Below are 96123 nucleotides of genomic sequence, written 5' to 3' on the forward strand. Positions count from 1 at the left end.
ATGGTTCGGGGTGAAGCAATGGGTCGGATTCCGAAGAGGGGACGACCATATTTGTTGGATTGGTGCCAGTGCCGGTCGGAGTGGTGCGAATGCCCACATCGCTTGAAGTATTGCTTATGTCTGTTTTCATTGTTCGTGCATCTCCACCGTCGCACGCACTTAGTATCAAACCGGTGAAGATCGTTATGTAAAGCTGCCTCATCAGATCTGGCATGGATTTCCCGAAAAAACAAAATGTCCGAAAGAGCAGTATTTTCCTCGTCGGTAGAGGCTTATATTATTTTGTAGCAGCAAGAATCTACGGATTTTCTGAACTGCCTCAGCTATTCGGATGATCATCGCGTCGTAGTCAGGATAATGAGATCTCGAACAGATAGATATCAGGAGATTCCGACTCTGATGTAGGAATGTTCCTCTACTTGCAGCTCTGCCCATTCCCGACCTGATCAACCGCGCGGTCAAGTGGTATTCCAGTTCCTCGATAGCTCGCGACAACGGCGCTGCTCGATGTGCAGGCGCCCAGCGGCATGGGTGAAGCGTAACTCTTCAGCGGCGGCGACAAAGCAGCGCAGGCGGCGAAATCCCATACGCTTTCCTTCGATTGCGTTAGCGCGTACTGCACTATCTAATTGCTACCACTTCGGATTCCTGGGGTTGCCAACCTCCGCCGAGCGCCTTGAACGCCGCGACTGCAGCGCGAGCGGATTCGGTTTGCGCTTGCGCTCGCATATCGGAGGCACGTAGCAAATTCTCGTCGGCTTGCAGGACTTCGATAAGGCTGACGACCCCTTTCTGATATGCCGCAAACGAGGCCCCCCTCGCTCGATTGAGTGAATCCACACCCTGATCGAGTATGCCTGCCTGATCCTCGCGTTTTACCAAGGCCGAGAACGCATTTTCCACGTCTTCGGTAGCACGCAGCACGGCGAGTCGATAACCGGCCAGCGCCTCGGCTTCCTGGCCTTTGGCTAGGTCAATCTGCGCGTTGATGCGGCCGAAGTCGAACAGACGCCAGCGAAGGCCCAGCACGCCGGCGGCTTGACTTGCGCCGCCGGTGAACAGGTTGCCGCTAGATAAAGATGTCGCGCTGCCGATCAGTCCGCTAAAGGAGAGCTTGGGGTAATACTCGGCGATTGCCATGCCGATGCGAGCGTTCGACGCAGCCAGACGGCGTTCAGCCACGATCAGATCGGGCCGACGCCTGAGCAAATCACCTGGCGATCCGGTTGACGCGATCTGTGGGGCGACCGGAATAACGCTAGCATTTGCCAGCTCCTTCCGGTGTGTACCGGGCGATGTGCCCAGCATCACGTCCAGCGCATTCATGGCTGTATCCAGCCCTGCTTCGAGGACCGGTACCGATGCCCGCACTTGGGCGAGCGCCCCCTCGACCTGCCGCACTTGAAGTTCGGCGGCCAATCCCTTGCCATAAAGCAGATTGATCGTTGAGAGCAGTTCCTGTTGCGTCTGTACCTGCCTGCGAGCAACGTCTAGGCGAGTTTGCAGTCCACGTATACTGATGTAGATGTCAGCTGTCTGCGCCGCCACCGCCAATCGTGTCGCCGCCGCGCCAGCCTCCGAAGCCTGATACTCGGCCAGTGCTGCCTCCCGTCCGCGACGCACGCCACCGAATACGTCCAGCTCCCAGCTTGCGCCGAGGTTGGCCTCATAGGCGTTGCCGTAACGATCAAAATTGGGCCTTGAATTCAAGACTTGCCCCAATGGCGTTTCAACCGATTGATAGGCTCGCGCCCCCTGGGCATTGATGTTGCCGGAAGGTAGCAGCGCGGCATTCGCGGCCCCGAGTCCTGCGCGCGCCTGAGCGACGCGCGCGGATGCTTGCGCAAGATCCAAATTCTGCTCCAGCGCAAGCGTTACGAAGTGGCTCAATTGTGGATCGCCAAAGCTTCCCCACCACACGGTGAAATCGGCGGTGACGTTGGCATGCCGTTGCTCAACTGCCGTTTGACCAAGGTAGCGATCCGGCATGGGCGTGTCAGGCCGAATGTAATCTGGCCCGACAGCGCAACCCGCTGAAAGACTGGCGATGACTAACATGAAGAGAGTGGGTTTAAGTAGCATAGGTATCTTCCGCGACGTAAAAGGGAAAAATTGTGCAGTGACTATATCACGAAATCGTCACTCGTTGTGCAAATCGAACAGAAGAGGTAAGCTGTTGAATATGAGCAAAGCAACCACTTATCCGGGCGCAGCCCGAGGCCCAGTCGATCACGAAGTGCGAGATCAAATTGTTGTCGCGGCTACCGAGCACTTCCGCCTGTACGGCTACGAAAAGACCACCGTCTCTGATCTTGCCAAGGCTATTGGCTTTTCCAAAGCCTATATTTATAAGTTCTTCGAGTCCAAGCAGGCCATTGGCGAACTGATTTGCGCAAATTGCCTGCACGAGATCGAAACGGATGTCAGAACAGCCGTCGACGGAGTCGACCGCCCACCAGAGAAACTTCGACGCATGTTCAAGACGGGCGTCGAGTCAAGCGTTCGCCTGTTTTTTGAAGATCGCAAGCTCTATGACATTGCAGCCTCAGCCGCCACCGAACATTGGGAGGCGGTACGTACCTATGAGGAACGCGTCAAGGCAATGTTGCAGGACATTCTGCGCCAGGGGCGCGAGACAGAGGAGTTTGAGCGCAAAACGCCGCTCGATGAAACGGCGACGGCGATTTACTTGGTCATTCGCCCCTATCTCAATCCGCTGCTTTTGCAGCATAGCTTTGATTCGGCGGATGATGCTCCGGCGCAACTATCTAATCTGGTGTTGCGTAGTTTATCCCCATAAATGCCAAATATTTCCGTGACCATTGACATAATTGGTCACTAGTCTCAAAATAGAAATCCTGTTTAGCTCTTTATGGGATTTCTATGCTCCGCCGCCTCGTTTTCTCTGCCGCCCTATCTACATTGCCGTTTGCACTGGTCGCTTGTGGCGAAAAACCGCAAGCCGATCCACGTACCGAAGCGCCGTTGGTACGTGCGGCTACCATTCAGGGCGCGGTCGCCGCATCACGTACGTTCACCGGAACCGTAGCCGCTCGGGTACAAAGCGATCTTGGTTTCCGGGTCTCTGGCAAGGTATTGGAGCGGCTTGTGGACGCGGGACAAACCGTTAAGCGTGGGCAACCGCTCATGCGCATCGACCCTGTCGATCTGAAGCTTGCCGCGCATGCTCAGCAGGAAGCGGTCGCCGCGGCGCGAGCACGGGCGCAGCAAACGGCGGACGATGAAGCCCGCTACCGCGACCTGCGCGGAACAGGCGCGATATCGGCTTCAGCCTACGACCAAGTCAAGGCTGCGGCAGATACTGCCAAAGCTCAACTCAATGCAACCGAAGCCCAAGCCGAAGTTGCTCGCAACGCGAGCCGATACACGGAGCTGGCGGCAGATTCCGATGGCATCATCATGGAAACGCTGGTCGAACCCGGCCAAGTCGTCAACGCGGGCCAAATCGTGGTGCGTGTGGCCCATGCCGGACGCCGCGAGGCCGTCATCCAATTGCCGGAAACCTTGCGCCCTGCCATCGGTTCAGTCGGCCAAGCCACGCTCTTTGGCAAAGAGGGCGTTACCGTTCCAACCAAACTCAGGCAGCTCTCGGATGCCGCAGACCGACTAACCCGCACCTTCGAGGCGCGGTATGTGCTGGATGGGGAGATGTCCAGCGCCCCATTAGGCGCAACGGTCACCGTTCAGATTCCGGACGCACGTCCTGCTGAGCAAGGCGGCTTGCGGGTACCGATTGGCTCGCTGTTCGACGCGGGCAAGGGGGCGGGAGTCTGGGTCATCGAAGGCAAGCCAACAAAGGTTTCCTGGCGGGCGGTCGCGGTCCAGCGACTGGACGACGACGGCGCGCACATTGCAGGTCAACTCAAGCCAGGTGACCGGATAGTCGCACTCGGCACTCATCTGCTGCACGAAGGCGAGCAGGTCCGGGTGGCTGACCAGGCTACCGCTGCAACCGTGGGAGTGCGGCCATGAGCGAAGGTCGCTTCAACCTGTCGGCGCTCGCCGTGCGCGAGCGCTCCGTCACCTTGTTTCTGATCTGCCTGATCTCGTTGGCCGGGCTCATCTCCTTCTTCAAACTTGGACGGGCGGAAGACCCCGCATTCACGGTCAAAGTGATGACCATCGTTACTGCTTGGCCAGGCGCCACTGCACAGGAAATGCAGGACCAAGTCGCCGAGAAGATCGAAAAGCGCATGCAGGAGCTGCGCTGGTATGAACGTACCGAGACCTACACAAGACCTGGCTTGGCCTTCACCACCTTGACCTTGCTCGACAGTACGCCGCCTTCGGAGGTCCAGGGAGAGTTTTACCAAGCCCGAAAGAAAATCAGCGATGAGGCAAACAACCTTCCGCCTGGCGTGATCGGGCCGATGGTCAACGACGAATACGCGGACGTCACTTTTGCCCTATTCGCACTCAAGGCCAAGGGCGAACCACAGCGCCTACTTGTACGCGACGCGGAGACGCTGCGTCAACGGCTGCTGCACGTACCAGGCGTAAAGAAGGTCAACATCGTCGGCGAGCAGTCCGAGCGCATTTATGTCGAGTTTTCGCATGAGCGCCTGGCAACGCTGGGCGTCAGCCCACAGGAAGTATTCGCCGCACTCAATAGCCAGAACGCGCTCACACCGGCCGGCTCCGTGGAAACCAAGGGACCGCAGGTGTTTATTCGCCTGGACGGCGCTTTCGACGAATTGCAAAAGATCCGCGATACGCCGGTCGTGGCGCAAGGTCGCACATTGAAATTGTCGGACATCGCTACGATCAAGCGTGGTTATGAGGACCCGGCGACTTTCATGATCCGCAACGGCGGCGAACCTGCGCTGCTGTTGGGCATCGTCATGCGCGATGGCTGGAACGGATTAGACTTGGGCAAGGCGCTGGATAAAGAGGTCGGTGCGATCAACGCCGACATGCCGCAGGGCATGGGCCTGTCCAAGGTCACAGACCAAGCCGTCAATATCAGCTCGGCGGTCGATGAGTTCATGATCAAGTTCTTCGCCGCGCTGCTGGTGGTCATGCTGGTGTGTTTCGTGAGCATGGGCTGGCGTGTGGGTATCGTAGTTGCTGCGGCGGTGCCGTTGACGCTGGCGGCAGTCTTCATTGTGATGGCCGCAACCGGAAAGAACTTCGACCGCATCACGCTGGGTTCGCTGATCCTGGGGCTGGGCCTGCTTGTGGACGACGCCATCATCGCCATCGAAATGATGGTGGTAAAGATGGAAGAAGGCTACGACCGTATCGCCGCGTCTGCCTATGCATGGAGCCATACTGCCGCGCCAATGCTCTCCGGCACGCTGGTCACGGCCGTCGGTTTCATGCCCAATGGCTTCGCCCGTTCCACTGCGGGCGAATACACCAGCAATATGTTCTGGATTGTCGGCATCGCACTGATCGCGTCTTGGGTGGTTGCCGTGGTCTTTACACCTTACCTTGGTGTCAAGCTACTACCCAATCTCAAAAAAGTCGAAGGCGGCCACGACGCACTCTACGATACGCCGCGTTATAACCGCTTCCGCCAAGTATTGGCGCGCGTTATCGCACGCAAGTGGCTGGTCGCCGGCACTGTAGTGGGCCTTTTCGTTGTGGCCGTGCTGGGAATGGCTGTGGTCAAGAAGCAATTCTTCCCGATCTCCGACCGCCCCGAAGTGCTGGTCGAGGTGCAGATGCCCTACGGCACCTCGATCGGCCAGACCAGCGCCGCCACGGAGAAGGTGGAAGCATGGCTGGCTAAACAGCCGGAAGCGAAGATCGTCACGGCCTATGTTGGTCAAGGCGCGCCGCGCTTCTACTTGGCAATGGGACCAGAACTGCCTGATCCGTCGTTTGCCAAGATCGTGATCCGCACAGACAACCAGGATGAGCGCGAGGTATTGAAAAACCGGTTACGCAAGGCAATCGCCGACGGCCTCGCTTCTGAGGCGCGCGTGCGTGTCACCCAGCTCGTATTCGGCCCTTACTCGCCGTTCCCGGTCGCCTACCGGGTCACAGGACCGGACCAGGACAAGCTACGCAGTATCGCGGCTGAAGTGCAACGGGCCATGGATGCCAGTCCGATGATGCGTACGGTCAACGCTGACTGGGGCACGCGCACGCCTATGCTGCACTTCACCTTACAGCAGGATCGTTTGCAGGCTGTTGGGCTGACCCCCAGCGCCGTGGCGCAGCAACTGCAATTCTTGCTGAACGGTGTGCCCGTCACCGCGGTCCGCGAGGACATTCGCACGGTGCAAGTCACGGCCCGTTCGGCTGGCGACAGCCGGCTCGACCCTGCCAAGATCGCGGACTTCACGCTGGCCGGCGCCAATGGGCAACGCATCCCGCTGTCGCAGGTGGGTAAGGTCGACGTGCGCATGGAGGAACCAATCATGCGCCGTCGCGACCGAATGCCGACGATCACCGTACGGGGCGACATTGCCGATGGCTTGCAGCCGCCGGATGTGTCGGCAGCCATCACCCAGCGGCTCCAGCCCATCATGGACAAACTGCCTGGCGGCTACCACATCGAGCAGGCCGGCTCCATCGAAGAGTCAGGAAAAGCGACGAAAGCAATGCTGCCGCTATTCCCCATCATGCTGGCAGTAACCCTACTCATCATCATATTCCAGGTGCGCTCGATCTCCGCAATGGTCATGGTCTTCTTGACCAGTCCACTTGGCCTGATCGGTGTGGTGCCAACCTTGATTCTGTTCCAGCAGCCATTCGGCATCAATGCGCTGGTCGGCCTGATTGCACTGTCGGGTATCCTGATGCGCAATACACTGATTCTGATCGGGCAAATCCGCCACAACGAACAGGCGGGATTGAGTCCATTCCATGCAGTTGTCGAGGCAACCGTGCAGCGTTCCCGACCAGTGGTCTTGACCGCATTGGCGGCGATCTTGGCCTTCATCCCGCTTACCCATTCGGTGTTCTGGGGCACGCTCGCTTACACGTTGATCGGCGGCACATTGGCAGGGACGATCCTGACCCTCGTGTTCTTGCCGGCGATGTATTCCATCTGGTTCAAGATCAGGCCAGTCCCATCGCAAAGCTGATTTGCCATTCATCCCAATTCACCCATACAAAAGGGAACTGCTATGTCGAATTCTGAAGTTGTCGTTATTACCGGCGTGTCGTCAGGCATCGGGCGTGCCGCCGCGGTGAAATTTGCCAAGCGTGGTTGCCGAGTATTCGGCACCGTACGCAATACTGCAAAAGCACAGTCAATACCCGGTGTTGTTCTGGTCGAAATGGATATCCGTGACGAAGCGTCAGTGCAACATGGAATCCGAACCATCATCGCTCAGGCCGGACGCATAGATGTGCTCGTCAATAGTGCAGGCGTGACCCTGCTCGGAGCGACTGAAGAAACGTCGATTCCCGAAGCCCAGTCGCTGTTCGATACCAACGTCTTTGGCATTTTGCGCACAACACAAGCGGTACTGCCGCACATGCGCGAGCAACGTTCGGGAAGAATCGTCAACATCAGCTCAGTGCTGGGCTTCCTGCCGGCTCCGTACATGGGGCTCTATTCAGCATCCAAGCATGCTGTTGAGGGAATGTCTGAGACCTTGGATCATGAGGTGCGCAAATTCGGAATCCGCGTGGCGCTTGTCGAGCCTTCCTTCACCAAGACCAGTCTGGATCTCAATGCACCTCATGCAGTTTCCCAACTTTCAGCCTATGACGATGAGCGCGACGACGTATTTCGTGCAATTGAAAAAAATGTCAAAGGCGCACCTGAGCCAGATGGTGTCGCGACCGCGATTGTCGATGCCGCTTTGGGTGCTTGGAGAATGCGGCACACTCCGAAAGGCCAGGCCTCACTTCTGAGAAAATTGCGCCGTTTCATGCCTGCCGGCCCCGTCGATGCAAGCCTGAGGAAAACATTTGGACTCGCCTGAAATCGGTTCCCTGCTTTCTCATCAAGGCCCGAACTCAACCGGATTTACTCCGCCGAACCTGGCATACCTCATTATCGGAATTATTTTATGACAGTAACACCGACCATTGATTGGAGCACCCAGCAAGAAGCTTCGCGGCAACATTCGCCTTGATCAGAGTCTGAAAATTTAGTTAAATCATTCACCAACAATCCTCATGCAAAATCAACATGCTAATCGCCCTCTACGCCGTCACAATCATCAATCAAACAAAGCTTGACGGCGGGCTTTTTTCGGATCGCACCGTCTCTAAAAGGCCTCCCGAATGGGAGGTCATTTCATTTGGGCTATCGAATCCGGTTGCGTCATTCAGCCGAGCGGTTTTACGACTCCAGGCTTGCATCGGCAGACCCGCCTGGTGATCTTGCTATCCGCATGTGTCAGCAGTGCCGGCTTCAGTCGCAACGGTTCAATCCAGTCATTGCATTTTAGGCGGCCAGTTGTGTGACTCTCCTTGGCAATTCTTGCACCAGGCATAGAGAGCGTCATACATCACCATGCCGTGCTTGAGCATCTCCTGGTCATCGCGGAAATTTTGCGACAATCCCAGCGACAAGGCGTATAGGCCGGCAGATTGCGGCGTCAGATCGAGTCGCGAGGTGTCGGCGCCGCGCACGATAAGTGCGAGCTGGTTTAAGGCGGGGTCGTCAAGACAGTATTTTTTGAGGAAGGCATCGAAGCTGCACAACTCGCCGTCATGGGTCAGTTCAACGCCTGGTATGTCGTAAGGAATCGCGCTGGTTTCGCCGGCAATGCGCAACACATCGCCTGGCGCAACATAAAGAAATTCCGCTTGCTGATCGATATATCGAGCCACCAGCCACGGACAAGCGATGCGGTCGATCTTTGGGCGTTCGCGGGTAATCCATTTCATGATGCTTCTCCTCTATTTCAAATGTCGCGCCTACGCTTTTTACACTGCGGCAATCCGGCTCGCCACCATGTCCCACTGGATGTTTTTGAAGAAGGCGTCGATATACTTGGCCGCTGCTGCGCCGTAGTCCATCTGGTAAGAATGTTCGTACATGTCCATCACCAGGAGCGGCAAGGTTGCCGCCGGGCCGTGGGCATGATCGGCAAGCCAGTAATTTTCCAGCTGGCGAGTGTGTGTATTGAAGCCGAGCACGACCCAGCCAGAACCTCCGCCCAGGCCGGCGCCGATACGGCGAAATTCGGTTTCCCAAGTGTCGAAGCTGCCGAATGCGTCGGCGATCACCTCGCGCTCCGGCGCGCCGGCTTGGCCGCTGCCGCCTAGGTTGTCGAAGTAGTATTCGTGGAACACCACCGAACCTGTACGCAGCAAATGTTCACGCTTCAGCGCGTTGTAGATATAGGGCGGCGTGTCCTTGTTAGCCAATGCTTCGGTCAGGTGCTTCTTGATCACTGCCAATGCTTTGACAGAGCCGCCGTAATTGTTTTCCCAATGCGAACGGATCAGGCGTTCCGATAGGCCGCTGAGTTTGGCGGGATCAAACGCAAGCGGTTTCAGCGTTGTCTGGCTCTCAAAGGCAGGTAGCATCGGCATGGTGGTTTTCTCCAAGATAGGTGAGGCGTTGGCAGCTTTTGCCGTACCCAGCACTGCCACGCTCGCAGCGGCTGCGCACAGCATGGATCGGCGTTGAAGATCGGGGTGTTCACTCATGGGGGTAGCTCCTGGTGGTGTCGGGTCAGTGATGCAGCAAGGGGTACACCACGATCCCGACCAGCGCCGCGCCAATCACGATGACTGGTTCAGGCAGTTTCTTGAATTTCCATAACAGCGCAGCAGTTGCCAGCGCCAGCAGCGCGGTCGGCATGTCGACGATCGACCTCTGCGCGATCACCACCACCGAACCGGCGATGGCGCCGATGGCTGCCGCCGTGATGCCATCGACGAAGGCGATCAGCGCCGGCAGCTTGCCGTATTTCTTGAAATACGGTGCGGCGATGACGGTCGCCAGGTAGCAGGGAACAAAAGTGCCTACTGCTGCCAGGACGGCTCCCGGCAGGCCGCTGATCAGGTAGCCAATGAATCCGGTCGTGATCACCACCGGTCCTGGCGTAATCATCGCGACGGCCACGGCATCGACAAACTGCTTTTCGCTCAGCCAGTGGTGTTCCGTCACAACTTCGCTATAGAGAAAGGGCACGATGGCCAGGCCGGAGCCGAACACGAAGGCGCCGGCCTTGGTGAAAAAAAGCACGATCTGGATCAGGGTGTTGGTATCTGTCGCGGATGCAAGAGCGATATTCGGCAACTGCGTCGGCAGCAGCACGGCCATGCTCGATGTGCCAAACCTGGGCTTGCAGCGGATAACCCAAACCAGCACGCCGGCGCCGATGAACAGCAACGCGATTTCGGACTGCGTGATGATGGTCACGGCCGCCAGCAATATGAAAATGCCCCACAGCAGCTTGTCGCGTCCCAGGTTCTTGCTGGCGAGCTTATGCGCACTGATTGCCATGATGCCGATCACGGAAGCGCCCACGCCGTAGAAAACGGACTGCATCCAGGTCAGTCCGCCAAACGCCACATAGGCCCATCCCAGGGCGACCACCATCAGGAACGATGGCAACACGAAAGCAAGTCCCGCCACTGTCGCGCCGAGCAGCCGGAAGTGGACGAATCCCAGATAGATTCCCAGCTGCGCGGCCAACGGACCGGGCGCGATCTGCGCCAGCGCCAGCCCCTCCTTGTAGTCTGATTCGCTGATCCAGCCGCGGCGCTCGACCAGGTCGCGGTGCATATAGCCAACCAATGCAACCGGCCCGCCAAAGCCAAACGTACCCAGGCGCAAAAAATACAGGATCAGTTGCCACAAGGTGTAAGTCGGTTTATTTGCCTGGTCCATGATCACGATCCCTGTTGCGGCGTGGCTTCTTGCTGAAACGCGGTCAGCAGCCCATCGAACACGTTGCTGGCTGTCGCCAGAAGCTGGTCGTCATCGGCGATGGCTTCGCGCAGGCCGGCCAGGACGCTTTCAATTCCCACTGACTCCGGCGGCTGCACGCCGCCGACATCGAGGTAGTGCACTAGCGCACCAAGACGCTTGAGCGCTGCTTGCTCAAGGCCGAAACTCGCCAGCAGCACCTCGAAGCTGACGCGGCTTCCTACATGGCTAAAGGTCGCGCCGTCGAAGTCAAAGCCCAAGGCATCGGCGGGGCAATCGCCAGGAGAGGCCAGCCACAGCAGCCGGGCTTGTGGATCAATGAAGCGACGGATCAGCCAGGCGCAGGCCAGCCGATCCACCCAGGGGCGCCGCCGTGTTGCCCAGGTGCGTCCCTGGTATTGCTGCAATGGCAGGGCAGTGATGGTTCCATGCACTGGATGGGGTTCGTCCGGCGCCAGTACGCGGGCAGCGGCCAGCTCCAGCTCTTGCAGGGTCGTGTCGGTTTGCCGTTGGGCTTCGCCGGGGAAGAAGTCGATATCGGCAAGACTGGCAAAGGATTTGCGCAGCTTGCGAATCTGCTTGAGTGTTTCCAGCACGGTGTCGGTGGTGAGCGTTTCCCGTACCTTGGCCGCGTCCGTCAGCAACGCCGCGTAATCCTCGCTACGGTCGAATAGCCCAGCAAAATTAGCGCTATCGGGTTCTTCAACGCGCAAGACAAAGGCGGTGCCGCCGCCAGACAGCACATCGGCGGCGACTGCCTCAAACGTGCTGCGGCAGGCCTCGCGCTCCGGCATCAAATAAACGCCGTCGCGCAAGACGGCCGCACCGCTCGCCTTCAGTGCGCGCCAGGCGCGCATCCGGGCCGTTGCGTTCTCTGTTGGAAGGCTGGTAATGAGAGAGAGGTATGTATTCATGTAGATAATTCTACGTAATGGTATTGATATCTACAAGTTTACTTTTATGGGTATTGCGATGATTTGCGTTTACACCTAGGGGGGGTATGGTATAGGATGGACGTATGAATACAACACATCCACACAAACACGAATCCCATCCCAACGTCATCAAGCGGCTCCGCATGGTGGCTGGTCAGGTCAACTCCATTATCAGCATGATCGAGGAGGGGCGATCTTGCACTGACGTCGCGATGCAACTTCAGGCCGCGGAGAAAGCCCTGGTCCAAGCCAAAAAGACGCTTATTTACGACCATCTTGAGCATTGTCTCGAAGACGGGATTGAAACGTCGCCAAAGGCGACGCTGGATGAATTCAAAGAAATCTCAAAGTACCTTTAAGGAATCCCGCATGACTGAATTTTCTGAACTGCTCCGACAAGGAGCTGGCAACGCTTGGCTGTTTGTGCCAAGCGCCATCCTGCTGGGTGCTTTACATGGGCTTGAGCCTGGACATTCAAAAACAATGATGGCGGCTTTTATCGTCGCCATTCGCGGCACTGTGTCCCAGGCTGTCTTATTGGGGCTGTCGGCGACGATTTCACATACCGCCGTTGTGTGGCTGGTTGCTCTCGTTGGCATGAAGCTGGGAGGAAACCTGAATGCCGAAGCGACGGAACCTTATTTCCAATTGGGCTCCGCCGTCCTGATTATCGGAATAGCGGTCTGGATGCTTCTTCGCACTTACCGCGACCTGAAGCGAGAAAAAGACGAAACGAACCACAGTCATCATGCGCACGATCATGGCCATGGCCTCGAAATCCGGCGCATTGATACGGATCACAGCCAGGCAGTGGATCTCGAAATATTCGAAACAGGTTGCCCGCCGCGCTTCCGCTTGCATTTTTTTGACAAGGGCGCCGCTATTGCGCCGGCTGATGCAGGTCAGATCGAAGTACAAACCATTCGCCCGGATGGCGCGGTCCAGGCATTCACATTTGCCAAGAAGGGGGACTACCTGGAATCGATAGACGAGATTCCCGAGCCGCATGAATTCGTGGCGCGGCTGTCGATGACGCACCATGCCCATACGCACGACTACGATGTGAGTTTTGAGGAAGGTGCACATCATGGCCACGGCGGCCTGGATGTTGGCGCTGTCGGATATCAGGATGCGCACGAGCTGGCGCATGCAAACGACATTAAACGCAAATTTGCGGATAAAAACATTACTACCGGTCAAATCGTCATGTTTGGCTTGACTGGGGGATTGATTCCTTGCCCCGCGTCAATCACCGTCTTACTGTTGTGCTTGCAGCTGAAACAATACAGCCTAGGTGTCGTGCTGGTGCTTTGCTTCAGTATCGGTCTCGCACTGACAATGGTGGCGTCAGGGACTATCGCGGCGCTGAGCGTGCGGCAAGTCTCAAAACGCTGGAACGGTTTCGGAGCATTTGCAAGAAAAGCACCGTATTTTTCCAGCGCGTTGATCATATTGGTTGGCTTATATACGGGCTATCTGGGATGGAGCGGCTTGAACGCCCATGCCATATAGGTTCCACGAGCTAAGCATTTACGTGATGCAAATGGCCGCATAGCGGACAAATCCTGCCCCGCAATCAAATGTAAAAAAGCCCGGATCGTTGAACGACCGGGCTTTTTGTTGCCAGTGCAACTACACGATAAGTTGCATGCAATGCACTATTTCATGTCGCTAAAAATCACTTCTTGCTCGAATGAGCGGCGCCCTTGGTAGCGGCTTGCGACAGTTGATCGACAGCGCTGTTGACGTTGGTTTCCAGCGCTTCAACGGCTTGCTTGGTGTTCTTGGCCAACTGTTCGTAACCGGCGTTGGCGCTGCCGATCGCCGATTTGACGAAAGCAACTGCGCTTTCTGCACCTGGCGGCGCGTTTTTCGTTGCCAGGTCGACGAACTCGACGACTTTACGCTTGGTTTCGGCAACCTGGGCTTCGGCAACCTTGGTCAGTTCGGCTTGTGTGCTGGACGCGATGCTGGCGAAATGCCGGCCGTAAGCGACGGCTTTTTCCGTGTTCGGTTGGGCCAGCGCTGCGCTCAGCGAGAAAAATTCTTGCGGGTCTTTGGCGGCAAAGAGCTTCTGGGTAGTAGCGGTCGACTCTTGCAGTGAAGCTTTACCAGCGCTCAGGTTGAGCTCGATCAGTTTTTCCACGCCGGCAAATGCTTTGGTCGTGAGATCAGTGTACAGCGCCAAGTTGGCTTCAAAATTAGCTTTGGCGGCAGCTGAGAATTGTTCTGCAATGGTAGACATGGTTTCTCCAAGGGTTTGGTGTCGCAAAAAGAGACGACATCAGTAGGACGACGAAAGGCGGCTAAAGACTAGCCGTCGGTTGCAGAGCGCCATTGATTGACATGGCATATTGTGCGGCGCACAAATTAGATTGTAGATTTTTGTCGCCAGATGTCTAGCTGGTAGTTTTGACAGTGCCAACGATATTCTTGATGGAGTGACAAGGCATTTAGAGGCTGTAGTTTCACGCGATCCTCGTAATCCCGCGCTCATGGGCGAAGTTCGATGCGTTGTGAATGCGGCGACTGATCCAATCAGGGAGGAGGTTGTATTTTTACCAGTATGCAGTGGTCGTTGCACATGGTAGTGTTGCCTTACGGATACCATCTGTGGGGGACATATGCCGCAATTCGAGATAGAGCACAAAGGGCACACGATCAGGGTCGCGAGCACGATCGTCAGGGGCGGCAAGTATCGTTGGGCCGTTTTGATTGACGGAGTGTTGCAGTCGCCGCCGGAGATCGCCCCGTCCAATACCTGGGACGCTGCCCGCGACCAGGGCATGGCGTTCGCAAAAGATCTTATCGACGTCGTCAAGTAATTCCAAACTGCGTGCTGATTCCAGTGGCTGGGAAGCAGGGCAGCACAAAAGATGATGTGCGCCTTACCAGTCCGAGGTCCGGCCCACTTTGCTTTATAACAGCAGCAAATACCCGAAAGCCCGCGTAACTGCGGGCTTTTTTTTTATTTGTTTGCCGGCAAGGATAGGTAGCGTAAGGGCATTAAAGATGATGAGGGGACGTGGGATAGCAGGACAGCTTTCCTGGCCCCTGGCGTACGTGACGCAGCATAGGAAATAAAACATTGTTTTCATGTGAAAGTGTACTAGGTTGACAACTTGGGGGAAGGGCGCACGTTAGATAATTGTTTGCAATCTGTTCGAATCACTCTTTCGGCGCCATGGTCGCTTGATCTGCAAAAAGGGGGAATGAGATGAAAGAATTTCGTCAGCTGATCCGCAGGCGCTTCTTGTACGACGAGGTTGGAAGAGAAAGCAAAATCCTGCGGCTGATTGCAATCATTTGGCTCGGCGTGCTGCTGATAAGCCTGTGGTCCGGAACAGATCTGTGGCGCGGCACGTGGAGACGGTCATCGGAATTTCAGATATTTGTTCTTGGCACGCTCACTTGCATCGTTATCTATTGGCTATGCTTTGCGAAGGATGAACTTGTGCTGGTGGGCGACGTGCAGGTCACCGCCAGCATCAGCGAGAAGCATCACAAAAAACTAAGGAGATTGGCAAGGCAGCAGGACACAACTATTGGCGACATCATTGAACAACTGATGGATGCCATTGTGAATGCCAGATCTCAGACGCTTAGGTCGTCAAGTGACGCACAGCGCATCTCGAGTCAGCAACGCGCGATCAGTGAGGTTGAAACCGAGTAAGATCCGGGCCGGCTGATAATGATCTTTGCCGGCCCAGGCTTGATCTGGCATGCATTGCACGAATCCCTGTCCGGAAAAGCCCCAGGGTAGAAGTAGCCAACTCGGGAAAGCAGGCACTCAACGGGTGAAATTCAGCATTCGATAGTGATCACGTGCGCCTGGATCTTGCCGTCCACAGGACCAGGCCCGAACCGTCGGGCGATGGCTCCCGCGGCGATGTCGGTTGCTTCGTCGAGCCGCGACTTGCCGCGTGCCTCGATTTCGCTGCGTAGCGGTGTCCCTTGGCAGTATGCGATTGCAGGGATCCGCGGCGACGTTGCCTGGCTGCGCGCCGCGACAGTGCTCATATGGGGCGATGAACTGAAGCCACCGGCTTTCAGGTCTTGTGCAATGGTTGCGAGGTCATGGTAGCCATGGGGCGTGCGAGCCATGAAGCGCGGAGGATCCTTGGGGAAGAGAGACTCGAGCGCTGCCGAAACGACGTGAGCGAACTCGTTCTCCTCGATGCGATCCCAAACGTTGAAAATGAGGACGCCTCCTGGCCGGAGAACCCGGCGCATTTCGGAAAACGCCTTCGGCTTGTCGGGAAAGAACATGACTCCGAACTGGCACACTACGGCGTCAAACACTGAATCTTCGAAGGGCAGTTGCATGGCGTTTGCCTGGCGCCAGGCCACTGGACGCTTGGTCCCGACTTCGGCAGCGCGGTCCAGCATCGGCTGATTAAGGTCCGTGGCAACAATGGAGACGCTTTCCGGCAGCACGGATGCCAAATGGCGAGTCACGACGCCTGTGCCGGCGGCAATCTCCAGCACCCGAGAAAGAGGCCGCGAAGCTATACGATTCGCCAAGTCCACTGCATACGGCTCAAAGATCAGCGGAACAAGATACTCTTCATAGAGCCTCGGTATTGCGTCGGTGAAGTTTTTGTCGATGTCGGGACTGTTCAAGGTGTTCTCCTTTGCGCCACCGTGACTACTCAAAGAACACAGCCTGCAGTCGATCTTCCTCCTGTCAGGTCTTGAGGATTCCTTGCAGGCGGATAGTTTCAAGCATCGCCGTCCATGCCTGTTTTATGACGATGGCGAACTCTATCAATGCCATCGCTCCTATCGGTATATGAGTACCGGTATTTTGCTATGAGTCAGCACCTTCTGTGCTTCGCTGCCGAGAAGGAGGCCTCTCATTCCTTTGCGGCCGTGCGACGCCATGGTGATCAAGTCGCAGCCGTTGGCATTGGCTGCTTTGATGATTTCTTCATAGGGATGGTCGCCGATGGCATAGGTAGTGTCGCAAGATACGCCTGCTATATTGGCGGCGTCTTCAATGTCGGCAAGCAATTTTTCCGCTTGAGATCGGCTATGTTTAGCGAAATCGTCTTCTGACTCTGCCATCATTTCCATCTGAAAAGATAGTGCATGATATGGCGGGCTCACATAAAAGCCAGTTACCTTGGCGTTGATGCTTTTGGCAAACTGCATGGTATTTCGAATCGCGAGTTCAGATAATGGCGAACCATCGGTTGGTAGTAGAAGATGCTTGTACATAGCTTCTCCCCGGTTGGATAGGTACTTTCAGTTTATGACGCGATTGCCCCTTTCGCAACATGCGAACAGGCAATAGGATCTGCTGGAAGTGCGGGGCGAGCTGTGTATAATGATAATCAAATTATCATTCATGCCTATCCATTCCATGGAATCGAAAACTGCGCGTCTCACAATCCTGATTGATCCGGTCAAGAAGAAGGCGTTCGACGAACTATGCCTTGCGCAAGACTTGACGCCATCCCAGGTGATCCGCCAGATGATCCGCGAGTACCTGGAGCGGCACGACGTCGATTACGCGACAAAAGCCGTTGTCAGGTCCCCGAAGCCAGGCAAAAAATAAGCTCCCGCCATCAGCCGGCGAAGTTTTTTTGCCAGGTCAGTCTTTACCGCCCCAAAAATAGTCTTTGCTGGTCTTGATCAGGTTTTCCGCATAGCTGCTCATTTTGGGTGATTTCCTGGCGTGCGGAGCGTGAGCATCGTGTTCCGTCAACTCCTGGCTATGGCTTAACGCCGATGCAAAATCCTCGCGATAATCGTCGGCGCCGATCAGTTCCAGCAGCCCGGCCCGCGCCAGCTTTGTTTTCACCTTGAGGTTGGCCTCGCACAATATCATCCGGACACCGCGCTTGCGCATGTTCAGCACCACCTCTTCCAAGGTCAGCAGCCCCGTCATGTCGACGAATGGGACCCAGCGCAGGCGCAGTATCAGTATCCGGGGCTCGGTATGGGTATGGACCAGCGCTCTTTCAAAGTTCTCGACGGCGCCGAAGAAAACCGGTCCTTCGATCGCATAGACCAGCACGCCGGGCGGCAGTGTTGTCCAGCCATGCTGGGCCAGTTCGGCTTTCAGTTCAAGCTCGGTAAAATGCTGCACCTCGACCGCCGCCGCCATCCTGCGCATGAATTGCATGATCGCCAGGATGACGCCGATGTTGACTGCCACCACCAGGTCCGTCAGCACTGTCAATAAAAAGGTCACCACCAAAATGACGACATCGGCGCGCGGCGCCCGGCGCAGCATTTTGGCGAAATGCTTCCATTCGCTCATGTTGTAGGCGACCACGAACAGGATTGCCGCAAACGCCGCCAAGGGGACATTTGTCGCCAGCGGCGCCAGGAGCACGATCACCAGGACCAGCATGCCGGCGTGGATGATGCCGGCCAGCGGGCTGCTGCCGCCGTTGCGGATGCTGGTTGCCGTGCGCGCTATGGCCCCGGTTGCGGCAAAGCCGCCGAACAGCGGCGTCACCATGTTGGCCAGCCCCTGGCCGATCAATTCCTGGTTCGAATCGTGTTTGCTGCCGACCATGCCGTCGGCCACTACCGCTGACAGCAGCGATTCGATCGCGCCCAGCATGGCGATCGTAAACGCCGGGCCTATCAGCTCGACTACCTGCGACATGGTAACGGCCGGGATCGAAAATGACGGCAAATGCTGCGGGATCTCGCCGAAGGCGCTGCCGATGGTGGCGACGCCGTTGAATTGGAAAATCGACTGCAGCACGGTGGCTCCCACCAGCGCCAGCAGCGGCCCAGGTATGCGCTTGAAGCGGCCAAGCCTGGACGGGCAGGTCGCCAGGCCCAGGCTGACCAGTGCAATGGCAGTCGTTGCAGGGTGCAGTTGCGGCAGGGCTTCAAGCAGATGCCAGAGTTTTTCATGGAAGTGCCCGCCGGGAATGGCCGGCAAGCCGAAAAAATCCTTCCATTGTCCGACCCAGATGATGACGGCGATGCCGGTGGTAAAGCCGACGATGACCGGCGCCGGAATAAATTTGATCACGCTGCCCATTTTGGCGATACCCATGAACAGCAGCATTGCGCCGGCCATCAAGGTGGCTATCTGCAAGCCGGAAATACCGTATTTGGCCGTAATGCCGGCCAGGATGACGATAAACGCGCCGGTGGGTCCGGCGATCTGGGCACGGCTCCCGCCAAACATCGACACCAGGAAGCCGGCGACGATTGCCGTGTACAGGCCCTGTTCGGGCCTGGCTCCCGAAGCAATGGCGAAAGCCATCGACAGCGGCAGCGCCACCACGCCGACGATCGCGCCGGCAATCACGTTGGGCAGCAGCTTGTCTCGTGCAAAGAGCCCCGCCTTGCGGGCTTCCAGGATATTAATCACACATCACCGTGGGTTATGCCGGAAAACGTATCGTTATTCGGAATGAGGCCGTGCAGTCCGCCGCCGCATGGACTACCAGGTCCTAATTTACACCATATGCGTATGCTATGATCATGTGTAATCATAGTATGATAATTGTATTATCATGTTTTGCAACACATGAAATCTTGCAGGTGCGAGTAATTAATGGACAAACTGGACAAACAAAGCCGGACAATCAAATTTTTCAGGGAACGCATCCCCGCATTTGCCTGCATTCCTGGATGCCACGATTGCTGCGGCCCGGTGCTGGCGTCCAGTGTTGAAATGGCGCGGCTGCCGCGCAAGAGTGAACAGGAACAGGATGCCGCGCTTGCCGCATTGAGCTGCCCGCATCTGGGAGCCGGCGGCTGCCAAGTATATGAGGAACGTCCGCTGGTTTGCAGGTTGTTCGGGACGACGCCCAGGCTGGCCTGTCCGAACGGCAAGCGGCCTGCGGTAATGGTCGCCCCCGCGCTCGAACAGCGGGTCTACCGCTATTTCGAGCAGGTACGCCACGTATTGGTGTGATTCCCGGTTTTATCCGATGACGTTGAAGACACAACCATGCTTTTAGATAATGTCCGCGAACTTTCAGCGTTTTCCAGCGACGGCAAACCATTCATTTATAAAAACGCGCATTCCGTCTCGCTGCAATTCGACAATACCGCAGTGCAAAGCGAAATGTACGTGGCCGCGCCTGATGCGCTCTTGCTTGGCTACACCGTGACAATGATGGGCTTCCTGCTGTTCAAGCATAGCCCCGGCACGATCGCCATGATCGGGCTGGGCGGCGGCTCGCTGGCCAAATACTGTTATCGCAACCTGCCGCACGCGGCTATCGTGGTTGCCGAAAATAACCCTGAAGTAATCGCATTAAAGGATCATTTCCACATTCCTGAGGATGACCGCCGGCTGCAGATCCGTTGCCAGGATGGACGCGACCTGGTGCGAGATGCCGACAGCGATTACGAGATCCTGCTGGTAGACGGATTCGACCACACGGGACAGCCGCCCCAGCTGTGCAGCCAGGCCTTCTACGACGACTGTTATCAGGCCCTGGCGCCGGAAGGCATCATGGCCGTCAATTTGCTGGGCAGCAGGGCAAACATGACGCACTACCTCGACCGCATTCAACGCAGCTTTGACGGTGCAGCGATCGCTGTCGAGGCCCTGGAATCGAGCAACATGATTGTGTTTGCATGCAAAGGAAAATCGCTGGAGATGCCGGACCAGGCGATCATGAACGGATTGAAAGACCTGGAGCTCCAGCATGCCCTGTTGCTTCGCATGACCGCACAAAACATATTGCGGCAGCGCCGGACCGATAAATTGATTGCGGCGCTGCATCTCTCCGCTGCACAACTGCGGGCAGGGTAAGAATCGGGATAACCAGAGATGCCGCGCCATTATTTGCGCCAACTATTACACTGTCCTTTGAAATACAAATCCGCTTGATCGATATCCGGTCAGCGGCACGCTGCGTACCCACATCACATGACGAACCTTAATCGCTTCGAACTGCTGCTCCACGAAAGTGGAGGAAAGCCCTTTGTCTTCGACCACGACGACATGCGCACGCTGCATTTCGATCATCAGTACATACAGAGCGCGATGTCGATTTCCGCACCTGACAAGCTGCTGCTGAGCTACACGCGGGCCATGATGGGTTTCCTGCTGTTCCAGGCAGCGCCAAAACACATCTTGATGGTTGGCCTGGGCGGCGGATCGCTGGTCAAGTATTGCTACCGGAATTTTCCTGCGGCCCGCATCACCGTGCTGGAGCTGCACGCTGAAGTCATTGCGTTGCGCGATCAATTCATGATCCCGGCGGATGACCAGCGCCTTCAGGTCATTCACGCAGACGCCGCAGCCTATATGCAAGCCCAGCAGGAAAACAGCGCCGATATTGTCATGCTGGACGGTTTTTCTGCCGATGGCCCCGCATCCGAACTAAGTACCAGCGACTTCTATAAAGCCTGCCTGCACTGCCTTGCTCCACAAGGTGTCCTGGTATCGAATTTGTGGGATCGCCCGACTCCCGCGGTTCCAGCTATTGCCCAGGCGTTGCTGGGAACCGATTGGCGCATATGGTGGTGCAGGACCGAGGACAGCCACAACTACATCGCCTTTTTCGTCAAAGGGAACGACGCCGGTGTGTTTCGGCCTGTGGTGCTCAATCGCGCGCAGAAATTGGATCAACGCTTTGATCTGCGGCTATCTGAACTGGTGCCTTCTTTCCAGCTCGTCAAGCATTTCTCGGAAGAAGCGTGATCAGACGGTTGCGGCCCCGGCATAAGAACACGACCAGGCATCCATAAGGCGCTCAGCGTTCCTTTGAATGCGCCTCAAGCAGCTGCTGATGGCGTGCTTCGGTCACCTCGTCGGCAGGGAACATGCATTCCAGGCGCAGCTCCTGCGCGGCGACATTTTGCGGTGTTCCGACACTCGTTACCATCGAAAAATAGCGAAGCACCACGCCTTCGCTGATGAAACCAAGCGGAATCACCGGCATCGCCGGCGCCGCGGACGGCGCATGATACGTGTTCCAGTCGCGCGGCACGCCGGGATACGCAAGCAGTTCATCGAGCAGGCCTCTGGTGCCGCCGTCAAGCACATGGCCGACCGATTCGCGATACACCCGTTGCAGCAGGCTGCGCGAGACATTGTCCCAATCGGCCACAAACGGACGCATGCCATGCGGATCGAAGATCAGGTGCAGCATGTTGCGCCGACCTTCTCGTGAATCCATATCGATGAAGCAGTTGAAAAAACGCGGTGCTGCATCGTTGGTCATCAGCACGTTCCAGTTACGGTCCATCACGATCGCGGGAAACGGTTCATGCTGGCGCATGACCCGCTCGAGCGCGCAGACCACGCTGTGCATCTCCTGTGCATTCCATGGCGCTTCAGAATACACAGGCGCGTAGCCGGCGGCGAGCAGCAGCGCATTGCGGTCGCGCAGCGGCACGTCGAGCGTTTGGGCGAGGGTCAGGACTGTGTGCCGGCCCGGTACGCTGCGCCCGCTTTCAATGAAGCTGATCTGGCGCTGCGAGACGCCGGCATCGAGCGACAGGTCGAGCTGGCTCACGCCACGCACGTCTCGCCAATAACGCAACAAATCGCCAAATTCGTTCGGCGGTGCTTTCGGATCGGCACTGGTGACGTTCATCGGGTTTCCTGATCAAGGCGGACAAATGCAACCGGCTCCGGATGTGGGCGCCTGCCACGCAAATTCCTCAAACGGTGTTTCGAGCGCCGGCCGGGTAACGCTGCCAGTGTAGTTCGTGATAGTAGATGCGGCAACCACCGCAATGACTTCGAGTATCTGTTCCGAGCTGAATCCGGCCTCGAGGAAGCGCCCCTGGTCCGATTCGGCAAGGCGGCCGCGTTTTTCGATCAGCGTACGCGCCAGCGTTGACAGTGCGGCCAACCTGGCGTCGCCAGGCAGGCCGCCATGCCGGATCGCATCGACATCCGCGGGATGCACGCCTTCCTTCAACGCGAGTGCGGTATGAAACGCGACCGGCCATTCACTGGCGTTCGTGACTGCGTTGGTCAGCAGCAGTACCTGGATCTGCGGCTCCGTCAGGCTGCTCGCATGCACGCGCTCGAACAGGCCGATGAAGCCGTTGATCAGCGCCGGTGAAGCGGCCATCGCGGCCGCGATGTTCGGGATCAGGCCGAACGCCTGTTGCAATTGCTGGAGCACCGGCTTCGATTGCGCGGGCGCGGATTCGATCGTGTGTACTGGGTAGCTGGACATGGTATCTCCTTGATGGTGAGCGCCGCCGGAACGGTGGCGCGATAGCCAAAGAGTAGGGGCAGCTGTGAGGTGCGGCAATTACATCGGATGTAATCGCCGCGCAGTCCGAGGCCCTGTCGGAAAAGTGTGGATTCGATCGGCTTAGCCGGCCTTCAGCGAAGCATCCCCGTTCAATGCCAACGGCAACGCCCTGGCCCATCGGTTAGCCGACAGCGAAAAGGTCAGCGCGCGAACCTGGTGGTACCACCCCGCAGGCACATACAGAAGTTCACCAGGCTGCATGAGGCATTCGATCATTGCCGCCTGGCGGGCAAGCGGAAATTTCTCGAAATCCGGCGCTTCGGGGTTGAACGGCGAACCGAACAAGATGGCGTTCGCCTCGCGCGGGTAAAGGAATTCGTCGTGGTGAGGCGGTGACAGCAAAATGCGCTTGCTGCCCCAGACCTGCGCAAAAATATTATCGTCGTAGTCGCAATGCAGCGGCGTCACCGTTCCCGACGGGCCAAGCCAGAAGCGCGGCGGGCCCATTTTATTAAAATAGGCGGGCCAGTGGCACAAGGCATTCAATTCACGTAATTCAAGATTGCCCAGGTACGGCGGCAGGTCCTGGGTGTCATTTGCGACGAGCTCAAGGTAGGCCAGCAGGGACATATCCTGCATCGCCCGGTCGGGCGCGAAGGCGGTATTGACATAGTCGCCAACCCTCGCGCGCACGTGCAGCTCGCCAAAGCGGTCGCGCAGCGTTTGCGGCGTAAGAGCGGACAGCGGCCATTTGCCGACAAGCCCGGTGATGACGAATGGCAGGCCTTTTGCTGCATGCATGCGGAATACGGCAGCGTCGAGCATGCCCATGCGCGGTACTGCGGAAATGGCAGGCAGATTGCGGCTCGCACGTTTGATCGCTTCACGCATTTCCTGTATTGAAGCGACGCCGCGAACCAGCGCATCCTTCCGCTCTCGCGCCTGTTTTTTGACAATGGCGTCTTCAGGCGACATGGCCGTCGATGACGGCCGGGGCGGCAGCAATCGTGGCGATCGGCGTGTCTCCCGCCGTTCTTGATTGCCGGTTACCGGTTTTTTCATATTTCAGTTTTCTATCGCTGTGCAGATTATCTTTTAATGGTGATTAACGGCGATGCGTATAAGTGCCGGAACGTCCATATGCAGGCATGTTGTTGGCCGTTACAATGTTTTCTTCTGGTTGTTTCGATGCAGTCGCTACAGGTTGATTTCGCCCGTTGCAGTCTTATCCGGCTGCGATCATCGCCTGGTTCGATTCAATTTATAGGTGACGTGTGCTGGTTCAGGTTTCGCCAGGCAGAAGACGTACGATCCGCCCCAGGTTATATCAAGCTCCGCAGGGTCGAATATCAGGGGGGATCCTTCTTGAAAGCGACGGTGCCAGCCGGCAGCCGAACCCAAGGATGCCTGCGGCAATCGTAGATCGAAAGCTGGGGCGCCGGAAAGCCAGGGTCGGCAAAAGCGCCCACGGCGACGCCTACGCTCCCGGCTACCCCTTCTTCGGTATGGAAAAGGTTGGTCCCGCATACCGGGCAGAACCGGAAAATGAATTTTGCTCCCTGATCGCCGGTACGGACATACTCGGTAGCTGAGCCGATGACCTTGTAGGGAGCGGCAAAACTGGCCAGGGCGGCGAAGACGCTGCCGGTTCTCTGCTGGCAAGCAAGGCAGTGGCAGATACCGATGCCGGTCGGCGCGCCTTGGACTTCAATGCGTAGCTGACCACAAGTGCAAGAGCCTATTCGGATGGGCATGGCCGTCTCGATGGATGGTTTTGATTAAACAGTTGGATGTCTGGACAAGCGAATTATCTACCCCGGATAAAATTTGCGCTATAGAATCCACTTTCACTGCTCCTTGAACGCCAACCGTGCCCTGCATTCCCCGGTGTGCCTGTGAGTTGCCGCATCCGGATGCAAATTGCCTGGCAAGGGCAGTTCCTCCGCGTCCGCCGCTCCATACAAGGCGGTAAGGAGTAGGGCGTAATAGCGAAGCGTATTACGCCGTATGGTTATATTCAGATAACGTAACATTGCTTATTGTTGTTGGCTCCAATTTCTTTGGCGTCGTTTCCCTCATTCACACATTCCACATGCGGCGTAATATGCTTCGCTATTACGCCCTACAGGATGCCCTTTACCGCGTTGAAATGTGGAGCGTCAATCTTGTGTTTGCAAAGAAGCGCCTTGAATTTCTTGGCGCAGGTGATCAGTCGCCCTCCCAAATTCTTTCAAATTTCCTATCCCGTTCATTCCAGTAAAAAACCGAGCTTGCGCTTTCAGACTTGAAATAAGAAATTGCCGGCAACCGGAAATCGAACGGTTTTTTCCCATCAGGACCACATTGTTTTTCAGATTCGGTGCACATCATTTCGTAAGTTCCAGGTGAATACAATTGCCGCAAGGTCAATATTCGAATACCGATCCGGCCAGCACCGCCCGGAGACGGGCATCGACGCGAGACAAACGAATTATTCCATAACAAGTAAGATATGAGCCGTTACTCATTTTCACCAGATGGCATCGTGACGATAAAAAAACGCCAATCATTAAAGCCGCGAAAGATTCCGCAACAATCACGCGCAGAACAAACCGTCGCCGCGATTCTGGAGGCGGCGGCACGCATTCTGGAAACCAAGGGACTGGAAGGGCTCAATACCAATCTTGTCGCGCAGCGCGCGGGTTTCAGCATCGGCTCCCTGTATCAATACTTTCCCGGCAAAGACGCGCTGATTGTCGCGCTGTGCCAGCGTGAGCGCGCCGTGTTCTTTGCAGAGGCTGAGGGCGCGCTCAGCGAAGCAACGGGTGAGGCGGCATTGCGGCGCCTGATTACCGCCTCCGTCCACCAGCAACTGCGGCGGCCGACGCTCGCGCGGCTGCTCGACTTCGAAGAAGGCCGTCCCGCCATTGCCAAGGAACTGGCGCCATTCATTACCGCCATGAGTGGATTGATCCGGCAGATCCTGGCGCATGAGGATATTCCGCCGCAGCCGGACGACGAGATAGCGGCCGACGACATCATCGCCATCGTGCGCGCCCTGGTAGATGCCGCGGGATACCGCGGCGAAGCCGATCGTGCGGACCTGGAATGCCGCGTACGCCGCGCCGTATTCGGATACCTGGGGATCGCCGATCGCCAGCCCGTAAAGCCACGCACCAGGAGATAGGCGGCTCCGGAATAGCGGGATGCCCGCGGAAATGTGAGTAATCGTCAAGCCGTTGCAGCGTTTCAAGCCGAAACCCTCCGCCAGGCGCTACAGGCAAGGGCCGGGCCCAATGTGAGTTTCAAAATCGAGTATTTGCTCGCAGAATGAACCCCGTGGAGAGCCACTCGATCAGCGCCGCCGCACAGGGCCTGATCGGCGACGTCTCCTTCCACGGTGCATTTCAACATTTCTACGAGACCGATCATGAACATTCATAAAGAAGCAAAACTGAATCACCTGAGTTTCCCTACCACCAACGTGGCCGAGACGGCTGCATTTTTCGAGAAATACCTCGGCTGCGAGATCGTCGCCGCCGGGGAGAGCTGCCTGCTCAAACGGAATGGTTTTGACATTGTCCTGGACCACGCCACGGAAGAAATGCCGGTCTGGCCCAAAAACTTCCACTTCGGCCTGGAGCTCGACAGCCTGGATGACGTCCATTCCCTCTACAAGGAATTCCTGGCAGGCGGCGTTCAGATGGAGACGGAGGTTTTCAACAACTCACGGGGATCACGCTTCTTTTGCCGCTCGCCTGGCGGCGTCCTGATCGAGGTCAATACGCGTGCCGACATGCAGAAACAGGAGCAATGGCAAAAATTGTTTTGATAGTGGCCTGATTGTCAATATTTGATATCGTTTTTTGCTAGGCAATTGTGTAGTTTTAATCAAGGGAGATATTGTTTAATATAGCCATCCCCGCGACAGGCTGAGGAGTGCTAATGTATGAGGCATTCTCCACGGGTTAAACCAGCAGTCATGGCAACTAACCAAGTTAAGTAGAAAGCGTCATGCTCAGATCTGCCGAGAATCCGATTCGCGTCGCCTTGCTGGACGATCACCCGATCGTTCGCCATGGTCTTGGCAAAAAATTTTCCAGGCAACCGGACTTTCATGTGGTGGGCATCTACGCCACCGGCCGCGAGATGATCGCCGGTTTGCGCTCGGCGCCGGCGGAAGTGCTGGTGGTTGATTTCTCGCTGGGGCCGACCGAAATCGACGGCATCAACCTGCTCCAGCTGCTGAAGATCAAATATCCATCGAGTAAGATACTGGTCGCTTCTTCGCACGACGATCTGGCCACGGTGGCACTCGTGATGCGGACCGGGGCCAAAGGATTTGTCGCCAAGGCGGAACCGCTCTCCGCGCTGGTGGCGGCAATCCGTATTGTGGCGGCGGGCGGCACGTATACCGGAGAGGCCGGGACAGCTTCAGCCGTGCAGCCCGAGTCGCCGGCATCTGCGGACAGCACCGCCGGCCCGGCGTCCGAATCGCACCAGAAAGAGCAGCCGCTGTCGCCGCGCGAACGCGAAGTCATACGCTGCTGCCTGGATGGCATGTCAGTCACTGAGATCGCCGAGAAATTCTCAAGGAGCCACAAGACCATCAGCAGCCAGAAGCAGTCTGCAATGAAAAAGCTGGGTTTGCGCGCCGACAGCGAGTTATTCGCGTTGCGTGACCAGGGCAAGGATTTGAACTGGTTCCTTGGTCCGCGCTAGCGGACAGCCTGGCGGCGCTGCAGCATTGAATGTATTGAGAGATCTTGAAGATGAACCGGACAGGACCGACGCCGCTGCGTATTGCATTGCTGGACGATCATACGGTCGTGCGGCATGCCTTGCTCGAACTATTGGGCGAAGCGCCGGATTTCCGTGTCGTCGGAGCGTTTGCCAGCAGCCGCGAGCTGATGGCGGCGTTGCGGACCGCGCCGGCGGAACTGCTGCTGGTCGATTTTGTGCTGGCGCCGGGCGATATCGACGGCCTGAACCTGATACGTGTTCTGTCCACGCGCTTCCCGGACAGCAAAATCCTGGTGGTGTCGGGGCATTACAATCCGGCCACGATAGCGCTGGCCTTGCGTGCCGGCGCGCGCGGCTTCGTCGGCAAGAACCAGCCGCTGTCCGACATTGTCGGCGCCATACGCACCGTCGCGCGCGGACATACTTATCTGAATCCGGCGCTGAAGGTCGAATTTTCCTATCTGCTGTCGGATGCCGCCGTGCAGGACGACACTGCGGCGGTTGCCGTTTCCGATGTCGAGCAAGACGCGTTTATCGGATTGTCCCCGCGTGAGCGGGAAGTACTGCAATGCTGCCTGAACGGATTGTCGGTTACCCAGATTGCTGAAAAATACGGCCGCAGCGTCAAGACCATCAGCACCCAGAAACATGCGGCGTTTCGCAAATTGGGAATCCGCAACGATAATGAGCTGTTCAAAATGCATCGTCAGGTAGGTTTGTCATGAATCGACGGATTCTGCAGTTTCTGTTATCGCTCGCATTGCTGCTCGTGGCGGCGGCCCGTGTTGCCTCCGCGGCGCCGAACCTGGACCTGTTCACTCCGGCCGAGCGCGCCTGGATCGCGGCGCATCCGGTGGTGCACATCGCCGTCGACCCCGACTGGCGCCCGCTCGAATACGTGGAGAACGGCGTACACAAAGGGCTGACAGCCGAATATGTAGCGGCGATCTCGGACCTGACCGGCATCCGGTTCTCGCTGGTGCCTGGCCAAAGCTGGGCCGACGCCCGGCAAGCCTTGATTGACGGGCGGGTCGATTTGCTGCCAGCGATTTCAAGGCAGTTTGCCCCGCCCAGCCTGAAAGACATCGTGCTGTTCAGCGAACCTTATTTCGTCGGATCTACCATCATCCTGGCGACGCAAGCCGAGCCGATCATCTTCGATGCGCGCAAATTGAATGGCAAGGTAGTGGCGATCAAAGGCGGCGGCGCCTACGAACGTCTGTTGCGCGGCCGTTTCCCGGAGATCCGCCTGCTGCCGCTGGAGAGCCCGGAAGCCGCCTTGCAGGCAGTGGCGGACGGCCGTGCGGCGGCCGCTGTCGGGGTGGATACGGCGATGTTGCCGTTGCTGCGCCGCAAGTATCTCGACACCTTGCATATCTCCGGCGCCATAGGCGATTTGCCGGCGACGGTATCGATGGGGGTGCGCAAGGAATTGCCCGAGCTGGCATCGATTGTCGAAAAGTCGCTGGAGTCCCTGACCGCCAGACAGACCGACAACATGGTGGAAAAATGGCTGAAGGGGACCGATTACGGCGCTCCTTCCTGGAGAACGCTGCTGAAATACTATGGCACCGAATTGATTTTTCTGGCAGTGGCGATTATCTTGATTTTGCTGTTTGCGCAGCGGGCCAGGAACGCACGCCGCGCAGCGGTCCAAAGCGAACAGACAAAAACAAGATTCCTGGCCGTGATGAGCCACGAGATACGTACGCCGATGAACGCCATCCTGTCGTCGGTAGAATTGTTGCGACGCTCGCCGCTGGACCGGCGCCAGCACGAACTGGCAGACATGGCGGGATCTGCCTCGGAAACGCTGCTGAACCTGCTGGACGATGTGCTGGACCTGTCGAAACTTGAAGCCCACCGGCTGCTGCTGGAGGAAGTGCCGACCGATATCTCCGCGCTGGCCCGGCAGGCCGCCGGCATGATGCGGGTCAAGGCGGAGGAAAAGAAGCTGGCGCTGCAGCTGGAGTTGCCGGAGCCAGGCGACCGGGATGTCGTCATCGATCCGGCGCGGGTCCGGCAGGTGCTGATCAATTTGCTGTCTAACGCCATCAAGTTTACCGACCGCGGCGGCGTTACGCTCTCCATCCGCCTGCTAGATGACGCGCCGGCGCCGCAACCGCAGGCAACGCTGCAGGTGGCCGTCGCCGATACCGGTATCGGCCTGTCCGCCGAGCAGCAGGCGCGCCTGTTCCAGCCGTTCGTCCAGGCCGACAGCTCGACCACGCGGCGTTATGGCGGGACCGGGCTGGGCCTGGTGATTTGCCGCGAACTGATCGAAGCGATGAAGGGAACGCTGGATTTTCATAGCGAAGCCGGAGTTGGCACCGTCGTCACGTTCTCGATCCCTGTCGCGATGCAGCCGCGCCTGTCCGTCCAACCTGCATCCGCAGGTGTCGTCGCACCGGCTGTTGCCGTCGCCGCGGCGGCCGCCGGCCCGACGATTCTTGTGGTCGACGACCATCCCAATAACCGCCAGGTAATCCAGCGTCAGCTGGAGGAATTGAACTGCAATGCGGTACTCGTTGCAGACGGTCCTTCGGCGCTGGCGTTATTGGAAACCAGGCAATTCCCGCTGGTATTGCTGGACTGCTACCTGCCCGGAATGGATGGTTACCAGGTAGCGCGCACGATTCGTGCGCGGGAACAGGGCAGCGGGCGCCACCAGCCGATCATCGCCATCTCGGCCGCGGTTGACACCGGCCATGTGCAGCGTTGCATGGAAAGCGGGATGGACGGCGTCTTGAAAAAGCCTTTGCGCCTGAATGAACTGCAATCGATCGTCGAGGCTTGGTGCGATGTCGAGCTGGCATTGCGCGAACATCCGCCAAGTTCACCTGTATCCGATCCCGTTGAACTGTTTCGCGATGCCGCGCAGCTGGATATGGCTGACATCGAGTGCGCGCTGGAAAGCGGCGATTTCGACATGCTGGCGCGCTACATCCACAGGATGAAAGGCGCCGCGCTGATCGCCGGCGAGTCGATGATCGCAGAGGCGAGCGGGCGGATGGAAGAGATATTGCGCAGCGCTTCGGCCGGCGATCGCGCTATGCTGGACAGCGTCTGTTCGGAGTTGCGCACGCAGGTTGCGCAGCTTTAGCGGCCTGGCTGGTTTATGTCGCCGGCACCGGGAGGTCAAGTCCCAGTGGCGCCAGTACACCCCGGAAAAATCACTTAACGGTGTTTTTTTGCAACCGGCGGCAAGCAATAAATGCGCGGCAACCCGGCAAAACCCGAAGCTATTGCATCGCCGCCTATTTTCATTATCTGGAAATATTCCACATACCCTGGATTGAAACCCATGTAAGCGTACTTGCCGGCCAGCTCGTCCGGGGTATTGTCCCCCATGAAGGCGGTTGCCTTGCTGGTGGTGATCCTGAGGAAAGAGCCGATCGTGCTGTACTCGAATTCGGTGGCACGGTGCAGGGTGGTTTTGATGTCGGGTTTTCCTGCAGATTCTTGCAGCAGCGCTCCTGTGAAACGCATGACGCCGGTGCCATCGGCATGATAATGGCTCGATACCCGTGCAAATGCGCGAATCATGTTCCCTGGGAAAATCCTGTTGATTTCATATGACGATTGACAGGACCAGTCGACGCGGTTGAGGGAATTCTGCAAAGAAAAGACAATCCACGGCACAACCATGACGAACAGGGCGACGGGAAATAGCCATTGCTTTTTCATATGTCGGCCTCGTCAATGATCACATAGGATACGCAATCGGCATCACTGTTTTCAATGGCGTTGCGGCATAGGAAATAGCTGAATACGTTATTGGCGTGCGCGCCATTGATGTATACATTCCAGTCAGGTTTTGAGGGCAGCAAGCGGGGTGGATTTTTTTCCAGCATGCTGATCTTCTGGGCGATAAATTCGGTTCGATCGGAAAAGCCTTCTTCTATGAAATGCCGGATTTTCTCCCCGGTCTTGACTGGGACATAGCTGGCATGGGGTGCTTTCTGGAACAGGTTGCGCTGCAAATCCGGTGCGAACATGAATGCCGCAATCGTGCTTGATATGGCCAGCGCAACAAGCGCTGCATAGGTTCTGCCTGCCTGCCGGCGTGACACCGCCGGCTGAGCTATGTCAGGCGCCATGGATGGTGGAAATTTGTCTGCCTCATTTGGCGGGGCGTCAACCGGCCATGTGGGATCGGCCGGTAAAACCGGGGCGGGGGGCTGATCGTCTTTTGCGCCGCGCATAAAGAAGGTGTCGGAAGTTTTGTAGCCGATACGCGGAATCGTGACGACGCTATCGGCCTTGATGCCGAATGCGGCGAAACATTTCCGGATATGTGCAATAGCCTGGTTGACGTTGTTGGTGGAGACGACGTTCCCATATTGTCCCCAGCCGCCCTCCAGCAAATCCTTTTTAGTGACGACTTGTCCTTTTGCTTCCAGCAGGATAAGCAGGCAGCGGCTCGCGGCGGCGCCGAGTTGAATGACGTGCTCCGGCTCATTGGCCGACGTAAGTTCGAAATATTCGTCGTCGAAATAGGCAAGACCGCAAATCAGATATTTTGCCATTCGTTCTTTCAAACGTTATGTGTTGAGTGTACCTGGCTGCACTGCGCTCCCGATACTCGCTTCACCGCGTGCGCCGATCGGATCATCGCTGAGTTGCTTTTCGTTTGACCGCATTATAGACAGAGTTCCAAGTAGAAAAAAACAGAAGAGATTCGGAGACTCCGGGCCGGATACGGCATTCTCCAAGTCCTTGGTCAATTTCCCTGACACTAATCTGCTGCCAAAAACTATCGATGGCGGCCGGCACTTTTGTTCCAGCCATGGGGAGCTGGCGCGTGACTCCAAGGGGTTAAGCTGCGCTCAAATTCAAGGCGAGCAGCCATTAGGCAGGTTCAACCGGCTGGCGCCTCCTTGGCATTGCTGGAGATTGCATTCCATGTCTCCTTGTCCTGCATGAGTATCCATATGCCCGTAACCAAAAATCCTAAAAACAGTCCCAATATCGCTGCAGTGCCGATTTTTGGGAAAGCAGGATGCGTAGGCACGTAGATGGCGGTCACCGCTCTTGTGTTGAAGGTTCTGTGCGGATCGAGTTTTTCATTCAGGGCATTGATTTTTTCGCGGAAAATTTGCAGTTCTACCGTGTTGGAACGCAGCATGGAGGCGAGGATGATATCTTCAGAAATGTTTTTTTCAGCGGCTCCCGAAGCATCCATTCTTTGCCGCAGTTCAAGAAGGATCGCCCGCTCGTCTTCCTTTTTTTCCAGCGCATCCTTTGCGGCGGCAATATCCTCTTTCAATTTCGCCAGGGATGGCCTCAACAACTCTTCGTGTTCCGTTTGCAGTACCTCGAATGCCCTGCTCAGATTTTCTTTCGCTTCGCTTGGTGTTTGGCCATTGACTGTCATTTTTACCAGGTCCCCGTCTCTGGTCATGTCGGCAGACAATGTCTTTTTTACGATATTTCTACGCTCATTGGGAAATTCGGCAATCCGAAGCCTTTGCGATTGCACTACCTTGACCGGGAAATTTGGAAAATTGATGCGCTGGACAACATCGTTGGGCTTTGCCAGCAAATTGGCCGCGGACTCAACTTGTCCTATCTTGAAAAGCAAGGTAGCCGGCCATTGCTTCGGTAGCATCAGCGCGATGCCGGCAGCAATCAGTGCCCCCAGCAGAGCGGAAACGGCGAGCGAGCTGAAATGCTGTTTTAAAGAGAAAAGTATTGTCGGTGATAAGGTTTCTGTTTTTTTTGTAAGACTCACTCGCATTTCCCTATTTGCAAAAAATAATTTGCCTGTTTATTACAAACTGTAAGGTTGGGTGCATGGATCAAGATAAAGATTGAGAGATTTCCGGAAAGGTAAAGCACGTCAAGAAAATTTCCGTCTTCATTTACTGACTAATCCGACCCAATGTGATGTCGACAGCAAAGTATCTTGAGAAATATTATGTTCGACTCGTCTGTAAAAGGTCGCTTTGGCCCCGGCGTAAATAGCCCGCTTTTCCCTTTTTAAAATGACGCGCTTTCTTTCGTGATCGGCATATTCTGCAATTCTTTCGAGCATTGCCATAAGGGTGTCGTCGCCGTCAACGTTATCTACCAATTGCCGCCAGAAATTGGATTCATTCCAGCGCCTGAAGCGCATATAAATATTTGAACGGGCTCCAAACTCTGGCGGCAGATCTACCCAGACGTTGTATTTATTGGAAATAAACCACAAAATGGCATCGATGAACTTGCGATTGTTTCTAGCGCGAGCCACTCCCATCCCCATTCCCCGCAAAAAAGGCTCTAACTGCCGCCACTGGTCATCTCCGAGTTTCATGATTGGATTTTGCATAAAATTTATCGACCTCGCTCTAAGTTAAAAACTGATGTTGATCAGGTTCCTATTGCATTTGGATGTGGACTTGCGGTGCGGCCAAAACGTTCAAGCGGCGTTTGGCTACAAAAATTCTAACTAAAACAACCGCAGGGAAAATCTTGCTGAAATTAAAGTCATTGATTTTCATGACAATTCACAAGGTTTCATAGAAGCCCTCCGCTGTGGCCTAAAAAGCGCGTCTCGGGAAATGTGGCCTGGACGGGGGCCTGGATAGGGAATTCATGCGCAGGCTGGGTGCGGCGATTTTCGGATATTGATTGAAAGAGGCTTTGAAATCATTTTATTGAATCATGCGGTTTCACAGCTTTGACGGTTGCCGCAAGTTTTCAGAAAATCGAGGGCTATTAAAAAACAAGCCAGGCGGTTGCAAACTGGTTCATGAAACGACGACTCGGTATTTATGTTTTGCGCATCCTCGGTCAAATCGAATTCCGATAATCTCGCCGGCCCCCATGGATTATTTAAAATCCCATTTCATCTGGTTGGCGATAGAGATATTCCGGGTGCTGGTCGCGCACAAGCCGATATATTCCGTCAATGGCGGCGCGCTGGCCACGCCTTCAGCCAGCAGGTTGCGGTTGCTGAAGACGTAATTGAGCCTGGCGAATTCCCCATATAGTTTCAAAGCCTTGGCCAGCAGCCGCGGATTGCAGTCGGGAATGCGGACCTTGATGCGCGGTATCAGCTGGTCTATCTGTCCGACTTCGATCCGCTCATAGTCGCGGCCATACACCCCCTTGCGCCCGCCGGCCGCCAGCGCCAGGTCGAGTTGGCGGAAGGAGCGGCTGGACTGGATCCCGGCCGACAGGTGGAACACCGGCTGCGCCAGGGTTTCCTTGAGTGCCAGGTGCAGGATGGCGCGGGCGCACCAGTCGACCGGCACGACGTCGATCTTGTCATCCAGCGAGGTGGTCAGCACGCCGAGTTTCTGCCACACCATGAACACCCAGAAAATGCTTTGCGACGGCGTACAGCCGAGCCGGGTATGGCCGACCACGATGGAGGGGCGCAGCACCACCAGCGGCAGGTCGGGAAAATGTTCCCGCAGGCGTCGTTCGCCGATGGCTTTGGAACGGGTGTACGGCACCAGGTGGTGTTCCTGCGCCAGCGGCAGGCTCAGCATTTCGGGAATGCTGTTGTCAGCCGCGGAATGGCTGCCGCAAGCCATGGCGGTGCCTATATAGAGGAAACGCCGCAGCCGCGGCCGGCCTTCCATCAGCGCCGCCAGCGCCAGCGTGCCGTCAATATTGGTTTTTCCCAGCGCCGGATGGTCGGCGAACGTCGCCAGCGCCGCGCAGTGGATTACGGTCGACACCTGTTCCAGGCGCGGATCGAGGGCGACGCCGGCCAGCTCCGGCAACTCGGCGCACAGCACCTGCTGCGAACTCAGCTGCGCCAGGTCGGCGTCGCTGGCGCCGATCTGCTTGAGCTGGATCCACAGGCGTTCCAGGGCCTGCCTCGGATTCGGCGCCCGCACCATCAGCAGCAGGCGATGCGCCAGCCCGGCCTGGATTGCTTCCACCGCGGTGGCGCTGCCCAGGAAACCGGTGGCGCCGGTGATCAGGATCAGGTCGTCGCTGGCCATGTTCAGCAACTGGCGACGTACGCGGCGGCCAAGGTGTGCAGCGTCCAGTTCTTGTCGGACTGGCGGTTCCAGCCAAGGCTGGCGCTCACTTCGTATAGCCCGCTATTGGGCTCGAAAGCGGCGTAGCCGGAATTGAGAGGTTTTTTCATTGTCGGCTTTCTAATCGTATTGTGCACGCTGTGCTGCTAGGGAATGGCCATGCCGGATCGGTCAAGCAAGTAGTATCCGCGAGCGATATGAAGGAAACATGAGCCATTCGTTAACGTTTGCTGAAGACGCTATGAGCCGTTTAAAAGCAGACCCTTCAGCTTTTCTTCACGTTAGAGTGTTTAAATACGGGCTTATGAAAATACTGTTGATCGAAGACGACCTGGACCTCGGCAACGGCGTGCGCATCGCCTTGTCCGACCACGGCATGGACGTGGTGTGGGTGCGCCAGCTGGAGGATGCGCTGCGCCACCTGGAATCCGACGCCTGCGACCTGGTGCTGCTCGACCTCGGCTTGCCCGACGGCGACGGCCTGAGCCTGCTGACCCGCTTGCGCCGCGACAAGAAGGGCCTGCCGGTGATCATCCTGAGCGCCCGCGATGCGGTCAGCGACCGCCTGCTCGGCCTCGACAGCGGCGCCGACGATTACCTGGTCAAACCCTTCGTGCTGGCTGAACTGCTGTCGCGCGTGCGCGCCCTGGCGCGGCGCAGCTACGGCTTCGATGGCGAAACCATGGAGCTGCGCGGCCTGTCGCTGCATGCGCCGACCCGCCGCGTCACCGTGCAAGAGCGGCCGGTGGAGCTCACCGCCAGCGAATACGCCTTGCTCAGCACCTTGCTGATCCGCGCCGACCGCGTGGTGACGCGCCGCATCTTGGAAGACCTGGCGCTGCCCGGCGGCCAGGGCAACGCCAGCAACACCCTGGATGTGCACATGGCGAACCTGCGGCGCAAGATCGGCGACGGCTATATCCGCACCGTGCGCGGCGTCGGTTTCGTGATAGACCTGCAGGCGCCGGCCCGCAGCGCCCGCAAATGATGCGCCGCTGGTGGAGCGGGCTGGTGCGGCCGACCCTGGTGCGGCGCCTGCTGCTGGCGCAGATGCTGTTGCTGACGCTGCTGTGGAGCCTGTTTATCGGCTACGCCATGTTCGAGACCAGCCGGGCGCCGGGCCCGATCAGCCTTGACCGCACGTATGAGGCAATATTCGGCGTTGTCGAGAACCTGGCCGACAATCCCGAGCGCCAGCACAATGTGCTGCGCCTGATCGACCAGGCGGTGCGCGAAGGCTACGGCGTCGGCGGCAATACGCCGAAGCTGTCGCCCAGCATCCAGGTGCGGCAAGCCGGGAAACTGATTTACCAGTCCGAGGATACGCCAGGCGGCATCCGCAACCGGCGCCTCGGCCAGCCCGAAACCCTGTATGTCGACGGCGTGCGCTGGCGCGCCCGCACCGTGCAATCGCGGCAGTCCGATACCAGCGTCACCATGATCGTGCCGGCGGACGGCATGGAAATGCTGATCGACATGAATTCGCGCGGCTATTATTCCTTGCCCTTGTTGATCAGCCTGCCGTTCCTGCTGCTGCCGGCCTGGCTGTCGATCCGCATGGCCTTGCGTCCCTGGAGCCGGGTGGCGCGCGAAGTGGCCGCGCGCGGTCCGCAGAACCTGGCGCCCCTGGAATACAAGCCCAAGCACCTGGAACTGAGTTCCATGGTGGACCGGATCAATGCCTTGCTGCAGCGCATGAGCGACAGCGTAGAGCGGGAACGCAATTTCATCGCCGACGCCGCGCATGAACTGCGTACCCCGCTGGCCGCCATGCGGGTCAATGTGGAAGCCTTGCAAAGCCAGGCCGGCAACCAGCGCCAGCAGGAACTGCTGGCGGGGATATTGAGCAGCAACAGCCGCGCCACCAGGCTGGTCGGCCAGCTGCTGATGCTGATGCGCAGCGATCCCACCGCCAGCATCGCGCTGGAGCGGCTCGACCTCGGCGTGCTGCTGCAGGACCGGCTGGCCGTCTTGTCGAACCTGGCCCAGCTGCGGCAGATCGAGCTGGAGCTGACGTCCGAAGGCCGGTGCTACATCCTCGGCCATCGCGACAGCCTGGTGTCGCTGATCGACAACCTGGTCGACAATGCGATCAAATACAGCCCGCCGGGCGCTACCGTGTTCGTCAGCCTGCACAGCAACCTGACCCAGGTCGTGCTGAACGTGGCGGACCAGGGACCGGGCATTGCGCCGGCGCTGCGCGAACGCGTGTTCGACCGGTTTTTCCGCAATCCGGACCAGACCCAGAGCGGCAGCGGGCTGGGCCTGACGATCGTCAAGTCGGTGGCGCACCAGCACAGCGCGTTTGTTCGGCTCAACGCCGCCGACGACGACCAGGGTTTGCTGGTCGAAGTCAGGTTTCCATGGGCGTCGGCGTGACCGCGGCGCCAGGACGGCAGCGGCAAAAAGACAACAGGAGCGTGTTGTTCAAACGATAAAATTGCCATATAGACATAGAGATGCTGTATCCTCGCGAAGTCATATTTCATCTTTTCCTAGCCCGAGGATTGTCATGCAAGCAGCGACACAACGAAAGAAAACCAACAGCAGCGCCGTGCGCTTTCCGGGGCTGTTTTTTTTCGGCCGCAAACTCTGCGGCGCGCGCAATACGCTGGCGCTGCTGGCGGCGCTGATGGCCGGCCAGGCGGCGCAAACCGTCCATGCGGCCGGCATCAACAGCTTTTCACCGCAGGGCGAGGTCGTCCAGGTGCGCCAGGTGCGGGTGAATTTCTCGGAAGCCGCCATCAAGTTCGGCGACCCGAAATCGCCCACGCCGTTCGACATCAGCTGTTCCGAGGCCGGCAGCGGGCGCTGGGCCGACGAGCGTAACTGGATCTACGATTTCGTGCGCGACGTGCCGCCGGGAACGCGCTGCGGCTTTACCGTGAAGACCGGGTTCAAGCTGCTGTCCGGCGCCGCGGTCAGCGGCAAGACCGTATTCCAGTTCAATACCGGCGGTCCGGCCGTGGTCGACATCATGCCGCGCGGCGACAGGATCGAAGAAGAGCAAGCCTTCATCCTGATACAGAACGGCGCCGCCACCAGCGACAGCATCCTGAAGCACGTGTACTGCCAGGCCGAGGGCGTGCATGAACGGATCCCGGTCAAATTCATCGCCGGCGCCGAACGCAAGCAGCTGCTCGAGCATTTCGCCGACAAGATCAATCCGGACCGGGTCAGCACCTTGCAATGCCAGCAGCGCCTGCCTAACGACGGCGCGGTCAGCCTGACCTGGGACAAGGGCGTGAGCACCGCTTCAGGCATCGCCAGCAGCCAGCCGCAAGTCTTCAAATTCAAGGTGCGGCCGACCTTTACCGCCAGCGTCAGCTGCGAGCGCGAGAACGCCAATGCTGCCTGCGCGCCTATCCTGCCGCTGCGCATCCTGTTTACCGCGCCGGTGCCGCGCAAGCTGGCGGAAGGCGTGACGCTGAACGCTTCCAACGGCAAGCTGAAGCCATTTTTTGAAAAGAACGATACCGACGACACGGTGTCGCAGCTGACCTTCAAGCCGCCGTTTGCCGAGAAGGCGGAACTCAGTGTTGATTTGCCGTCCGGTTTCCAGGACGAGAACGGCCGGCCGCTGTCGAACGCCGCTGCGTTTCCGCTGAAGGTGCGGATGGCGGATTATCCGCCGCTGGCGAAATTTCCCTCGGCGCCGTTCGGCATCATCGAGCTCAACGCCGACGCCACCTTGCCGGTCACCCTGCGCAGCGTCGAAACCGGCATGCTGGCCCGCAGCGCCGACGGCAAGGTCAATCCCGGCACGGTCAGCAACCTGAAAGTCAGCGACGACCAGAACATCATCGCCTGGCTGACCAAGCTCAGGAAATATCACGAAACCACGATCGCCATCAACAAGAAGCAGGTGGAAACCCGCAGCATCGGTCTGCTGGCGAAGCAGGCCGGGGCCAAGACCCTGGACCTGCCGCCGTCGCCGGACAGCAAGGATGGCGTGCGGCCGTTTGAAGTCATCGGCATTCCGCTCAAGGATCCGGGTTTCTACGTGGTCGAGCTGGAATCGCAAAAACTGGGTGCCTCCTTGCTAGGCAAAGCCGCGCCCATGTATGTGCGCACCAGCGCGCTGGTGACCAACCTGTCGGTGCACGTCAAGATCGGCCGCCAGAACGGCGCGGTGTGGGTCACCACGCTGGACAGCGCCAAGCCGGTGGCCGACGCCGACGTGCGGATTTCCGATTGCCGCGGCACCGAGCTGTGGCGCGGCAGGACCGACAAGACCGGGATTGCCATGGTGCCGGAGTTCCCGCTGGACGGTTGCCGCAACGGCGACGGCAACCAGCCGGGACATATCGACGGATTTTTCGTCAGCGCCCGCAAGACCGACGACAAGGGCCGCGCCGATATGGCTTTTGCGCTGACGTCGTGGAACGACGGCATCGAATCCTGGCGCTTCAACTTGCCGATGGATTACGACAAGTCCGCTACCGTGCGCGCCCATACGATATTTGACCGGACCTTGTTCCGTGCCGGCGAAACGGTATCGATGAAACACGTGATCCGCACCGAGACCATGCAGGGTTTCGGCCTGCTGCCGACCGACAAGCTGCCGACCCGGGTGCGCATCACCCACCAGGGCAGCGGCCAGGAATACCAGTTTGCGCTGAACTGGCGCGGCCAGAAGAATGCCGAAACCGTGTTCCAGGTGCCGAAGGAAGCCAAGCTGGGCAGCTACGAAGTGGTGCTGGACGGCGGCAAGGTGAAGAGCGGCGTCATTGGCGGCGACGCCGATGCGGACGCTGATTCCGACGCCGACTCCGAGAGCGGAGGCTATGATGAAAACCGCCGCAGCTACAGCAGCGGCAGTTTCCGCGTCGAAGAATTCCGCCTGCCGTTGCTGCAGGGACGCATTACGCCGCCCAAGACCCTGGTAGCGCCGAAAGAAGTACCGCTTGCCGTGCAGCTCAATTACCTGAACGGCGGCGGCGCTTCCGGCCAGGCGGTGCATATCACCAGCCTGTTGCGCGGCAAGGCTGTGAGTTTTTCCGGTTACGACGGTTATTCCTTTGCGGCGGGGCGCAACGATGAAGACAGCAGCGCCGACAGCCAGAAAATCGTCGCCGACAAGCTGCCGGTGACCCTGGACAAGGCCGGCGCCGGCAAGACCGTGGTGAAGGACATGCCGGCGGTCACGGTGCCGAAGGAATTGCTGACGGAAATGACGTATGCCGATCCTAATGGAGAAATCCAGACCGTATCAAGCGTGACGCCGGTCTGGCCTGCGGCAGTGGTGGTCGGCCTGAAAGCGGGGGAGTGGGTTTCGGTCAAGAAGAAACTGACGCTGACGGCGGTTGCCCTCAATCCGGCCGGGCAGCCGCAAGCCGGCGTGCCGATCGAGATCAGCGGAACCAGCAAGCAGACCAATTCGCATCGCAAGCGCATGGTGGGCGGATTCTACGCATACGAAAACACCACCAGCGGCAGCGACCTGGGAGCGCTGTGTTCAGGCAAGACCGATGCCCGCGGCTTGATGATCTGCACCGTGGAATTGCAGGAACCCGGCAATATCGAGCTGACAGCCAAAGGCAAGGACGGCGACGGCCACGCTGCGCTCGCCACCAGTTCGGTCTGGGTGACCAAGCAGGGCGAGCTGTGGTTCGATGGCGAAAACCAGGACCGCATCGATATCCTGCCTGAGAAAAAGATTTACCAGCCCGGCGAAAGCGCCAAATTCCAGGTACGCATGCCGTTCCGCTACGCTACCGCCCTGGTTGCGGTGGAACGCGAAGGCGTGATCGAAACCCAGGTGGTGCAGTTGAACGGCCAGGACCCGACCTTCAGCCTGCCGGTCAAGGCCGGCTACGGCCCCAACGTCTTCGTCTCGGTGCTGGCGGTGCGCGGCCGCATGCGCGAGGTGCCGTGGTATTCCTTCTTTACCTGGGGCTGGAAAGAGCCGCTGAACTGGTGGAGCGAATTCAAGGAATACCAGGCGCCCAGCGCTACCGTCGACCTGGCCAAGCCGGCCTATAAATACGGCATCGCCGAAATCACGGTAGGCACCGCCGCCAACCAGCTGGCGGTGACGGTCAAGGCGGACCAGCCCAGTTATGCGATCCGCACCACCGCCAAGGTGAACATCCTGGTCAACCTGCCCAACGGCAAACCGGCGGCCGGCGCTGAAATCGCCCTGGCGGCAGTCGATGAAGCGCTGCTGGAACTGGAGCCGAACCGCAGCTGGAACCTGCTGGAAGCGATGCTGCAGCGGCGCAGCTACGGCGTGGAAACCTCGACCGCGCAAATGCAGGTGGTCGGCAAGCGCCATTACGGCCGCAAGGCGATTCCTGCCGGCGGCGGCGGCGGCAAATCGCCGACGCGCGAGCTGTTCGACACCTTGCTGCTGTGGAAACCGGCAATCGTACTGGACGCCAACGGCAGGGCGCAGGTCGACGTGCCGCTGAACGATGCGTTGACCAGCTTCAAGATAGTGGCGGTAGCGCAAAGCGGCGACAGCCTGTTCGGCACCGGCGCCGTCAGCATCCGTTCGACCCAGGACTTGCAGCTGATATCCGGCTTGCCGCCGCTGGTGCGGGAGGGCGACAATTTCAGCGCGCTGGTCACGGTGCGCAATACCACCACCCGTGCCATGCAAGTCCATGCCACGGCGCAGGCCGCCGGCCTGCCGGCAGCAACGCCGCTGGCGGCCAAGGACGAGAGCATTCCTGCCGGCGAAACGCGCGAGCTGGTGTGGGCGGTGCCGGTGCCGGCCGATGTCAGCCAGCTGGCATGGGAAATCAATGCCCAGGAACAGGACGGACCGAAAGTGAAGGACAGCATCAAGTTCACCCAGCGCGTGGTGCCTGCGGTGCCGGTGACGGTGCAGCAGGCCACCCTGTTCCAGCTCGACAAGCCGTTCAGCATGGCGGTAGCGCCGCCTGCCGACGGCCTGCCGGGGCGCGGCGGCCTGGCGATCTCGCTGGCGCCGTCGCTGGCTTCCGGCAGCGACGGCCTGCGCCGCTATTTCGTCAACTACCCGTTCTCCTGCCTGGAGCAAAAGACATCACGTGCAATTGGTTTGCGCGACGACGCCATGTGGCAGAAGGTATTGAACGACTTGCCGACCTACCTGGATAGCGACGGCCTGGCTTATTACTATCCGCCGAACGAAGGCAACGCCCGCCGCGGCAGCGATACCCTGACGGCATACCTGCTGGCAGTGACCCAGGAATCGGGTTTTGCGATTCCGCAGCAAAGCCGCGACAAGATGCTCGACGGATTGGCAGCGTTCGTGGAAGGCAAGATCACGCGCGACTTCTGGTCACCGCAGAAAGACCTGGATGTGCGCAAGCTGGCGGCGCTGGAAGCCTTGTCGCGTTATGACCGGGTACGGCCGGCGATGCTCGATTCGATCCAGATCTCGCCCAACCTGTGGCCAACCTCGGCCGTGCTCGACTGGATCAATATCCTGCAACGGGTATCGGGCATTCCAGACCGCGCCAAGCGCCAGGCGGAAGCCGACCAGGTGATCCGGGCGCGCCTGAACTACCAAAGCACGCGCATGGGCTTCTCGACTGAAAGCAGCGATTACTGGTGGTGGCTGATGGCCAGCGCCGATGTCAACGCCAACCGGCTGGTGCTGACCATGCTGGAGAACCCGGCCTGGAAAGAAGACATGCCGAAACTGATCAACGGCGCCATCCAGCGCCAGTCGCGCGGCCACTGGTCGACCACCACGGCGAACCTGTGGGGTTCGCTGGCGCTGCAGAAATTCGCGCGCAAGTTCGAATCGGAAAAAGTCGCCGGCACCACCAAGGCCAGCCTGGAGCAGGGCGCCAATGTGAGCGGTAGCCAGAGCTACAGCTGGCCTGCCGCAGCCGCTGCTACCGAGACCGGCAAGCTGCAGCTGCCTTGGCCATCGTCGGCGGCGCCGGCCGAGCTGAAGCTGAGCCACGCCGGCAGCGGCGCGCCGTGGGTGACGGTGCAAAGCCTGGCGGCGGTGGTGCTGAAAAAACCGTTCTCCAGCGGCTACCGGATCAGCAAGAACATCGTCCCGGTGGAGCAGAAGGAAAAGGGTAAATACACCCGCGGCGATATCGTGCGGGTCGACCTCGAAGTCGACGCCCAGACTGACATGACCTGGGTGGTGGTGACCGATCCGATTCCGGCCGGCGCTACCTTGCTGGGTTCCGGCCTGGGCCGCGATTCGGCCATCGCCACCACCGGCGAACGGCCTAGCGGCAGCGCCTGGGCGGCGTATGAAGAACGCAGTTTCGAAGCGTTCCGCAGTTATTACGAGTATGTGCCGAAAGGGAAATTCACCATGACGTATACCTTCCGCATCAACAATCCGGGTGAGTTCAGCTTGCCGCCGACCCGGGTCGAAGCGATGTATGCGCCGGAAATGTTCGGTGAAAGCCCCAACCAGAAATGGACGGTGAAGTGAAGTCGACTGGCCTCAAGCGCTGGACCTTGGGCGCTGCGCTGTTGCTGGCCTTGGCGGCCGGCCCGGCGCAAGCCTTGCAAAGTTTCGCCGATGTGCAGCAGGAGTTCCGTTCGTCCGAAGCCAGCCTGTACGACCGCAAGGGCCAGTTGCTGCAGCAGGTCCGCATGAATCCGAACGAGCGCCGCCTGTCGTGGGTGGCGCTGGAAGATGTGTCGCCGGCGTTGCGCAATGCGCTGGTGGCGTCGGAGGACCGGCGTTTCTACCAGCATAGCGGAGTCGACTGGAACGCCGTGGCGGCGGCTGCCTGGGGCAACCTGTGGAACACCAAGACCCGCGGCGCCTCGACCATCACCATGCAGCTGGCCGGTTTGCTGGACGACGACCTGCGGCGCCGCACCTCGCCGCGCTCGATCGGGCAGAAAATGTCGCAGGTAGTGGTGGCGCAGCAGCTGGAGCGCAACTGGCGCAAGGACCAGATCCTGGAAGCCTACCTCAACCTGGTCAGCTTCCGCGGCGAACTGGTCGGCATACACGCCTTGTCGCGAGTCTTGTTCGGCAAGCATCCCAGCGGCCTGAGCCAGCGCGAAGCGGCGATTGCCGTGGCCTTGATCCGCGGCCCGAATGCGACCCCGGCCCGGGTCGCGGAACGGGCCTGCCGCATCTTGCAGGAACAGCGTGCGGCGCAAGAGTGCAAGGGCCTGGAAGATTTCACCCTGCTGGCGCTGGTGCGCACCGGCTCGAATTCCGAAGTGATCGTCACCACCAGCGCCCCGCAGCTGGCGCCGCACCTGGCGCGCAAGCTGCTGCGTACGCCGGGGCAGGCGGTGCGGTCAACCCTGGACGCCGGCGTGCAGCGCTTCGCCAACGATGCCTTGCGGCGCCAGCTGGCGGCCTTGGTGGAGCGCAATATCGAAGACGGCGCTATCCTCGTGCTCGACAATGCCAGCGGCGACGTGCTGGCCTGGGTCGGTTCCAGCGGTTCGTTTTCCAATGCGGCTAATGTCGATGGCGTGGTGGCCCTGCGCCAGGCCGGTTCAACCTTGAAGCCATTCCTGTACGAACTGGCGATCGAAAAAAAATGGATGACGGCGGCCTCGATCCTGAACGATTCGGCGATCAACCTGCCGACCGCCAGCGGCTTGTACATCCCGCAAAACTACGACAAGCAGTTCAAAGGGCTGGTCAGCGTGCGCACCGCGCTGGCGTCATCGCTGAACATCCCGGCGGTGCGCACGCTGGTGACGGTCACGCCCACGACTTTCTTCGAGCGCCTGCAAGGACTCGGTTTCCAGCTGCGTGAATCCGGCGATTATTACGGCTACAGCCTGGCGCTGGGCAGCGCCGACGTCAGCCTGCTGGCGCTGAGCAATGCCTACCGCGCGCTGGCCAACCAGGGGCGTTATAGCGGAGTGCGCACTACGCTGGCTGATCCGGCGGTAAAGATGACGAAGGTGATGGACTCCGGCGCCGCTTTCATCATCGGCGACATCCTGTCCGACCGCAGCGCCCGCAGCCGTACTTTCGGCCTTGAGAATGCGCTGTCGACACGGGTCTGGAGCGCGGTCAAGACCGGCACTTCCAAGGATATGCGCGACAACTGGGCGATCGGTTATTCGGACCGCTACACGGTCGGCGTCTGGGTCGGCAATGCCTCGGGTTTGCCGATGTGGGACGTCTCCGGCGTCACCGGCGCCGCGCCGGTCTGGCAAGAAGTGATGCAATACCTGCACACGCGCGACCAGCTGCGGCAGCAGGTTCCGCAAAAGCCGGCCGGCGTGGTGGAACGGGACATCCGCTACGCCGACAAGATCGAAGCGCCGCGCCAGGAATATTTCCTGGCCGGGACCGAACAAAGCCTGATCACCACCGCCAGCTCGGACGACATCAGCATCGCCATACGTTATCCGACGCCAGGCATGCTGGTCGCACTCGATCCCGACATCCCGCCGCAGCGGCAGCGCATACGCTTCGCCGCCGACGGCTTGCCTAGCGGCGCGTGGCGGCTCGACGGCAAGTTGCTGACGCCGCCGGCAGCAAAGGCAGGCAAGAAAACCAGCCGCCAATCGGCAGCCTCGGATCCGCAGCTGGCCTTCGACTGGATGCCATGGCCGGGCCGGCATGTGCTGGAGCTGCTGGACCATAAAATGGCCGTGGTCGACCAGGTGCGTTTCGAGGTGCGCGGCGCGGTCGAGAACCATGCGCAGCAGAAGACCGGCCGCGCCAGGAAAAATAACTGACGTTTTAGCGGCAGGGCGTATTGCGCATGAATGCAGCTATCGTTTGTGCGGCCTGGCTTGGAAACGCTTGCAGCAGGAAGTGCGGACCCGCTATCTTCACCAGCCGGGTAGCCGGCTGCGCCAGCATCACCTGCCTGGTGGCGCTGGGCGGTACGACACGATCGTGTTCCGCCTGCAGATACAAGATCGGGACTTCGATGGATTTGAATTCGGTGGTGACATCGGCCGATAGGACGGCCTTTAGCCGGGTCCGTAGCGCCAGGCTGGAAACCGGCGCAAGTGCAGCCGCCAGCGCCGAACGCAAATGCTGGGTCGAATAGCGGCCTAGAAGAAACCAGTTCAGGACTGCAAGCGGCGCTAGCTTGACCGGTAGCGATCCGACGCAAGAATGCAATCCGGTGAAGGCTGGATGCGGATTGCGGACAAAGGTGCAGCACAGGATCAGGCCGACCAAACCCGGTGGTCGCGAAGCCGCAAGAGAGACTGCGACAGGTCCTGAGAATGACTCCCCAAGAATCACAAAATGTCCATCGCGAGGCAATGAAAGCCTGGCGTGTTTTTCAAGCGCTTCATAGTCGAGAGCGCCCTCTGTAGGATAGCGAACTATCCGGACATTAAATTCAGCGTCCAGCGCCCCGATCAAGGGCTGGAATAAGTCGCCGCTTCCGTCCATACCCGGCAACAAAACGATTGTCAGCATACGCAATGATGTCAGGCGTTTGTCCTCAGTTTAGCCACAGCCTCGTCCGCACCCTGCCTGCGCGCCGCGGCCGCCACTTCTTTGGTGACGATGGTCTTGCCTATCGGCGCCAGCGCAATGCCGGCCAGCTTCAGGTGCTGGACGCCGAACGGAATGCCGATGATGGTGATGAAGCAGGCGATGGCCGAGAGCACGTGGCCGATGGCCAGCCAGATGCCGGCAAACACGAACCACAGAATATTGCCGACCAGGCCCAGGCTGCCGGTGCCGATGTCGTCCCTGTTGTTCAGCTCTTTCCTGCTCACCGCTTCCCTGCCGAAAGGGAAGAAGGTAAATTGCCCGATCACGAAACAAGCCTTGCCCCAAGGGATGCCGACGATGGTGAGGAAGGCGACAGCGCCGACCAGCCACCAGCCCAGGCCCATGAACACTCCGCCCAGTACAAACCACAGGAAATTGAGGATCGCGCGCATATTGTTTTCTCTCCGATGAAAAACTTGAAAAAAGGTCAGTCATCCTTTGCCGCCGGATTTAATTAGGGTCAGAGTCGAATATTCTCGTCCATCAATATTCGACTCTGACCCTAATTAATGTTCGCGAAATAATTCGACTCTGACCCTAATTACGAAAGGGAAAAATGTAACACCGTAACTGGCTGTCGACAAGACAATCAACAGGCGCTACCACTTGCAGCCGCTATCTTTTTTTGACAGCACTGCGTCCGCGGCGAGCACCAGGGGGGCTAGTAAACCGAACGGACGGCCGACGTCGAGGCAGTCGGCGCGCGCGCTGCGTTGGATATCCTGGGCTAGCGGATTATCGGGGCGGGCTTCCAGCGGGTGCGTTTGCAATTGCGAGACGGCGGTACCGTTGCGTCTCTCGGCGGGATCCGTGGCGATCTTCCTGGCCGTGTTGAATGCGGCGTCCAGGTCGACGCGTGGCTGTTTGTGCGCTGGTTGGGTAATGGCTGCGGTGTCGCCGATGCTGTTCTCGCGGGGTATTGCGGATGGCAGCGGGGTTATCGTATTGGTGCGGACAGAAGGCTGGGCGGGATGCGGATCGTGCTGGACGACAGGTGGCTTGGTGATGGGCGCTGCACGTGCCGGGGCTGGCGGTGCGGCCGGCAACAGCAACCAGGTCATCGCCGGCTGCGAACCTGGGGCCGCATCGGCAGCGGCATGAGGTCGGAATAATTGCATCAGGCCGAGATGCAATAACAGGGACAATAGTATGCCCATGCGCATTGCGCGCCGGTTTGCCCTAGCTGGCCAGCAGCTTTCGTCAGACATTTTTCTGTGCCGTTCAGGACGTAGAAAATATTCGACTCTGACCCTAATTAATGTTCGCGAAATAATTTGACTCTGACCCTAATTACGAAAGGGAAAAATGTAACACCGTAATTGGCTGTCTACAAGGGAATCGTCAAGTGCGTGACTTGCATCTGTCGGTTTTTTTAAGTGATGTTTGTTAACCCGGGCTGGTCTTTGCTTTGCGTTTGCCTGGTAATAAGCTGCCCAGCTTGCCGCTGGCGAGGGCGGTTCCGAGCAAGGTGATGGCGCAGCCGGCTAGCATGGCTGGGGTGATTTTTTCGTTTAGGAAAACAGCGCCCCAGATTAGTCCGAACACCGGGATCAGGAAAGTCACGGAGGCGGCATACGATGCGCCTACGCGTTCGATCAGGCGGAAGTACAAGATGTAAGCGAAGCCGGTGCAGACCACGCCGAGGGCGGCGACGCAAGCCCAGATGGCGGGCGCGATAGCATGCTGCGGCCAGGACAGCAGCGCCGGCGGCAGCAGCACGACGGAGGCGAACAGCTGGCTGCCGAAGGCGACTACCAGTGGCTGCACTCCTGCCAGATGCTGCTTGGAATAATTCAAGGCAAAACCGTAGCACACGGCAGCCAGCAGCGCGGCGGCAATCGCCAGCGGCACGCCTGCCACGCCGGCTCCGGCGCTATCCCACACCAGCACTGCAACCCCGGCCAGGCCCAGCATCAGGCCGCAGGCCTGGCTGCGGTTCATGGCGTGCCCGAACCAGAGCGCCGCGATCAGGGCGGCCCAGATCGGCGTGGTGGCGTTCAGGATGGAGTCGATACCGGCGTTGACGGACAGCGTGGAATAGGCGAACAGGGCGAACGGAACCGCGGAATTGCTGACGCCAACTACAAACAAAGGCCATGCCTTGCTGCGGCATTGGCTGCGGGCGGCGGCAGAGCGCAGCACCGGCGCCAGCACCAGCGCGGCAATGCCGACGCGCAGCGCGATCAGCGCGAAGGGGCCGAATTCAGGCGCGGCAATCCGCAGGAAGAGAAACGATGCGCCCCAGATCGCGGCGAGCAGGAGCAGTTCGATAAAGTTCATGGCAGGTGTCCGTCAATTGGCGAGCGGCAGGCGCCGCACAATTGCAACATAGGGCATATCCGTGCCCTGGACACTCTGGTTCTTGCGCTCGAATTCGGCAGCAAGGCAGCCCGGCCCCGGCGGGCGCCGGAACCGGTTCAGTTTGCGGCTTATTTCCGCCTCTATTGCGCCAGGCGCTTGACCAGACGGTAGAGGAATTCACGGCCGTCGTACAAACGCTGGATTTCGACGCGCTCGTCCAGGCCGTGCGTGCGGCGGTCCGACGGCTCGACAAACAAGCCTGACACGCCATACATCGGAATTCCCGCATTGCGCATATAACTGCTGTCGGTGGCGCCGGTGCTCATGGCCGGCACCACAGGCACGCCTGGCCACATGTCCTGGGTCAGCGCTTCCACCGTTTTCACCAGGTCGCCGTTGAGCGGCGAAGCCGGGCTGCGCAGCGGCTTGTTGGTGTAACGCACGGTGATCTTGTCGTTATTGATCACCTGCTTGAACTGGCGATCGATATCGTCAGGATCGTCTTGCGGCAGGATGCGGCAGTTGACGGTGGCCTTGGCCGATTGCGGAAGGGCGTTTTCGGCATGGCCGGCGCTGACCATGGTGGCCACGCAGGTGCTGCGCAGCTGCGCATTGTAGTCAGGGACCGCCGACAGGCGCTCGATTGCAGCGGCGTCCGGCTTGCCGCTGCCCACCGCGCGCATGTCCGCGGCCAGCTGGCCGCTGGCGAACGGCGCGCTGCGGGCGAAATAGCCGGTGGTGACTTCGGCCAGGTGCACCGGGAAGCGGTAAGCGCTCAATCTGTTGAGCGCGGCGGCGATGGCATAGATCGGGTTGTTGGCCGTCGGGGTCGAACTGTGGCCGCCGGCATCGCGTGCTTCCAGTTCGTAAGTGGCGTAGATTTTTTCGGCGACCTGGATCCGGTGCAGGTTCGGCTTGCCGTCGCGCAGTTCGCCGCCGCCGCCTTCGTTGATGCCGAACTCCGCCTTGAGCAATTCGGGCTTGTTGGCGATCAGCCATTTGGCGCCGTTGCTCTCCACATCGCCGCGTTCTTCATCCGTGGTCAGCGCCAGGATGATGTCGCGGCCGGGCTTGAAGCCTTCCTGCTTGAGCTGGCTCAGCACCGATACGAAAGCCGAAGCCATCGCCTTGTCGTCGATCGAGCCGCGGGCGGTGAAATAGCCGCCGGTTTCCTGCAGCTGGAAGGGATCGGTCTTCCAGTCTTCGCGCTTGGCTTCGACCACGTCGATATGCGCCAGCAACAACAGCGGCTGTTTGCTGCCGTTGCCCTTGAAACGCAGCACCAGGTTGCCTTTGCGCGGGAACGGTTCGATCACCTGGATATCGCCAGCCTTGAAGCCTGCGTCCAGCAGATGCTTTTCCATTGCATGCGCGGCTTTCGTGGTGTCGCCCGCCGAGTGGCTGGTATTGATTTCGACCAGCTCTTTGTAGATGTCGTGGTAGCGCTGGGTTTCCGGCGCCAGCGTTTGCGCCGACGCCACGGCTCCCAGCGTGGCAAGGGCCAAGGCTACCGTGGCGTACGTGGTTTGGCGCGGCAAGCGGCGAATCTGCATTCTCATGAACTTCCTTTCTTGGCGGCGTGGATGGATCAGGATGGATCGATATCGTCAGGAATTTCCAGGGTCATTATCGCCGAACTCAAGCATTTTCCGTGGGCGTCCAGCGCCAGGGAGCGCGTGACGCCGCCGCCCAGGGCGCGCTGCATGACAAAGTTGAATGCGCCCAGGCTTGGCAGCGCATAGCGCACCACCTCGCCATGCACGATGCCGGCGAAATGCGCCTTGACGCGTTCCGGCGTCAGGTATTTTTCCAGCAGCGCATAGTCTTGTGCGCGGTAGGCGATCACCGACAGGTTGGAGATGTCGCCTTTGTCGCCGGCGCGGGAATGGGCAAGCTCGCGTAGTTGCATTTTCATCCTCAATCGAAATGGACGGTGGTTGACACCTGCTCGCGTGGCAGCAGGCAAGACTGCACCGCAACCACTTCCTTCGCCGTCTTGGTGACGCCGCCGCCGGCCGCCGGCCCGCAGGTGTACAGTGTCTCGACCTCATTGCCGATGCGGATCGCTTCGCCTATGCTGCCGCTGCGGGCGCTGACGCGGAGCCGCACTTCATACGGCTCGCCCGGTTGCGCCGACAAGGCGGCGCCGTGGATTGCGTCCACGCCCAGCAGGTCATAGCGGATTTCATCGAACGCCACGGCGCTGAGCTGCAGCCGTTCGGCGACAATTGCCTGCGCCAGCCTGCCGCGCGCCAGCGCACCCGGCCCGGCATAGGAAATCTGTCCTTCGCCGATGTAGCTGTCGATATAACCTATCGATACTTTCAGGGTGTCCGGCCTGGCGCGGCCGGTGGCGCCTTGCACCAGCACCCGGTCGGGGCCGATTTCCTGCACCGTCGCCGCCGAAAAATCGGCCACCACGTCCGGCGTCAGGTAACTGGCGGGATCGTGTATTTCGTACAGCAGCTGTTCCTTGCAGGTGGCCGGCGTTACCTGGCCGCCGGAGCCGGCAACCTTGGTGATCACGACCGAACCGTCTTCCGCCACCTCGCCGATCGGGAAACCCAGGCGCGCCAGCCCCGCCACGTCTTTGTAGCCCGGATCGGCGAAATAACCGCCGCTGACCTGGCCCGCGCATTCCAGCAAGTGCCCTGCCAGCGTGCCTTGGCCGAGGCGGTGCCAGTCGTCCATGGCCCAGCCGAACTCGTGGATCAAGGGCGCCAGGAACAGCGCCGGGTCGGCCACGCGGCCGGTGATGATGACGTCGGCGCCCTGCGCCAGCGCTTCCACCAGCGGCGCGGCGCCGATGTAGGCATTGGCTGACAGCAGCCTGTCGCCCAGGCTGTTGACGGCGATATCCTGGTCGCTGATGTAGTCGCCGGCTTTCATGGCGTCCAGCACATCGTCGCCGGTCACCGCCGCCACTTTCAGCTTGAGCTTCATGCTTTGCGCAATCTGCCTGACCACAGCGGCGGCGGCTAGCGGATTGGCCGCGCCCATGTTGGTGATGATCTTGATTTTCTTGGCGCTGCAGATGGCCAGCACCGCCCGCATCCGCTCCGCCAGCAGCGGATCGAAGCCGAGTACGGGATCTTTCATCCGGCTCTGCTGGGCGATGGCGATGGTGCGCTCGGCCAGGCACTCGAACACCAGGTAGTCGATTTCGCCTTTTTCAGCCAGTTCTATGGCGGGTTCGATACGGTCGCCGGAGTAGCCGGCGCCGGCGCCGATGCGGATATGTCTCATGCTGGTTTCCTCAAGCTGTATGCGTCCTCATAAAGGGAAGACGCCGATCGCGACACAGGTGATCGTCATGATGACCGAGGCCGTGAACAGGTATTTGAACGTGTATTTCTGGTGGTCGGCGAGATCGATGCCGGCCAGGCCCGCCACCAGGAAGGTGGCAGGCGTCAACGGGCTGACCGGGAAGCCGGTAGTCATCTGGCCCAGCAGCGCGGCCTGCGCCACGTGCAGCGGCTGCACGCCCAGCATATGGCCGACTTCGGCGATCACCGGCAGTACGCCGAAGTAGAAAGAGTCGGGATCGAACAGCATGGACAGCGGCATCGACAGCAGCCCGAGCACTACCGGGATATGCGAGGCCATCGAGGGCGGCACCAGGCCGACCGCCATCTTGGCCATGGCGCTCAGCATCCCGGATTTGCTCATGATGCCGGTGAACACGCCGGCGGCGAACAGGATGCTGGCCATCAGCAGGGCCGCCTTGGCGTGGGCGTCGATGCGGGCGCGCTGCATGTCGGCATTGCGGTAATTGACCATCAGCGCCAGCACCACGCCGATCATGAACATCACCACCGGATCGATTTTGCCGCTGATCATCACGCCCAGCACAAAAACGGTCAGCACGATATTGATCCAGAAATTCTGCGGACGGCGTATGCTTTTTTCCGCCTCGGACAATGCATGCGTATGGACGAAACCGGACGGCGCGCCCTTGGCCAAGCCGAGCCGCCGTTCCTCTTTCAGGCCGAGGTAGTAGGCCACCGAAAAAACGAATATCAGGCCGACCACCTGCACCGGGATCAAGGGCGTGAAAATCTCGCTGACCGGAATATGCAAGGCGGCGGAAGCGCGGATCATGGGGCCGGTCCATGGCAGGAAATTGACGCCGGCCGCCAGCGATGCGACGCAGGCCAGGATGCGCTTGTCGATGCCGAGCCGCGTGTACAGCGGCAGCATGGCCGGAATCGTCACCAGGAAGGTGACAGCGCCCGAACCGTCGAGGTGGATCAGCAGCGCCAGCAGCGCGGTGCCGGGCACGATGCGGGTAGGGCGGCTGCCGACGATGCGCAGGATGGCGGAGATGATCGGATCGAGCATGCCGGCATCGGTGACGATGCCGAAGAACAGGATCGCGAACACGAACATGCCGGCCACCGGCGCAATGCCGGTGATGCCGGAGACGATGAATTTGGAGGTCTCCAGGCCAAAGCCGCCGATCAGGGCGGCGATGATGGGGATTGCGATAAGCGCCACCAGGGGCGACATTTTTTTTGTCAGGATCGCCGCCAGCAGGGTGACGATGGTAATGAAGCCGAGTAATGCCAGCATGTTGTCTGTCTCCTATCCCTTGGATATTTTTATGGGAATACTTGTTATTGCTCTTGTTTTAAGCGCATTCTGGGAGCTGTGGTTTGTGCTGTAAAATGAATTTTTTCGATAGATTGATCGTTAAAACGGATTAATCGATGAAACTCAATATCTCCACCCGCTCGCTGCACGCCTTCCTGGCGCTGCAGGAATGCAAGCATTTCACCCACGCTGCGGAGCGCTGCTTCATGTCGCAATCGGCGTTCAGCGTCATGATCCAGAAACTGGAAGTGGCGGTGGGCGCCAAGCTGTTCGAGCGCGATACGCGCAACGTCACGCTGACCGCCGAGGGCGAACTGTTTGCGGAAGTGGCGCGTTCGCTGGTCAGCGATATCGAATCGGCATTTGCCGACATGAGCGACTACGCCGCCAGGCGCAAGGGCCGGGTGGCGATCGCCGCGCTGCCGTCGCTGGCGGCGAACGGCTTGCCGGCGGTGATTGCCGAATACAAGCGGGCCTATCCGGGAATTACGGTGCAGCTGTTCGACGCCTTGTCGGACCAGTGCCTGGCCATGCTGCGCCAGGGCAAGGCGGATATTGCCTTGACCGCGCCCGGTTCGGGCCTGACCGAATTCGATACCAAGACCTTGTGCAGCGATCCGTTTTACCTGGTGTGCCGCCAGGACCATGCGCTGGCCGGCAAGCGCCGCATCCGCCTGTCTGACCTGGGCGGCTGCGAGCTGATACACCTGGCGCGTTCGACCAGCGTGCGCCAGCATGTCGAGCTATTGTTGCGCGGCATTCCGGTGATGAATTCGGGGCTGGAAGTGGAGCATCTGGCGACGGTGGCGGGCTTGATCGAATCCGGCCTGGGCGTCAGCATCGTGCCGGAGCTGACCTTGTTCCAGTTTCGTCACATGGACCTGGTCAGCATCCCGATCGATGCGCAGGACATCGTGCGGCCTATCCTGATCGTGAAAAAGAAAGAGCGCTCTCTTTCGATTGCGGCGCAGGGCATGTCGGAACTGATTGAAAAGCGGCTGCGCAATATCGGCAGCCGCGCGGCGGGCCGGCGGCGTTAGCGCAGCTGCATGCCGAAGCGTTCGGTCCTCGGCATCCAGTTGCCCTTGATGTCGGCCGACACCAGCACCCGTTCAGCGCGCCCGATCAGCAACTCGCGCGGCACGAAACCGAAATGGCGGTAGTCGCCGCTGTTGTCGCGGTTATCGCCCAGCATCATGTAGTGGTCCTGCGGCACCGTGATCGGGCCGAAATTGCGCTCGGCGCTGACTTGCGGCAGCAGCTGGATGCGATGCTGTTCCGTTCCCATCTTTTCATTCAGGCGCAAGGCCACCAGAGCGCCGCCATGCTCCAGCGGTTCGGGCGCGCTGCCCAGCATGGCGTAGCTGGCTTGCTGGCCGTTGATGATCATCTTTTCATCGCGCATCTCGACAATGTCGCCGGGCAGGGCGATCACGCGCTTGATGAGCCGGGTATCGTCCAGCGGTGAAAAGAAAGTGACGATATCGCCGCGCTTCGGTTCGCCGAGGCGGCTGAGGACGATGTTGGTGAGCGGGACTTTCAGGTTGAATGCGAGGCGGTTGACGAACACCACATCGCCTTCCAGCAGGTTAGGGCGCATGGAACCGGAAGGGATCGGATTCCAGTCGGCGACCGCGGTGCGGAAAATCCCGAAAAGAAAAAGGAACAGCAGGAATCCCTTGTTGAGACGAATCCAGTTTTTCATTTCACTCCGCCTTTCAGTGACAACCCATGCCCATCAGCTAACGTACCCAATCCCGCAATCCGCACAGTATGCCACTTATTCCCCTGGCCATATTTCCCCACCCCCAACCTTGCCAGCCAGTTAATTAGGGTCAGAGTCGAATTGTTGAGCGGTCAACAATTCGACTCTGACCCTAATTAATAAGCGCGGTGGTTTAGGCTACGGGTAACTGCAGGATCTGGGCGGTTGTCATGATGTCGCCGAAGGTGTCGGCGATGGTTGCCAGCGATGCGCGGTGGAGTGCGGCGTGGGGCAGGACGGCGCCGTCGGCGGTGTCGAGGTCGCGGGTGGCGCAGGCGTCTTCGGCCACCAGCACCTGGTAGCCGAGGGGTACTGCGTCGCGTGCCGCGCCGGCGACGCAGGCGTGGGTCATCAGGCCGCTGATGATCAGGGTCTTGATGCCGGCTGCCTTGAGGCGGCTGTCGATGTCGGTGGTCGGGAACACGCTGACCGACGATTTTTGCAGCACGGTGTGGTGCGCGGCGGGCTGCAGTCCGTCATGGAATTGCACGGTGGTCCCGCCTTCGGCAAAAATCGGCGTGCCTGCCGGCGTGACATGCTGGACATGGAATACCGGGATGCCTGCTTGGTCGGCGAAGGCCGTAAGGCGTTGGGCGTTGCCGAGTGCGCGCGCGCCGTCGGGAATCGGCATCTTGCCGCTGAAGTATTCGTTTTGAAAGTCGATCACCAGCAGCGCGGTGCTGGCGGCTTCTATCTTGGCCGGTGCAGTTGCGCCGGCGATGGCGCGGATGGTTGGGTGGTGCATCTTGGAACTCCTGTGTGAATGGGCAGGATGGACGCCAATCGCTCATCCCTGCCTTTCCCCTGGCTCTCTGCAGCGAGCGTTGGAACAGGACGAAGTATCGGGTTTCAGGGTAATCGGCGAAAGTGTCCCGATAGACATAATGTGATAGGATCGGGCCATGTTGAAATTGGCCCAGAATTCCGCAACTGCTCCCGAGAAAATGCATACCGTGGCGGTGATCGCTTTCGAGGGCATCAGTCCTTTCCACCTGTCCGTGCCGTGCATGGTGTTCGGCGACGACCTGGCCAGGCTGGGCGTGCCGCGCTACCGCTTGCTGATATGCGGCGAGAAGGCGGGCCTGATTGCAACCATGTCGGGATTCGATATCGATGTGCGGCATGACCTGTCCGCGCTGGTGGAAGCCGACACCGTGATCGTGCCGGCCTGGCGCGATCCCGACGAGCGTCCGCCTGAAGCCTTGCTGCAGGCATTGCGCCAGGCGCACTTGCGCGGCGCCAGGGTGGTCGGTTTGTGCCTGGGGGCGTTTGTACTGGCCGAAGCCGGTTTGCTGGATGGCCGGGCGGCATCCACCCACTGGGTGTGGGCCGAGGATTTTGCCCGCAAGTACCCACGCGTCAAGCTGGACCAGAAAGTACTGTACGTCGACGATGGCGCTATCCTGACCTCGGCCGGCACCGCGGCGGCGATCGATTGCTGCCTGCATCTGCTGCGCCGCGACCACGGCGCCGACGTGGCCAACCGTATCGCCCGGCGCATGGTGGTGGCGCCGCATCGCAATGGCGGCCAGGCGCAGTACATCGAACAACCGCTGCCGGCAAGCGGCGGCAGCGACCAGCTTACGGTTACCCTGGACTGGGCCATCGAACACCTGGAACAGCCGCTGTGCCTGGATCTGCTGGCTGCGAAGGCCGCCATGAGCCGGCGCAATTTCACCCGCCGCTTCAAGATGAAAACCGGGACCACGGTATCGCAATGGCTGCTCAACCATCGCCTGGCGTCGGCGCAGCGGCTGCTGGAAACTTCCGACAAGGCGATAGACCGCATCGCCGAACTGGTCGGCTTCGGCTCCACCGTATCGCTGCGCCAGCATTTCACTGCCGCGTTCTCGGTTTCGCCCGCCGCCTACCGCAAACAATTCCGGCGCCAGTGAGGCGCCGCGCTTTGTACTATACAATTTGGCCTTCCTAGCCTCATCTACCTTCTATCAGCAGCGAAGCAATCCCAATGACAGACAATTCCGCAGCAACCCCCGATGCCCACGATGAAACCGCCGCCGGCGACCGGCTGATCCAGGAGCCGCGCCTGTGGTGCGACGACGGCTGGACCGCGCGCATCATCAAGAACGACGATGACGACGGCTGGGCGGTAGCGATGATCAAGGACGGCGAACCGGAACCGGCGCTGATCGGGCCCTGGACCATGGGCCGCGACAAGAAGAACCCGAAACCGCTGGATGCCTCGGCTTTCATCACGCTGGTCAAGACCGCCTCGGAGTTCGTGCGCCGGCACGAACAGCAGCTGCATGCCATGCTGCACAAGAGCATCGTGGTGGCCGCTGCTGAAACAACGCTCAATGTCACGCTCGACATCGTTCCCGACGACGATTTTCCCTATGCCTTGCTGACCGCCCACGATGCCGACGGCGAACAGCTGGCGCAGGTGCGGGTAGCGGCGACTTTCAAGCTTAGCGAAAGCAGCGCCGACGCCTGGGCGGCAAACGGATTCCGTACGCCGCATTGATCGCATCGCAAAAAAATGAGGGATAGTGCTTGGTGCGGTTTAAGTTAAACCTTATACTGGGTATTTATACAGTTTTGGTGAGTAATGCCGCACAAGCCATATCGTTTCCTGCTTCCCCTTTTACTTCTTGCTTCATCGGCTTTTGCCACAGATTGTCCCTCCCATTACGCCGCCGGCCGGGCGCCAGAAATCCTCAATGACAAGCTGGCGCGCCAGACCCAGGAATTGTGCTACCAGGCTTTCGCCGTCATGCATTCAGGGATCACGCGCACCCCGCTGTGGTCGGCCGAGCACCTGACGCGCAGCAATATCGACGCCGCCCGCACGCTGTCGCGCGAAAATTCGTTTCATCCCGAACCCGGCCTGCTGATCAGCGGCCGCGCCGAGCTGAAAGACTATGCGCGCTCCGGTTTCGACCGCGGCCACATGAGTCCCAACGGCGACATGGCGAACCGCACTTCGCAGTATGAAAGTTTCAGCCTGGCCAACATGATTCCGCAGAATCCGCAAAACAACCGCCATGTCTGGGCCGAAATCGAAAGCGCGGTGCGGCGGCTGGCGGAGAAAGACGGCGAGCTGTACGTGATTACCGGACCGGCCTTCCTCGGCCAGGACCTGCAAAAGATCGGCAATGTGCTGGTGCCGACTTATATCTACAAAGTGGTCTATAGTCCGAAGAGACAGCAGGCCGCCGCTTATTTCATCAAGAATGAAGATACGTCGCACTACCAGGCCTTGTCGGTGACGCAGCTGGAAAACACGTTGCGTATCGACCTGCTGCCCGGCGTGCCGAAGCGCATCAAGGACGTGGCGATGCCGTTGCCGGGCGCCGGAGCCGGCCAGCACGGCGCCAGGAATGCGCCTGAAAAAAGAGAGGAACCGGCAGCACAGATCAAGAAAATAGAGGCGGATTTGTTAACCAGGCTGTTCAACGACGCCTTGAAAATGTTCCTGAATTTCATCACAAACCTGATCCATAAAGGATGGTCGCATGTCTAAATTTATCCCGTTCGCCGACGAAAGCGCAACCCTCGCCATCGGCAAGCTGAACGTCGAGAATCGCCTGGACCGGGTCAGCCTGTTCGGCGATCTCGACCTGACCCTGGACCAGCGCGGGCTGGAGCAGGCCAAAACCCTGCAGTCGCTGCTGAACCAGGTAGTAGAGGCGATGGAGTCGCGCACCTTGCCCGAGGTGCTGGCTGCGGCGCCGGTGGTGAAGGTCAGCAATCCTTTTTGAATACTTCGGATAGCAGCTTGCCATTTCATGGTGAGCTGTGCACCAAAGCTGATCACCGTTCTAAGTGTTGTCAGTACAGTTCCTTAGAACAGCCAGTACAGTTTTACATGTAATTCAAAAGTGTATCTAATATCTGCGCTGGTATTTCGCAATAATCAAGCCATCCTGTTCCTTGCGGACGGTGCGCTGCCGTGAATGTCCTGTTTCGTCTTCGCTCTATCCGTTGTCGGCATCCTGCATGCAATGTGAGGCTGCATGGCGGGCGGTGAATACCGCGTATGGAAATATGCGAACGCAAGAAGAAAATACAAAAAATATAAAGCAGCAAGCAGCAGTCAACCAGGAGGAGACACCATGTTTTTCAGCAAGCATGTTCCACTGCAGGCGCGATCTCCCTGATCGTCATCGAGCATCTTTTTTTCATCGCTTTGCGATGATATCCACGTCGCGTTTACCCCTGTAAACACAACGTGTTTCAGCTCGTTCGCAAATAAATTTCCACCTTGTTCCACCATGGAATTTTTTCCGCCACAGGCACAGAACTTGCGTCAACGGCTATCGATGCAAGCTTTCAATGACTCGCCATTTCAGGAGATGTGAATATGATCAACCGTCGCGATTTTCTTAAGCTTTCCGCACTCGCCGCACCGGGCGCCTTGTCGTTTTCCGACGTGTTCGCGCAGTCGGATACGATCCAGTTTGCCTGCCCGGTGCCGATGTCCGGCCCGTTCGCGGCCAATGGAAAATACGCCGACATGGGCATGAAGCTGGTACTGCAAAAATATAACAAGGTGCTGGGCAAGAGCCTGAGCTACACGGCAATCGACACCGAAGGAAAACCGGCCACGGCAGTGCGCAAGGTGCAGGAAGCGATCGAAAAGGGTACGCATTTTTTTGCCGGCGGCATCCTCTCTTCAGAGTCGCTGGCGATGGGCAAGGAAGCGGAAAAAGCCAACAGCATTTTTGTCACCACCGCGGGCGCTGACGAAATCACCGGCAGCGAATGCAATCGCGCGACCTTCCGCTGGTCGGTGCCGACTTTCGGCGCGATCGAACAGACCGTGCGGCCGTTGCTGGACAAGCTGCCGAAGGCGAAACGCTGGTACACCATCACGCCGCAATATGTGTTCGGCGATGGTTTGCTGAACGCGGCCAAGGCGATCTTCAAGGAAAAGGGCATCGAGCACGTCGGCAACAGCTACCACTCGCTGGCCGAAAAAGAATTCAGCGGCTACCTGACTAACGCGATTGCGGCCAAGCCCGATGTGCTGCTGTTGCTGAATTTCGGTTCGCAGTCGTCCGACTCGCTGCGCCAGGCGGTCAGCTTCGGCATGAAAAACAATATGACCATCCTGATGGCCTGGGCTTCCGGCCTGGAGCAGTTCGAGGCGCTCGGCGCCGACATCTGCGATGGTGTGTATTTCGGTGCGCAGTACTGGCACGGCATAGATGCGCCCTTCAACAAGGAGTTCGTACAGTTCGTCAATACCAGCCTGAAGATCGATCCGAACTACAGCCTGGCCGGTTCATACATCTGCACCAAGATCATGCTGGACGCCATGGCCAAGGCGAACAGCACGGATCCGAAAGCGGTGATCGCGGCGATGGAAGGCATGAAATACGAAGGCCTGACCGGAACCGAGGAAATCCGCAAGGGCGACCACCAGGTGATCAAGAACTACTACCTGCTCAAGGGAAAACCGAAATCGAAGATGCGCAACAAGAACGATTATGCCGACATCGTTTCCTTCGGCAAGTCGTTCCTGCCGCTGGACAAGACCATGTGCAAGCTCGCCTGAAGACCTGCGGATCGCCGCTGCAGGCGCGCTTGCAGCGGTGTGGTGGCTCCGTCCGCTTACGAAGATTGAGGTTTCATGAATATATATCTGCTGCAAATAGTCAATGGCATTGGCATCGGCATGCTGTATTTCCTGCTGGCGGTGGGGTTGAGCATCGTGTTCGGCTTGCTGCGTTTCGTTAATTTCTCGCACGGCGCCTTTTTCCTGCTTGGCGCCTACCTGTGTTTTCAAATGGGCGAGATGGGCATGAGCTTCTGGTGGACGCTGCTGTTCGCGCCGCTGGCGGTCGGCCTGTTTGCCTGGCTGATGGAAAAATTCGCGCTGCGGCATATCTACCAGTTGCCGCACCACTTCCATATCCTGTTCACGGTCGGCCTGGCGCTGGTGCTGCAGGAAGCTGTGATTTCATACTGGGGGCCGCTGGGCAACAATATTTCGCCGCCGGACCTGCTGCAAGGGGTGGTCATCGTCGGCAATTTTGTCTATCCGAAATACCGCTTGTTCGTGATCGCTTTCACTGCGCTGATGGCCTTGCTGCTGTGGTGGGTGCTGGAAGGAACGCGGCTCGGTTCGATCGTGCGCGCCGGCAGTGAATCGACCGAGATGGTGGGATTGCTGGGCCTGAACATCGACCGCATCTTCAGCCTGGTGTTTGCGCTCGGCGCCGCCACTGCCGGTTTGGCCGGGGCGCTGGCGGGACCGATCCGCGGCGTCGAACCTTTCATGGGTGTGGAAGCGCTGGGCATTGCATTCGTGGTGGTAGTGATCGGCGGCCTCGGCAGTTTCTTCGGGGCGCTGGCCGGCGGCATCCTGGTCGGCGTGCTGCAAAGCCTGATGAGCACCATCTGGTCGGAAGGCGCGCACCTGACTATCTACATCGCCATGGCGGCAGTCATGCTGCTGCGTCCCAACGGCCTGTTCGGCCGGGCCAGCTGAGGATCCGGTCATGAAAAACCTCATGCATTTCCGCTTCACCTTGCTGGTGATCGCCACGGTCCTGATCCTGCCGCTGACGCTCAGCTCCGGCACGCTGGCGACTGAAGTTCTGATTTTTGCGCTGGCGGCGCTGGGCTGCAACCTGCTGCTAGGCTACACCGGGCTGATGTCGTTCGGCCAGGGAATTTTCCTCGGCATCGGCAGTTACGCTGCCGGACTGGTCCTGCTGCATCTCCATGTACAGCTGCTGCCGGCGCTGCTGATCGCGATGCTGGCGGGGGCGCTGGTTGCCTTGCTGGTGGGCTGGTTCTCGATCCGCCAGCGCGGCACGTATTTCGTGATGCTGACGCTGGCTTTCTCGCAGATGTTTTATTTCCTGGCCTACACCATGAAGGATGTCACCGGCGGCGACAACGGCTTGCTGAACATTCCCCGGCCGGACCTGAGCTTGTTCGGCGCCAAGCTGATGACGCTAGGCACGCCATGGCAATACTACAGCCTGGTCGCGGTCATCTTCGTGCTGGTGTTCTGGCTGTTGCAACGCATCGTCGATTCGGTGCTGGGCCGCACCTTGCTGGCAATACGCGACAATGAAACGCGCGCCGCCGCAGTCGGTTACGACGTCACCATGTTCAAGCTGGCGGCATTCGTGATCTCGGGCGCCGTCACCGGCCTGGCGGGCGGCCTGCATGCCGTGATGACCGGCATCGCACCATTGTCCAATATCGAATATCACGCCAGCGAATCGATCCTGGTGATGACCGTCATCGGCGGCGCCGGCAACCTGTTTGCTTCGGTGCTGGGGGCAGCGTTCTATGTCTTGGCCGGCAACTGGCTCTCCAGCCTGTGGCCGCGCTGGCTGATGCTGCTGGGTTTCTTGCTGATCGGCGTCAGCCTGTACATGCACAAGGGTTTGTACGGCGTGGCGCAATCGCTGCTGCAAAAATTCAAGCGCTCGCCCGGCGGCGCTGAACCGTTGAGCGGCAATCCGCTGAAGGAGAAATGAGCATGGCAGTTCCTATCCTCAAGGCGGTGAAGGTCACCAAACGCTATGGAAAATTCACCGCGGTCAACGGCGTGACGCTGGACATCATGCCAGGCACCGTGCATTCGGTGATAGGTCCCAACGGCGCCGGCAAGACCACGCTGTTCCATACGCTGACCGGCAGCACGCCGATCAGCGAAGGCAGCATCCTGGTGGAAGGCGAGGAAGTCTCGCACCTGCCCGGCTACAAGCGCGTGCGCAAGGGCCTGGCGCGCTCGTTCCAGGTGACCAGCCTGTTTCCCAACCTGAGCGTGCGCGAAAACCTGCGGCTGGCAGCGCAGGGAACCCGGCCGACGCAAGCATTCAATCCCTGGCGGCGCGCGGAATCGATGACCGCCGCTTGCGAACTCGCCGACAGCCTGCTGGCGCAGCTGAACCTGCACGGCGTGGCTGAGCGCATTACGGGCGAACTGTCGCACGGCCAGCAGCGCCGGCTGGAAGTCGGCATGGCGATGGCGGGGCGTCCCAAGGTAATCTTCCTGGATGAACCAACGTCCGGCATGGGCATCGATGATATCGCTGAAATGAAACGCCTGATCCACGGCCTGCGCGACAGCTACACCGTGCTGCTGATCGAACACAACATGGATATCGTGATGGACATTTCAGACAGCATCACGGTGATGCAGCAGGGCCAGGTCCTGGCCGAGGGCAAGCCCGATGTTATCCGCAGCGACGAGCGCGTGCGCCGTGCCTACCTCGGCAGCATGATTACCGGAGGCCGCGCATGATGCTCAGCGTCGAACAGATCCATAGCTACTACGGCAAAAGCCACATCCTGCAGGGCGTATCGCTCAACGTCGCGGAAGGCGAGGTGGTGACGCTGCTGGGCCGTAACGGCGCCGGCAAGACCACCACGCTCAAGAGCATCGTCGGCGTGCTGCGGCCGGCGCTGGGCAAGGTGCTGTTCCAGGGCGATAACCTGGCTGGCCTGGCGTCCTACAAGATCGCGGCGCGCGGCGTCTGCCTGGTGCCCGAGCACCGCGGCGTTTTCAAGCTGCTGACAGTGGAAGAAAACCTGACCATGGCGGCGCGGCGCGAATCGGCCTGGCAGCTGCAAGACATCTACAGGATTTTCCCGCGCCTGAAAGAACGGCGGAAGAACGGCGGCGGCCAGCTGTCGGGCGGCGAACAGCAGATGCTGGCGATCGGACGGGCCCTGATGACCCATCCCAAGGTGCTGATGCTGGACGAGCCGGTGGAAGGGCTGGCGCCGGTGATTGTCGATGAAATCGTGGCGCAGCTGAAACAGATCAAGGCCACCGGCATGTCGATCATCCTGGTCGAACAGAACCTGGAAGTCTGCACCCAGCTGGCGGACCGCCATTACATCCTGGAGCAGGGCAGCGTGGTGTACAGCGCCAGCAATGCCGGTTTCCTGGCGGACGACAATGCCAAGGACCGTTACCTGGGCGTCAACCTGGCGGCGTGACGGCGCCGGCATTATTGCAATTTCTGGAGCAAGCATGGACATGGAAACAGTTTCGGCAATCGATAACCTGCGCATAGACGGCGACCGCTTGTGGAAATCGCTGATGGAACTCGGCGCCATCGGCGCTACAAAAAAGGGCGGCGTATGCCGCCTGGCCTTGACCGACCTCGACAAGCAGGGACGCGACCTGGTCAGCGCCTGGGCCAGAAGCGAAGGCATGAGCGTTACGGTGGACCAGATCGGCAACATCTTCATGCGCCGGCCCGGCCGCAACAACGCGCTGCCGCCGGTGGTCACCGGTTCGCACATCGACACCCAGCCGACCGGCGGCAAGTTCGACGGCAACTACGGCGTGCTGGCCGGCATGGAAGTGGTGCGCACCCTGAACCAGCACCAGATAGAAACCGAAGCGCCAATTGAGGTGGCGGTCTGGACCAACGAAGAAGGCTCCCGTTTCGTGCCGGTGATGATGGGGTCAGGCGTATTTTGCGGCGCCTTTACCCTGGAGCATGCTTATGCGGCGACCGATACCGACGGCAAGAACGTCAAGGATGAACTGCAGCGCATCGGTTATATCGGCGCGCAGCGGAGCGGCGACCATCCGATAGGCGCGTATTACGAAGCGCATATCGAACAGGGACCGGTGCTGGAAAACGCCGATACCGTCATCGGCGTGGTGCCTGCGGTGCTGGGCCTGGCCTGGTACGACTGCACCGTCACCGGCTTCGAATCCCACGCAGGGCCGACGCCGATGGAAATCCGCAAGGATGCGCTGCAGGTGTCGACCTACATCATGCAGGAAGTGGTGGCGATCGCCAGGCGCTATCCGCCATATGGCCGCGGCACGGTGGGTGCGGTGCAGGTGTTGCCGAACAGCCGCAACGTGATTCCCGGCCAGGTCAAGTTTTCCATCGATTTGCGTAACGTCAGCGACGCGCTGCTGGATAGCATGAACGCCGACCTCGATGCCTATATCGTTAAAACCCGGGCCGCAACCGGCCTTGCCATAGAACTGCAGCGCGTCTCTTATTTTCCGCCTTGTCCATTCCACCCGGAGTGCGTGTCGCAGGTGCGTGAAGCGGCCGCCATGCTCGGCTACGCCACCATGGATGTGGTTTCCGGCGCCGGCCACGACGCCATCTACGCAGCGCGCGTGGCGCCGGCCGGCATGATCTTCGTGCCGTGCAAGGACGGCGTCAGCCACAACGAAATCGAAGACGCCAAGCCGGAACACCTGGAAGCCGGCGCCAATGTGCTGCTGCATGCGATGCTGGCCAGCGCCGTCGTCGTCAAATGAATCCAGAGGATAAGGACATGCCCTTGAAAATCGTCGTCGCGCGGCTGAACCACGAGACCAATACGTTCTCTCCGATTCCGACGCCGCTGGAAGCATTCGCTCCGCAATGGGGCGCGTCCGCCTTCCTTGACCAGCAGGGTGCGCGCACGGCCATGGGCGGATTCCTGGATGTGGCGGCAGCGTTGGGGGCGGATATCGTCACGCCGCTGGCGGCGATGGCCAGCCCCAGCGCCGCCGTGGCCGCGGACGCCTACACCTTGATGTGCGATGCCATCGTGCGCGCGGTGGAAGATGGCTGCGACGCCATCATGCTGGACCTGCACGGCGCCATGGTGGCTGAAAACGCGGAAGACGGCGAAGGCGTGCTGCTGGAAAGAATCCGCAAGATCGCGCCGCGGACGCCGCTCTGCGTAGCGCTGGACCTGCACGGCAACGTCACCGGGAAAATGGTGGCGAATGCCGACATCATGGTCAGTTTCAAGACTTATCCGCATATCGATATGTACGAGACCGGCGCGCACGCCGGCCGCCTGCTGGCTGAGATGCTGCAAGGACAATGCCGGCCGCTGCTGGGCTGGCGCCAGCTGCCCCTGCTGGCGGCGACGCTGGCCAGCAACACTTCTCTCAGCGCGATGCAGCGCGCGGTGCAGGCGGCAAAAGCTGCCGAAACCGAGGCTGGCGTGCTGGCGGTGTCGGTGCTGGCCGGTTTTCCGCTGTCCGATTTCCGCGATGCCGGGATGTCGGTGGTGGTGGTGGCCGATAACGATGCAGCGCTGGCCGACCGCGTTGCCGCACGTATTGCGGGCAGCATATGGGATGAGCGCGCCGATTTCGTCTACGACAGCAAGCCCCTGGTGCAGTCGCTGGCAAATGCTCGGGAAATGGCAGCGGCAGCGGGGCAGGGGCCGGTACTGCTGCTGGACCACAGCGACAACGTCATGTCGGGCGGCACCTGCAACACCATGGATGTGCTGGAAGCGGTCCTGGCGGCGGGGATGTCGGATATCGGCGTGGGGCCGGTCAGCGATCCGGAGGCAGTGGCGGAACTGATGGCGGTCGGCGTCGGCGGCCGCGCCACAATCAGGCTCGGCAACAAGGTGGCGCTGCTGGCGCAAGGCATAGAAAAAACGCCGCTGACACTGAGCGGCACGGTGCTGGCGATCAGCGACGGCCGGTTCCAGGTAACCGGCCCGATCTATACCGGCTCGGCCATGCAGATGGGGAAAAGCGTGCTGTTCGATACCGGGGAGGCGCAGATCGTGGTGACTGAAGAGCGAGTGGAGCCCTACGATCTCGGCGTGTTCACCAGCCTGGGCCTGGATCCGGCCGGCAAAACCTACCTGATCCTGAAATCGCGCATGTATTGCCGTCCGGTGTTCGTGCCGATCAGCAAGGGCCTGGAAGAATGCGACTCCGACAGCGGCGGCCCGACCAGCTCCAATTTCAAGCTATTCCCGATCCGCAATGTACGCCGGCCGGTCTATCCGCTGGACCTCGACACCAGCTGGCAGGCAGGAAAATTATCCATGCCGGCATGAAGAACGCCTGGTCGGCCAGCGCCAAAGCCAAGGCCCTGCTGGTGTTGCTGGGCGTGGTCTGGGGCTTGAATTGGCCGGCGGTGAAGGTGTCGCTGGGAGCCGTTTCGCCGTGGACCTTGCGCACGGTCGGGCTGGGCGTCGCCGCCGCTACCTTGTTTGCGCTGGCCCTGGCCGGAGGCCGCGGCTGGCGCGCCTTGCATATCCCAGCCGGCCGCGACCGCCTGCATGTCCTGCTGACAGCTTTGCTCAATATCGCCGCATTCAACATCCTGCTGACCTTTGCCCAGCTCGGGGCAGCGACTTCGCGCGTCGCCATCATCACTTATTCCATGCCGCTGTGGGCGACGCTGATGGCTTGCGTAGTGCTGCGCGAGCGGCTCGACGCCATGCGCTGCGCCGGCCTGGCGCTGGGTGCTGCGGGCCTGGCGGTGCTGATCGCACCGCTGGCTGCCGGCGGTTTGCCGTCCGGTATCCAGTATGCGCTGGCTGCCGCCCTGACCTGGGCAGCGGGCACCGTTTACATGAAATGGGCCAGGATCGCGGCGCCGCCGCTGGCGATCGCCGCCTGGCAATTGCTGATCGGCGCCCTGGCGGCGCTGGCCGGCTTGCTGTGGTTCGAAGGCATGCCGCACCCGGGGCCTTTGCGTGCGGCCGTGCTGTGCGCGCTCGGGTATCACATTTTTTTCGGCATGGCGCTAGGCTACATCCTGTGGTTCCGCATCATCGCCCAGTTGCCGGCCGGCACTGCGGCGCTGGGCACGCTGCTGGTGCCGGTGGTCGGCGTAGCCGCTGCGGTGCTGCTATTGGGAGAACATCCCAGCCATGCCGACATGCTCGGTTTCGCCTTCATTTTCGGCGCGGCGCTTTGCGTGCTGCTGCCAGGCCGCAGACCTGCTTCGCTGCTGCCTGAAGCATAAACTTGCCGGATTCGCCGTGCAGCCGCTACACTCCTGCGCTTTGGCGGGAAATCTGCTTGCGCCTGTAAAGTGGTCTATAGTCAAGACAGGCCGCAAGCAAAAGCGGGCCGGGCAGTTCGTTCTAAGCAGATGAGGTAAGCGAGATGGAAGATACAACAGCCGATGCCGGATTAAGCGCGGTCGGCATGCTGGGCAATGGCGCTCCGGCCAGCCAGGTGCTGGAGGCGGTGGCGATGCGCAAGCACGGCGATCCGGCGTGGGAGCCTTTTCATTACGAGAAGGTGTCCGAAACCGAATACGAAGTCAGCGGCGGCGCGCCGGCGGTGGTCGGCGGCGTCAAGAAATGGCCGGGGCCGCATAGCAGCGTGCTGGTGACGCTGGATGACATCGCCGAGGAACAGCAAATCCGGTTTCCGGCGGAAGTTGCGCCAGAGCCGGCGGCCATTGCCAGCCAGCCTGTGCCGGATCAGGCGCAGGGCAGCCCGGCGGCAAATTTCCTGACGGTGGTGCTGCAGTTGCCGCAGGACGAACAGGGCCGCAAACGCATCTGCAATGCGCTCAGCCTGGATGCCGATTTTTTCGGCGGCAGGGTGACGGCAACCTCGCTGGCCGACGAGATCGCGGTCAACCAGCTGCTGGAACTGCGCTGCGATCCGGCCGATGTGCAAGACGTGCGGGCGCGGGTGGCCAGGCGCAATCGAGGGAACTGACCTGCTTCAGAGAGAGGTCCGCAGCGAAAACAGTTCCGGGAACAGCACCACGTCCAGCATCATCTTCAGGTAGCTGGCGCCTTCGGTGCCGCCGGTGCCTTTCTTGAAGCCGATGATGCGTTCGACGGTGGTCAGGTGGCGGAAGCGCCAGTAGCGGAACGAGGTTTCCAGGTCGACCAGCTTCTCGGCCAATTCGTATAATTCCCAGTGCGTATCCGGCGCCTTGTACACCGTCAGCCAGGCCGCTTCCACCGACTTGTCGGCGACGGTGGGATTGCTCCAGTCCAGGCTCAGGCGAGCCTGTTCCACCGGCAAGCCGGCGCGCGCCATCAGCATCACCGCTTCGTCGTAGATCGACGGCTGCTGCAAGGCGTCCTGCAGCCGCGCATACGATTCCGGCGAATGCTGGTGCACCTGCAACAACGCGGCGTTCTTGTTCCCCAGCAGGAATTCGATCTCGCGGTACTGGAACGACTGAAAACCTGACGACTGGCCAAGGTAAGGGCGGATCGCGGTGTATTCCGGCGGCGTCATGGTCGCCAGCACGTCCCAGGCATGCACCAGCTGGTCCATGATGCGCGCTACCCTGGCCATCATCTTGAACGCCGGCGACAAGTCGTTGCTGCGCATCTGCGCGCGCACTGCGTGCAGCTCGTGCAGCATCAGCTTCATCCACAGTTCGCTGGTCTGGTGCTGGATGATGAACAGCATTTCATTGTGGTTGGGCGAGCGCGGCTGCTGCGCCGACAGGATCTGGTCCAGCGCCAGGTAATCGCCGTAGCTCATGGTTTCGCCGAATTCCATCTTGGCGCCATGCCACGATTCGCCGGGCTTGTAAGGACATTCCATTGCGTGACTCCCGGTAATTAAGTGACAGCTTCCTGCTGTGCATCGATCTCATAATCCTTGTCGGCCAGGATCCGGCGCAAGGTGCTGACTGCGTCCCAGACATCGGTGAATTGCGTGTACAGCGGCGTGAAGCCGAAGCGCATCACGTGCGGTTCGCGGTAATCGCCGATGACGCCGCGCGCGATCAGTTCGCGCATGACGGCATAGCCGTGGGCGTGGGCGAAACTGACGTGGCTGCCGCGCTGTTCATGCTGGCGCGGAGTGACCAGCGTCAGGCCGAGGCCGGCGCAGCGGCTTTCGACCAGCGCGATGAACAGGTCGGTCAGCGCCAGCGATTTGCGGCGCAAGGCTTGCATGTCGGTCTGGGCGAAAATGTCGAGGCCGCATTCGACCAGCGCCAGCGACACCACCGGCTGGGTGCCGCACAGCGCGCGCCGTATGCCGTCGCCGGGCGCAAATGCCGGCTGCATGGTGAACGGCGCCTGGTGGCTCCACCAGCCGCTCAGGGGCTGCCGGAACTGCGCGTGGTGGCGCGGTGCGATCCAGGCGAAGGCCGGCGCGCCGGGGCCGCCGTTGAGGTATTTGTAGGTGCAGCCGACGGCAAAATCGGCGTTCGCCGCATGCAGGTCGACCGGCACCGCGCCAGCCGAATGCGCCAGGTCCCACAGCACCAGTGCGCCTTGCTCTTGTGCGGCCTTGGTGACGGCTTGCATGTCGTGCAGGTGGCCGCTGCGGTAGTTGACATGGGTCAGCATCAGGACCGCGGTTTCGGCGTTCACTGCCGTAGCGAGTTCTTGCGGCGTGTCGGCCAGGTGGATGCGGTAGCCGCGGTCGAGCCATTCGGTCAGTCCCTGCGCCATGTAGATATCGGTGGGGAAATTGCCGCGTTCGGTGACGATCACCTTGCGGCTGGCGCCATCCGCCTTGCCGGCCTGGATCTGCAGGGCGCCGGCCAGCAGCTTGAACAGGTTGATGGAAGTGGAGTCGGTAATCACCACTTCATTCTCGCCGGCGCCGATCAGCGTCGCCAGCTTGTTGCCCAGCCGGTTCGGCAGGTCGAACCAGCCGGCTTTGTTCCAGCTGCGGATCAGGTCGTGTCCCCATTCCTGCTGGATCACCTGCTGTGCGCGTTGCAGCGCTGCGTGCGGGCGCGCGCCCAGTGAATTGCCGTCCAGGTAGATCACGCCGGACGGCAGGTCGAACAAGGTCCGCAGCGGCGCCAGCGGGTCGTCGGCGTCCAGGGCCTGGCAAGCTGCGCGGCTACTGTTTGTCATGTGGTGTTCCTTAAATTGAAAGAGGGCGCAGCACGGCCCGCACCGGACTGGCGTCCATGCCGGCCAGGCGCAAGGGCAGGGCAACCAGTTCGTAGTCGCCGGCGTCGATCGCATCGAGTACGATGCCTTCCAGTATCGCCATGCCGTGCTGCCTGACGGCGTGGTGCGCCAGCATGGTCTTGGATTCCTGCGGATCGAGCGAGGGCGTGTCGATGCCGACCAGGCGCACCCCGTGCTGGGCCAGCAGCGCGATGGTTTCCGGCGCTACCGCGGCAAAGGCCGGATCCCAATGCGCTTGCGGCGCGCTGGCGTAGGTGCGCAACAGCACGCGCGGCGGAACGTCGGCCAGGGCGTGGGCAATGTGCTGCGGCGTGACCAGCGCAGTTCCTATGCAATGGATGACGCGGCATGGGCCGATATAGGCGTCGAGGGCGACCTGGTCGATAGCCAGGCCTTGCGGATCGTAATGGCTGGGCGCATCGCAGTGCGCACCGGTATGGGTGGAAAGCGTGATGCGGCTGACATGCACCGGGCAGCCGTCGCCGATTTCCCAGGTGGCTTGCGCGCTGTATGCGGTGTCGCCCGGCCACACGGGGATCCGTGCGGACAGGGTGGGGCTGATGTCCCAGATGGGTTTTGAAGTGGCGATGGCGTTCCCCGGTGCTGGATGCTAGTGAATTTACTAATGAACTGCTATGGTCCACTGGCAATTATTTTAGGCGAGCTTGAAGGAATTTTTATACGAAATTAATAGTCGTTTTCAATATTAATTAGAATAAAATGAAAGCTAATTGATTAATATTGAAAGATAATTTCAATGCAGCTCGATACCATCGATTTGAACATCCTGACGCTGCTGCAGCAGAATGGCCGGATCAGCAACCAGGACCTGGCGGAGCAGGTGTTCCTGTCGCCGTCGTCCTGCCTGCGCCGCGTCCGCATCCTGGAAGAGACCGGCATCATCAGTCGTTACAGCGCGGTGCTGAGCCCGGAAAAACTGGGGCTGGAGCTGGATGTCTTCGTGCAGGTGACGATGCGGCGCGATGTCGAGAGCTGGCATGAGAATTTCATGCAGGCGCTGCAGGATTACCCGGAGGTGGTCGGCTCCTACATCATCACCGGCGACGCCAACTACCTGCTGCGGGTGAAGGCACGCAACCTCAAGCACTATTCCGCTTTCGTGCTGGAGAAGTTATATAAAATACCGGGCGTGCAGGATATCCGCTCCAATATCGTGCTGCAGGCGATCAAGGAAACCTACGAGCTGCCGCGCGAACTGCTGCGCGATGGCTGAGGCGCCGCGCACGGATAACGATTAACCCGATACATCAGATTGACACCATGGCAAAGACGATTGAAGAAGTTCTGGCAAGACAAAAAGAGGGCGCGCAATTCGTGCTGTCGGCGCCCTTGCTCGGGCTGGAGCTGGAAGATTTCGACACGGTCGCCAAAATCTGGGTGGCCCAAGGCGGGCCGGGATTCAAGGTGGCCGGCGTGCCGCACCGGAAATGCGTCGACGGCGAATTTTTCATAGACCGCGTGACCGTGGTCAAGCTGCCGCTGTCCTGAACCGGCGCACCGCGATGACGGTGCGCCTGCGTTGCAATCGCCGATCAGCCGTCTTTCTCGCAATTGACCATCCACGGCGTGCCGAACTGGTCTTCCAGCATGCCGAAACTGGCGGCCCAGAAGGTTTTTTCGTAAGGCATCTTGACCGTGCCGTTTTTTGCCAGCGCATTGAAGATGCGGGCGCCGTCCGCAATCGTGTCGACATTGATCGACAAGACCATGCCCTGCATTTTTTCGAAATATTCAGGCGGGCAATCCGAGCCCATCAAGACGCCGCCGTCCAGTTCCAGCCGGATGTGCGCGATCTTGTCTTGCCGGTCAGGCGGCGTCTGTTCTGCCATCGGCGTTTCTTTGTTGGTCAGCCTGAAGGCGATTTTCCCGCCCAGGACTTGCTGGTAGAACTTGAAGGCGGCGTCGCACTGGCCGTTGAAATTCAGGTAGGCGTTCAATAGCATGTCGATCTCCTCTATTCCTGCGATGGATAATGAAAACGGCGCCGCGCCTGTCTCTGCACGCGACGCCAGGGGTACCGTCGTTTATTTCTCGGTGACGGTCTTCAGGTTGGCAAGCCCGGCTTCGAAATCCTTGCCGATCATGCTGTCCATATTGAAAAACAAGCCCATCACCTTGCTGACATAAGGTGCGGGTCCGTACATGGCCCAGGTGACGTTGCTGCTGTCGCCCTGGGTGTCGACGCTGAATTCAGCGACGTTGCTGCTTTCAAACGGCTTGCTGAAATCGAGCTTGATGACGGTTTTCGACGGCGACGTTTGCTTGATCTCCATGCGTCCGGCGCCGGCCTTGTCGTTGCCGTTCCAGGCATACACCGCGCCCGGGCCGCTGGCGGCGCCGCTGAAAGTCCGTTGCATGGCTGGATCCAGTTTTTCATAAGGCGACCAGTTGCTCCAGTCGTGGAAGTTGTTGACTTGCGCCAGGATCTTTTCCGGCGGCGCCTTGATCGAGATCGTGCGCTGGACGCGGAATGTGTCGGGCCGGGTCGCCGCATAACCGAAGACGGCGGCTAGTGCGACGACGATAACGATGGCGATGGTCTTGATCATTGCTGGTCTCCTGGTGGCGTTGGCATGGCGCGGCAGCTCAGGCGCCGGAACTTTGGCGGCGCAGGCGTTCTTCGGTTTCCCTGAGTTCCGGCGTGAACTCGGCGCCGAAATCTTCCGCCTCGAATACCTGGCGCAGTTCGAGCTCGACGGCGCCGTCGCCATCCAGCGCAGGCCAGCGCTTGACCCATTCGATGGCTTCCTGTTTCGACTTGACCTGGATCATGGTAAAGCCCGCGATCAGTTCCTTGGTTTCGGCGAAGGGGCCGTCGAACACGGTCGGCTTGCCTCCCGCAAAGCTGATGCGGGCGCCCTTGGCGCTGGGCTGCAAGCCTTCGCCGGCCACCATCACGCCGGCATTCACCATTTCTTCGTTGTATTTAATCATGGCGGCCAGCAGTTCGGTGCTGGGCATGGTGCCGGCTTCCGTGTTCTTGTCCGCCTTGCGTATGATCATGAATCGCATCTTGATATCTCCGTTCGGTTTAAGGTTGGGGCCGGGCCGGCGGCTGGGGCCGATTAATTCCCGGATCTGCTAATTAGTCGAGCGGGAAACGGCGAGATCGACAGTTTGCAGATTTTTTTTGCATTATATTTGAAGGGGCGGTTTTACTTGTGGAAATCGCAATTTCTTTATTCGGCAGGCATGCGGCCGGGTTTGTTTGAGCGCAAACAGCCGATGCAGGTTCAGTGCAAACCATGAATCGAGCATTCGTTCAAAAATGGAATTTTGCGGCGCCACGATGTCGTGGCAGCCAGGCAGCATCAGGGGTTATTCCATCGACACTACCCGCACGCCAATGAGCACAGATGAAAAATCCATATAGATCAATCACATAGCTAAAACGCGCGGGAGTTATCAACAGGACTGTCCACAGTTTCTGTGGGTAACTTCGGCGAGAATGAAAATTCAGTCAATCACCACCGCCATGAAGACGGTAGACAGGCTGAGCAGGGTCAGGCCGAAGATGAAGGCGATGTCGGCGTATTGCTCCAGGCGCGTGCTGCTGCTGGAGCGCATCGAAGCATACGACAGCACGCCGCTGGTAAGGAACACCAGGCTGTTGAGCGCCAGCAGGTGGCTCAGCCACAGCGCCAGCCCGCTGAAGCGCGCCAGCTTGATGATCGACAGCGCGGTGATGCAGACGCCGATCATCGTGGCGGAAGAGGGCAGGATGTGCTGCGACAGGTTGTTGTTGGCCAGCTTGATCATCGTTTCACATCCTGCGGTCGGGGCATTAGCCGAGGTTGAGCGGGACGAAGATCTTGTCTTTGTCACGCTGCACCAGCAGCGCCACGTTCTTGCCGGCCTTGCTTACCAGCTGGCGCAACTGCTCGACGCTGTTGACCGGCTTGCCGTTGAGCGACAGGATCACGTCGCCGCGCTGGATGCCGGCCAGCGCCGACGGGCCGGAAGCATCTTCCACCACCAGCCCGCCGTGGATCCCGACCTGTTGCTGTTCGTCCGGGCTGAGCTGGCGCAGCGCCAGCCCCAGCCGTGCCTGCGAACCGGCGCTTTCATCGTTGCCGGCGGTTTTCACTGCTTCAGCTTCGGTCGGCTTGACGGTCAGCGTCTTGGCCTGGCCGTTGCGCACTACTTCAATCGTGCTGGCGGTGCCCGGCGCGGTATCGGCCACCAGGCTCGGCAGGTCGGATGAATGGCTGATCGGCTGGCCGTTGAAGCGCAGGATCACGTCGCCGGACTGCAGGCCGCCCTTGTCGGCCGGACTGCCTTTGTCGACCGAGCTGACCAGCGCGCCGGCGGCGCTCTTCAGGCCGAACGATTCGGCCAGCGCCTGGTTCACTTCCTGCACGCTGACGCCGAGGTGGCTGCGGGTGACCTTGCCGTGCTTGACCAGCTGCTGCTCGACCTTGGTGGCGACATCGATCGGGATCGCAAACGACAGGCCCTGGTAACCGCCGGTCTGGCTGTAGATCTGCGAATTGATGCCGATCACTTCGCCTTTGATGTTGAACAGCGGACCGCCCGAATTGCCGGGATTGACGGCGACGTCGGTCTGGATGAACGGCACATAGGTATCGTCCGGCAAGGAGCGCGACTTGGCGCTGACGATGCCGGCGGTGGCGGTGTTTTCAAAACCGTAAGGCGAGCCGATCGCCAGCACCGGTTCGCCGACCCTGGTCAGCGCCGGATTGCCGATCTGTACCGTCGGCAGGTTCTTGGCGTCGATCCGTATCACGGCGATATCGCTCTGCTTGTCGGAACCCAGCACCTTGGCCCTGAATTCGCGGCGGTCGGTCAGCTTGACCGTGACTTCCTGTGCGCCTTCGACCACGTGTGCGTTGGTCAGGATCAGGCCGTCGGCGCTGATGATGAAGCCGGAGCCTTCGCCGCGCATGATCTGCGGATGCCGCGGGATTTGCAGCTGCGGGCCGAAGCGTTTGAAAAATTGGGAGAAAGGATCGTTCGGATCGAGCTCGTCGTCCTGGTCCGATACCGCACTCTGTTTTGCCTTGCCGGTGACGCTGATGTTCACCACGGCCGGCCCGGCCCGTTCGACGATGCCGGAAAAGTCGGTCGCCACTGCAACGGCCGGCGCGGCGCTGCTCGCCACGGGGGCCGGGGCGACGATAGCGGCATTGGCGTTTTCGATGCCGATGTCGCCGCTCTTCGAATGCAGGTAGGCGCCGCCGGCGACCACCAGCACGGCGACGGCAATGGCGCTGCGGGAAAAGGTTTGACGATTCATGCTGTGCTCCTTGCAGATGGACTAGAACTAGCACACAGCATAAATACGAAAAATTAAAGCAGACTTAAACAGGAAAACAAGCGCTTGTTTTCAGCGCGCGGATCACGCTAGCGGTGCCGGACGTTTTCCAGCATTGCGGCCCGCAAAATATCGTTCATGCGGCTTTGGTAGCCCTTTCCTTCTTCTTTGAGCCACTCCAGTACGTCGGCATCGATGCGTACCGTCAACTGCTGTTTGACAGGACGATAGAATTTGCCGCGGGCTGCGCCGCGCCAGTCCTGTTTAACGGTAGCGGGGAGATCGGAGAAATCGATTTCGTTCTCCGATTTGGCGGCTAATGCCGCGAGTTCCTGGCGGATAGATTCAGGTACCTTGTTCATAGATTTTCCTTTCAAGTTTTGTCGCCCGCCGCGCCGAGATGATGCGGACATGTTCCGAGCCGCTTTCCGTGCCATGCCAGGTATGGGCAACCAACAACAAGGAAATGCCGCCGGCCATGCCCATGGTCTGCCATCGCTGTTCGTTGTTTTCGACACGATCTTGCCTGGTGATGTGCAAAGGGTCATCAAAAACGAATGTGGCGGCCTCAAAACTGACGCCATGCTTGTGCCGGTTATTCCGGTTTTTAACCTCGTCCCATGAGAATAATTGTAACTCCAAATTTGTAGTTACATAATTGTAGTTAATATTATTTGAAAAATAACATCAATGGGAGCAATTGAGTGTTAGCTTAAGCTGTGTGTCAAGCGCCGAAGCGCACGCTTGCGCGCAATCCATGTCCGGTATTTTTCAGGCTGACGCTGGCCTGGTGGGCATCGGCGATCTGCCTGACGATCGCCAGGCCGAGGCCGCTGCCGCGGGTTTGCGACTGGCTCTCGGCGGCGCGGTAGAAGCGGTCGAACACGCGTTCCAGGTCGGCCTCGGGAATGCCGGGGCCGCCGTCTTGCACGGCCACGGTGACGCCGGCGGCGTCGGCGGCCAGCGAGACGTCGATGCTGCTGCCGGCCGGGCTGTACTGCAAGGCGTTGTCGATCAGGTTGTTGAACAGGATGCGCAAGGCGTCGGCGTTGCCGGCCACGCTGGCCGGTGTCTCGGAGCTGATGCCGAGATCGACCTGGCGCGCATGCGCGGCCAGCGCGAAGTCGCCGACCACGCTGTGCAGCAGCGCGCGCAAGTCGAGTTCGGCGTGGGCTTGCTCGAACGCGCCCGGTTCCTGGCGCGCCAGCGTCAGCAGCTGTTGCAGCAGGTGGGTGGCGCGTTCCAGTCCTTGTTTCAGGTCGCCGAAAGCGGCTTGCCGTTCGCCCTCGCCGGCGGCGCGTTCGGCCAGCTGGACTTGCAGGCGCAGGGCAGTCAGCGGCGTGCGCAGTTCATGCGCCGCGTCAGCGACAAAGGCGCGCTGCGCCTTGATCGATTGCCCCAGGCGTGCCAGCAGATCGTTGAGGGCTTGGGTCAGCGGCTGGATTTCGCCGGGCAGGGTGGCGTCCGGGATCGGCGATAGGGCATGCATGTCGCGCGCCTGGACTTCCATCGCCGCGCGCCGGATCGGCGCCAGCCCGCGGCTGACGGCGACCCAGATCAGCACGCCCAGCAGCGGGAACAGCAGCAGCAGCGGAGTGACGGTCTTGACCGCCATTTGCGCGGCGATCTGGTTGCGCGCGCTTTGCGGCTGCGCGATCTGCACCACGGTGTTGCCGATCTGCGCGCTGTAGACGCGCCACAGGCCGTTGCTCTGGCGGACATAGGTGAATCCCAGCTCGGCCTGCAGCGGCAGGCTAGCCTGTCCGTGCGAGTGGTAGATGACGACGCCGGTGTTGTCCCAGATCTGGATCATGATCTGGTCGTCCAGCTCGGGGCCGCCGTCGCCGTTCTCTATCATCGGCGAGAACGCCTGGCGCGGCAGGGAGGCGACGATCTTGCGCATCTGGTAATCGAACAATTCGTTGGCTTCGCCGCGCGCCTGGAAATACAGGGCGATGCCAGCCACCAGGATGGCGCCGCTCAGGCCGAGCGCCAGCCACAGCAGCAAGCTTCTGCGGATCGACGGCGCTGACTTCATTTGGCCACCATGTAGCCGATGCCGCGCACATTCTTGATGAAATTGCTGCCGAGCTTTTTGCGCAAGGCGTGGATGTATACCTCGACCGCATTGCTTTCGATGCTGTCGTCCCAGCCGTACATCTTTTCTTCCAGCTGGGCGCGCGACAGCACTACGCCGGGTCGGTCGAGGAAGGCGCGCAGCAGCGCGAATTCGCGCGCCGACAGGTTCACCTGGCGGCCTTCCAGCAATACCTCATGGGTGGCCGGGTTGAGCGTCAGCTGGCCCAGTTCGACCAGCGGTTCGGCGCGTCCCGACTGGCGGCGCAGCAGGGCGCGGATGCGGGCCGCCAGTTCTTCCAGGTCGAACGGCTTGACCAGGTAGTCGTCGGCGCCGCCGTCGAGGCCGGCCACGCGGTCTGCCACCGCATCGCGCGCGGTCAGGATCAGCACCGGGATCCGGTTGCCGCCGGCGCGCAGCGACTTCAGCACTTCCAGGCCATTCTTTTTCGGCAGGCCGAGATCGAGCAGCAGCAACTGGTAATCTTCCTGCGCCAGCGCGCTGAGCGCAGCGGCGCCGTCCTGCACCCAGTCGACGGCGAAACCGTCCTGGCGCAATCCCTTGCGCACGGCTTCGCCCACCATCAGATCGTCTTCCACCAACAGCAAACGCATCGGGCCAGCTCCTCGGAAACATCGGAAATCATGACAGTTTAGCCGGATTGAATTAAACGATTCTTAAAGCTCCGCGCGACAACTCTGTGCACTGCTGAAAAACCTATATATATCAGTCACATAGCTAAAACGCTTGAGGGTTATCAACAGGACTGTCCACAATTTCTGTGGGTAACCCGGGATTAGAGGTAACCATCGGAAAGGACCGGCAGTCATCTTAATGTCACCTGAATATTATTGCCGTGTGTCAACATTGCCGCAGCCATATCGATAGTGGCATTTTGCTATCGGTGGCAAGCGCAGTTCCCGTGATCCAGAGACAAACGAGACAACAAGGAAACCAATAATGAAAACCCTGTTTTTACTGTGTGCTTTGTGTTCGAATCTAGCCGTGGCAGAAGTTTCCCCTGATGCAAAACCCGATCCCGCTTATACCCATCATCTATCGTCGTCCGGTCCGCTCTCCAGGCAGCAGCTGCTGAAGCAGCAGGCGCAAAAGCCGGCCGCGCGCAGCCTGGCTGCAACCGCGGCCGCCAGCACCAGCACCTATACCTATTTGCGCTGCTGGTACCGCACCGGCAGCAATCCGACCAAGCCGACCACTACCTATGTCTGGGGACTGGATCCGTCCAGCGGCGATTATTACCGCATCAACGGCTACTGGTGGGCCGGCGGCCTGCTGAACTGGGAAAACATGTTTTACAGCGATGTCGCGCAGAGCACGCTGCAATCGGTGTGCCAAAGCACGCTGAACGCCAAGGGCATCAGCCAGCCGATGGCGATGGTGGCCGCCGCCGATAATGCGCTGTCGTTCAACTACACCGTGTGGACTACCGACAGCGTGGTCCAGGGCGGCATCAACAAGATAGTCGCTTTCGGCGACAGCTTGTCCGATACCCAGAATGCCTACAACGCCTCGGATTGGAAGCTGCCCAATTCCGGCAGCTGGTTCCTAGGCCGTTTCAGCAACGGCAAGAACTGGGTCGAATACCTGGCCGACAACCTGCAGCTTCCCTTGTATAACTGGGCCGTCGGCGGCGCCGGCGTGAGCACCCAGGATCTCGTGATCCCGGGGGTGATCCAGCAAGTGCAGTCGTACACCGAGTACATGCAGAAGGCGCAGAATTACCAGCCGCAAAATACTTTGTTCACCATGCTCATCGGCGGCAACGACCTGGTCAACTACAACAGCACGGTCGACCAGGTGATCAGCGGCGAAACCCAGGCCTTGCAAAGCCTGATCCAGGCTGGCGCCAGGAATATCCTGCTGCTCAAGCTGCCTGACGTTTCCAAGGCGCCGGTATTCGGGATCAAGACCACCGGCGCGACGGTAGCCGCTCAGGTGATCGATCTCAATACGCGGCTGGCGGCGCTGGTCGGTTCCTTGCAGGCGCAATACGGGAGCAGCTTGCATATCCAGCTGTTCGACAGCTATGCGCTATTCAACGACCTGCTGAGCAATCCAGGCAAATACCAGGTCAGCAACACCACCCAGTCCTGCCTCAACATCAATACCGATTCCAGCACCAACTACCTGAGTACGCAGACGGCGCGTTCCCAGTGCAGCAATCCGGACAGCTTCGTGTTCTGGGATACGCTGCACCCGACCACGCATACGCACAAGCTGCTGGCCGATGCGGTGACGGCTTTTTACCGGGCCAGCCTGCAGCCTTGATACGCTGCTCCTGCCCGGCAATCCAGCGCCGGGCAGGGCTGGTTTCAGATATACAGGTCGACCCCTGCGCCGGCTGAGGCGCCCGGGTCTTTCTGGCGTTGCGCCTGCTTGTCTCGCAATGCTGCTTGAGCGCTTTGCAATCCATCCTGCGCCACAGGCGCTGACCCCAGCTGGCTCAGCCGGCTGATTTCATCCTCGATCGATGCAATCTGCTGCTGCAGCATTTTTACCCGCATGTCGGCCAGCGCCTGTTCCTCTTTCGACGACGGCATTTCCTTGAGTGCGGAAACCAGTTGTTTTTGCAGGCCGGCAAGCTGTTTTTGCAAGGCGGCGATCTGCGACGCGGCGCTGGCGGCGGATTGGGCCGAACCCTGGGCCGAGGCGATTCTTGAAATCATTTGCTTTCTTTCAGGATAGCTGTCATTCAGATAACGACAGGATTTCCAAAAACTTTAATACTGTGTGATGAGGAGCGAGGCACCGTAAAATGCCAGCCTGGACCTTGATCGAGAAGCACATGAACACACACAACCATTTGCACGGCGTCACGCTGGAGGCCATGCTGACCGAACTGGTCGCGCATTACGGCTGGGATGGACTGGGGCAGCGCATCGACATCCGCTGTTTCAAGAGCGATCCCAGCATCAAATCCAGCCTGACGTTTTTGCGCAAGACCGAGTGGGCGCGCGAAAAGGTGGAAGCCCTGTATGTCGGCATGCGGCGCGCGATGAAATGAGCTTTTGAAAAATGAGGTAAAGTTTTGCGACGGCGCCTGTTCTTGCGCTGTCCCCCAGAATATGAAAAATTCCTCAGCGCGCCATTCCGCAGTCGAGTCACTGGCGCTTGTTGACCTGATGCTTTGCTTACCGCAGGAAGAACCGGCATGCGCAACGTGATTTATAAAACGGTGGTCTTGAAAGCGACTCCCGACGCTTTGTTCGACATGTACGTCGATCCGGTGCTGCACCAGGCGATCACCGGCTTGCCGGTCACCATAAGCGCCGAGGCCGGCGCCGAATTCGAGGCTTTCGACGGCGCCCTGACCGGCGTGATGCTGCAGGTGGTCAAGCCCAGGCTGATCGTGCAGACCTGGCGCTCGCCGGCATTTGCGGCGGACGATCCGGATTCGATCCTGATCCTGTCGTTCCACCCGCAAGGCGAGCATGGCCGTATAGAGCTGGTGCACCTGGATGTGCCGGACCAGGATTACGAAGAGGTCAAGCTCGGCTGGCGCGAAAAATATTTCGAGCCTTGGCGTGAGTTCCTCGCGAGTTGAAGCGCCGGCCGGGCTGCGCCGGGATATGTTGTGCAATAGCGACTATGTTGCGAGCTTGCCAAGCTGTTTCTTGCGTGTTGCGACCACGCGCTGGATGTTTCCAGACTACCGCTCCAGGCCTTCGAATTTTTTGTCCGCCGCCTGGCATCCATGCAAGCAGGCCGATCTTTTGCGGCGACAGTTGCTCCAAGCGCAGGCTGCCGCCAACCGGCCTGGCATCGCAGATGACGATTGATTAACAAGCCTGGACAGCGGTATTGTCATAGTTGACATGACTGGCGATATCCCTGATTTGTAAACCTGTTAAAAGTGACAGGTGTGGCAGTTTCCAATTCTCACTAGAATTAAACCGTCTATCGGAGCCTATCCTCTCCTATGTTGATATTTAGCCCGCTGCCGCAAGGCAGTGGGCTTTTTTTTCGGATCTCCTCCAGGGGCTTCTGCGCCGCGCTCCGGCATCGCTTGACCGCCATCTCGCCATGGGCATGCGGCTTTTCATGGCCGCCCCGGAGATTGCTTCCTCCTTGTACTTCCGCTTAAGATCTGCCATTGCTCGACGCCAGGTCCGCATCGCTACAGGGAAAACAGAATGCAAAAACTCAAACCAGTCTTGACAGCGCTTTTATTCTTTGGCTGCGCCATGCTGCTTGCGGGCTGTGCTTCCTTGTCTACATCGATTTCGCAGTTCAAGGACGGCAACTATGTCGCCAGCGTGCAATCGACCCTGGTCTATCTCGACGACAAATACAAGAAAGCGGACTACGACGACAGCGATGAAAGAAACGGCATCCGCGAACGCCTGCGGATTATCGAAAGCAGTTATGCAACCACAGTCCAGACTGCCAGCGGCCAGGAGTACGACAGGAAGATAGCCGCCTATTCGGATTTGCTGGCAATCCGGACCATGCTGGCCAGCAGGCCGTACTATTCCAAATATACGGATTTGCCGGATCGCTACCTCGAGGTCGGCCTGCGGGAAAATCTGGCCGGGCAGTACTACCTGAAAGGCAGGGCTGCCGCTGCCGTCAAGGACGACCGGATGGCGGCTGTCAGCTATGCCGCAGCCGCCGACGCCTACCAGAAATACGGCGACTATAAAGACGCAAGGAAACTGGCGGACAAGTACAAATATGCGGCAGACAGCAAGGATGCTGCAACGTATTACCAGCAGGGGGCGGAGCTGGCTGCGAATAATCCGCAGCGCCGCAAGGCGCTGTACCGCGACGCCAGCCTGGCCTTTTTCAATGCCTACGATGTTTACCGCCAGCACGGCGCCTACAAGGATGCGCAGCCGCTGTCCGACAAATATCGCAACATGGGCACCGTGGTCCTGCAAATCAGCAGCAATGAACCGAATGGCGACATCACCAGGAGCGTGCTGGCGCTGTTCGACCTGGGGTTCACCCGCTTTCAGTACCAGGGCGGCGGCACTGCCGACCTCGGCATGTATCTCAATACCTCGTATATCTATCAGCCGCCCAAGTACAGCCAATACGTAGAGGCGATGAGCGAGAATGTGGAATATAAAAAGCCTGACGGCAGCATCGCCGTGCGTACCTACCGTTTCAACCGCAAGGTGGTCGAGGAAGCCAACGCCATGCAGGTCGTCCTCGATCTTTCCGTGACCAGGGTGCCGAGCCTGGACCTGCGTTATAACGAAGTCGCCGAAAGCCGCCGCGCCACCATCAGCTATTACGGCGACGTGCCCGGTACTGGCCGTTACGGCTACCGCACCGAAGGCTACCTGATGGACCGCGACCAGTTATGGCGCGCAGCCCAGGCGCAGCTGATCAACCGGCTCAACAGCGATAACCGGATCAGGATGATCCAGGACGATATACGCAATTTCTAGAGAATGCCGTTGCCGGAAAATTTCCGTCCCATCCTGCTAAACTGTGAAGCCTCGCAGCGGGATTTTTCCCGATTTTTATTTCAGCTTCTTACCTGCCTATGACTTCGATCCGCGGTCCATCCTTCCAGCTAGTCGACCAGATCGATGCCGAGCAATTGCAGCGCCAAGGCGGTTTCGGCGCGCGCACCCGGCCCTTGCTGGTCAAGGGCGCATTACGCAACTGGCCGGCGCAGCAGAACTGGTCGTTCGAACAGATGGCGGCGCTGCGCTACAAGGACGGTTCCGAACCTAAAGTGAAATTCCAGAACGGCCTGGTGGAGCAGGGCCAGACCCAGCCGCGGCCGGTGATGCCGGTCGGCCCCTATCTGCAAGGACTGGCGACGCTGGCTAAGCGTGCCCTGCCGGACGATGTCGGCCTGCTGCCGGACCGGCGCCGCCATCAGCTGGCGCCGGGCGAACAGTTTTTCCTCGACTGGGCGCACATGCAAACGTTCCAGCCCGACCGCATGTACCTGGCGCAGTGGAATATCCTCGACGAATTCCCGGCGCTGCGCCATGACTTCTCGATCAAGGACCTGTGGCCGGGTAGGCGCTGGACCTGGGAATATGTCTTCATGGGGCCGGCCAATACGGTCACCGGCCTGCATTACGACTTTCCGCACAACTGGTTTTGCCAGGTGCGCGGCAGCAAGGAATTCATCTTGTTCCCGCCTGAGCAAACGCCGCACATGTGCATTTCCGAGAAATACGACTGGGGCGCGATCCTGAGCGATATCAATATCTCGCAGCTGGACCGGCAGCCGGACAAACTCAAGGAATTCGAAAAAACGCAGGGCCTGTATGCACGGGTCGAGGCGGGTGATGCATTGTTCATCCCCAAGCGCACCTGGCATGCGGTGGTGTCGCTGGAGCCGTCGATCAGCCTGGGCGTGTTCGGCCTGACTGCACCCGAAGTATTGTTTGGCGGCGTGCCGAACGAGATCAAAAACATTTTCCACAAGATGCACCTGTACCGCTGGGGCAATTGCACCTGCCACAAATTCTAGCCTGCCCAATTCGACCAGGCCTCAATGAACCGGCAACACTCTCATCTGTTTCTCTGGCGCGGCCGGGCCCTGGTCATCGGCCCCGGCATCGATTCCCGCTTCCACGCCCATTTCGGCACCCAGCTGACCTGGGGCCTGGACGGACCATTCCAGGCGCGCCTGGCGCCGGACCAGCCGTGGACCACCACCCGCGCCGCCATCTTCGCTTCCAGCCAGCCGCACCAGATCCATTGCGACGCCACGCAGCTGGCGCACCTGTTTGTCGAATTGCCGCAGCGCGCGCAAGGCGCAGCAAGCGTGCTGGCGGCCGCCTATGCCAGCGACCCAGGCTTCGCGCAAGTGCAAGCCGGGCTGGCCCAGGCCAGGCTGGGCCAGCTTGAGCTGCCGCAAGCCGAGCAGCTGGGCCAGGAATGGCTGGATTGCACGACCCTGGCTGGGCCGGCGCAGCCAGGTTTCGACCGCCGGATCAGCCAGGCGCTGGCGCTGATAGCCGCGCAGCCGGGGCCGGCGGTCAGCGGCGCGGCGCTGGCGGCTGCCGTGCATCTGTCGGCCAGCCGCTTTACCCATCTGTTCCGCCAGCAGACCGGCTTGTCGCTGTCGCGTTACCTGCTGTGGTCGCGCTTGCTGGCCGCGGTCGAGGCGGTGGGGCGCGGCGACAACATGACGCATGCCGCACATGCGGCCGGTTTCGCCGACCTGGCGCACATGAGCCGGACCTTTCGCCACACCTTCGGCGTGGTGCCGTCTGAGCTGCAAAAGATGGCGATTGCGTTCAAGCGCGCAGAAAAATGATGGTCTAAGATGGTTGTACATAAAAAAGATGGAGACCGTCATGAACCAGCAGTCGCAGCAGGCAGCGGGCCGTTCCATAGACACCTTGCTAGCCAAATACTCCGAAAGCCACCTGAACCCGGTCAATGAAGTGATCCACTTCATTTGCGTGCCGGTCATCGTGTTTACCCTGCTCGGTTTGCTGTGGACCATCCACCCCGGGGTGGCGCTGGCGGCCGTGCTGGCCTCCTTGCTTTACTATTTTTCCTTGTCTGTGCCGTTTGCCTTCGGCATGCTGCTGATGTCTGGCGCGATGCTGGCCTTGCTGTATGTACTGCCGCCCGGGCTGGTGCTGCCGCTGTCGGTCAGCGTGTTCGTGATCGCCTGGATCGGGCAGTTCGTCGGCCATAAGATCGAGGGTAAGAAACCATCGTTTTTCGACGATTTGCGTTTCCTCCTGATTGGTCCCTTGTTTGTCCTCGGTTTCCTGTACCGCCGCCTGCACATCGCCTATTAGGGCCTGTTGCCATATGCCGGCTGCACCCTTGAATATCGCCGTCTTTGGCGCCGGCGCCGTCGGCATTTATGTCGGCGCTTCGCTGCTGGCCGCGGGCGCCGACGTGGTCCTGATCGGCCGGGCGCGCATGCGTGGGCAGATCGCCAGCCAGGGTTTGCTGCTGAGCGACCTGGAAGGGCGCCGGCAACGGCTTGAAGGCGATCAGGTTCCCTACCAGGAAAGCCCGTCGGCGCTGGCCGCGGCCGACCTGATCCTGGTCACCGTCAAGAGCGCCGACAGCGCCGCCGCGGCGAGCGCGATTGCCGGCTGGGCCAAGCCGGCGGCGCTGGTCGTCAGCTTGCAAAACGGCGTTGGCAATATCGACACCCTGCGCAGCCTGCTGGCCGGCCGGCAGGTGCTGGCGGCCATGGTGCCGTTCAATGTGGTGCAGATGGAAGGCAACCGCTTTCACCGCGCCAGCGGCGGTGAACTGATGGTGGAGGCGGCCGCCGGGCTGGAGCCCTGGCTGGCGCTGTTTCGCCAGGCCGGCCTGCCGCTGCAGCAGTGCCAGGATATCGCGGCAGTCCAATGGGGCAAGCTGTTGCTGAATTTGAATAATGCAGTCAATGCGCTCTCCGGCCTGGCGCTCAAAAGCGAGTTGTCGCAACGCGCCTACCGCCGTTGCCTGGCCCTGCTGATCGAAGAAGCGTTGGCCGTTTTGCGCGCCGCCGGGATTCACCCGGCCAGGATCGCCAAGGCCGGGCCGCGGCTGCTGCCAGCCTTGTTGCGTTTGCCCGACGCGATTTTTACGCGGGTTGCCGCAACCATGCTGAAAATCGATCCCGAGGCGCGCTCTTCGATGTGGCAAGACTTGCAAGCAAGGCGCCTGACGGAAGTGGATTACCTGAACGGTGCTATCGTGCGCCTGGCCGAATCGCTGGCGCGCGACGCGCCCGCCAACCGGCGTATCACGGCGCTGGTGCACGCCGCCGAACAGGGCGGTTTACAGCCGTTGTCCGGCGCGGCGCTGTATCGCGCCCTGCGCGCCTGAGCACAGCCGCGCGGCTAAAGTTTTCTGTAAATGACGGAACATAAAGCATCCAGCCTGGCTCGAAACAGAGCGGTTGCAACCGAGATCGTCCTGGTAAATCCACTTCCAAAGAAAGGTCCGATATGAAGAAGTTCCTAGGCGCACTGACGCTATTGCTGGCCATTACTCCCTGGGTTCATGCGCAGAACGAACCCATGCCGCGACCCGAACCGGGAGCTGGACTGGAAGGACATCCCGATGCGCGCAACGACAGGCGGCCCGAGTCGTTTTACGATGGCAGCCATCGCATGGGGACCCACAGCGTAATGCGTTGCAAGGATGGGACGATGCGCAAGGCGCGCGCCGATGCCTGCCGCGGCCATGATGAAAAACCAAAATGAAACTCGCGGGCGACAAATATCGTAGAGATATATAGATAGAAAATATCTGTTATCAGACAAATAAAGCAGACACGATTGCTGCGTCGCCATATAGTTACACCTGTCTCCTCCAACACCTCCTAAGGTTTGGATTCAGCCCGCAACCGCAAGGTGAGCGGGCTTTTTTTTGCCTGCGCGAATCGCGTGCACAGCGTGGGCAACCATTCATGGCGAGACATTTGACCCTGCCGCGAGCATTATCGAAAAAATGATATGAATCAAAGGCTTGGATTTTTTACGATGAAGTTATCAACAGGCTTGCGCACATTTTCTGTGGGTAACTCGGGTTGGTGTTGAGCCAGGCTGTTTTATAGGTAAAAAAAAGCCCCGCGAAAGGCGGGGCTGATTCGAGCATGTCTGACGGCGCCGTGTTTTCAGAAACGCAGGAAAGAACCGCTCAATTTCTTGTAAGGCGCGCTCCAGACGGTCAGTACCTTGTCAAGCAGGCTCGGCTGTTGTTTAGCCTCGGTCTTGTACATATCAGGGCGAGCCTGGGCTTGCATCGCGCGTGTCGACAGCGGCAGTGGAGGGGAGATGCTGGCCATGATATTTCCTTTCAGTTAGTCGTCTATGTTGCAGTGCAGTATATGCAATCCTCAATGACTAATCCAATTTCGCTTTCACATACACGCCATACGGTTTGTGAATATCAGTCGGCCTTCCCCGGATGAATGGCGGCATATGCCGAAGCCGCATAAGCATATAGCTAACATATTGGCAGCCGACAATTTTCGTGCTGTAATGCAGCAAGCCGCATCGTCGCAGAATAATGCGGTAACCCTCACTGTGGAAACGGAGAAAAATCATGAAAAAACTGACAGGTCTGGCACTGCTCGCTTGCTGCTTTGTGTTTAACCCGGCTTTTGCCGCAAATGCCCAGCAAAGCAAGATGGCGACATGCAACAAGGATGCGACCGGTAAAGCTGGCGACGACCGCAAAGCTTTCATGAAAGATTGCCTGAGCAAAAAACCGGCAGCCGCGGCTCCCATGACGCAGCAAGAGAAAATGAAGTCTTGCAACGTCGACGCTACCGGCAAGAAGGGCGACGATCGCAAGGCGTTCATGAAAGAATGCCTGTCGAAGCCTAAGGCATAAGACATTTCTTCGCGCATTCCCGCAGTAGCAAAAAGCCCTGTCGCAGACGGGGCTTTTTCATTTTGTTACCAAATTGCTTCCTTGTTGCGGGAATTAATGTTTACTATGCAAAGTCGAAACCAAGCCCGCACTTTTTAAGGAACACATATGAAAAAAATAGCGCTCACCCTTACTCTTGGCCTCGCTTGCGTCGCCGTCCAGGCTGCTCCCGACTGGCAATCGGTCGGTTCCAGCGATACCGCAGAGCTCAAGCTGGACCAGAATTCGATCAAGGAAAACAAGGGCATCCGCGAAGCATGGTCCATGTGGAACTTCAAGGAAGCGCGCAAGAATGACGGCGACGCCAAGGTGCTGCCTACCTTCAAGTCGTACCAGGATTTGACGGTGTACGACTGCAAGGCCAAGACCTTGAGCCTGAAGAGGGAAATCCTGTTTGCCGATGCTGACGGCGCCGGCGCCAGGGTGGATCACAGCGATGCCTTGAAGAATTCGACGTATGCCGCGCCAGCCAAGGATTCGGTGGCCGAAGTCATGATGAATTTCGTTTGCGCATTTCCTCTCGACGGCAAGCCGGCCGCTGCAGCGCCAGCTTCGGCCCCGGCCCCGGCTCAAAAAAGCAAATAAGCCAGTCCTTTTTCTAGCCAGGCACTCGCAGGCACTCACGCAATCGTCGCGCTGAGTCCTGCGATTTTTTTTGCGCGCTAGACGTTGTAAGACTCCAGCGCTTCAACGAATACAAAGAATTCGTTCTTGCCGGCCCGCTTGGCCTGGTACATGGCAATATCGGCCTGCGACATCAGTTGCGAAGTAGAGATGCTGGCGCCGCCATACAAGGCGATGCCGATCGAGGCGCTGAGTTCGAATATGGTGCCGGCGATATTGAACGGTATGCCGATCGCCGCCAGCAGTTGCTGGGCGACGCCGATCGCTGCATTGCGGGTGTCGGTCAGGTCTGTCAGCAGGATCACAAACTCGTCGCCGCCCAGGCGCGCCACGGTATCGGTGTTGCGGCGCCCATCCAGCAAGCGCGCTGCAACCTGGCACAGGATGGCGTCCCCAGCCTCATGTCCGTATTCATCGTTGATCGGCTTGAAATCGTCGAGATCGCAGAACAGCAGGGCAAAATGCGTGCTGTCGCGCTGCGCGCGCGCCATCACCTGCTGCAAGCGGTCTTCCAGCATGGCCCGGTTGCACAAGCCGGTGAGCGCATCGTGGTGCGCCATGAACGCCATGCGCGCCTCGCTCTCCTTCAGCGCCATTTCCTTGTCGCGCAGCCGTTCCACCAGGTAGTTAAACCCCAGAACCAGGCTGCCTACCTCATCCTGCCGCCCGACCGGCAGCGGCGCCAGCTGGCGTTTGCCGTCCGCCATTTCACGCATCGCATGCGCGGCGTCGGTCAGCGGCCGCAAGGTGCGCGGCAACAGCAGCATCATGATGGCAATCATGCCGACCACGATCAGCAGCGTGTTCTTGAGATAAAAACCGAGCATGGCGTTGATCGGATGGAATACCTCGGCGGTCGGCATGCGGGCGACGACAAACCAGCCGGTGCTGGGCACCGTCACCATCGCCGACAGCTCCTCGACGCCTTTGGCATTGATGGTGATCCCGGTGCCGCGGTAACCCGCCATGGCGCGGTCATGCAGCAGGTTGACACCGGTGGGCGGGGTCGGTTTCAGCACCATGGCCGGGTCGCTGGCGCCGACGAACAGCTTGTCGGCCGGCGACACCAGCAGGAATCCGCCGCTGACGCCGAGCTGGGTTTCCTGCAGGCGATCCAGGAAACCTGGCGTATTGAGCACTACCACGCCCGCCAGCACTGCCACCACCTGGCGCGCCGCGTTGCGCACCGGCGCCGCCATGATCAGGATCGGCTCGCCGTTGGCGCGGCCGCGCTGCGGCCTGCCCATCACCGGAGCATCGGCCTGCAATGCAGCCTGAAACCACGCGATTCCGGAAAAAGCCAGCTTGCTGCGCCCGGCCACTACCGGATATTCCGCCAGCAGGCCGTCGCCGTCCGGCTTCACCACCAGCAGGCCGCTGTTAAACAAAGGATTCACGCGCTGCCGTTCTTCAAGCCAGACGGTCAGTTTCTCCGGCTGCTGCAGCAATGTCGGCGGCAGCGCCGAACTCAGTTCGGCGATCAGCGCCTGGCGCGCCTGGACGCTATGGTCAATGTCGCGTGCGATATACGATGCAATCGATAATTGCTGGGCCGCCACCTCCTCGCGCAGCAGTCCCTGGGCGAACGGCAGCGCAAAAAACAGGCGCAAGCCGATCCCGGCCACGATAATCAGTATACCGAGGCCGATCAGGCGGAACTTGATGCTTTGGAAGATTGGCATGAGGGAATGATACAGAAATCAGCCGGTTCACAGCATTCCGCGGGCCAATCTGTGGCGCGGCGGCGATGTGCGGCTATTTCCTCATTTTGGTGCTAACGGTTTTTGCTATACTGCTGCCTGCAATGCAAGTCTCGCCATAGTTCACGGCGTGGAATGAGACTGAAACCCCGCGCCACATCTACCTCCCACTATTTGCTGTAGCAAATTCGTAGCATTCATTTCTTTGGCATTAATGCGGATTTTCGTTGCTTCGAACTCTCGCAATACGCCAGATCGAGTTGTACATCGTTACAGATACGGGAATTGACGATAAGCCTACAATTTATATTTTCAGTTTGAAAACGAATTTATTGGATGCGCCCGAGGAGGGAAAGCACATGGCACAATCGCCGTCGCCATCTACAAATATTTCATACGAAGATCTCGGGCCTCCTGGGGTACGCGGCGAATTGCACGTACTAGCCCTCATGAAGGACGAAACCAGGAAAAACGCCGACCGTCTCAATGACAGCACGACTAGGCAATTCAAGCTCGCGGCGCGACTAGCAAAGTTCCCCGTTGTGACTGAGGGCATCAAGGGAGACTTCAACGAGAATGATGGAGGGTCTTACTTGCTCCGGACGAAAGATAGCGCATTTAGTAGGATTCGGTGTACTGGCGGGACGTTCGAAGTACGGACGAATCAGGCCGGAGAACATTCGCTTCTCGAATTCGAATGTGAAGCCACAAGCACGACTGACGCACGAAATAAATTCTTGGCTGCAGTGTTGCCATTTCTCGACTGCATAACTTACCACGCTGACAGCCCGCTCTTTATAACTTCGGTGCGAATTGAGGATATCAAGAACCAACGCATAACCATTGACTACATTGCACCGTATCGGCACTCAACCGTCAATCCGCACACGGGTAGCCCATTCCTCGAACTTCTACCCGTCTACGCAATGTACCGGGAAGCAAAGAATTCGAGCAGCGATTTCTACAAATTTCTTTGTTACCATAAGCTGCTGGAGGGGCTATTTGGTGCCAGGCGGACAGAACTTTTTAGAACAGCGAAAAACAACGGATTGACCATCACGCGCGTACCAGAGTTGATCCCAGATGCCCCGGCAATAGATACGGCTTATCGACAATATATTGGGAAACCAATTAAGGGCTTCTTTGATACAGTCCTCACGCCACGATTTCGCAACGCCGTTGCTCACTTTATTACGGACGATGGAGCGGTGCTGAACATGAGTGCTCCAGAGCATATCGATAGCTATTCTGGCGTGCTATACATCACCGAATTGTGTGTGCGTACGGTTATTGATAATTATCAACGCATGCTCACGGAATTCTATGACCAGCAAAATAAAGCTTAGGAGAATGGGGCAACGCGAGGGCATATCGTTGCCCGCTGTGGACGCGGGTTCGATTCCCGCCGCCTCCACCATTACAAACCACTCCAAACCACGCCAGACCGCATAAACACAATGGAACAGATTCTCACGTACATACCTGTCACCGCCCCGCTAAGAGAACGACAAGCGCCTTATCTCTAACAAGCAAACCTATATGTTTGGCGCGGGTTCTGCTCTCATTCCGTGCCGTGAACTTGGGGGATTGGCTGTCGCTGAGTCTGACGCCTCAAATCTGGGTGATAGTTGGGAGATGGGAGAATCTTGAGGTCATCTTAGACAACCTGAAACAATATTAACTCCCCGGAGAGCTACAGTTTACGTTGTCTAAGATGATGGCCAATGTGCAGACGATAACTGGTCTTTTACGACGTCGAAAAAAGTATCGAAGACTTTTCGAATGGCCACATAAATTCCGCTTATGCCGCGCCATGTATTGGCGGCAATAAAGGTTCAAGCTTTCTGGTAGCCGTAATGAACGGGTCAAAGGTCAAGTGTTTGCTGCCAGCGAGCAGCAACGTCATTGTATATTGCACTTTGGTGCCCACTTCGTTGACGCGGCCACCCCAAACGGTGCCTCCGTGCTGTGGATACGGCCTGGGATGTACGATGTCTGGAATTGCTTGCCCGCTAAAACCGAGAATGCGAATTGTTTCGGCGGGATCAATTGAGGCAACGGTCCAGACGATCGTATCATGCTCATGGCAAGTCGTAATCAATCCATTGCCACCTTCACTGCCATCACCGGAGTATCCGGTCGTGTCCACCATGAAGACGTATTTGCTCAGATTATTGGTGGCAATGGCTTTACCTACGTTTACGATGACCAAGACATCGACAATTCTCGACAATGTACTAATTCTGGACATGATTTAATCCTCAAAATTTTGAGAGCGCGGGCTGGGCTACGCTACGCCCGCGCTTTCATTGCCGCTAAAATATTCAGAGAAGAAAAAGATAAAGCCTGAACAGCCCTATTGGTAACTTGCCTTGCCTATATTCTTGACACGCTGACCGGAACAGATTTACTCCTGCATTGCCCCAGCACGTTTTCCAAGAACACCAGGTTATTGCGGATTGGTCGCTGTAATGAAGGGGTCAAATGTCAGCTGCACGCTACCTTCCAGCAGTAATGTCATGGTGTATTGAATGTGGTTGCCAGCCTGGTTAACGCGCCCGCCCCAGGTGGTGCCGTCATACTGCGGATATTTCATGGGGTTGACCATGTTGGGGATGGCTTGTCCGGCGAAGCCTAGAATAGCGACTGATTCGGCGGGGTCGATAGAGGCGACGGTCCAGACGATCGTGTCGCCATTGCGGCACGTTGTGATCAATTCGTTACCCCCTTCGCTGCCATCACCGGAATATCCGGTCGTATCTACCATGAAGACATATTTGCTCAGATTTTTCGTCGCTACGGCTTGGCCTACATTTACGGCCACCAATACACAAATTGTAGACATGATTTAATCCCTTATAAAAGTTTAGAACGTCATGAAACTACTCTTGTGACGACAGCATGAGAGCGATCTGTTTTCCGGACTTTTAAAAAATGCCAGTATGTTTTCGCGTTGTTCACTTCTTCAATGGCGCACTCAATAGACGCGCCAAAAACAACCACTTGAGTAGCATGAAGTATTTTGCGCAGTCAGATTTTCTGTGCCCATGAGGAAGTCACGCTGTAAGAATAGATCACACATTTAGCCGATGTAACTGTGATAAGTGACAGGTGAGTTGTGACAAAGAAGTGAGCAGGTGGATCCGCCCGCAGCTGTCTACGACCGGGGTCCTGGGATCACATCCGGCACGCATCATGCCGTGCAGGTGGGAACTACTTTTTGAATGAGAAAAAGGCTCCCGTTCGATTCGGCCTGCGCCAAGATGGCGCAGAATCTTAGAGCAATTGGCCTAACGCCCCAGAATGCATTGCTTGTCAATTTGGGACAGAGGTACAGAGGGCTAGGCCCCAATCGTAGCACTGACGCATATTCTTACAAGATGCCGCCCCTCAAGTTTGGCGCATCGGGAATTGGCCCCTTAGCTGAACACCAAAGGACCCAGGTTCGTTCCTTTGGCGAGCAGATGCATGGCTTATGGATGTGCGAGTGTACTAGCATCAGTCCAGGTGTAGCCCAATGTCGTAATGCACTGAATTATGTTTTTGAAGTCGGTGAATCCCGTCGTAACCAACGGCGCGAGCGACGACTCCAGCCAGAACGGATGAAAGAAGAAAGATGCGAATCCATCTCGTACCACCGTGGCATATTGGGCATTAAGACAAATATCTTGCCAAGTGTAGGTAATATTTGAAGATGGATCGATAGAGCTAATATTGTATTCAATATTCCCCAGATTTTCCGGCACGATCCACTGGCCGTAGTAGTCTTGCTTGATGACGTAGGGGAAGAATTGTCCAACTTGAAAATCCTTACTCACGGTCGCCGTAAAATTAGGGGTGTCGGAGGTGTAATAGACGGCGCGCTGATAGGTTGTATTAAATACTAGCGGCACAGCCTTCGTGCTCAGCGGTGATGCCTGATAGTGCGGTGTCTCCCAGGCAAATGGCGCGTAACCGTTATTCTGGAATTCTGTCTTTCCCGCCAGGAGACGTCCCAATGCCCATGCAGTCGAATCTTCGGCCACCGGAGTATTCGCCACGGCATTCCAGAATTCAAAATCATCGGCACTGACCCCTGTATTCTTATTCCGCATCGAATCGTATTGATGGGTATATCCATGCATCAGAATTTTCCCGCCTCGCGCCAGCGCGTAATTTAGCGACGTCTTGAGAGTCCCGGCCTGCGACAACGGTACTTCTTCTCGCACCCCGCCGTTGTACACACCCAAAGGGTCCATATAGTGTGGAATAGTCGCAATCGAAAATGGAATGTGTTGGCTCAGCAAATAGTCCGACAGTGTTTGCATTGTGCCGAAATTGACCAATGCATCGACGTCTTCCAGCCGTACCAGGGCTTTATGGCTTACCGGTTGATTGTCGGCGAATATGTCATGCAATATGTCGCAAAGCACCAGATAGCGGTCGCGTGGGCCGATGTATGACAATGGCAAGTCAGCGAAATACCAGAAATTGCCGGAGCGGATAATATATGGCGCCTGCGCGGACGTCTTGCTGTTTGTAATCGTTACCAGCGCCTGTGCCTTGGTCGTATCGATGACCTGCGTGATGCCGACGTCGGGATCTGCGTTTACTGTGTTGCTCGGAGCATCGTATGCATAGTACTTCACCATCGACTTACCCTTGTAGGAGACGGTGTCGAAGAAACCCGGTGCCGGGTTGCTCGAGCTGGGCGGCGCATTCAATCCCTGCAAGCCGTTAAAGCCGAATCCGTAATGGGTATTGAAGTTATACGCCGCATTCCATGCGAACTGCCACAGGTTGTATTTGAACCAGACGACGGTTTTCTGCGTGGCATTGACATCGTTAAGAAATGC

General features: G+C 59.1%; 97 protein-coding genes. 49 read left to right on the plus strand and 48 right to left on the minus strand.

Going from position 1 to position 96123, the window contains the following annotated elements:
* Positions 1-621: 621 nt before the first annotated feature.
* Complete coding sequence (locus tag V8G57_RS17280; RefSeq protein WP_342830421.1) at positions 622-2082, minus strand: efflux transporter outer membrane subunit; 1461 nt, start codon at positions 2080-2082, stop codon at positions 622-624.
* A 100-nt stretch (positions 2083-2182) separates the two neighbouring features.
* Between V8G57_RS17280 and V8G57_RS17285 the strand changes: the two genes are divergently transcribed.
* The 4 genes from V8G57_RS17285 (at position 2183) to V8G57_RS17300 (ending at position 7907) form a co-directional block, all read left to right on the plus strand.
* Positions 2183-2800 (plus strand): TetR/AcrR family transcriptional regulator, encoded by a 618-nt coding sequence (locus V8G57_RS17285; RefSeq protein ID WP_342830422.1) that lies wholly within the window; start codon positions 2183-2185, stop codon positions 2798-2800.
* Positions 2801-2883: 83 nt separating this feature from the next.
* Positions 2884-3993 carry an efflux RND transporter periplasmic adaptor subunit gene (locus V8G57_RS17290; protein ID WP_342830423.1) on the plus strand — a complete coding sequence of 370 codons (1110 nt, stop codon included), beginning with the start codon at positions 2884-2886 and terminating at the stop codon, positions 3991-3993.
* Complete coding sequence (locus tag V8G57_RS17295; RefSeq protein WP_342830424.1) at positions 3990-7058, plus strand: efflux RND transporter permease subunit; 3069 nt, start codon at positions 3990-3992, stop codon at positions 7056-7058. Before V8G57_RS17290 ends, V8G57_RS17295 begins: the two co-directional genes overlap by 4 nt.
* Positions 7059-7100: 42 nt before the next feature.
* On the plus strand, positions 7101-7907 hold the full coding sequence (locus V8G57_RS17300; RefSeq protein WP_342830425.1) for an oxidoreductase: 807 nt from the start codon (positions 7101-7103) through the stop codon (positions 7905-7907).
* Between the two features lie 457 nt (positions 7908-8364).
* Here V8G57_RS17300 and V8G57_RS17305 read toward each other — a convergent pair whose 3' ends face one another.
* Genes V8G57_RS17305 through V8G57_RS17320 form a run of 4 tightly spaced genes read right to left on the minus strand, consistent with a single transcriptional unit; the run spans position 8365 to position 11730 of the window.
* Complete coding sequence (locus V8G57_RS17305; RefSeq protein WP_342830427.1) at positions 8365-8820, minus strand: chromate resistance protein ChrB domain-containing protein; 456 nt, start codon at positions 8818-8820, stop codon at positions 8365-8367.
* A gap of 39 nt (positions 8821-8859) precedes the next feature.
* Entirely contained in the window at positions 8860-9588 is a 729-nt protein-coding gene (locus tag V8G57_RS17310; protein ID WP_425458297.1) for a superoxide dismutase, read from the minus strand.
* A gap of 25 nt (positions 9589-9613) precedes the next feature.
* Positions 9614-10777: a chromate transporter gene (locus V8G57_RS17315; RefSeq protein WP_342830428.1), complete on the minus strand. Its 1164-nt coding sequence runs from the start codon at positions 10775-10777 to the stop codon at positions 9614-9616.
* Positions 10778-10779: 2 nt separating this feature from the next.
* A complete protein-coding gene (locus V8G57_RS17320; RefSeq protein WP_425458298.1) occupies positions 10780-11730 on the minus strand; it encodes a chromate resistance protein ChrB domain-containing protein in 951 nt (316 codons plus the stop codon).
* A gap of 104 nt (positions 11731-11834) precedes the next feature.
* Between V8G57_RS17320 and V8G57_RS17325 the strand changes: the two genes are divergently transcribed.
* Together V8G57_RS17325 and V8G57_RS17330 are read left to right on the plus strand one after the other, a co-directional pair.
* A complete protein-coding gene (locus V8G57_RS17325; protein WP_092400984.1) occupies positions 11835-12110 on the plus strand; it encodes a metal-sensing transcriptional repressor in 276 nt (91 codons plus the stop codon).
* Between the two features lie 10 nt (positions 12111-12120).
* Complete coding sequence (locus V8G57_RS17330) at positions 12121-13263, plus strand: nickel/cobalt efflux transporter (protein WP_342830429.1); 1143 nt, start codon at positions 12121-12123, stop codon at positions 13261-13263.
* 166 nt (positions 13264-13429) lie between these two features.
* Here V8G57_RS17330 and V8G57_RS17335 read toward each other — a convergent pair whose 3' ends face one another.
* Positions 13430-13996, minus strand: a complete 567-nt coding sequence (locus tag V8G57_RS17335) for a phasin family protein (RefSeq protein ID WP_342830430.1) — start codon at positions 13994-13996, stop codon at positions 13430-13432.
* Between the two features lie 379 nt (positions 13997-14375).
* On the opposite strand from V8G57_RS17335, the gene V8G57_RS17340 reads away from it, so the two are divergent.
* Together V8G57_RS17340 and V8G57_RS17345 are read left to right on the plus strand one after the other, a co-directional pair.
* On the plus strand, positions 14376-14576 hold the full coding sequence (locus V8G57_RS17340) for a hypothetical protein (protein WP_092400975.1): 201 nt from the start codon (positions 14376-14378) through the stop codon (positions 14574-14576).
* 392 nt (positions 14577-14968) lie between these two features.
* The gene (locus tag V8G57_RS17345; RefSeq protein ID WP_092400972.1) at positions 14969-15424 is read left to right on the plus strand and encodes a hypothetical protein; all 456 of its coding nucleotides are present in this window, start codon (positions 14969-14971) and stop codon (positions 15422-15424) included.
* 131 nt (positions 15425-15555) lie between these two features.
* Here the strand turns inward: V8G57_RS17345 and V8G57_RS17350 are convergent, their stop codons facing one another.
* Positions 15556-16374 carry a class I SAM-dependent methyltransferase gene (locus tag V8G57_RS17350; protein WP_342830431.1) on the minus strand — a complete coding sequence of 273 codons (819 nt, stop codon included), beginning with the start codon at positions 16372-16374 and terminating at the stop codon, positions 15556-15558.
* Positions 16375-16533: 159 nt separating this feature from the next.
* Complete coding sequence (locus tag V8G57_RS17355; protein WP_342830432.1) at positions 16534-16971, minus strand: universal stress protein; 438 nt, start codon at positions 16969-16971, stop codon at positions 16534-16536.
* Positions 16972-17116: 145 nt separating this feature from the next.
* On the opposite strand from V8G57_RS17355, the gene V8G57_RS17360 reads away from it, so the two are divergent.
* Entirely contained in the window at positions 17117-17311 is a 195-nt protein-coding gene (locus V8G57_RS17360; RefSeq protein ID WP_092401058.1) for a ribbon-helix-helix protein, CopG family, read from the plus strand.
* Between the two features lie 36 nt (positions 17312-17347).
* Here the strand turns inward: V8G57_RS17360 and V8G57_RS17365 are convergent, their stop codons facing one another.
* Positions 17348-19096, minus strand: coding sequence for a SulP family inorganic anion transporter (locus V8G57_RS17365; RefSeq protein ID WP_342830433.1), 1749 nt, complete (start codon positions 19094-19096; stop codon positions 17348-17350).
* A gap of 186 nt (positions 19097-19282) precedes the next feature.
* Here V8G57_RS17365 and V8G57_RS17370 point away from each other — a divergent pair, with 186 nt between their 5' ends.
* From V8G57_RS17370 to V8G57_RS17380, 3 genes are all read left to right on the plus strand, one after another.
* Positions 19283-19645, plus strand: coding sequence for a YkgJ family cysteine cluster protein (locus V8G57_RS17370; protein ID WP_342830434.1), 363 nt, complete (start codon positions 19283-19285; stop codon positions 19643-19645).
* Positions 19646-19681: 36 nt separating this feature from the next.
* Entirely contained in the window at positions 19682-20494 is an 813-nt protein-coding gene (locus V8G57_RS17375; protein WP_342830435.1) for a fused MFS/spermidine synthase, read from the plus strand.
* A gap of 117 nt (positions 20495-20611) precedes the next feature.
* The gene (locus tag V8G57_RS17380; protein WP_342830436.1) at positions 20612-21388 is read left to right on the plus strand and encodes a fused MFS/spermidine synthase; all 777 of its coding nucleotides are present in this window, start codon (positions 20612-20614) and stop codon (positions 21386-21388) included.
* 52 nt (positions 21389-21440) lie between these two features.
* Here the strand turns inward: V8G57_RS17380 and V8G57_RS17385 are convergent, their stop codons facing one another.
* The 4 genes from V8G57_RS17385 to V8G57_RS17400 all read right to left on the minus strand — a co-directional run bounded on the left by V8G57_RS17385 (position 21441) and on the right by V8G57_RS17400 (position 24655).
* Positions 21441-22286: a helix-turn-helix domain-containing protein gene (locus V8G57_RS17385; protein ID WP_342830437.1), complete on the minus strand. Its 846-nt coding sequence runs from the start codon at positions 22284-22286 to the stop codon at positions 21441-21443.
* A gap of 12 nt (positions 22287-22298) precedes the next feature.
* Positions 22299-22880: a carboxymuconolactone decarboxylase family protein gene (locus tag V8G57_RS17390; protein WP_342830438.1), complete on the minus strand. Its 582-nt coding sequence runs from the start codon at positions 22878-22880 to the stop codon at positions 22299-22301.
* A 141-nt stretch (positions 22881-23021) separates the two neighbouring features.
* On the minus strand, positions 23022-23963 hold the full coding sequence (locus V8G57_RS17395; protein WP_342830439.1) for a cupin-like domain-containing protein: 942 nt from the start codon (positions 23961-23963) through the stop codon (positions 23022-23024).
* Between the two features lie 287 nt (positions 23964-24250).
* On the minus strand, positions 24251-24655 hold the full coding sequence (locus tag V8G57_RS17400) for a GFA family protein (RefSeq protein ID WP_342830440.1): 405 nt from the start codon (positions 24653-24655) through the stop codon (positions 24251-24253).
* Positions 24656-25392: 737 nt separating this feature from the next.
* On the opposite strand from V8G57_RS17400, the gene V8G57_RS17405 reads away from it, so the two are divergent.
* From V8G57_RS17405 to V8G57_RS17425, 5 genes are all read left to right on the plus strand, one after another.
* Positions 25393-26067: a TetR/AcrR family transcriptional regulator gene (locus V8G57_RS17405; protein ID WP_342830441.1), complete on the plus strand. Its 675-nt coding sequence runs from the start codon at positions 25393-25395 to the stop codon at positions 26065-26067.
* A gap of 243 nt (positions 26068-26310) precedes the next feature.
* Complete coding sequence (locus V8G57_RS17410; RefSeq protein ID WP_342830442.1) at positions 26311-26712, plus strand: VOC family protein; 402 nt, start codon at positions 26311-26313, stop codon at positions 26710-26712.
* Between the two features lie 182 nt (positions 26713-26894).
* The gene (locus tag V8G57_RS17415; protein WP_342830443.1) at positions 26895-27602 is read left to right on the plus strand and encodes a response regulator; all 708 of its coding nucleotides are present in this window, start codon (positions 26895-26897) and stop codon (positions 27600-27602) included.
* Between the two features lie 50 nt (positions 27603-27652).
* Positions 27653-28348 carry a response regulator transcription factor gene (locus tag V8G57_RS17420; protein ID WP_092400345.1) on the plus strand — a complete coding sequence of 232 codons (696 nt, stop codon included), beginning with the start codon at positions 27653-27655 and terminating at the stop codon, positions 28346-28348.
* Positions 28345-30726: an ATP-binding protein gene (locus V8G57_RS17425; protein WP_342830444.1), complete on the plus strand. Its 2382-nt coding sequence runs from the start codon at positions 28345-28347 to the stop codon at positions 30724-30726. Before V8G57_RS17420 ends, V8G57_RS17425 begins: the two co-directional genes overlap by 4 nt.
* A gap of 74 nt (positions 30727-30800) precedes the next feature.
* Here the strand turns inward: V8G57_RS17425 and V8G57_RS17430 are convergent, their stop codons facing one another.
* From V8G57_RS17430 to V8G57_RS17455, 6 genes are all read right to left on the minus strand, one after another.
* Positions 30801-31310, minus strand: coding sequence for a hypothetical protein (locus tag V8G57_RS17430; protein ID WP_342830446.1), 510 nt, complete (start codon positions 31308-31310; stop codon positions 30801-30803).
* The gene (locus tag V8G57_RS17435) at positions 31307-32152 is read right to left on the minus strand and encodes a transcriptional regulator (RefSeq protein ID WP_342830447.1); all 846 of its coding nucleotides are present in this window, start codon (positions 32150-32152) and stop codon (positions 31307-31309) included. The genes V8G57_RS17430 and V8G57_RS17435 overlap by 4 nt, the downstream gene beginning before the upstream one ends.
* A 332-nt stretch (positions 32153-32484) precedes the next feature.
* Complete coding sequence (locus tag V8G57_RS17440; protein ID WP_342830448.1) at positions 32485-33357, minus strand: hypothetical protein; 873 nt, start codon at positions 33355-33357, stop codon at positions 32485-32487.
* A gap of 126 nt (positions 33358-33483) precedes the next feature.
* Positions 33484-33936, minus strand: coding sequence for a transposase (locus tag V8G57_RS17445; protein WP_092400243.1), 453 nt, complete (start codon positions 33934-33936; stop codon positions 33484-33486).
* 502 nt (positions 33937-34438) lie between these two features.
* Complete coding sequence (locus tag V8G57_RS17450; protein WP_342830449.1) at positions 34439-35566, minus strand: SDR family oxidoreductase; 1128 nt, start codon at positions 35564-35566, stop codon at positions 34439-34441.
* Between the two features lie 2 nt (positions 35567-35568).
* Positions 35569-35715, minus strand: coding sequence for a hypothetical protein (locus tag V8G57_RS17455; protein ID WP_342830450.1), 147 nt, complete (start codon positions 35713-35715; stop codon positions 35569-35571).
* Between the two features lie 194 nt (positions 35716-35909).
* Between V8G57_RS17455 and V8G57_RS17460 the strand changes: the two genes are divergently transcribed.
* The 4 genes from V8G57_RS17460 to pbpC all read left to right on the plus strand — a co-directional run bounded on the left by V8G57_RS17460 (position 35910) and on the right by pbpC (position 46237).
* Positions 35910-36593, plus strand: coding sequence for a response regulator (locus V8G57_RS17460; RefSeq protein ID WP_092400247.1), 684 nt, complete (start codon positions 35910-35912; stop codon positions 36591-36593).
* Positions 36590-37984: a sensor histidine kinase gene (locus tag V8G57_RS17465; protein ID WP_342830451.1), complete on the plus strand. Its 1395-nt coding sequence runs from the start codon at positions 36590-36592 to the stop codon at positions 37982-37984. The genes V8G57_RS17460 and V8G57_RS17465 overlap by 4 nt, the downstream gene beginning before the upstream one ends.
* A 133-nt stretch (positions 37985-38117) precedes the next feature.
* Positions 38118-44000, plus strand: a complete 5883-nt coding sequence (locus tag V8G57_RS17470) for an alpha-2-macroglobulin family protein (RefSeq protein WP_342830452.1) — start codon at positions 38118-38120, stop codon at positions 43998-44000.
* The gene (gene pbpC / locus V8G57_RS17475) at positions 43985-46237 is read left to right on the plus strand and encodes a penicillin-binding protein 1C (protein WP_425458299.1); all 2253 of its coding nucleotides are present in this window, start codon (positions 43985-43987) and stop codon (positions 46235-46237) included. The genes V8G57_RS17470 and pbpC overlap by 16 nt, the downstream gene beginning before the upstream one ends.
* A gap of 4 nt (positions 46238-46241) precedes the next feature.
* Here the strand turns inward: pbpC and V8G57_RS17480 are convergent, their stop codons facing one another.
* The 8 genes from V8G57_RS17480 to V8G57_RS17515 all read right to left on the minus strand — a co-directional run bounded on the left by V8G57_RS17480 (position 46242) and on the right by V8G57_RS17515 (position 53891).
* Entirely contained in the window at positions 46242-46937 is a 696-nt protein-coding gene (locus V8G57_RS17480; protein WP_342830453.1) for an alpha/beta fold hydrolase, read from the minus strand.
* A gap of 11 nt (positions 46938-46948) precedes the next feature.
* Positions 46949-47410 carry a YccF domain-containing protein gene (locus tag V8G57_RS17485; RefSeq protein ID WP_342830454.1) on the minus strand — a complete coding sequence of 154 codons (462 nt, stop codon included), beginning with the start codon at positions 47408-47410 and terminating at the stop codon, positions 46949-46951.
* A gap of 207 nt (positions 47411-47617) precedes the next feature.
* The gene (locus V8G57_RS17490; protein ID WP_342830455.1) at positions 47618-48175 is read right to left on the minus strand and encodes a hypothetical protein; all 558 of its coding nucleotides are present in this window, start codon (positions 48173-48175) and stop codon (positions 47618-47620) included.
* A gap of 229 nt (positions 48176-48404) precedes the next feature.
* Entirely contained in the window at positions 48405-49298 is an 894-nt protein-coding gene (locus tag V8G57_RS17495; RefSeq protein ID WP_342830457.1) for a DMT family transporter, read from the minus strand.
* A gap of 161 nt (positions 49299-49459) precedes the next feature.
* Positions 49460-50878: a M20/M25/M40 family metallo-hydrolase gene (locus tag V8G57_RS17500; RefSeq protein ID WP_342830458.1), complete on the minus strand. Its 1419-nt coding sequence runs from the start codon at positions 50876-50878 to the stop codon at positions 49460-49462.
* Between the two features lie 29 nt (positions 50879-50907).
* Positions 50908-51228: an AtuA-related protein gene (locus V8G57_RS17505; RefSeq protein ID WP_342830504.1), complete on the minus strand. Its 321-nt coding sequence runs from the start codon at positions 51226-51228 to the stop codon at positions 50908-50910.
* 8 nt (positions 51229-51236) lie between these two features.
* Positions 51237-52565: an acyclic terpene utilization AtuA family protein gene (locus V8G57_RS17510; protein WP_342830460.1), complete on the minus strand. Its 1329-nt coding sequence runs from the start codon at positions 52563-52565 to the stop codon at positions 51237-51239.
* 27 nt (positions 52566-52592) lie between these two features.
* Complete coding sequence (locus V8G57_RS17515) at positions 52593-53891, minus strand: CitMHS family transporter (protein ID WP_342830461.1); 1299 nt, start codon at positions 53889-53891, stop codon at positions 52593-52595.
* A gap of 137 nt (positions 53892-54028) precedes the next feature.
* Between V8G57_RS17515 and V8G57_RS17520 the strand changes: the two genes are divergently transcribed.
* The gene (locus V8G57_RS17520; protein ID WP_342830462.1) at positions 54029-54952 is read left to right on the plus strand and encodes a LysR family transcriptional regulator; all 924 of its coding nucleotides are present in this window, start codon (positions 54029-54031) and stop codon (positions 54950-54952) included.
* On the opposite strand, the gene lepB is transcribed toward V8G57_RS17520, so the two are convergent.
* Together lepB and V8G57_RS17530 are read right to left on the minus strand one after the other, a co-directional pair.
* Positions 54949-55617: a signal peptidase I gene (gene lepB, locus V8G57_RS17525; RefSeq protein ID WP_342830463.1), complete on the minus strand. Its 669-nt coding sequence runs from the start codon at positions 55615-55617 to the stop codon at positions 54949-54951. The genes V8G57_RS17520 and lepB overlap by 4 nt on opposite strands.
* Positions 55618-55810: 193 nt before the next feature.
* A complete protein-coding gene (locus tag V8G57_RS17530) occupies positions 55811-56422 on the minus strand; it encodes a cysteine hydrolase family protein (protein WP_342830465.1) in 612 nt (203 codons plus the stop codon).
* 199 nt (positions 56423-56621) lie between these two features.
* Here V8G57_RS17530 and V8G57_RS17535 point away from each other — a divergent pair, with 199 nt between their 5' ends.
* The 4 genes from V8G57_RS17535 (at position 56622) to V8G57_RS17550 (ending at position 59399) form a co-directional block, all read left to right on the plus strand.
* A complete protein-coding gene (locus V8G57_RS17535; protein ID WP_342830505.1) occupies positions 56622-57572 on the plus strand; it encodes a GlxA family transcriptional regulator in 951 nt (316 codons plus the stop codon).
* A gap of 74 nt (positions 57573-57646) precedes the next feature.
* A complete protein-coding gene (locus V8G57_RS17540; RefSeq protein ID WP_342830466.1) occupies positions 57647-58162 on the plus strand; it encodes a hypothetical protein in 516 nt (171 codons plus the stop codon).
* Positions 58163-58246: 84 nt separating this feature from the next.
* Positions 58247-59161 carry a DNA/RNA non-specific endonuclease gene (locus tag V8G57_RS17545; protein WP_342830468.1) on the plus strand — a complete coding sequence of 305 codons (915 nt, stop codon included), beginning with the start codon at positions 58247-58249 and terminating at the stop codon, positions 59159-59161.
* On the plus strand, positions 59154-59399 hold the full coding sequence (locus tag V8G57_RS17550; protein WP_342830469.1) for a hypothetical protein: 246 nt from the start codon (positions 59154-59156) through the stop codon (positions 59397-59399). Before V8G57_RS17545 ends, V8G57_RS17550 begins: the two co-directional genes overlap by 8 nt.
* A 335-nt stretch (positions 59400-59734) precedes the next feature.
* On the opposite strand, the gene V8G57_RS17555 is transcribed toward V8G57_RS17550, so the two are convergent.
* Positions 59735-59914 (minus strand): hypothetical protein, encoded by a 180-nt coding sequence (locus tag V8G57_RS17555; RefSeq protein ID WP_342830470.1) that lies wholly within the window; start codon positions 59912-59914, stop codon positions 59735-59737.
* 87 nt (positions 59915-60001) lie between these two features.
* Here V8G57_RS17555 and V8G57_RS17560 point away from each other — a divergent pair, with 87 nt between their 5' ends.
* From V8G57_RS17560 to V8G57_RS17600, 9 genes are all read left to right on the plus strand, one after another.
* Entirely contained in the window at positions 60002-61198 is a 1197-nt protein-coding gene (locus tag V8G57_RS17560) for an ABC transporter substrate-binding protein (protein ID WP_342830471.1), read from the plus strand.
* 75 nt (positions 61199-61273) lie between these two features.
* The gene (locus V8G57_RS17565; protein ID WP_092400281.1) at positions 61274-62134 is read left to right on the plus strand and encodes a branched-chain amino acid ABC transporter permease; all 861 of its coding nucleotides are present in this window, start codon (positions 61274-61276) and stop codon (positions 62132-62134) included.
* Positions 62135-62144: 10 nt separating this feature from the next.
* Positions 62145-63140 carry a branched-chain amino acid ABC transporter permease gene (locus V8G57_RS17570; protein ID WP_342830472.1) on the plus strand — a complete coding sequence of 332 codons (996 nt, stop codon included), beginning with the start codon at positions 62145-62147 and terminating at the stop codon, positions 63138-63140.
* Positions 63141-63142: 2 nt separating this feature from the next.
* Entirely contained in the window at positions 63143-63910 is a 768-nt protein-coding gene (locus V8G57_RS17575) for an ABC transporter ATP-binding protein (protein ID WP_092400285.1), read from the plus strand.
* Positions 63907-64611 (plus strand): ABC transporter ATP-binding protein, encoded by a 705-nt coding sequence (locus tag V8G57_RS17580; protein ID WP_342830473.1) that lies wholly within the window; start codon positions 63907-63909, stop codon positions 64609-64611. Before V8G57_RS17575 ends, V8G57_RS17580 begins: the two co-directional genes overlap by 4 nt.
* Positions 64612-64651: 40 nt before the next feature.
* Positions 64652-65908 (plus strand): Zn-dependent hydrolase, encoded by a 1257-nt coding sequence (locus V8G57_RS17585; RefSeq protein WP_371326617.1) that lies wholly within the window; start codon positions 64652-64654, stop codon positions 65906-65908.
* Positions 65909-65925: 17 nt separating this feature from the next.
* Positions 65926-67446: a M81 family metallopeptidase gene (locus tag V8G57_RS17590; protein ID WP_342830474.1), complete on the plus strand. Its 1521-nt coding sequence runs from the start codon at positions 65926-65928 to the stop codon at positions 67444-67446.
* Positions 67443-68363 carry a DMT family transporter gene (locus tag V8G57_RS17595; RefSeq protein WP_342830475.1) on the plus strand — a complete coding sequence of 307 codons (921 nt, stop codon included), beginning with the start codon at positions 67443-67445 and terminating at the stop codon, positions 68361-68363. The genes V8G57_RS17590 and V8G57_RS17595 overlap by 4 nt, the downstream gene beginning before the upstream one ends.
* Positions 68364-68506: 143 nt before the next feature.
* A complete protein-coding gene (locus V8G57_RS17600; protein ID WP_342830476.1) occupies positions 68507-69073 on the plus strand; it encodes a hypothetical protein in 567 nt (188 codons plus the stop codon).
* 6 nt (positions 69074-69079) lie between these two features.
* Here the strand turns inward: V8G57_RS17600 and kynA are convergent, their stop codons facing one another.
* From kynA to kynB, 3 genes are read right to left on the minus strand one after another with little or no spacing between them, the layout of a single operon-like run.
* A complete protein-coding gene (gene kynA / locus V8G57_RS17605) occupies positions 69080-69922 on the minus strand; it encodes a tryptophan 2,3-dioxygenase (RefSeq protein ID WP_092400295.1) in 843 nt (280 codons plus the stop codon).
* 17 nt (positions 69923-69939) lie between these two features.
* A complete protein-coding gene (gene kynU, locus V8G57_RS17610) occupies positions 69940-71196 on the minus strand; it encodes a kynureninase (protein WP_342830477.1) in 1257 nt (418 codons plus the stop codon).
* Between the two features lie 10 nt (positions 71197-71206).
* Positions 71207-71788 carry an arylformamidase gene (gene kynB / locus V8G57_RS17615; protein ID WP_342830478.1) on the minus strand — a complete coding sequence of 194 codons (582 nt, stop codon included), beginning with the start codon at positions 71786-71788 and terminating at the stop codon, positions 71207-71209.
* 225 nt (positions 71789-72013) lie between these two features.
* Here kynB and V8G57_RS17620 point away from each other — a divergent pair, with 225 nt between their 5' ends.
* Positions 72014-72490, plus strand: a complete 477-nt coding sequence (locus V8G57_RS17620) for an Lrp/AsnC family transcriptional regulator (protein ID WP_342830479.1) — start codon at positions 72014-72016, stop codon at positions 72488-72490.
* A 47-nt stretch (positions 72491-72537) separates the two neighbouring features.
* A complete protein-coding gene (locus tag V8G57_RS17625) occupies positions 72538-72765 on the plus strand; it encodes a hypothetical protein (RefSeq protein ID WP_092400303.1) in 228 nt (75 codons plus the stop codon).
* Between the two features lie 44 nt (positions 72766-72809).
* Here the strand turns inward: V8G57_RS17625 and V8G57_RS17630 are convergent, their stop codons facing one another.
* From V8G57_RS17630 to V8G57_RS17670, 9 genes are all read right to left on the minus strand, one after another.
* Positions 72810-73220 (minus strand): VOC family protein, encoded by a 411-nt coding sequence (locus V8G57_RS17630; RefSeq protein WP_092400305.1) that lies wholly within the window; start codon positions 73218-73220, stop codon positions 72810-72812.
* Between the two features lie 81 nt (positions 73221-73301).
* Positions 73302-73826: an SRPBCC family protein gene (locus V8G57_RS17635; protein ID WP_342830480.1), complete on the minus strand. Its 525-nt coding sequence runs from the start codon at positions 73824-73826 to the stop codon at positions 73302-73304.
* A 37-nt stretch (positions 73827-73863) separates the two neighbouring features.
* Positions 73864-74289 carry a YciI family protein gene (locus V8G57_RS17640; protein WP_092400307.1) on the minus strand — a complete coding sequence of 142 codons (426 nt, stop codon included), beginning with the start codon at positions 74287-74289 and terminating at the stop codon, positions 73864-73866.
* A gap of 444 nt (positions 74290-74733) precedes the next feature.
* Positions 74734-75036, minus strand: a complete 303-nt coding sequence (locus tag V8G57_RS17645) for a hypothetical protein (protein ID WP_092400309.1) — start codon at positions 75034-75036, stop codon at positions 74734-74736.
* A gap of 25 nt (positions 75037-75061) precedes the next feature.
* Positions 75062-76534 carry a DegQ family serine endoprotease gene (locus tag V8G57_RS17650; RefSeq protein ID WP_342830481.1) on the minus strand — a complete coding sequence of 491 codons (1473 nt, stop codon included), beginning with the start codon at positions 76532-76534 and terminating at the stop codon, positions 75062-75064.
* Between the two features lie 107 nt (positions 76535-76641).
* Positions 76642-76914 carry a BrnA antitoxin family protein gene (locus tag V8G57_RS17655; RefSeq protein WP_092400313.1) on the minus strand — a complete coding sequence of 91 codons (273 nt, stop codon included), beginning with the start codon at positions 76912-76914 and terminating at the stop codon, positions 76642-76644.
* On the minus strand, positions 76898-77194 hold the full coding sequence (locus V8G57_RS17660) for a BrnT family toxin (RefSeq protein ID WP_342830482.1): 297 nt from the start codon (positions 77192-77194) through the stop codon (positions 76898-76900). Before V8G57_RS17660 ends, V8G57_RS17655 begins: the two co-directional genes overlap by 17 nt.
* 82 nt (positions 77195-77276) lie before the next feature.
* The gene (locus V8G57_RS17665) at positions 77277-78590 is read right to left on the minus strand and encodes a sensor histidine kinase (protein WP_342830483.1); all 1314 of its coding nucleotides are present in this window, start codon (positions 78588-78590) and stop codon (positions 77277-77279) included.
* The gene (locus tag V8G57_RS17670) at positions 78587-79243 is read right to left on the minus strand and encodes a response regulator (RefSeq protein ID WP_144739211.1); all 657 of its coding nucleotides are present in this window, start codon (positions 79241-79243) and stop codon (positions 78587-78589) included. Before V8G57_RS17670 ends, V8G57_RS17665 begins: the two co-directional genes overlap by 4 nt.
* Positions 79244-79634: 391 nt before the next feature.
* Between V8G57_RS17670 and V8G57_RS17675 the strand changes: the two genes are divergently transcribed.
* A complete protein-coding gene (locus tag V8G57_RS17675) occupies positions 79635-80918 on the plus strand; it encodes an SGNH/GDSL hydrolase family protein (protein WP_342830485.1) in 1284 nt (427 codons plus the stop codon).
* 44 nt (positions 80919-80962) lie between these two features.
* Here V8G57_RS17675 and V8G57_RS17680 read toward each other — a convergent pair whose 3' ends face one another.
* Complete coding sequence (locus V8G57_RS17680; protein WP_342830486.1) at positions 80963-81316, minus strand: hypothetical protein; 354 nt, start codon at positions 81314-81316, stop codon at positions 80963-80965.
* Between the two features lie 119 nt (positions 81317-81435).
* On the opposite strand from V8G57_RS17680, the gene V8G57_RS17685 reads away from it, so the two are divergent.
* The 8 genes from V8G57_RS17685 to V8G57_RS17720 all read left to right on the plus strand — a co-directional run bounded on the left by V8G57_RS17685 (position 81436) and on the right by V8G57_RS17720 (position 87790).
* Entirely contained in the window at positions 81436-81654 is a 219-nt protein-coding gene (locus V8G57_RS17685) for a VF530 family protein (protein WP_092400353.1), read from the plus strand.
* Between the two features lie 147 nt (positions 81655-81801).
* Positions 81802-82194, plus strand: a complete 393-nt coding sequence (locus V8G57_RS17690) for an SRPBCC domain-containing protein (RefSeq protein WP_092400325.1) — start codon at positions 81802-81804, stop codon at positions 82192-82194.
* A 589-nt stretch (positions 82195-82783) separates the two neighbouring features.
* A complete protein-coding gene (locus V8G57_RS17695; RefSeq protein WP_342830487.1) occupies positions 82784-84046 on the plus strand; it encodes a hypothetical protein in 1263 nt (420 codons plus the stop codon).
* Positions 84047-84144: 98 nt separating this feature from the next.
* Complete coding sequence (locus V8G57_RS17700) at positions 84145-85092, plus strand: cupin-like domain-containing protein (protein WP_342830488.1); 948 nt, start codon at positions 84145-84147, stop codon at positions 85090-85092.
* Positions 85093-85116: 24 nt separating this feature from the next.
* Entirely contained in the window at positions 85117-85884 is a 768-nt protein-coding gene (locus tag V8G57_RS17705) for a helix-turn-helix domain-containing protein (protein WP_342830489.1), read from the plus strand.
* Positions 85885-85924: 40 nt separating this feature from the next.
* Entirely contained in the window at positions 85925-86380 is a 456-nt protein-coding gene (locus V8G57_RS17710) for an Mpo1 family 2-hydroxy fatty acid dioxygenase (protein ID WP_254785186.1), read from the plus strand.
* 13 nt (positions 86381-86393) lie between these two features.
* Positions 86394-87410 carry a 2-dehydropantoate 2-reductase gene (locus tag V8G57_RS17715; RefSeq protein WP_425458300.1) on the plus strand — a complete coding sequence of 339 codons (1017 nt, stop codon included), beginning with the start codon at positions 86394-86396 and terminating at the stop codon, positions 87408-87410.
* Positions 87411-87532: 122 nt separating this feature from the next.
* The gene (locus V8G57_RS17720) at positions 87533-87790 is read left to right on the plus strand and encodes a hypothetical protein (protein ID WP_139220145.1); all 258 of its coding nucleotides are present in this window, start codon (positions 87533-87535) and stop codon (positions 87788-87790) included.
* 413 nt (positions 87791-88203) lie between these two features.
* Here the strand turns inward: V8G57_RS17720 and V8G57_RS17725 are convergent, their stop codons facing one another.
* A complete protein-coding gene (locus tag V8G57_RS17725; RefSeq protein WP_175501108.1) occupies positions 88204-88374 on the minus strand; it encodes a hypothetical protein in 171 nt (56 codons plus the stop codon).
* Positions 88375-88634: 260 nt separating this feature from the next.
* Here V8G57_RS17725 and V8G57_RS17730 point away from each other — a divergent pair, with 260 nt between their 5' ends.
* The gene (locus V8G57_RS17730; RefSeq protein ID WP_092400337.1) at positions 88635-88925 is read left to right on the plus strand and encodes a PsiF family protein; all 291 of its coding nucleotides are present in this window, start codon (positions 88635-88637) and stop codon (positions 88923-88925) included.
* A 147-nt stretch (positions 88926-89072) separates the two neighbouring features.
* Positions 89073-89549, plus strand: a complete 477-nt coding sequence (locus tag V8G57_RS17735; protein ID WP_092400339.1) for a surface-adhesin E family protein — start codon at positions 89073-89075, stop codon at positions 89547-89549.
* Positions 89550-89626: 77 nt separating this feature from the next.
* Here V8G57_RS17735 and V8G57_RS17740 read toward each other — a convergent pair whose 3' ends face one another.
* Entirely contained in the window at positions 89627-91270 is a 1644-nt protein-coding gene (locus V8G57_RS17740) for a diguanylate cyclase domain-containing protein (RefSeq protein WP_342830492.1), read from the minus strand.
* A 377-nt stretch (positions 91271-91647) separates the two neighbouring features.
* Here V8G57_RS17740 and mauJ point away from each other — a divergent pair, with 377 nt between their 5' ends.
* Complete coding sequence (gene mauJ / locus V8G57_RS17745) at positions 91648-92634, plus strand: methylamine utilization protein MauJ (RefSeq protein ID WP_342830494.1); 987 nt, start codon at positions 91648-91650, stop codon at positions 92632-92634.
* Positions 92635-93089: 455 nt separating this feature from the next.
* Here the strand turns inward: mauJ and V8G57_RS17750 are convergent, their stop codons facing one another.
* From V8G57_RS17750 to V8G57_RS17760, 3 genes are all read right to left on the minus strand, one after another.
* Positions 93090-93539, minus strand: coding sequence for a hypothetical protein (locus V8G57_RS17750; RefSeq protein WP_342830496.1), 450 nt, complete (start codon positions 93537-93539; stop codon positions 93090-93092).
* 198 nt (positions 93540-93737) lie between these two features.
* On the minus strand, positions 93738-94133 hold the full coding sequence (locus V8G57_RS17755) for a hypothetical protein (RefSeq protein ID WP_342830497.1): 396 nt from the start codon (positions 94131-94133) through the stop codon (positions 93738-93740).
* Between the two features lie 628 nt (positions 94134-94761).
* Positions 94762-96123, minus strand: a 1362-nt coding sequence (locus tag V8G57_RS17760) for a DUF2334 domain-containing protein (protein ID WP_342830498.1), incomplete at its 5' end; no start/stop codon positions are given.

This window comes from Collimonas rhizosphaerae (assembly GCF_038896935.1).
In the GTDB taxonomy this organism is placed as follows: Bacteria; Pseudomonadota; Gammaproteobacteria; order Burkholderiales; family Burkholderiaceae_D; genus Collimonas; species Collimonas rhizosphaerae.

Excerpts from the sequence above, each read along its gene's own strand:
- V8G57_RS17700 (WP_342830488.1), top strand. The coding sequence starts at position 84,145 with ATGACTTCGATCCGCGGTCCATCCTTCCAGCTAGTCGACCAGATCGAT.
- V8G57_RS17570 (WP_342830472.1), top strand. The coding sequence starts at position 62,145 with ATGAAAAACCTCATGCATTTCCGCTTCACCTTGCTGGTGATCGCCACG.
- V8G57_RS17490 (WP_342830455.1), bottom strand. The coding sequence starts at position 48,175 with ATGGGCATACTATTGTCCCTGTTATTGCATCTCGGCCTGATGCAATTA.
- V8G57_RS17435 (WP_342830447.1), bottom strand. The coding sequence starts at position 32,152 with ATGGCAAAATATCTGATTTGCGGTCTTGCCTATTTCGACGACGAATAT.
- V8G57_RS17305 (WP_342830427.1), bottom strand. The coding sequence starts at position 8,820 with ATGAAATGGATTACCCGCGAACGCCCAAAGATCGACCGCATCGCTTGT.
- V8G57_RS17550 (WP_342830469.1), top strand. The coding sequence starts at position 59,154 with ATGTCTAAATTTATCCCGTTCGCCGACGAAAGCGCAACCCTCGCCATC.
- V8G57_RS17650 (WP_342830481.1), bottom strand. The coding sequence starts at position 76,534 with ATGAATCGTCAAACCTTTTCCCGCAGCGCCATTGCCGTCGCCGTGCTG.
- V8G57_RS17340 (WP_092400975.1), top strand. The coding sequence starts at position 14,376 with ATGCCGCAATTCGAGATAGAGCACAAAGGGCACACGATCAGGGTCGCG.
- kynA (WP_092400295.1), bottom strand. The coding sequence starts at position 69,922 with ATGGAATGTCCTTACAAGCCCGGCGAATCGTGGCATGGCGCCAAGATG.
- V8G57_RS17580 (WP_342830473.1), top strand. The coding sequence starts at position 63,907 with ATGATGCTCAGCGTCGAACAGATCCATAGCTACTACGGCAAAAGCCAC.
- V8G57_RS17300 (WP_342830425.1), top strand. The coding sequence starts at position 7,101 with ATGTCGAATTCTGAAGTTGTCGTTATTACCGGCGTGTCGTCAGGCATC.
- V8G57_RS17430 (WP_342830446.1), bottom strand. The coding sequence starts at position 31,310 with ATGAAAAAGCAATGGCTATTTCCCGTCGCCCTGTTCGTCATGGTTGTG.
- V8G57_RS17415 (WP_342830443.1), top strand. The coding sequence starts at position 26,895 with ATGCTCAGATCTGCCGAGAATCCGATTCGCGTCGCCTTGCTGGACGAT.
- kynU (WP_342830477.1), bottom strand. The coding sequence starts at position 71,196 with ATGACAAACAGTAGCCGCGCAGCTTGCCAGGCCCTGGACGCCGACGAC.
- V8G57_RS17470 (WP_342830452.1), top strand. The coding sequence starts at position 38,118 with ATGCAAGCAGCGACACAACGAAAGAAAACCAACAGCAGCGCCGTGCGC.
- mauJ (WP_342830494.1), top strand. The coding sequence starts at position 91,648 with ATGGCACAATCGCCGTCGCCATCTACAAATATTTCATACGAAGATCTC.
- V8G57_RS17720 (WP_139220145.1), top strand. The coding sequence starts at position 87,533 with ATGAAGAAGTTCCTAGGCGCACTGACGCTATTGCTGGCCATTACTCCC.
- V8G57_RS17465 (WP_342830451.1), top strand. The coding sequence starts at position 36,590 with ATGATGCGCCGCTGGTGGAGCGGGCTGGTGCGGCCGACCCTGGTGCGG.
- V8G57_RS17520 (WP_342830462.1), top strand. The coding sequence starts at position 54,029 with ATGAAACTCAATATCTCCACCCGCTCGCTGCACGCCTTCCTGGCGCTG.
- V8G57_RS17705 (WP_342830489.1), top strand. The coding sequence starts at position 85,117 with ATGAACCGGCAACACTCTCATCTGTTTCTCTGGCGCGGCCGGGCCCTG.
- V8G57_RS17640 (WP_092400307.1), bottom strand. The coding sequence starts at position 74,289 with ATGCGATTCATGATCATACGCAAGGCGGACAAGAACACGGAAGCCGGC.
- V8G57_RS17655 (WP_092400313.1), bottom strand. The coding sequence starts at position 76,914 with ATGAACAAGGTACCTGAATCTATCCGCCAGGAACTCGCGGCATTAGCC.
- V8G57_RS17345 (WP_092400972.1), top strand. The coding sequence starts at position 14,969 with ATGAAAGAATTTCGTCAGCTGATCCGCAGGCGCTTCTTGTACGACGAG.
- V8G57_RS17280 (WP_342830421.1), bottom strand. The coding sequence starts at position 2,082 with ATGCTACTTAAACCCACTCTCTTCATGTTAGTCATCGCCAGTCTTTCA.
- V8G57_RS17725 (WP_175501108.1), bottom strand. The coding sequence starts at position 88,374 with ATGGCCAGCATCTCCCCTCCACTGCCGCTGTCGACACGCGCGATGCAA.
- V8G57_RS17635 (WP_342830480.1), bottom strand. The coding sequence starts at position 73,826 with ATGATCAAGACCATCGCCATCGTTATCGTCGTCGCACTAGCCGCCGTC.
- V8G57_RS17740 (WP_342830492.1), bottom strand. The coding sequence starts at position 91,270 with ATGCCAATCTTCCAAAGCATCAAGTTCCGCCTGATCGGCCTCGGTATA.
- V8G57_RS17560 (WP_342830471.1), top strand. The coding sequence starts at position 60,002 with ATGATCAACCGTCGCGATTTTCTTAAGCTTTCCGCACTCGCCGCACCG.
- V8G57_RS17500 (WP_342830458.1), bottom strand. The coding sequence starts at position 50,878 with ATGAGAATGCAGATTCGCCGCTTGCCGCGCCAAACCACGTACGCCACG.
- V8G57_RS17495 (WP_342830457.1), bottom strand. The coding sequence starts at position 49,298 with ATGAACTTTATCGAACTGCTCCTGCTCGCCGCGATCTGGGGCGCATCG.
- V8G57_RS17535 (WP_342830505.1), top strand. The coding sequence starts at position 56,622 with ATGCATACCGTGGCGGTGATCGCTTTCGAGGGCATCAGTCCTTTCCAC.
- V8G57_RS17735 (WP_092400339.1), top strand. The coding sequence starts at position 89,073 with ATGAAAAAAATAGCGCTCACCCTTACTCTTGGCCTCGCTTGCGTCGCC.
- pbpC (WP_425458299.1), top strand. The coding sequence starts at position 43,985 with ATGGACGGTGAAGTGAAGTCGACTGGCCTCAAGCGCTGGACCTTGGGC.
- V8G57_RS17555 (WP_342830470.1), bottom strand. The coding sequence starts at position 59,914 with ATGGTGGAACAAGGTGGAAATTTATTTGCGAACGAGCTGAAACACGTT.
- V8G57_RS17690 (WP_092400325.1), top strand. The coding sequence starts at position 81,802 with ATGCGCAACGTGATTTATAAAACGGTGGTCTTGAAAGCGACTCCCGAC.
- V8G57_RS17410 (WP_342830442.1), top strand. The coding sequence starts at position 26,311 with ATGAACATTCATAAAGAAGCAAAACTGAATCACCTGAGTTTCCCTACC.
- V8G57_RS17575 (WP_092400285.1), top strand. The coding sequence starts at position 63,143 with ATGGCAGTTCCTATCCTCAAGGCGGTGAAGGTCACCAAACGCTATGGA.
- V8G57_RS17715 (WP_425458300.1), top strand. The coding sequence starts at position 86,394 with ATGCCGGCTGCACCCTTGAATATCGCCGTCTTTGGCGCCGGCGCCGTC.
- V8G57_RS17480 (WP_342830453.1), bottom strand. The coding sequence starts at position 46,937 with ATGCTGACAATCGTTTTGTTGCCGGGTATGGACGGAAGCGGCGACTTA.
- V8G57_RS17730 (WP_092400337.1), top strand. The coding sequence starts at position 88,635 with ATGAAAAAACTGACAGGTCTGGCACTGCTCGCTTGCTGCTTTGTGTTT.
- V8G57_RS17385 (WP_342830437.1), bottom strand. The coding sequence starts at position 22,286 with ATGAACGTCACCAGTGCCGATCCGAAAGCACCGCCGAACGAATTTGGC.
- V8G57_RS17295 (WP_342830424.1), top strand. The coding sequence starts at position 3,990 with ATGAGCGAAGGTCGCTTCAACCTGTCGGCGCTCGCCGTGCGCGAGCGC.
- V8G57_RS17565 (WP_092400281.1), top strand. The coding sequence starts at position 61,274 with ATGAATATATATCTGCTGCAAATAGTCAATGGCATTGGCATCGGCATG.
- V8G57_RS17630 (WP_092400305.1), bottom strand. The coding sequence starts at position 73,220 with ATGCTATTGAACGCCTACCTGAATTTCAACGGCCAGTGCGACGCCGCC.
- V8G57_RS17355 (WP_342830432.1), bottom strand. The coding sequence starts at position 16,971 with ATGTACAAGCATCTTCTACTACCAACCGATGGTTCGCCATTATCTGAA.
- V8G57_RS17620 (WP_342830479.1), top strand. The coding sequence starts at position 72,014 with ATGCAGCTCGATACCATCGATTTGAACATCCTGACGCTGCTGCAGCAG.
- V8G57_RS17335 (WP_342830430.1), bottom strand. The coding sequence starts at position 13,996 with ATGTCTACCATTGCAGAACAATTCTCAGCTGCCGCCAAAGCTAATTTT.
- lepB (WP_342830463.1), bottom strand. The coding sequence starts at position 55,617 with ATGAAAAACTGGATTCGTCTCAACAAGGGATTCCTGCTGTTCCTTTTT.
- V8G57_RS17460 (WP_092400247.1), top strand. The coding sequence starts at position 35,910 with ATGAAAATACTGTTGATCGAAGACGACCTGGACCTCGGCAACGGCGTG.
- V8G57_RS17540 (WP_342830466.1), top strand. The coding sequence starts at position 57,647 with ATGACAGACAATTCCGCAGCAACCCCCGATGCCCACGATGAAACCGCC.
- V8G57_RS17670 (WP_144739211.1), bottom strand. The coding sequence starts at position 79,243 with ATGCGTTTGCTGTTGGTGGAAGACGATCTGATGGTGGGCGAAGCCGTG.
- V8G57_RS17485 (WP_342830454.1), bottom strand. The coding sequence starts at position 47,410 with ATGCGCGCGATCCTCAATTTCCTGTGGTTTGTACTGGGCGGAGTGTTC.
- V8G57_RS17645 (WP_092400309.1), bottom strand. The coding sequence starts at position 75,036 with ATGATCAAGCTGGCCAACAACAACCTGTCGCAGCACATCCTGCCCTCT.
- V8G57_RS17405 (WP_342830441.1), top strand. The coding sequence starts at position 25,393 with ATGAGCCGTTACTCATTTTCACCAGATGGCATCGTGACGATAAAAAAA.
- V8G57_RS17425 (WP_342830444.1), top strand. The coding sequence starts at position 28,345 with ATGAATCGACGGATTCTGCAGTTTCTGTTATCGCTCGCATTGCTGCTC.
- V8G57_RS17695 (WP_342830487.1), top strand. The coding sequence starts at position 82,784 with ATGCAAAAACTCAAACCAGTCTTGACAGCGCTTTTATTCTTTGGCTGC.
- V8G57_RS17685 (WP_092400353.1), top strand. The coding sequence starts at position 81,436 with ATGAACACACACAACCATTTGCACGGCGTCACGCTGGAGGCCATGCTG.
- V8G57_RS17320 (WP_425458298.1), bottom strand. The coding sequence starts at position 11,730 with ATGAATACATACCTCTCTCTCATTACCAGCCTTCCAACAGAGAACGCA.
- V8G57_RS17390 (WP_342830438.1), bottom strand. The coding sequence starts at position 22,880 with ATGTCCAGCTACCCAGTACACACGATCGAATCCGCGCCCGCGCAATCG.
- V8G57_RS17600 (WP_342830476.1), top strand. The coding sequence starts at position 68,507 with ATGGAAGATACAACAGCCGATGCCGGATTAAGCGCGGTCGGCATGCTG.
- V8G57_RS17710 (WP_254785186.1), top strand. The coding sequence starts at position 85,925 with ATGAACCAGCAGTCGCAGCAGGCAGCGGGCCGTTCCATAGACACCTTG.
- V8G57_RS17420 (WP_092400345.1), top strand. The coding sequence starts at position 27,653 with ATGAACCGGACAGGACCGACGCCGCTGCGTATTGCATTGCTGGACGAT.
- V8G57_RS17380 (WP_342830436.1), top strand. The coding sequence starts at position 20,612 with ATGACGAACCTTAATCGCTTCGAACTGCTGCTCCACGAAAGTGGAGGA.
- V8G57_RS17545 (WP_342830468.1), top strand. The coding sequence starts at position 58,247 with ATGCCGCACAAGCCATATCGTTTCCTGCTTCCCCTTTTACTTCTTGCT.
- V8G57_RS17515 (WP_342830461.1), bottom strand. The coding sequence starts at position 53,891 with ATGCTGGCATTACTCGGCTTCATTACCATCGTCACCCTGCTGGCGGCG.
- V8G57_RS17360 (WP_092401058.1), top strand. The coding sequence starts at position 17,117 with ATGGAATCGAAAACTGCGCGTCTCACAATCCTGATTGATCCGGTCAAG.
- V8G57_RS17370 (WP_342830434.1), top strand. The coding sequence starts at position 19,283 with ATGGACAAACTGGACAAACAAAGCCGGACAATCAAATTTTTCAGGGAA.
- V8G57_RS17455 (WP_342830450.1), bottom strand. The coding sequence starts at position 35,715 with ATGAAAAAACCTCTCAATTCCGGCTACGCCGCTTTCGAGCCCAATAGC.
- V8G57_RS17510 (WP_342830460.1), bottom strand. The coding sequence starts at position 52,565 with ATGAGACATATCCGCATCGGCGCCGGCGCCGGCTACTCCGGCGACCGT.
- V8G57_RS17395 (WP_342830439.1), bottom strand. The coding sequence starts at position 23,963 with ATGAAAAAACCGGTAACCGGCAATCAAGAACGGCGGGAGACACGCCGA.
- V8G57_RS17750 (WP_342830496.1), bottom strand. The coding sequence starts at position 93,539 with ATGTCCAGAATTAGTACATTGTCGAGAATTGTCGATGTCTTGGTCATC.
- V8G57_RS17310 (WP_425458297.1), bottom strand. The coding sequence starts at position 9,588 with ATGAGTGAACACCCCGATCTTCAACGCCGATCCATGCTGTGCGCAGCC.
- V8G57_RS17590 (WP_342830474.1), top strand. The coding sequence starts at position 65,926 with ATGCCCTTGAAAATCGTCGTCGCGCGGCTGAACCACGAGACCAATACG.
- V8G57_RS17285 (WP_342830422.1), top strand. The coding sequence starts at position 2,183 with ATGAGCAAAGCAACCACTTATCCGGGCGCAGCCCGAGGCCCAGTCGAT.
- V8G57_RS17330 (WP_342830429.1), top strand. The coding sequence starts at position 12,121 with ATGACTGAATTTTCTGAACTGCTCCGACAAGGAGCTGGCAACGCTTGG.
- V8G57_RS17325 (WP_092400984.1), top strand. The coding sequence starts at position 11,835 with ATGAATACAACACATCCACACAAACACGAATCCCATCCCAACGTCATC.
- V8G57_RS17445 (WP_092400243.1), bottom strand. The coding sequence starts at position 33,936 with ATGCAAAATCCAATCATGAAACTCGGAGATGACCAGTGGCGGCAGTTA.
- V8G57_RS17400 (WP_342830440.1), bottom strand. The coding sequence starts at position 24,655 with ATGCCCATCCGAATAGGCTCTTGCACTTGTGGTCAGCTACGCATTGAA.
- V8G57_RS17290 (WP_342830423.1), top strand. The coding sequence starts at position 2,884 with ATGCTCCGCCGCCTCGTTTTCTCTGCCGCCCTATCTACATTGCCGTTT.
- V8G57_RS17680 (WP_342830486.1), bottom strand. The coding sequence starts at position 81,316 with ATGATTTCAAGAATCGCCTCGGCCCAGGGTTCGGCCCAATCCGCCGCC.
- V8G57_RS17595 (WP_342830475.1), top strand. The coding sequence starts at position 67,443 with ATGAAGAACGCCTGGTCGGCCAGCGCCAAAGCCAAGGCCCTGCTGGTG.
- V8G57_RS17375 (WP_342830435.1), top strand. The coding sequence starts at position 19,682 with ATGCTTTTAGATAATGTCCGCGAACTTTCAGCGTTTTCCAGCGACGGC.
- V8G57_RS17665 (WP_342830483.1), bottom strand. The coding sequence starts at position 78,590 with ATGAAGTCAGCGCCGTCGATCCGCAGAAGCTTGCTGCTGTGGCTGGCG.
- V8G57_RS17755 (WP_342830497.1), bottom strand. The coding sequence starts at position 94,133 with ATGTCTACAATTTGTGTATTGGTGGCCGTAAATGTAGGCCAAGCCGTA.
- V8G57_RS17625 (WP_092400303.1), top strand. The coding sequence starts at position 72,538 with ATGGCAAAGACGATTGAAGAAGTTCTGGCAAGACAAAAAGAGGGCGCG.
- V8G57_RS17450 (WP_342830449.1), bottom strand. The coding sequence starts at position 35,566 with ATGGCCAGCGACGACCTGATCCTGATCACCGGCGCCACCGGTTTCCTG.
- V8G57_RS17505 (WP_342830504.1), bottom strand. The coding sequence starts at position 51,228 with ATGCAACTACGCGAGCTTGCCCATTCCCGCGCCGGCGACAAAGGCGAC.
- V8G57_RS17585 (WP_371326617.1), top strand. The coding sequence starts at position 64,652 with ATGGAAACAGTTTCGGCAATCGATAACCTGCGCATAGACGGCGACCGC.
- V8G57_RS17530 (WP_342830465.1), bottom strand. The coding sequence starts at position 56,422 with ATGCACCACCCAACCATCCGCGCCATCGCCGGCGCAACTGCACCGGCC.
- V8G57_RS17315 (WP_342830428.1), bottom strand. The coding sequence starts at position 10,777 with ATGGACCAGGCAAATAAACCGACTTACACCTTGTGGCAACTGATCCTG.